This window comes from Stenotrophomonas sp. Y6, from assembly GCF_022436665.1.
Lineage (GTDB): Bacteria > Pseudomonadota > Gammaproteobacteria > Xanthomonadales > Xanthomonadaceae > Stenotrophomonas > Stenotrophomonas acidaminiphila_A.
Map to the genome: position 1 here is coordinate 1 of NZ_JAKUKB010000011.1, position 112076 is coordinate 112076.

At 70.4% G+C, this 112076-nt stretch carries 101 protein-coding genes and 1 tRNA gene (1 of these 102 running past the window's edge); 54 read left to right on the forward strand and 48 right to left on the reverse strand.

Translation table 11 applies throughout. The features are described 5' to 3' along the window. Positions 1 to 462 precede the first annotated feature (462 nt). A complete protein-coding gene (gene tyrS / locus MKP15_RS13855) occupies positions 463 to 1674 on the reverse strand; it encodes a tyrosine--tRNA ligase (protein WP_104937763.1) in 1212 nt (403 codons plus the stop codon). A 163-nt stretch (positions 1675 to 1837) separates the two neighbouring features. Between tyrS and MKP15_RS13860 the strand changes: the two genes are divergently transcribed. Then, positions 1838 to 3292 carry a peptidoglycan DD-metalloendopeptidase family protein gene (locus MKP15_RS13860; RefSeq protein WP_240213113.1) on the forward strand — a complete coding sequence of 485 codons (1455 nt, stop codon included), beginning with the start codon at positions 1838 to 1840 and terminating at the stop codon, positions 3290 to 3292. A gap of 73 nt (positions 3293 to 3365) precedes the next feature. Further along, the gene (locus tag MKP15_RS13865) at positions 3366 to 4490 is read left to right on the forward strand and encodes an anhydro-N-acetylmuramic acid kinase (protein WP_240213114.1); all 1125 of its coding nucleotides are present in this window, start codon (positions 3366 to 3368) and stop codon (positions 4488 to 4490) included. 206 nt (positions 4491 to 4696) lie between these two features. Here the strand turns inward: MKP15_RS13865 and MKP15_RS13870 are convergent, their stop codons facing one another. The 3 genes from MKP15_RS13870 to MKP15_RS13880 form a co-directional block, all read right to left on the reverse strand. Further along, positions 4697 to 4927 (reverse strand): hypothetical protein, encoded by a 231-nt coding sequence (locus MKP15_RS13870; RefSeq protein ID WP_054662598.1) that lies wholly within the window; start codon positions 4925 to 4927, stop codon positions 4697 to 4699. Positions 4928 to 5040: 113 nt separating this feature from the next. Then, entirely contained in the window at positions 5041 to 6417 is a 1377-nt protein-coding gene (locus MKP15_RS13875; protein ID WP_240213115.1) for an MFS transporter, read from the reverse strand. Then, positions 6414 to 7214 carry an exodeoxyribonuclease III gene (locus MKP15_RS13880; RefSeq protein ID WP_240213116.1) on the reverse strand — a complete coding sequence of 267 codons (801 nt, stop codon included), beginning with the start codon at positions 7212 to 7214 and terminating at the stop codon, positions 6414 to 6416. The genes MKP15_RS13875 and MKP15_RS13880 overlap by 4 nt, the downstream gene beginning before the upstream one ends. 110 nt (positions 7215 to 7324) lie before the next feature. Between MKP15_RS13880 and pyrE the strand changes: the two genes are divergently transcribed. From pyrE to MKP15_RS13920, 8 genes are all read left to right on the forward strand, one after another. Continuing rightward, positions 7325 to 7984, forward strand: coding sequence for an orotate phosphoribosyltransferase (pyrE, locus tag MKP15_RS13885; protein WP_104937758.1), 660 nt, complete (start codon positions 7325 to 7327; stop codon positions 7982 to 7984). A gap of 15 nt (positions 7985 to 7999) precedes the next feature. After that, positions 8000 to 8701, forward strand: a complete 702-nt coding sequence (locus tag MKP15_RS13890) for a hypothetical protein (RefSeq protein ID WP_104937757.1) — start codon at positions 8000 to 8002, stop codon at positions 8699 to 8701. 281 nt (positions 8702 to 8982) lie between these two features. Then, positions 8983 to 9075, forward strand: coding sequence for a potassium-transporting ATPase subunit F (locus MKP15_RS13895; protein WP_104937756.1), 93 nt, complete (start codon positions 8983 to 8985; stop codon positions 9073 to 9075). A gap of 10 nt (positions 9076 to 9085) precedes the next feature. Next, positions 9086 to 10798 carry a potassium-transporting ATPase subunit KdpA gene (gene kdpA / locus MKP15_RS13900; protein WP_240213117.1) on the forward strand — a complete coding sequence of 571 codons (1713 nt, stop codon included), beginning with the start codon at positions 9086 to 9088 and terminating at the stop codon, positions 10796 to 10798. 5 nt (positions 10799 to 10803) lie between these two features. Beyond that, complete coding sequence (gene kdpB, locus MKP15_RS13905; protein ID WP_240213118.1) at positions 10804 to 12864, forward strand: potassium-transporting ATPase subunit KdpB; 2061 nt, start codon at positions 10804 to 10806, stop codon at positions 12862 to 12864. Next, positions 12861 to 13451 (forward strand): potassium-transporting ATPase subunit KdpC, encoded by a 591-nt coding sequence (kdpC, locus tag MKP15_RS13910; RefSeq protein ID WP_240213119.1) that lies wholly within the window; start codon positions 12861 to 12863, stop codon positions 13449 to 13451. The genes kdpB and kdpC overlap by 4 nt, the downstream gene beginning before the upstream one ends. A gap of 36 nt (positions 13452 to 13487) precedes the next feature. Further along, entirely contained in the window at positions 13488 to 16148 is a 2661-nt protein-coding gene (locus MKP15_RS13915) for a sensor histidine kinase KdpD (RefSeq protein ID WP_240213120.1), read from the forward strand. Next, on the forward strand, positions 16141 to 16848 hold the full coding sequence (locus MKP15_RS13920) for a response regulator transcription factor (protein ID WP_104937751.1): 708 nt from the start codon (positions 16141 to 16143) through the stop codon (positions 16846 to 16848). The genes MKP15_RS13915 and MKP15_RS13920 overlap by 8 nt, the downstream gene beginning before the upstream one ends. An 83-nt stretch (positions 16849 to 16931) precedes the next feature. On the opposite strand, the gene MKP15_RS13925 is transcribed toward MKP15_RS13920, so the two are convergent. Genes MKP15_RS13925 through coaBC form a run of 3 tightly spaced genes read right to left on the reverse strand, consistent with a single transcriptional unit; the run spans position 16932 to position 21030 of the window. Next, entirely contained in the window at positions 16932 to 19286 is a 2355-nt protein-coding gene (locus MKP15_RS13925) for a phosphomannomutase/phosphoglucomutase (protein WP_240213121.1), read from the reverse strand. A 14-nt stretch (positions 19287 to 19300) separates the two neighbouring features. After that, complete coding sequence (dut, locus tag MKP15_RS13930) at positions 19301 to 19774, reverse strand: dUTP diphosphatase (RefSeq protein ID WP_161615423.1); 474 nt, start codon at positions 19772 to 19774, stop codon at positions 19301 to 19303. Beyond that, entirely contained in the window at positions 19771 to 21030 is a 1260-nt protein-coding gene (gene coaBC, locus MKP15_RS13935) for a bifunctional phosphopantothenoylcysteine decarboxylase/phosphopantothenate--cysteine ligase CoaBC (protein WP_240213122.1), read from the reverse strand. The genes dut and coaBC overlap by 4 nt, the downstream gene beginning before the upstream one ends. 95 nt (positions 21031 to 21125) lie before the next feature. Between coaBC and radC the strand changes: the two genes are divergently transcribed. The 4 genes from radC to MKP15_RS13955 all read left to right on the forward strand — a co-directional run bounded on the left by radC (position 21126) and on the right by MKP15_RS13955 (position 26200). Next, the gene (gene radC, locus MKP15_RS13940; RefSeq protein ID WP_104937748.1) at positions 21126 to 21800 is read left to right on the forward strand and encodes a DNA repair protein RadC; all 675 of its coding nucleotides are present in this window, start codon (positions 21126 to 21128) and stop codon (positions 21798 to 21800) included. Between the two features lie 212 nt (positions 21801 to 22012). Then, positions 22013 to 23701 carry an arginine--tRNA ligase gene (gene argS, locus MKP15_RS13945; RefSeq protein WP_240213123.1) on the forward strand — a complete coding sequence of 563 codons (1689 nt, stop codon included), beginning with the start codon at positions 22013 to 22015 and terminating at the stop codon, positions 23699 to 23701. A gap of 19 nt (positions 23702 to 23720) precedes the next feature. After that, positions 23721 to 24566 carry an SPOR domain-containing protein gene (locus MKP15_RS13950; protein ID WP_240213124.1) on the forward strand — a complete coding sequence of 282 codons (846 nt, stop codon included), beginning with the start codon at positions 23721 to 23723 and terminating at the stop codon, positions 24564 to 24566. Between the two features lie 881 nt (positions 24567 to 25447). Beyond that, positions 25448 to 26200, forward strand: coding sequence for an SDR family NAD(P)-dependent oxidoreductase (locus MKP15_RS13955; protein WP_104937745.1), 753 nt, complete (start codon positions 25448 to 25450; stop codon positions 26198 to 26200). A 165-nt stretch (positions 26201 to 26365) separates the two neighbouring features. On the opposite strand, the gene speA is transcribed toward MKP15_RS13955, so the two are convergent. Next, positions 26366 to 28255 carry an arginine decarboxylase gene (gene speA / locus MKP15_RS13960; RefSeq protein ID WP_104937744.1) on the reverse strand — a complete coding sequence of 630 codons (1890 nt, stop codon included), beginning with the start codon at positions 28253 to 28255 and terminating at the stop codon, positions 26366 to 26368. 238 nt (positions 28256 to 28493) lie between these two features. On the opposite strand from speA, the gene speE reads away from it, so the two are divergent. Beyond that, on the forward strand, positions 28494 to 29351 hold the full coding sequence (gene speE / locus MKP15_RS13965; RefSeq protein WP_161615326.1) for a polyamine aminopropyltransferase: 858 nt from the start codon (positions 28494 to 28496) through the stop codon (positions 29349 to 29351). A 264-nt stretch (positions 29352 to 29615) separates the two neighbouring features. After that, positions 29616 to 31058, forward strand: coding sequence for a serine hydrolase domain-containing protein (locus MKP15_RS13970; RefSeq protein WP_240213125.1), 1443 nt, complete (start codon positions 29616 to 29618; stop codon positions 31056 to 31058). Positions 31059 to 31436: 378 nt separating this feature from the next. Here MKP15_RS13970 and MKP15_RS13975 read toward each other — a convergent pair whose 3' ends face one another. Both MKP15_RS13975 and MKP15_RS13980 read right to left on the reverse strand, forming a co-directional pair. Then, positions 31437 to 31805: a DUF6404 family protein gene (locus tag MKP15_RS13975; RefSeq protein WP_240213126.1), complete on the reverse strand. Its 369-nt coding sequence runs from the start codon at positions 31803 to 31805 to the stop codon at positions 31437 to 31439. A gap of 3 nt (positions 31806 to 31808) precedes the next feature. Next, positions 31809 to 32147 carry a P-II family nitrogen regulator gene (locus MKP15_RS13980; protein ID WP_054662546.1) on the reverse strand — a complete coding sequence of 113 codons (339 nt, stop codon included), beginning with the start codon at positions 32145 to 32147 and terminating at the stop codon, positions 31809 to 31811. A gap of 179 nt (positions 32148 to 32326) precedes the next feature. Here MKP15_RS13980 and MKP15_RS13985 point away from each other — a divergent pair, with 179 nt between their 5' ends. The 3 genes from MKP15_RS13985 (at position 32327) to MKP15_RS13995 (ending at position 35836) form a co-directional block, all read left to right on the forward strand. Next, positions 32327 to 32581: an accessory factor UbiK family protein gene (locus MKP15_RS13985; RefSeq protein WP_161615329.1), complete on the forward strand. Its 255-nt coding sequence runs from the start codon at positions 32327 to 32329 to the stop codon at positions 32579 to 32581. Between the two features lie 9 nt (positions 32582 to 32590). Next, positions 32591 to 34096, forward strand: a complete 1506-nt coding sequence (locus MKP15_RS13990) for a YifB family Mg chelatase-like AAA ATPase (protein WP_240213127.1) — start codon at positions 32591 to 32593, stop codon at positions 34094 to 34096. A gap of 216 nt (positions 34097 to 34312) precedes the next feature. Beyond that, entirely contained in the window at positions 34313 to 35836 is a 1524-nt protein-coding gene (locus MKP15_RS13995) for a hypothetical protein (RefSeq protein ID WP_240213128.1), read from the forward strand. Between the two features lie 308 nt (positions 35837 to 36144). On the opposite strand, the gene MKP15_RS14000 is transcribed toward MKP15_RS13995, so the two are convergent. The 7 genes from MKP15_RS14000 to MKP15_RS14030 all read right to left on the reverse strand — a co-directional run bounded on the left by MKP15_RS14000 (position 36145) and on the right by MKP15_RS14030 (position 44850). Next, entirely contained in the window at positions 36145 to 39390 is a 3246-nt protein-coding gene (locus MKP15_RS14000; protein ID WP_240213129.1) for an error-prone DNA polymerase, read from the reverse strand. Then, on the reverse strand, positions 39387 to 40808 hold the full coding sequence (locus MKP15_RS14005; RefSeq protein WP_240213130.1) for a DNA polymerase Y family protein: 1422 nt from the start codon (positions 40806 to 40808) through the stop codon (positions 39387 to 39389). The genes MKP15_RS14000 and MKP15_RS14005 overlap by 4 nt, the downstream gene beginning before the upstream one ends. Positions 40809 to 40817: 9 nt before the next feature. Further along, on the reverse strand, positions 40818 to 41441 hold the full coding sequence (imuA, locus tag MKP15_RS14010; RefSeq protein WP_104937735.1) for a translesion DNA synthesis-associated protein ImuA: 624 nt from the start codon (positions 41439 to 41441) through the stop codon (positions 40818 to 40820). Next, the gene (gene lexA, locus MKP15_RS14015; RefSeq protein WP_104937734.1) at positions 41442 to 42047 is read right to left on the reverse strand and encodes a transcriptional repressor LexA; all 606 of its coding nucleotides are present in this window, start codon (positions 42045 to 42047) and stop codon (positions 41442 to 41444) included. A gap of 158 nt (positions 42048 to 42205) precedes the next feature. Further along, a complete protein-coding gene (locus MKP15_RS14020) occupies positions 42206 to 43282 on the reverse strand; it encodes an alpha/beta fold hydrolase (protein WP_240213131.1) in 1077 nt (358 codons plus the stop codon). A gap of 3 nt (positions 43283 to 43285) precedes the next feature. Beyond that, positions 43286 to 44119 carry an AraC family transcriptional regulator gene (locus MKP15_RS14025; RefSeq protein WP_240213132.1) on the reverse strand — a complete coding sequence of 278 codons (834 nt, stop codon included), beginning with the start codon at positions 44117 to 44119 and terminating at the stop codon, positions 43286 to 43288. A 654-nt stretch (positions 44120 to 44773) separates the two neighbouring features. Then, positions 44774 to 44850, reverse strand: a tRNA-Arg gene (locus MKP15_RS14030). A 150-nt stretch (positions 44851 to 45000) separates the two neighbouring features. On the opposite strand from MKP15_RS14030, the gene ubiA reads away from it, so the two are divergent. After that, positions 45001 to 45894, forward strand: coding sequence for a 4-hydroxybenzoate octaprenyltransferase (ubiA, locus tag MKP15_RS14035; RefSeq protein ID WP_240213133.1), 894 nt, complete (start codon positions 45001 to 45003; stop codon positions 45892 to 45894). Positions 45895 to 45943: 49 nt separating this feature from the next. On the opposite strand, the gene MKP15_RS14040 is transcribed toward ubiA, so the two are convergent. Together MKP15_RS14040 and MKP15_RS14045 are read right to left on the reverse strand one after the other, a co-directional pair. Continuing rightward, entirely contained in the window at positions 45944 to 46519 is a 576-nt protein-coding gene (locus MKP15_RS14040; protein ID WP_240213134.1) for a DUF308 domain-containing protein, read from the reverse strand. 70 nt (positions 46520 to 46589) lie between these two features. Then, positions 46590 to 47273: a ComF family protein gene (locus MKP15_RS14045; protein ID WP_240213135.1), complete on the reverse strand. Its 684-nt coding sequence runs from the start codon at positions 47271 to 47273 to the stop codon at positions 46590 to 46592. Between the two features lie 94 nt (positions 47274 to 47367). Here MKP15_RS14045 and bioB point away from each other — a divergent pair, with 94 nt between their 5' ends. From bioB to bioC, 5 genes are all read left to right on the forward strand, one after another. Continuing rightward, a complete protein-coding gene (bioB, locus tag MKP15_RS14050; protein WP_104937730.1) occupies positions 47368 to 48396 on the forward strand; it encodes a biotin synthase BioB in 1029 nt (342 codons plus the stop codon). A 149-nt stretch (positions 48397 to 48545) separates the two neighbouring features. Further along, complete coding sequence (bioF, locus tag MKP15_RS14055; protein WP_240213136.1) at positions 48546 to 49757, forward strand: 8-amino-7-oxononanoate synthase; 1212 nt, start codon at positions 48546 to 48548, stop codon at positions 49755 to 49757. A gap of 16 nt (positions 49758 to 49773) precedes the next feature. Further along, the gene (gene bioH / locus MKP15_RS14060; RefSeq protein WP_240213137.1) at positions 49774 to 50541 is read left to right on the forward strand and encodes a pimeloyl-ACP methyl ester esterase BioH; all 768 of its coding nucleotides are present in this window, start codon (positions 49774 to 49776) and stop codon (positions 50539 to 50541) included. Between the two features lie 60 nt (positions 50542 to 50601). Continuing rightward, complete coding sequence (locus MKP15_RS14065; RefSeq protein ID WP_240213138.1) at positions 50602 to 51384, forward strand: SDR family oxidoreductase; 783 nt, start codon at positions 50602 to 50604, stop codon at positions 51382 to 51384. Positions 51385 to 51407: 23 nt separating this feature from the next. Then, complete coding sequence (gene bioC / locus MKP15_RS14070) at positions 51408 to 52298, forward strand: malonyl-ACP O-methyltransferase BioC (protein ID WP_240213139.1); 891 nt, start codon at positions 51408 to 51410, stop codon at positions 52296 to 52298. Positions 52299 to 52370: 72 nt separating this feature from the next. Here the strand turns inward: bioC and MKP15_RS14075 are convergent, their stop codons facing one another. The 3 genes from MKP15_RS14075 to MKP15_RS14085 are packed head-to-tail and all read right to left on the reverse strand — an operon-like array spanning position 52371 to position 54389. After that, the gene (locus tag MKP15_RS14075; RefSeq protein ID WP_161615633.1) at positions 52371 to 52799 is read right to left on the reverse strand and encodes a ketosteroid isomerase-related protein; all 429 of its coding nucleotides are present in this window, start codon (positions 52797 to 52799) and stop codon (positions 52371 to 52373) included. 28 nt (positions 52800 to 52827) lie between these two features. Next, complete coding sequence (locus MKP15_RS14080) at positions 52828 to 53430, reverse strand: YdcF family protein (protein ID WP_104937725.1); 603 nt, start codon at positions 53428 to 53430, stop codon at positions 52828 to 52830. Beyond that, on the reverse strand, positions 53427 to 54389 hold the full coding sequence (locus tag MKP15_RS14085; RefSeq protein ID WP_104937724.1) for a pyridoxal-phosphate dependent enzyme: 963 nt from the start codon (positions 54387 to 54389) through the stop codon (positions 53427 to 53429). The genes MKP15_RS14080 and MKP15_RS14085 overlap by 4 nt, the downstream gene beginning before the upstream one ends. 138 nt (positions 54390 to 54527) lie before the next feature. Between MKP15_RS14085 and MKP15_RS14090 the strand changes: the two genes are divergently transcribed. Together MKP15_RS14090 and mnmG are read left to right on the forward strand one after the other, a co-directional pair. Then, a complete protein-coding gene (locus tag MKP15_RS14090) occupies positions 54528 to 55088 on the forward strand; it encodes a hypothetical protein (protein WP_240213140.1) in 561 nt (186 codons plus the stop codon). A 617-nt stretch (positions 55089 to 55705) separates the two neighbouring features. After that, entirely contained in the window at positions 55706 to 57595 is a 1890-nt protein-coding gene (gene mnmG / locus MKP15_RS14095) for a tRNA uridine-5-carboxymethylaminomethyl(34) synthesis enzyme MnmG (protein WP_240213141.1), read from the forward strand. 202 nt (positions 57596 to 57797) lie between these two features. Here mnmG and MKP15_RS14100 read toward each other — a convergent pair whose 3' ends face one another. The 3 genes from MKP15_RS14100 to MKP15_RS17035 all read right to left on the reverse strand — a co-directional run bounded on the left by MKP15_RS14100 (position 57798) and on the right by MKP15_RS17035 (position 61753). Beyond that, on the reverse strand, positions 57798 to 58154 hold the full coding sequence (locus MKP15_RS14100; RefSeq protein ID WP_240213142.1) for a SymE family type I addiction module toxin: 357 nt from the start codon (positions 58152 to 58154) through the stop codon (positions 57798 to 57800). Between the two features lie 194 nt (positions 58155 to 58348). Continuing rightward, positions 58349 to 59044: a hypothetical protein gene (locus MKP15_RS14105; RefSeq protein ID WP_240213143.1), complete on the reverse strand. Its 696-nt coding sequence runs from the start codon at positions 59042 to 59044 to the stop codon at positions 58349 to 58351. A 171-nt stretch (positions 59045 to 59215) separates the two neighbouring features. Then, positions 59216 to 61753 (reverse strand): AAA family ATPase, encoded by a 2538-nt coding sequence (locus MKP15_RS17035; RefSeq protein WP_240213144.1) that lies wholly within the window; start codon positions 61751 to 61753, stop codon positions 59216 to 59218. 300 nt (positions 61754 to 62053) lie between these two features. Here MKP15_RS17035 and MKP15_RS14115 point away from each other — a divergent pair, with 300 nt between their 5' ends. From MKP15_RS14115 to MKP15_RS14150, 8 genes are all read left to right on the forward strand, one after another. After that, positions 62054 to 62593 carry a gamma carbonic anhydrase family protein gene (locus MKP15_RS14115; RefSeq protein ID WP_240213145.1) on the forward strand — a complete coding sequence of 180 codons (540 nt, stop codon included), beginning with the start codon at positions 62054 to 62056 and terminating at the stop codon, positions 62591 to 62593. A 130-nt stretch (positions 62594 to 62723) separates the two neighbouring features. Then, positions 62724 to 63629, forward strand: a complete 906-nt coding sequence (locus tag MKP15_RS14120) for a DUF2167 domain-containing protein (RefSeq protein ID WP_240213146.1) — start codon at positions 62724 to 62726, stop codon at positions 63627 to 63629. Positions 63630 to 63822: 193 nt separating this feature from the next. After that, positions 63823 to 64500 carry an RDD family protein gene (locus MKP15_RS14125; RefSeq protein WP_104940069.1) on the forward strand — a complete coding sequence of 226 codons (678 nt, stop codon included), beginning with the start codon at positions 63823 to 63825 and terminating at the stop codon, positions 64498 to 64500. Further along, positions 64497 to 65495, forward strand: coding sequence for a stage II sporulation protein M (locus tag MKP15_RS14130; RefSeq protein ID WP_240213147.1), 999 nt, complete (start codon positions 64497 to 64499; stop codon positions 65493 to 65495). Before MKP15_RS14125 ends, MKP15_RS14130 begins: the two co-directional genes overlap by 4 nt. Continuing rightward, positions 65485 to 67065 carry a DUF4129 domain-containing protein gene (locus tag MKP15_RS14135; RefSeq protein ID WP_240213148.1) on the forward strand — a complete coding sequence of 527 codons (1581 nt, stop codon included), beginning with the start codon at positions 65485 to 65487 and terminating at the stop codon, positions 67063 to 67065. Before MKP15_RS14130 ends, MKP15_RS14135 begins: the two co-directional genes overlap by 11 nt. Next, positions 67062 to 68207, forward strand: a complete 1146-nt coding sequence (locus MKP15_RS14140) for a DUF4350 domain-containing protein (protein ID WP_240213149.1) — start codon at positions 67062 to 67064, stop codon at positions 68205 to 68207. Before MKP15_RS14135 ends, MKP15_RS14140 begins: the two co-directional genes overlap by 4 nt. Beyond that, positions 68204 to 69223: a MoxR family ATPase gene (locus MKP15_RS14145; RefSeq protein ID WP_240213150.1), complete on the forward strand. Its 1020-nt coding sequence runs from the start codon at positions 68204 to 68206 to the stop codon at positions 69221 to 69223. Before MKP15_RS14140 ends, MKP15_RS14145 begins: the two co-directional genes overlap by 4 nt. A gap of 826 nt (positions 69224 to 70049) precedes the next feature. After that, a complete protein-coding gene (locus tag MKP15_RS14150; protein ID WP_240213151.1) occupies positions 70050 to 71348 on the forward strand; it encodes a DUF58 domain-containing protein in 1299 nt (432 codons plus the stop codon). Between the two features lie 51 nt (positions 71349 to 71399). Here MKP15_RS14150 and MKP15_RS14155 read toward each other — a convergent pair whose 3' ends face one another. From MKP15_RS14155 to MKP15_RS14165, 3 genes are all read right to left on the reverse strand, one after another. Then, complete coding sequence (locus tag MKP15_RS14155; RefSeq protein WP_240213152.1) at positions 71400 to 71735, reverse strand: hypothetical protein; 336 nt, start codon at positions 71733 to 71735, stop codon at positions 71400 to 71402. A gap of 281 nt (positions 71736 to 72016) precedes the next feature. Beyond that, positions 72017 to 73204: a glutathionylspermidine synthase family protein gene (locus MKP15_RS14160; protein ID WP_240213153.1), complete on the reverse strand. Its 1188-nt coding sequence runs from the start codon at positions 73202 to 73204 to the stop codon at positions 72017 to 72019. 4 nt (positions 73205 to 73208) lie between these two features. Beyond that, a complete protein-coding gene (locus MKP15_RS14165) occupies positions 73209 to 73769 on the reverse strand; it encodes a DUF1190 domain-containing protein (RefSeq protein WP_161614890.1) in 561 nt (186 codons plus the stop codon). A 251-nt stretch (positions 73770 to 74020) separates the two neighbouring features. Between MKP15_RS14165 and ilvD the strand changes: the two genes are divergently transcribed. The 11 genes from ilvD to MKP15_RS14215 all read left to right on the forward strand — a co-directional run bounded on the left by ilvD (position 74021) and on the right by MKP15_RS14215 (position 83479). Then, the gene (gene ilvD / locus MKP15_RS14170) at positions 74021 to 75859 is read left to right on the forward strand and encodes a dihydroxy-acid dehydratase (protein ID WP_240213203.1); all 1839 of its coding nucleotides are present in this window, start codon (positions 74021 to 74023) and stop codon (positions 75857 to 75859) included. A gap of 708 nt (positions 75860 to 76567) precedes the next feature. Beyond that, positions 76568 to 76747 (forward strand): hypothetical protein, encoded by a 180-nt coding sequence (locus tag MKP15_RS14175; protein WP_240213154.1) that lies wholly within the window; start codon positions 76568 to 76570, stop codon positions 76745 to 76747. A gap of 278 nt (positions 76748 to 77025) precedes the next feature. After that, positions 77026 to 77568, forward strand: a complete 543-nt coding sequence (locus MKP15_RS14180) for a YdeI/OmpD-associated family protein (protein ID WP_240213155.1) — start codon at positions 77026 to 77028, stop codon at positions 77566 to 77568. A gap of 453 nt (positions 77569 to 78021) precedes the next feature. Next, complete coding sequence (gene catB, locus MKP15_RS14185) at positions 78022 to 78654, forward strand: type B chloramphenicol O-acetyltransferase (protein WP_240213204.1); 633 nt, start codon at positions 78022 to 78024, stop codon at positions 78652 to 78654. Positions 78655 to 78968: 314 nt separating this feature from the next. Next, positions 78969 to 79385 (forward strand): hypothetical protein, encoded by a 417-nt coding sequence (locus tag MKP15_RS14190; RefSeq protein WP_104937708.1) that lies wholly within the window; start codon positions 78969 to 78971, stop codon positions 79383 to 79385. Positions 79386 to 79446: 61 nt separating this feature from the next. After that, a complete protein-coding gene (locus tag MKP15_RS14195) occupies positions 79447 to 79821 on the forward strand; it encodes a PH domain-containing protein (protein WP_054662284.1) in 375 nt (124 codons plus the stop codon). 78 nt (positions 79822 to 79899) lie between these two features. Continuing rightward, the gene (locus MKP15_RS14200; protein ID WP_240213156.1) at positions 79900 to 80382 is read left to right on the forward strand and encodes a GNAT family N-acetyltransferase; all 483 of its coding nucleotides are present in this window, start codon (positions 79900 to 79902) and stop codon (positions 80380 to 80382) included. A 319-nt stretch (positions 80383 to 80701) separates the two neighbouring features. Further along, positions 80702 to 81025: a carboxymuconolactone decarboxylase family protein gene (locus tag MKP15_RS14205; protein ID WP_240213157.1), complete on the forward strand. Its 324-nt coding sequence runs from the start codon at positions 80702 to 80704 to the stop codon at positions 81023 to 81025. 10 nt (positions 81026 to 81035) lie between these two features. Further along, entirely contained in the window at positions 81036 to 81167 is a 132-nt protein-coding gene (locus MKP15_RS17010) for a hypothetical protein (RefSeq protein WP_275692586.1), read from the forward strand. Between the two features lie 138 nt (positions 81168 to 81305). Next, positions 81306 to 82985, forward strand: coding sequence for an electron transfer flavoprotein-ubiquinone oxidoreductase (locus MKP15_RS14210; protein WP_240213158.1), 1680 nt, complete (start codon positions 81306 to 81308; stop codon positions 82983 to 82985). A 98-nt stretch (positions 82986 to 83083) separates the two neighbouring features. Then, entirely contained in the window at positions 83084 to 83479 is a 396-nt protein-coding gene (locus MKP15_RS14215; RefSeq protein ID WP_240213159.1) for a c-type cytochrome, read from the forward strand. A gap of 51 nt (positions 83480 to 83530) precedes the next feature. Here the strand turns inward: MKP15_RS14215 and MKP15_RS14220 are convergent, their stop codons facing one another. From MKP15_RS14220 to MKP15_RS14235, 4 genes are all read right to left on the reverse strand, one after another. Next, entirely contained in the window at positions 83531 to 85408 is a 1878-nt protein-coding gene (locus MKP15_RS14220) for an alpha/beta fold hydrolase (RefSeq protein WP_240213160.1), read from the reverse strand. 137 nt (positions 85409 to 85545) lie between these two features. Then, positions 85546 to 86298 (reverse strand): DNA-formamidopyrimidine glycosylase family protein, encoded by a 753-nt coding sequence (locus MKP15_RS14225; RefSeq protein ID WP_240213161.1) that lies wholly within the window; start codon positions 86296 to 86298, stop codon positions 85546 to 85548. A gap of 262 nt (positions 86299 to 86560) precedes the next feature. Further along, complete coding sequence (locus MKP15_RS14230; RefSeq protein WP_240213162.1) at positions 86561 to 86980, reverse strand: H-NS histone family protein; 420 nt, start codon at positions 86978 to 86980, stop codon at positions 86561 to 86563. A 284-nt stretch (positions 86981 to 87264) separates the two neighbouring features. Then, complete coding sequence (locus MKP15_RS14235; protein WP_104937703.1) at positions 87265 to 88041, reverse strand: glucose 1-dehydrogenase; 777 nt, start codon at positions 88039 to 88041, stop codon at positions 87265 to 87267. Between the two features lie 429 nt (positions 88042 to 88470). On the opposite strand from MKP15_RS14235, the gene MKP15_RS14240 reads away from it, so the two are divergent. Further along, the gene (locus MKP15_RS14240; RefSeq protein ID WP_161614883.1) at positions 88471 to 89043 is read left to right on the forward strand and encodes an Ax21 family protein; all 573 of its coding nucleotides are present in this window, start codon (positions 88471 to 88473) and stop codon (positions 89041 to 89043) included. Between the two features lie 227 nt (positions 89044 to 89270). Here the strand turns inward: MKP15_RS14240 and MKP15_RS14245 are convergent, their stop codons facing one another. The 5 genes from MKP15_RS14245 to MKP15_RS14265 form a co-directional block, all read right to left on the reverse strand. Then, on the reverse strand, positions 89271 to 90299 hold the full coding sequence (locus tag MKP15_RS14245) for an NAD(P)H-dependent glycerol-3-phosphate dehydrogenase (RefSeq protein WP_104937702.1): 1029 nt from the start codon (positions 90297 to 90299) through the stop codon (positions 89271 to 89273). A 19-nt stretch (positions 90300 to 90318) separates the two neighbouring features. Beyond that, positions 90319 to 90831: a protein-export chaperone SecB gene (gene secB, locus MKP15_RS14250; RefSeq protein WP_104937701.1), complete on the reverse strand. Its 513-nt coding sequence runs from the start codon at positions 90829 to 90831 to the stop codon at positions 90319 to 90321. A 104-nt stretch (positions 90832 to 90935) separates the two neighbouring features. Beyond that, complete coding sequence (locus MKP15_RS14255) at positions 90936 to 91373, reverse strand: rhodanese-like domain-containing protein (RefSeq protein ID WP_104937700.1); 438 nt, start codon at positions 91371 to 91373, stop codon at positions 90936 to 90938. A gap of 64 nt (positions 91374 to 91437) precedes the next feature. Continuing rightward, a complete protein-coding gene (locus MKP15_RS14260; RefSeq protein ID WP_104937699.1) occupies positions 91438 to 91866 on the reverse strand; it encodes a hypothetical protein in 429 nt (142 codons plus the stop codon). A 25-nt stretch (positions 91867 to 91891) separates the two neighbouring features. After that, entirely contained in the window at positions 91892 to 92350 is a 459-nt protein-coding gene (locus MKP15_RS14265) for a YiiD C-terminal domain-containing protein (protein ID WP_240213163.1), read from the reverse strand. A gap of 47 nt (positions 92351 to 92397) precedes the next feature. Between MKP15_RS14265 and MKP15_RS14270 the strand changes: the two genes are divergently transcribed. The 4 genes from MKP15_RS14270 (at position 92398) to MKP15_RS14285 (ending at position 95999) form a co-directional block, all read left to right on the forward strand. Further along, positions 92398 to 93183 (forward strand): uroporphyrinogen-III synthase, encoded by a 786-nt coding sequence (locus tag MKP15_RS14270; RefSeq protein WP_240213164.1) that lies wholly within the window; start codon positions 92398 to 92400, stop codon positions 93181 to 93183. 96 nt (positions 93184 to 93279) lie between these two features. Beyond that, positions 93280 to 94260 (forward strand): uroporphyrinogen-III C-methyltransferase, encoded by a 981-nt coding sequence (locus MKP15_RS14275; protein WP_240213165.1) that lies wholly within the window; start codon positions 93280 to 93282, stop codon positions 94258 to 94260. Next, on the forward strand, positions 94257 to 95519 hold the full coding sequence (locus MKP15_RS14280; RefSeq protein WP_345778733.1) for a heme biosynthesis HemY N-terminal domain-containing protein: 1263 nt from the start codon (positions 94257 to 94259) through the stop codon (positions 95517 to 95519). The genes MKP15_RS14275 and MKP15_RS14280 overlap by 4 nt, the downstream gene beginning before the upstream one ends. 42 nt (positions 95520 to 95561) lie before the next feature. Continuing rightward, complete coding sequence (locus MKP15_RS14285; protein ID WP_240213166.1) at positions 95562 to 95999, forward strand: hypothetical protein; 438 nt, start codon at positions 95562 to 95564, stop codon at positions 95997 to 95999. Between the two features lie 19 nt (positions 96000 to 96018). Here MKP15_RS14285 and MKP15_RS14290 read toward each other — a convergent pair whose 3' ends face one another. The 3 genes from MKP15_RS14290 to MKP15_RS14300 all read right to left on the reverse strand — a co-directional run bounded on the left by MKP15_RS14290 (position 96019) and on the right by MKP15_RS14300 (position 99198). Beyond that, positions 96019 to 96579: a hypothetical protein gene (locus MKP15_RS14290; protein ID WP_240213167.1), complete on the reverse strand. Its 561-nt coding sequence runs from the start codon at positions 96577 to 96579 to the stop codon at positions 96019 to 96021. A gap of 51 nt (positions 96580 to 96630) precedes the next feature. Beyond that, complete coding sequence (locus MKP15_RS14295; protein ID WP_240213168.1) at positions 96631 to 97545, reverse strand: hypothetical protein; 915 nt, start codon at positions 97543 to 97545, stop codon at positions 96631 to 96633. Positions 97546 to 97917: 372 nt separating this feature from the next. Further along, positions 97918 to 99198 (reverse strand): acetyl-CoA C-acetyltransferase, encoded by a 1281-nt coding sequence (locus tag MKP15_RS14300; RefSeq protein WP_161614875.1) that lies wholly within the window; start codon positions 99196 to 99198, stop codon positions 97918 to 97920. Between the two features lie 106 nt (positions 99199 to 99304). On the opposite strand from MKP15_RS14300, the gene MKP15_RS14305 reads away from it, so the two are divergent. Continuing rightward, a complete protein-coding gene (locus MKP15_RS14305; RefSeq protein ID WP_240213169.1) occupies positions 99305 to 100192 on the forward strand; it encodes a hypothetical protein in 888 nt (295 codons plus the stop codon). 73 nt (positions 100193 to 100265) lie between these two features. Here MKP15_RS14305 and MKP15_RS14310 read toward each other — a convergent pair whose 3' ends face one another. The 8 genes from MKP15_RS14310 to glnA all read right to left on the reverse strand — a co-directional run bounded on the left by MKP15_RS14310 (position 100266) and on the right by glnA (position 110303). After that, positions 100266 to 100883, reverse strand: a complete 618-nt coding sequence (locus tag MKP15_RS14310; protein ID WP_161614873.1) for a superoxide dismutase family protein — start codon at positions 100881 to 100883, stop codon at positions 100266 to 100268. Between the two features lie 44 nt (positions 100884 to 100927). Further along, positions 100928 to 101491, reverse strand: coding sequence for a superoxide dismutase family protein (locus MKP15_RS14315; RefSeq protein WP_240213170.1), 564 nt, complete (start codon positions 101489 to 101491; stop codon positions 100928 to 100930). A 137-nt stretch (positions 101492 to 101628) separates the two neighbouring features. Next, complete coding sequence (locus MKP15_RS14320) at positions 101629 to 104088, reverse strand: serine/threonine-protein kinase (RefSeq protein ID WP_240213171.1); 2460 nt, start codon at positions 104086 to 104088, stop codon at positions 101629 to 101631. 177 nt (positions 104089 to 104265) lie between these two features. Beyond that, on the reverse strand, positions 104266 to 105705 hold the full coding sequence (gene ntrC / locus MKP15_RS14325) for a nitrogen regulation protein NR(I) (RefSeq protein WP_240213172.1): 1440 nt from the start codon (positions 105703 to 105705) through the stop codon (positions 104266 to 104268). Further along, positions 105698 to 106759, reverse strand: a complete 1062-nt coding sequence (locus MKP15_RS14330; RefSeq protein ID WP_240213173.1) for an ATP-binding protein — start codon at positions 106757 to 106759, stop codon at positions 105698 to 105700. Before MKP15_RS14330 ends, ntrC begins: the two co-directional genes overlap by 8 nt. 79 nt (positions 106760 to 106838) lie before the next feature. Then, a complete protein-coding gene (amt, locus tag MKP15_RS14335; protein ID WP_240213174.1) occupies positions 106839 to 108182 on the reverse strand; it encodes an ammonium transporter in 1344 nt (447 codons plus the stop codon). Positions 108183 to 108267: 85 nt separating this feature from the next. Further along, positions 108268 to 108606: a P-II family nitrogen regulator gene (locus MKP15_RS14340; RefSeq protein WP_056932548.1), complete on the reverse strand. Its 339-nt coding sequence runs from the start codon at positions 108604 to 108606 to the stop codon at positions 108268 to 108270. A gap of 287 nt (positions 108607 to 108893) precedes the next feature. After that, positions 108894 to 110303, reverse strand: coding sequence for a type I glutamate--ammonia ligase (gene glnA / locus MKP15_RS14345; protein WP_104937687.1), 1410 nt, complete (start codon positions 110301 to 110303; stop codon positions 108894 to 108896). A 211-nt stretch (positions 110304 to 110514) separates the two neighbouring features. Here glnA and MKP15_RS14350 point away from each other — a divergent pair, with 211 nt between their 5' ends. Continuing rightward, the gene (locus tag MKP15_RS14350) at positions 110515 to 111309 is read left to right on the forward strand and encodes an undecaprenyl-diphosphate phosphatase (RefSeq protein ID WP_104937686.1); all 795 of its coding nucleotides are present in this window, start codon (positions 110515 to 110517) and stop codon (positions 111307 to 111309) included. A gap of 86 nt (positions 111310 to 111395) precedes the next feature. Further along, positions 111396 to 112076: the 5' portion of an META and DUF4377 domain-containing protein gene (locus MKP15_RS14355; RefSeq protein WP_240213175.1), read on the forward strand. It continues 141 nt past the right edge of the window; 681 of the gene's 822 nt are visible here — the first part of the coding sequence; its start codon is at positions 111396 to 111398; its stop codon lies off the right edge, out of view.

The window sequence follows — 112076 nt, forward strand, 5'->3', positions numbered from 1 at the left end:
AACAAACTATTCATTGCTTGATCAAACGTCTGCAAGATGGACAGTCATCCACTCCTGCAGGCGCCCTCACAAGATACCTGCGCATACTTTCAAAGAACTTCGGAATCGGCCTCAGCGCCTTCTTCCTTAGTGCCCGGCGTTTCCGTCCGAGCGAGCCGCCCATTATAGCCGGCTTTTCCGCTTCGTCAACACCTCGTTTCGAGGCCCGACTCCGCTGCTCCAACCGCAAACCCGAGGGCTTTTCGTCGAAGCGAGCCGCCTATTATGGCAGCCTTTTCGTTGCCGTCAACACCTGCGTGAGGGTGACTTCAACTTCCTGCCTTCGCTGCCAACCACCGGCCGGCGGCGAAGGAGCGGAAGTATGCAACCTGTTTCAGGTTTTGGGAAGAGGCAAATACACATCACCTGCACTTCCCGCACCCCGCGGACGGGTACGCCGCCACGGGGCCATGAACTGCGGGGTCAGGCAGCAACCAACAACACCCGCGCGAACGTGCGCTTGCCCACCTGCAGCAGGCCTTCGAAGCCCGGCTGCAGGACCGTCTGCGCATCCTCGACCACCTGGCCGTCCACCTTGACCGCGCGCTCCTTGAGCTTGCGCGAGGCTTCCGAGTTGCTGGGCGTCAGGCCGGCGGCGGTCAGCAGCGCGCCGATGCGCAGGCCGTCGGCCGGCACCTTCACTTCCTGCAACGGCAGCTGGGTGATGTCGCCCTGCCCGGTCACCGCCGCATTCCAGCCGGCAATCGCCTGCTCGGCGGCGGCCGCATCGTGGAAGCGCGTGGCCAGTTCGCGCGCCAGGCGCAGCTTGATCTCGCGCGGGTTGATCGCGCCGGCGTCAACATCGGCGCGCAGCTGACTGGCCTCGGCAATGGAGATGTCGAAGCTGAGCAGGTCGATCCAGCGCCACATGAGGGTGTCGTCGATCTTCATGGTCTTGGTGACGATGTCGATCGCCGGTTCGCTGATACCAATGTAGTTGCCCAGCGACTTGGACATCTTGTTGACCCCATCCAGGCCCTCCAGCAGCGGCATGGTCAACACGATCTGCGGCTTCTGGCCGTAGTGCTCCTGCAGGCCGCGGCCCATCAGCAGGTTGAACTTCTGGTCGGTGCCGCCGAGCTCGACGTCCGCTTCCAGCGCCACCGAGTCGTAGCCCTGCACCAGCGGGTAGAGGAATTCGTGGATGGCGATCGACTGCTGGGCGGCGTAGCGCTTGGCGAAGTCGTCGCGCTCGAGCATGCGCGCCACCGTGTGCTGGCCGGCCAGGCGGATCATGTCGGCCGCGCCCATCTTGCCGAACCATTCGGAATTGAAGCGGACCTCGGTACGCGCGCGGTCGAGCACCTTGAACACCTGCTCCTCGTAGGTGCGGGCATTGGCCAGTACGTCTTCGCGGGACAGCGGCTTGCGGGTGACGTTCTTGCCCGAGGGGTCGCCGATCATGCCGGTGAAGTCGCCGATCAGGAAGATCACCTGGTGCCCGAGATCCTGGAACTGGCGCAGCTTGTTGAGCAGCACGGTGTGGCCCAGATGCAGGTCCGGGGCGGTGGGGTCGAAGCCGGCCTTGACCCGCAGCGGACGGCCGCTTTCCAGACGCTGGCGCAGTTCATCCACCTTGAGGATTTCATCGGCACCGCGGCCGATCAGGGCAAGGGCTTCATCAATCGAGGACACGCTAGAACTCCCGGCTTCGCCGTCAGACATGAATGTGTTAAGTGCAGGTTAACCGCCCAATTCATCAAAAAGCCATGCGGCTCAATGGTTTGACGCGGTATTGAAGGGTGACTATGTTACCCGCGTTTGGGCCCGCGATCCGGGCCGTCCAGAGAACCCAGCGATGTCCCAACCCGATCACGGCCAGGCGCGCAAACAGCGCTTTCAGGAACGACTCCACGTCCTCCACGACACCGCCCTGCATCGGAAGTTGAAGCAACACCTCCCGGCCGCGTTCAACGAACGCTGGACCCGGCGCCACTGGATCCACGCCAGCCTGTTCGCGACCATCGGCGCGCTGGCGGCGACCATCGTGCCGGGCTTCTCCAATGCCATCGACGCGCCCCTGCCGTCGGCGCACGCGACCCTGGCCCTGCCACTGCCGCCGCTGTCGCTGGCCCGGCGCAGCGAAACCCCGGGCGACAGCTGGCAGATCCTGCGGGTGGAACGCGGCCAGACCCTGAGCGACCTGTTCGAGATCGCCGGGGTGCCGGCGACGGTGATGCACCGGCTGCTGAACCACCCGGGTACCCGCGAGGCGCTGACCCGGCTGCGGCCGGGGGCCGAGATCGCCTTCGACCTGCCGGTCAACGGCCAGCTGCGCACGATCCGCTTCGACCGCGACCCCAGCCACCGCGTGGAGTTGACCCTGCAGGGCGACCAGATCCGCGAGAAGGTGCTGGAGCGCGCGACCACCACCCGCACCGTGGTCGCCAGCGGCGAGATCCGCAGCTCGCTCTATGCCTCGGCCCTGAAGGCCGGGCTGTCGCCCTCGGCCATCAACACGATGACCGACGAGATCTTCAAGTACGACATCGACTTCTCCAAGGACGTGCAGCCGGGCGACCGCTTCAGCGTGGTCATGGACGAGACCTGGCGCGAGGGCGAGCGCATCGACACCAGCAAGATCCTGGCCGCCACCTTCAGCACCGGCGGCAAGACCTATACCGGGTTCCGATTCGAGCGCGGCGGCAAGTCCGAGTACTTCGACCTCAACGGCCGGCCGCTGAAGAAGAGCTTCATCCGCATGCCGATTCCGTTCGCGCGGCTGAGCTCCACCTTCGGCTCGCGCCGCCATCCGATCCTCGGCACCATGCGCATGCACAAGGGCGTGGACTATGCCGCCGGCACCGGCACCCCGATCATGGCCGCCGGCGACGCCCGCGTGCAGTTCGCCGGTACCCAACGCGGCTATGGCAACGTGGTGATCCTCGACCACGGCCGCGGCTACACCACGCTGTACGGGCACATGTCGCGCTTCGGCAAGATCCGCACCGGCCAGCGCGTGAACCAGGGCACGGTGATCGGTTATGTCGGCTCCACCGGCATGGCGACCGGCCCGCACCTGCACTACGAATTCCGGGTCAACGGCCAGCACCGCAACCCGCTGTCGGTGACCATGCCGCCGCCGGAGCCGCTGAAGGGCGCCGAGCTGGCCGCGTTCCGCGCCCAGACCGCGCCGGCGATGGCGCGCATCCAGGGCATGGAAGAGCTGATGTACGCCGATGCCGGCAAGGACAAGCCCACGGTCACGGCCAGTGCCGCGACCCCCGTGGCGGCCGGCAACAAACGCGGCTGAGCCGCGCCGCCGCGTTGACGACAGGGGCAGGGAGCCTTGAAGCTTCCCTGCCCTTTTCGTTTCCGGCCCCGGCATGACCTCCATCGATCCACAGCTGCCGTTGTTCCTCGGCCTGATGTCCGGCACCAGTGCCGACGGCATCGACGCCGCGCTGGTGCAGTTCCCGGCTGAAGGCGGCTGCCGGTTCGTGCACGGGCATACCTGCGACTGGCCGGCGCGGACCCGCGAGGCACTGGTGGCGTTGGGACAGGGCGCCGAGCCGGCATCGCTGGATGCGCTCGGGCAACTGGACGCCGAAGTCGGCATCGCCTTCGCCGCCGCCGCCAATGGCCTGCTGGAGCGGGCCGGGATCAGCCGCGCGCAGGTGCGGGCGATCGGGTCGCACGGGCAGACCATCCGCCATCGCCCCACGGCGCTGCCTGCCTTCACCTGGCAGATCGGCGACGCCCACCGCATCGCCGAGCTGACCGGGATCACCACGGTGGCCGATTTCCGCCGCCGCGACGTGGCCGCCGGCGGCCACGGCGCGCCGCTGATGCCGGCCTTCCACCTGGCAATGCTCGGCAACAGCGGCGAGGACCGGGCGGTCCTCAACCTGGGCGGCATCGCCAACCTGAGCCTGCTCGCGCGCGACGGCAGCCTGCGCGGGTTCGACACCGGCCCGGCCAATGCGCTGCTGGATGGCTGGTGCCAGCGCCACCTCGGCGCCGCGTTCGATGCCGATGGCGCCTTCGCCGCCACTGGTCGGGTGGACGAGGCGCTGCTGGCGCGGTTGCTGGACGATGCCTGGTTCGCGCTGCCACCGCCCAAGAGCACCGGCCGTGAACAGTTCCACCTGGACTGGGTGGACGCGCGGATCGGCGACGCGCCGCTGGCGCCGGCCGATGTGCAGGCCACCCTGGCCGAACTCACCGCCGCCACCGTCACCGATGCACTGCGGGCGCACCTGCCCGGCGCACGCCGGCTGCTGGTATGCGGCGGCGGCGTCCATAATCCCCACCTGCTGCGGCGCATCGCCGCGCGGCTGCCGGGAGTGGAGGTGGTCTCCAGCGCCGCGCATGGGCTCGACCCGGACTACATGGAAGCGATGGGCTTCGCCTGGCTGGCACGCGAAGCCCTGGCCGGACGCCCGGGCAACCTGCCCAGCGTCAGCGGCGCGCGCGGGCCGCGGATCCTGGGCGCGATCCACCCGGCGTGAAACCTTGGGGCGCGGCCCCGAAAATCGCCCGCACGGATGCTGGGGTGCCGGGCGTCCCCCTGCCCTGCCCGTTGTCGTAGCTGCCGGGCTCGCCCGGCACGGTTTGCCCGGCATGTCGCATGCGGGGCAAGCCCGCATCTACGGCGAGCCGCGTTTGCCTGAAGCCGGGGCATCGGGGCGCGCCCTGGCCCGTGCCGGGCATGCACTCAACCGAATTCGGCGCCGGCGGGCAACGCCTGCAGGGCATGGATGGCCTCGGACAGCACGTCCACCTCCGGGTTCTCGAAGCCGTGGCTCATCTCGTGCTCGCCGGCGAACAGGCCCTGTTCGAGCAGCACCAGGCAGGTATGTTCGCGGGTCCAGCCACGCGCCACCGCAAGGCGGCGGATGCGTTCAAGCAGCAGCGGGTCGACATCCCGCAAGATCACGTCGGCCATGTCATTCCGCCAGCAGTCCGGCGGATCCCCCCGCGGGCATCATCGACGACGCGGCGCCCGGTTTCAACGGCGGGCGGAACGCGGCTCGCGCGATCCACCCGCGCGCGGCGCATTCAGCCGGACGTGGTGGCCTTGCGCGCCTGCATCGCCGCGAGCGCCACGCACAGCAGCAGCACCGGTATCGCCAGCAGCGCGGTGCCGACGAAGAACAGCGCGTAGCCCTCCAGCAGGGTGCGGCCCTGCGCCAGGTATTGCACGGTCATGCCCGACAGGCCCTTGAGCGCCTTGCCCGGCATCGCGTAGAACGAGCTGAGCAACGCATATTGGGTCGCGGTGTAGCCGATGCTGGTCAGGCTGGACATGTAGGCGATCAGGGCGGTGCCGGCGAAGCCGCTGGACAGGTTGTCCACCGCCATGGCGATGGCGAACTCCAGCTTGCCCGGGCCGACGTAGGCCATCCATGCGAACGCCAGGTTCGAGCAGGGGCCAAGCACCGCGCCGACCAGCAGCGCCGCCATCACCCCCCAGCGCACCGAGATCACCCCGGCCAGGGCGATGCCGAAGAATGTGGCCACCAGGCCGACCGAGCCGCGCACCGCGCCCACCGTGTCCTCGTCCAGGCCGAGGTCGACGTAGAACGGGTTGGCCATGGGGCCCATCACGAAGTCGGCCATGCGGTAGATGCTGATCGCCGCCAGGATCAGCAGCGCGCCGCTGCGGTACTCGCGGAAGAACATCACGAACGGGCCGATCACCGCGTCGAACAGGCCGCGCGGGGTCCACAGCCGGGCGGCCTGGTCGTGCACGGCGAGCACCGCCCGCGCCGGTTCGCGCGCCAGCAGCACCGCGGCCACGCCCAGGCCCATCAGCGCCGCCATGATCTCGTAGGACACCTGCCAGCCCACGCGCGCGGCGATGATCAGGATCAGCGCGTCGGTGACCAGCAGCGCGGTGCGGTAGCCCAGCGCCGAGGAGGCGGTCAGCAGGCCGAGCTGCTCGCTGCTGCTGGCGCTCTCGATGCGCCAGGCGTCGATGACGATGTCCTGGGTGGCCGAGGCGAACGCCACCACGGTGGCCAGCACCCCGAACACGAGCAGGTGCTCCACCGACAGGCCCAGCACCAGTATGTTGCCGCCCTTGGGCTGCACCAGCGCCATGCCGACCAGGGCCAGGCCGGCGAACAGCTGCGACAGCAGCATCCAGCCGCGGCGGCGCCCGAACACCCGCCCCAGCACCGGCACGTCGGTCTTGTCGACGATCGGCGCCCACAGGAACTTCATCGAGTACGCCAGGCCCACCCAGGACAGGAAGCCGATGGTGTCCAGCTCGATGCCTTCCTTGCGCATCCAGAAGCCGAGCGTATTGCCGACCAGGTAGATCGGCAGGCCGGAACTGAAGCCCAGCAGCAGCATCGCCAGCACCTTGCGCTGGCGCAGGTTGCCCATCACCTCCCGCCAGCCCTGGCGGCGCTTCGGCGCGGCCTCGCTCACAGGTCGTAGTCCACGCTGAACGGGGCGTGGTCGGAGAAGCGCTCGTCGCGGTAGATCGAGCAGCCGCGCAGGCGCCCGCGCAGGCCGGGGGTGACCAGCTGGTAGTCGATGCGCCAACCGACGTTGTTGGCGCGCGCCGCGCCCCGGTTGCTCCACCACGTGTAGTCCTGCCCCTGCGGGTGCAGCACGCGATAGGCGTCCACCCAGCCGCGGCCGGCGCCCGGGTCATGCTCCCCGGGCAGGTCGGCGCACAGGCCGTTGAGCCAGTCGCGCTCCTCGGGCAGGCAGCCGGAATTCTTCTGGTTGGACTTCCAGTTCCTGATGTCCAGGGCGGTGCGCACGATGTTCCAGTCCCCGCACAGCACGTAGTCGCGGCCGCTGGCCAGCCACTGGTCGAGGATCGGCCGCAGCCATTCCATCACCTCGAACTTGAAGCCCTGGCGCAGCTCGCCCGACGAGCCGGACGGGATATAGAAGGAGACCACGCTCAGGTTGCCGAAGCGGGCCTCGATGTAGCGGCCCTCGTCGTCGAACGGGGCCCAGCCCAGCTCGGTGCGGACCTCGTCCGGCTCGCGCCGGCTCCAGATCGCCACCCCGCTGTAGCCTTTCTTGGTGATGGCGTCACGGTAGAAACAGTGGTGGCCATCGGGGCGGAACAGCGGGTCGGACAGCTGCGACTCCTGCGCCTTGGTCTCCTGGATGCACAGCACGTCGGCCTGCTGGCCGGCGAACCAGGCGCCGAAGCCCTTGGTGGTGGCCGAACGGATGCCGTTGGCGTTGAAACTGATGATGCGCATGGGAAACCGCTGACAGGCCCGGGACGGCACAGCATACCGCCCGCGCCAGCATTCCCCGAAGCCATGCTTTACCCTAGGCGCCTTCAATAGACGACAGAAAAGCGCATTACATGAGTGACCATCGTTCCCGCTTCCTGCAGCTGGCGCTGAACGCCGATGCCCTGCGCTTCGGCCAGTTCACCCTCAAGTCCGGCCGGGTAAGCCCCTATTTCTTCAATGCCGGCCGTTTCGACACCGGCCTGGCGCTGGCCCAGCTGGGCAACTGCTACGCCGACGCGGTCGAATCCTCCGGCGTCGCCTTCGACCAGCTGTTCGGGCCGGCCTACAAGGGCATCCCGCTGGCCACCGCCATCGCCTGCGAGTTCTCGCACCGCGGCCGCAACCTGCCGCTGACCTTCAACCGCAAGGAAGCCAAGGACCACGGCGAGGGCGGCACCCTGATCGGCGCCGACATGGCCGGCAAGCGCATCCTGATCGTCGACGACGTGATCACCGCCGGTACCGCCATCCGCGAGGCGCTGGCCATCATCCGCGCCGCCAACGGCATCCCCGCCGGCATCGTGGTCGCGCTGGACCGCCAGGAGATCGCCTCGGAGGAGGACCGCCGCTCGGCCGCCCAGGCTGTGGCCGCCGAGACCGGCATCCCGGTGATCGCCGTGGCCAACCTGGCCGACCTGCTTGCATTCGCGTCCGGGAACCCGGAACTTGTCGGCTACCGCGAACCGTTGCTGGCCTACCGGGCCCGTTACGGAAGCAATCCAACGGGCTGACCGCAGGGGGCTGTCATGAGGCCGAATCCGTCCATCACCGGCGCCGGCATGCTGCTGGTGCTGGCTGCGCTGACACTGCCGGTACCGGTGCCGGCACAGGACAAGCCGGCCGACCCCGGCAAGAAGCTCTACTGCTGGGACACCGCCCGGGGTGAGCGGATCTGCTCGGACACCCTGCCGCCGGAGGCGGTCAACAACGCACGCCAGGAATTCAGCGCGCGCAGCGGCCTGCGCAGCGCCGACGTGCAGCGCGCGCTCACCGCCGAGGAACGCGCCGACGCCGAGCTCGCCGCGGCGCAGGCGCAGGTGGATGCGGCGGCGGCCGAGACCCGCAGGCGCACCGAGCAGGCCATGCTGTCCACCTATGGCAGCGAGGACGCACTGCGCCGCGTGTTCAACGAGCGCGCGGCCATCGTCGACAACAACATCAAGACCGCCATCTACAACGTCGGCAGCCTGCGCGAGGCGCTTGCCACCCAGTTGTCGATCGCCGGCGACCGCGAACTGGCCGGGCAGAAGGTGACCGACAAGCAGGCCCAGGACATCCGCCAGCGGCATACCGAACTGCTGGCCCAGCTGCGGCTGCAGGCCGCCTTCGAGCAGCAGCGCAAGGCGCTGGACGTGGAGATCGCCGAAACCCTGGCCCGCTACCGCGAGCTCAAGGGCACCGCCGCGGCGGCCGACGCGGCCGATACCCCGGCATCGCCGCCGGGCTGAGCGCGCCCACCGGCGGAACCCCGCAAGCGGCCCCCGGGCCGCTTTTTCGTTGCCTTCAGCCCCCGCCAGCCCGGCACCGCACCGGCGGCCAAACCATGGCCACCCACTTTTTTATGGCGTTTTTACGCCGCGACCGGGCACGCGGCATCGAACGTTTACGGCCCCCGGAAGCACCATGGCGCTCCTGGCACGGGCGGCCATGCTGGCAATGCGCCGCCACTTTCCCATCCACACGGTACGTCCGCCGCGCAGGCGGTCGCGCCACCGAACCGAGGTTCCCAATGCCCGGCTGGCTTTTCTTCCTGTGCGGACTGGTGGCGCTGGTCGCTGCCGCCTACCTGCTGTACGCGGTCCTGCGTCCCGAGTCGTTCTGAGGAGCACGCCATGACCGAAGCCCTTGTCATCCTGCTGGCCGGCATCGCCCTGGCGTGGCCGCTGGGCCTGTACCTGGCGCGGCTGATGCGCGGCACGCCCATGCGCATCGACCCGCTGTTCCGGTGGATCGAGACCCCGCTTTACCGGCTGCTGGGCGTCGACCCGGGGCGTGCCATGTCCTGGCGCGGCTATGCCCTCGCCTTCCTCGCCAGCAACCTGGTGCTGGCCGTGCCGACACTGGCGGTGTTCATGACCCAGGCCTGGCTGCCACTCAACCCGGACCATGTTCCCAACCTGCGCTGGGACACCGCGCTGCACACGATGGTGTCGTTCCTGACCAACACCAACCAGCAGCACTACAGCGGCCAGGCGCAGCTGTCCTACCTGTCGCAGATGACCGCCATCACCGGCCTGCAGGTGATCACCCCGATGATGGGCCTGGCGCTGGCGGTGGCCACGCTGCGGGCGCTGTTCGCCCGGGCGCCGGGCCAGCAGTCCGGTGCCGGGGCGGCGGCCGCGCCGGTCACGGTCGGCAACTACTACGTCGACGTGGTGCGCCTGTGCCTGCGCTTCCTGCTGCCACTGTGCCTGGTATGGACCCTGCTGCTGACCTGGCAGGGCGTGCCCTCGACGCTGGCCGCGGGCCCGCAGGCCACGCCGATCGATGCCGGCGCCGGCATGGCGACGCAGAAGGTTCCGCTGGGCCCGGTGGCGGCGATGGTCGCGGCCAAGCAGCTCGGCGCCAATGGCGGCGGCTGGTACGGGCCGAACAGCAGCTTTCCGCTGGAGAACCCCACTCCGCTGTCCAACGCGCTGGAGCTGGTGGGCATCGTGCTGGTACCGATGGCGGTGGTGTTCATGATCGGCGCCTTCACCGGCCGCCGCCGCTTCGGCGCGCTGGTGTTCGGCTGCATGCTCGGCATGTCGCTGCTGTCCACCTTCGGCACGGTGTGGCTGGAAGGGCACGGCGCCAGCGCTGCCAGCCCGTTGCTGATGGAGGGCAAGGAAGTCCGCTTCGGCGCCGACGGCACCGCGCTGTGGGCCACGCTCACCACGCAGGTGCAGAACGGGTCGGTCAACGGCATGCAGGATTCGATGAGTCCGCTGGCCGGCATGGCGTCGCTGGTCAACATGCTGGTCGGCGCCATCTGGGGCGGCATCGGCTGCGGCCTGCAGCAGTTCCTGGTGTACCTGATGCTGGCGGTGTTCCTGGCCGGGCTGATGACCGGGCGCACGCCCGAGCTGTTCGGCCGCAAGCTGGAAACGCCCCAGGTACGGCTGCTCGCCCTGCTGGTGCTGCTGCAGCCGATCACCCTGCTTGGCATGACCGCGCTGACCCTGGCCATTCCCGGCCTGGCCGGTATCTCCAACCCCGGCTTCCATGGCATCACCCAGGTGTTCTACGAGTTCACCTCGGCCTATGCCAACAACGGCTCGGGCCTTGAAGGACTGGCCGACAACACCGTCTGGTGGAACCTCAGCTGCGCGCTGGTGCTGGCGCTGGGCCGGTTCCCGGTGCTGATCGTGCCGCTGGCCATCGCCGCGCAGCTGGCCGGCAAGCGGCAGGCGCCGCAGGGCGCCGGCAGCCTGCAGATAGAAACCCCGACCTTCGCCCTGACCCTGGTCTGCGTGATCGTCGTCCTCACCGTGCTGCAGTTCATGCCGGCACTGGTGCTCGGCCCGGTGGCCGACCACCTGGGCCTGGCGCTGCAGGGAGCCTGACATCCATGAGCGCTTCGATGAACTCCCCTGTTTCCCGCCCGGCCACGCGCCGCCCACCGCTGCTGGACGCCGCCGGCTGGCGCCAGGCGCTGCGCGAATCCGTGCGCAAGCTCGCGCCCGCGCACCTGCTGCACAACCCGGTGATGGCCGTGGTCATGGCCGGCACCGTGCTGGCGCTGCTGCTCACCCTCGGCGGCCAGGCGCCGCTGGGCTTCGGCCTGGCGGTCACCGCGATCCTGCTGCTGACGGTGCTGTTCGGCAACTTCGCCGAAGCCGTGGCCGAGGCGCGTGGGCGCGGCCAGGCATCGGCGCTCCGGCGCGCGCGCCAGGACCTGGTGGCACGCCGCCTGGCGGCACCGCGGTTCGGTGCGGCCGAAAGCGCGGTTGCCGCCGCGGCGCTGCGCCCGGGCGACCACGTGATCGTCGGCGCCGGCGAGTTCGTGCCGGCCGACGGCGAGATCGTGCAGGGCCTGGCCACCATCAACGAGGCCGCCGTCACCGGCGAGTCGGCACCGGTGCTGCGCGAGGCCGGTACCGACCGCTCCGGCGTGATCGGCGGCACCAAGGTGCTGTCCGACCAGATCGTGGTGCGCGTCACCGCCGAGCCCGGACACAGCTTCCTGGACCGCATGATCGCGCTGGTGGAAGGCGCCAACCGGCAGAAGACGCCGAACGAGATCGCGCTGACCCTGCTGCTGGCGGCGATGTCGCTGACCTTCCTGGTGGTGGTGGCGACGCTGCCGGCGATCGCCGCCGCCGTCGGCGTGCGGCTCGATCCGCTGCTGCTGATCGCGCTGCTGGTGTGCCTGATCCCGACCACCATCGGCGGGCTGCTGCCGGCCATCGGCATCGCCGGCATGAACCGCGCGCTGCAGGCCAACGTGCTGGCCAAGTCGGGCAAGGCGGTGGAAGTGGCCGGCGACGTGGACGTGCTGCTGCTCGACAAGACCGGCACCATCACCTACGGCGACCGCCAGGCCAGCGCCTTCCACCCGCTGGCGGGCATCGAGGCCGGGCACCTGCGCGAGGCCGCGCTGCTGTCCTCGCTGGCCGACCCGACCCCGGAGGGCAGGTCGATCGTGCGCCTGGCGCGCGAGCAGGGCTGCACCACCGGCGAGCCGGACCGGGCCGACTACCTGGCGTTCAGCGCGCAGACGCGCATGTCGGGCGTGGACCTGGCCGACGGACGGCGCATCCGCAAGGGCGCGGCCGACGCCATCACCGCGCACGTGTCGGCACTGGGCGGCAACGTCCCCAACGAACTGCAGGCGCGCGTGGACCAGGTCGCGCGCGGCGGCGCCACGCCGCTGGTGGTATGCGAAGGCCGGCACGTGCTGGGCGTGGTCGAGCTGGCCGACGTGGTCAAGCACGGCATGCGCGAGAAGTTCGCACAGCTGCGGGCGATGGGCATCCGCACGGTGATGATCACCGGCGACAACCCGCTGACCGCCGCGGCCATCGCCGCCGAAGCCGGCGTGGACGACTACATCGCCCAGGCCCGGCCCGAGGACAAGCTGGCGCGGATCCGCAGCGAACAGGCGGGCGGGCGGCTGGTGGCGATGGTCGGCGACGGCACCAACGACGCCCCGGCGCTGGCCCAGGCCGACATCGGCCTGGCGATGAACTCCGGCACCCAGGCCGCCAAGGAGGCCGGCAACATGGTCGACCTAGACTCGGATCCGGCCAAGCTGCTGGCGGTGGTCGAGGTGGGCAAGCAGCAGCTGATCACCCGCGGCGCGCTGACCACCTTTTCGCTGGCCAACGACGTATCCAAGTACTTCGCGATCCTGCCGGCGCTGTTCGCCGCGGCGATCCCGTCGATGGCGGCGTTGAACGTGATGCAGCTGTCCAGCCCGCGCAACGCGGTGCTGGCGGCGCTGGTGTTCAACGCGCTGGTGATTCCGGCGCTGATCCCGCTGGCATTGCGCGGCGTGCGCTTCCGCCCGGCCACCGCCACCGCGCTGCTGCGCCGGAACATGCTGGTCTACGGCCTGGGCGGGGTGCTGCTGCCGTTCGCGGCGATCAAGGCCATCGATCTTCTCCTCGTCCTGGTACTCGGCGCATGACCCCCAAGACCTCCATTGCCCTGTGGCGCCCGGCCATCGGCCTGACCCTGTTCGCCCTGCTCGGCACCGGCCTGGCCTATGCCACGCTCGCCACCGGCATCGCCGGCACCCTGTTCCCGGCCCAGGCCGACGGCAGCCTGGTCCGCGATGCGGACGGCCGCGTGCGCGGTTCGCTGCTGCTGGCGCAGCCGTTCGCCGGCGACGGCTACTTCCAGGCACGGCCATCGGCCAGCGGCTACGACCCGATGGCCGCCGCCGGCAGCAACCTGGCGCGCGGCAACCCGCAACTGGCGCAGCGCGTGGCCGCTGAAACCGCCGCGGTGGCGGCGCGCGAAGGGGTCGCGGCAGCGCAGGTGCCCGGCGACCTGGTCACCGCCTCCGCCAGCGGACTCGACCCGGAGCTGTCGCCGGCCGCCGCAAGGCTGCAGGTGGCCCGCGTGGCGCGGGCGCGTGGCTGGCCGCAACAGCGCGTGCAGGCCCTGCTGGAGCGCCACGTGCAGGCGCCCGGGTGGGGCGTGCTGGGACAGCCGCGGGTGAATGTGATCGCGCTGAACCTGGCCCTGGATGCGGCCGCGCATGCGCCCTGATTCCGCCGCTGCCGGCGGCGGCGCACAATCGCGGCCATGAACGATACCCGCAGCCGCCAGGCCGATGCGCTGGCCGGAAGCCTGCAACGCGAAGCCGGCGGCAAGCTGACGGTCTTCCTCGGCGCCGCGCCCGGCGTCGGCAAGACCTTCGCCATGCTCACCCGCGCGCAGGAACAACTGCGCCGCGGCGTGGACTTGGTCGCGGCGGTGGTGGAAACCCACGGCCGCGACGACACCGCCGCGCTGCTGCACGGCCTGCCGGTGATCGCGCTGCGCGAGGTCGAGTACCGCGACCATCGCCTGCAGGAGATGGACCTGGACGCGGTGCTGGCGCGGCACCCGGCCCTGGTGCTGGTGGACGAACTGGCCCACCGCAACGCCCCCGGCAGCCGCCACGAACGGCGCTGGCAGGACGTGATGGAACTGCTCGACGCCGGCATCGACGTGTGGACGACCATCAATATCCAGCACCTGGAAAGCCTCAACGACGTGGTGATGCGCATCACCGGCGTGCGCGTGGCCGAAACCGTGCCCGATGCGGTGTTAGACCGTCTGCACGACATCGTGCTGGTCGACCTGCCGCCGCGCGAACTGGTGGAGCGCCTGCGCCAGGGCAAGGTGTACGTGCCCGAACAGGCGGCGCAGGCGCTGCAGGCGTTCTTCTCGCCCGCCAACCTCACCGCGCTGCGCGAGCTGGCCATGCAGGAAGCGGCCGACCGCGTCGACAGCAGCCTGCGCGAGACCCGCGCGGCGCGCGGCGAGGGCAACCTGCCGCTGCGGCGCCGGGTGCTGGTGGCGATCGACGGCGGCGGCCAGAGCGAATACCTGGTGCGCGTGGCCCGGCGCATCGCCGAGCGCCGCGACGCCCCGTGGACCGTGGTCACGGTGCAGCATGGCCGCCAGGACGAGGCGACCCGCCGCGAGATCGACGCCGCCTTCGCGCTGGCGCGCCGGCTCGGCGGCGACGCTGAACTGCTGCACGGGCCGGGCATCGCCGACGTGCTGCTGGACCATGCCGCGCACAACGCCGTCTCCACCCTGGTGCTGGGCCGCACCCGCGAACGGCCGCTGGCGCGGCTGTTCAACCAGACCCTGACCCAGCAGCTGATCCAGCGCGGCGCGCACTACGAGATCACCATCATCAGCACGCCGCAGGCGCGCGCCAGCGCGCGCCGGGCGCGGTTGTCGCTGGATCCGGAGAACTGGCGCCGGGATGCCGGGCTGGCGCTGCTGGCCACCGCCGTGGCCTGCGGGGCGGCATGGCTGGGCGAACGCTGGATCGGGCTGAGCGACCTGGCGATGGTGTTCATCGTCGCGGTGGTGCTGGTGGCCGCGCGCACGCGCATGGGCGCGGCGGTGCTGGCGGCCACGCTGTGTTTCCTGGCCTACAACTTCTTCTTCATCGCGCCGCGCTTCACCTTCGCCATCAATGCGCGCCAGGGCGTGATCACCGTGTTCCTGTTCCTGGCCGCGGCGCTGGTGGCCGGGCGGCTGGCGTCGCGGCTGCGCATGCAGGTGGTGGCGCTGCGCGCGGCCAACCGCCATGCCAACGTGCGCCAGGCGCTGGGCCGGCAGCTGGCCAGCGCGGTGGACAACGCGCAGGTGGCGCATGCCGGCCGGGTCGCGCTGGAGCAGGCGCTGGACGCGCCGGCCTGGGTGCGGGTGGCGCACGACACCAGCACCGGCGGCAGCGCCGCGCCCGGCGACACAGACCTGGCCGCGGCCGACTGGGCGCTGCGCCACGGTCAGCCGTCGGGCCGCTTCACCGACACCCTGGCCGGCGCCGACTGGTGGTTCCTGCCCCTGCTCGACGGCGAAGGGCATGGCATCGGCGTGGCCGGCCTGCGCTTCGACCGCCAGCATCCGCGGCTGGCCCCGGAGCAGCGCCAGCTGGCCGAGGCGATGGTCGACGACATCGCCCAGGCGGCACTGCGCACGCGGCTGGTCGCCGACCTGGAAACCGCCCACCTGCACAACGAGACCGAACGCCTGCGTTCGGCGCTGCTGTCGTCGGTATCGCACGACCTGCGCTCGCCGCTGGCGGCGATGATCGGCTCGGCCGACAGCCTGTCCAGCTATGCCGAGGCGATGGATGCCGGCGACCGCCGCGCCCTGCTCGACACCATCGTGGTCGAGGGCGAGCGCCTGGACCGCTACATCCAGAACCTGCTTGACATGACCCGGCTGGGGCACGACGGGCTCAAGCTCAGCCGCGACTGGATCGGCGTCGACGAACTGATCGGCTCGGCGGCGCGGCGGCTGCAGCGCTACCAGCCCGAAGCGCTGCTGAAGCTGGACATCCCGCACGACCTGCCGCCGATCTGGGTGCACCCGGCGCTGGTCGAACAGGCGCTGTTCAACGTGATGGAGAACGCGGCCAAGTTCTCGCCGCCGGGGGTGGCGGTGGAAGTACGCGCGCGCGTGCGCGACGGCGAACTGTGCATCGAGGTGATCGACGAGGGACCGGGCATTCCCGACGCCGAGCGCCTGCGCATCTTCGACATGTTCTACAGCGTCGAGCGCGGCGACCGCGGCCGCCAGGGCACCGGCCTGGGCCTGACCATCTGCCAGGGCATGATCGGCGCGCATGGCGGCCATGTCGAAGCGCTGCCCGGCCGCGATGGACGCGGTACGCTGGTGCGCATGACCCTGCCCCTGCTCCAGCCCCACCCGGAAGGCCCGCGCGACGATGCCTGACACCCCGGCCATACCGCCAGCGCGGGTGCTGGTGATCGACGACGAGGTGCAGATCCGCCGCTTCCTCGATATCTCGCTGCGCGCCCAGGGCTATGCCACCGCGCAGGCCGCCAGCGGCGGCGAGGGGCTGCGTGCGCTGGCCGGCGAAGGCGCCGACCTGGTGATCCTGGACATCGGCCTGCCCGACATGGAAGGCCACGAGGTGCTGGCCGAACTGCGCCAGTGGAGCCAGGTGCCGGTGATCATGCTCAGCGTGCGCGGTGGCGAGGCGGAGAAAGTGCGGGCACTGGACAACGGCGCCAACGACTACGTGACCAAGCCGTTCGGCACGCAGGAACTGATGGCGCGGGTGCGGGCGCTGCTGCGCGGCCGCAGTACCGACGGCGACGGCCAGGTGCCGCTGTTCGACGATGGCCACCTGCGCATCGACCTGGCCCGCCGCGAGGTCCGCGTGGATGGTGCGGCGGTGGCGCTGACCCGCAAGGAATATGCATTGCTGGCGCTGCTGCTGCGCAACGCCGGGCGGGTGGTCACCCAGCCGCAGATCCTGCAGGAAGTCTGGGGCCCGAGCCATCGCCACGACACCCACTACCTGCGCATCCTGGTGGGCCGGCTGCGGCACAAGCTCGGCGACTCGGCGCTGCAGTCGCGCTACCTGTTCACCGAACCGGGCGTCGGCCTGCGCTTCCAGGCGCCCTAGGGCCACGCGCCACTGGGCGCGGGCGCGGGCCCTGTCCCTGCCTGCAACGGCGGAGCACCCCTGCGCGGCGCGGATGCGCCGGCTCAGAAATTCAGTTCGGTTCCCGCCGGCAGCACCCGCTGCAGCTGCTCGCGGAACAGGCCCTTGATCCGCTCCAGCGCCTCCGCGTCGTCCGCCTCGAACCGCAGCACCAGCACCGGGGTGGTGTTGGATGCGCGCACCAGTCCCCAGCCATCGCTGAAATCGGCGCGCAGGCCGTCGATGGTGGAGATGCGCGCGGCAGCGAACGGCGAATCCTCGGCCTGCGCGGCGGCCACCACCAGTGCCACCTGCGCATGCTGGGTGCCTTCGGCCACCGCCACTTTCAGCTCCGGCGTGGAGACCGCATCGGGCAGTTCGTCGAACACCGCCGACGGATCCTCCTCGCGCTGGGCCAGGATCTCCAGCAGGCGCGCGGCGGCATACAGGCCGTCGTCGAAGCCGTACCAGCGCTCCTTGAAGAAGAAATGCCCGCTCATCTCGCCGGCCAGCTCGGCGTCGGTCTCGCGCATGCGCGCCTTGATCAGCGAATGCCCGGTCTTCCACATCATCGGGCTGCCGCCGTTGCGCAGGATGTAGTCGGCCAGGCGCCCGGTGCACTTGACGTCGTAGATCACCATCGCGCCGGGGTTGCGCGCCAGCACATCGGCGGCGAACAGCATCAGCAGGCGGTCGGCGAACACGATGCGGCCCTCGCGGGTGACCACGCCCAGGCGGTCGCCGTCGCCGTCGAAGGCGATGCCGAGGTCGGCGTCGAAACGCTGGACCATCTGCACCAGGTCCTCGAGGTTGTGCGGTTCGCTCGGGTCCGGGTGGTGGTTGGGGAACTGCCCGTCGACCTCGCAGTACAGCGGGATCACGTCGGCGCCGATGGCTTCCAGCAGCTGCGGCGCGACCGCGCCGGCGACGCCGTTGCCGGCGTCGGCCACCACCTTGAGCGGGCGGTCCAGCTGCACGTCGTCGGCGATGCGCTGCACGTAGTCGGCGATGACCTCGCGCTGCTGCAGGCCGCCCGGGGTGTCGGCCCGCTGCAGGCGGCCTTCGACGATGCGCCGGTACAGCTCGGTGATCGCCTCGCCGGACAGGGTTTCGCCGCCGATCACGATCTTGAAGCCGTTGTAGTCCGGCGGGTTGTGGCTGCCGGTCACCGCCACGCAGCTGCCGGCGCGCAGGTGGTACGCGGCGAAGTACACCACCGGGGTCGGTGCCATGCCGATGTCGATGACGTCGCAGCCGGCGCGGCGCAGGCCCTCGACCAGCCCGGCCACCAGCTCGGGGCCGGACAGGCGGCCGTCGCGCCCCACCACCACCTCGCGCAGGCCCTGGGCCTGCATCTGGCTGCCGATGGCCTGGCCGATCAGCGTGGCCACCGCCGGCGTCAGCTCGCTGCCGACCACCCCGCGGATGTCATAGGCGCGGAAAATGCCGGCGGCCACGGTACCGATATCCGTCCCCGGCGACGGCGCATCGCCGGCCTCATCGGCCTCGCGCGCGCGCGCCGCCGCCACCGGCAGCGGTTCCTGCGCCAGCGCCTCGCTGAGGGTGACGCCATCGTCGGCATCCAGCGGCTCGCCACCGCGCCGCAGCACCGGCAGGCGCAGGCGCTTGCGGCCAACCAGCAACAGCACCGCCGTCGCCAGCATCAGCAGCGCCACCGTCGCACAGGCCAGGGCACCCAGGCCCAGCGGGCCTTCGCCCAGGTCGGGCATCTCCGCCACCACGCGCAGGCCGGCGTCGGCCACTGGCCGCGCCAGCGCATCGGCACCGCCGCCCAGCGCGGTATCGCCGCGCCGCACGATGGTGAATCCCCCCTGGCGCAGGCCGAGGAAGGCCGAATCCGGCGCGTCCAGCGCGTCGAACACGGTGGTCAGGCGGTTCAGTGGCTGGCGGACGTAGATCACCGCCGGCCGCTCCTGCAGGCGGACCGGCGCGGCCAGGCCCAGCCGCGGCGCATTGCCGTCGCGCACCACGCGCGCGACCGGCTTGCCTTCGCTCATCGCCAGCTCCAGCAGCGCCAGCCGCGAGTAGCCGAACGCGGCCGGGTCGGCGTAGGCATCGGCCAGCGCGCCATCGAATACCTGCGCGTCGTCCACCCCGCTCCACTTTTCGCGCACCGCCGCGGCGGCGGCGGCGGCGTCGCCATTGGCCAGGGCGGCCTTGACCGGCGCCAGTTCCAGCTGGCGCGCGAACTGGGTGGTCTGCGCGGCCAGGGTCGCGTGCAGTTGCTCCACCGCCTGGTCGCGCGCCTGTTCCAGCCGTGCGCCGGTACCGGCCTGCCGCCATTGCTCGAAGGCCCCCCAGCCGAACCAGCCGGCCAGCAGCACCAGCAGCGCCGCCAGCAGCGGCGTCGAACGGCCGAGCGCCGGGCGCGGGCGCCGGCTTTGGTTCCCTTGGCTCATCGTGCGTTCCCCTGTCAGCGCACTCCGGTGTGGCCGAATCCACCCGTTCCACGCGCACTGTCGATGAAAGTATCCACCACCTGCAAGCTCACGCGGGCGATGGGCATGACCACCAACTGGGCGATGCGGTCGCCCGGCTCGATGGTGAACGGCTCGCGGCCCCGGTTCCACACGCTGATCAGCAGCGGCCCCTGGTAATCGGCATCGATCAGCCCGGTGCCGTTGCCCAGCACGATACCGTGGCGGTGGCCCAGTCCCGAGCGCGGCAGCACCACCGCGCACAGGCCCGGGTCGGCGATGTGGATGGCGATGCCGCTGGGCAGCAGCGCCGCGTCGCCGGGTTCCAGCGCCATCGGCGCCTCGATCGCGGCGCGCAGGTCCATGCCGGCGCTGGCCTCGGTGGCATAGGCCGGCAGCGGCCACGCGTCGCCGAAGCGGGGGTCCAGCAGCTTCACCTGCAGGGGGTGCGGGGTGGCGTTCGTGTTCATGCGTCCAGTCGCTCCGCGATCAGGTCCAGCAGTTGTTCGGCCAGCTGGGTCTTGGCGGTGCCCGGGAATGCGCGCTGGCCATCGCTCCAGTAGGCGGTCGCCGCGTTCTGGTCGCTCTCGAAGCCGCCGCCGGCGATGCCCACCTGGTTGGCGATGATCAGGTCCAGGTGCTTGTCGGCGAGCTTGCCGCGCGCGTACTTCTCCACGTCGTGGGTCTCGGCGGCAAAGCCGACCACCAGCTTCAGCGCCTGCTCCTGGGTGGCCACCTCGGCCAGGATGTCGGGGGTGCGCACCAGTTCCAGGGTCAGCGTCTGGCTGCCCGCGGTCTTCTTCAGCTTCTGCTGCGCCACCTGGCGCGGGGTGTAGTCGGCCACGGCCGCGGCGCCGATGTAGATATCGGCGGGCAGGGCGGCCAGCACCGCCTCGCGCATCTGCGCGGCCGAACGCACATCCACCCGCTGCACGCCGGGCGGCGTCGGCAGTTGCACCGGGCCGCTGACCAGCACCACCCGCGCGCCACGGCGCGCGGCCGCGGCCGCCAGCGCGTAGCCCATCTTGCCGCTGGAGCGGTTGCCGACATAGCGCACCGGGTCCAGGTCTTCATACGTCGGCCCGGCGCTGATCAGCACCTGCATGCCCTGCAGCCGGTCCGGCGTGGCCGCCGCGGCGGGCGCGGCGTGGCCGGCGCCGGCAAGCGCGGCGACGATGGCCTCCGGTTCGCTCAGCCGCCCGGGGCCGGATTCGCCCTCGGCCAGCGGGCCGTCCTCGGGCCCGACCACCTGCGCGCCGCGCTCGCGCAGCAGCGCGATGTTGGCCTGGGTGGCCGGGTGCAGCCACATCCGGTGGTTCATCGCCGGGCACACCGTCAGTGGCGCGGTCGTGGCCAGGCACAGCGTGGTGACCAGGTCGTCGGCATGGCCATGCGCCAGCCGCGCCAGCAGGTCGGCGGTGGCCGGCGCGATGACGATGCGGTCGGCCCAGCGCGCCAGTTCGATATGGCCCATCGCCTGTTCGGCGGCACTGTCCCACAGGGTGGTACGCACCGGCTGCCCGGACAGGGCCTGGAAACTGAGCGGGGTGACGAACTGCTGGGCACCGTCGGTCATGGCCACCTGCACGCGGGCGCCGGCGTCGCGCAGCCGGCGCACCAGTTCCAGCGCTTTGTAGGCGGCGATGCCGCCGCCGACGCACAGCAGCAGCTTGTGTCCGTCCAGCGGCCGGGCGGGCGCATGGACACTGTGGGGAAAGCCGGTCACTTGAGGAAATCCTACCTACGCAAGAATCTTTAGCTTACCCGAAGGGTCCGTGACGACTTATTACCGTGCACGCCCCTGACACCCACCCTGTGGGCATGCACATCCGCCATTGGCCCGACACCGAACGCCCCCGCGAAAAGCTGCTGGCACACGGAGCCAGCATCCTGTCCGATGCGGAGCTGCTGGCCATCTTCCTGGGCTCGGGCCTGCCGGGCCAGGACGCGATACGCACCGCGCGCGAGATGCTGCAGGCGCATGGCACGCTGCGGGAGTTGATGGACCGCGGCGCGCGCGAGCTGATGCGGGTACCGGGCCTGGGCCCGGCCCGCGCCTGCCGGCTGGTGGCGGCACTGGAACTGGGCCAGCGCCACCTGGCCACGGACCTGGAGCGCGGCACCAGCCTGACCGACCCCGACTCCGCCGGCCGCTACTTCGTGCAGCGGCTGCGGCCGCGGCCGCACGAGGTCTTCGCCGCCCTGTTCCTGGACAACCGGCACCGGGCACTGGCCTTCGAGGAGCTGTTCCGCGGCAGCATCGACGGCGCCGAGGTGCACCCGCGCGAACTGGTGCGCCGGGCGCTGGCGCACAACGCCGCGGCGGTGATCGTGGGCCACAACCATCCTTCGGGCAACGCCGAACCCTCCACGGCCGACCGTGCGGTCACCCTGCGCCTGCGCGACGCGCTGGCCCTGGTACAGATACGGCTGCTGGACCACTTCGTCATCGGCGATGGCCCGCCGGTGTCGCTGGCCGCCCGCGGCTGGATGTAACCGATGGCGCGCGCCCCACCCTGGCGGCCCTGTCCGTCCCGCCGGCGCCGGCACCCCGGCGCCGGCCGCCGGACATGGCCAGGCCCGCCGCCACCCTCCGGGCCACGGCCTGCACCTGGCGTTGACGTCGCTGACCGTCCGCGCCGCCGCGGCAGCAGCGGTCCCGCCGCTCGGGTAAAATGCGCAGTTCCGCGCTCCAAGCAGACAGTCACGTGAAATCCCTACTCCGCGCCCTGATCGGCCAAGGCATCGAAGCCTTGCGCGCCAACGGTACCCTGCCTGCCGACACCCTGCCGCCGGATTTCGTGGTCGAACGACCCAAGACCCGCGAGCATGGCGATTTCGCCACCAACGCCGCCATGCTGCTGGCCAAGGCCGCGCGCAGCAACCCGCGGGCCGTGGCGCAGGCGCTGGTCGCCGCGCTGCCGCCCAGCGACGACGTCGCCAGCGTCGAGATCGCCGGCCCGGGCTTCATCAACTTCAAGCTGGCGCCGGTGGCGTTCCAGCGCGAGGTGGCGAGCGTGCTGCGCGAAGGCGCCGATTACGGGCGCAACCTGGGCGGCAACGGCCGCAACGTCGGCGTCGAGTACGTCTCGGCCAACCCGACCGGCCCGCTGCACGTCGGCCATGGCCGCGCCGGCGCCATCGGCGACTGCATCGCCCGCGTGCTGGAAGCCAACGGCTGGAACGCCAAGCGCGAGTTCTACTACAACGACGCCGGCGTGCAGATCGAGAACCTGGCCCGCTCGGTGCAGGCGCGCGCGCGCGGCTTCAAGCCGGGCGACGAACAGTGGCCGGCCGACGCGTACAACGGCGAATACATCGCCGACGTCGCCAAGGCCTACCTGCTCGGCCAGACCGTCGAACTGGAAGGCAGCCAGGTGGTCGGTGCCGGCGATGCCGAGGACATCGAAGCCATCCGCCGCTTCGCCGTGGCCTACCTGCGCAACGAGCAGAACCAGGACCTGGCCGCGTTCGGGGTGGATTTCGACATCTACTTCCTGGAGAGCTCGCTGTACAAGGACGGCAAGGTCGCCGAGACGGTGGACCAGCTGGTTGCCTCCGGCCACACCTACGAGGAAGGCGGCGCGCTGTGGCTGCGCTCGACCGATTTCGGTGACGACAAGGACCGCGTGATGCGCAAGTCCGACGGCACCTACACCTACTTCCTGCCGGACGTGGCCTACCACCTGAGCAAGTGGCAGCGCGGCTACGAACGCGCCATCACCGAACTGGGCGCCGACCACCACGGCTCGCTGGCGCGCGTGCGCGCCGGCCTGCAGGCACTGGGCGTGGGCATTCCGCAGGGCTGGCCGGAGTACGTGCTGCACCAGATGGTGACGGTGATGCGCGGCGGCGAGGAAGTGAAACTGTCCAAGCGCGCCGGCAGCTACCTGACCCTGCGCGACCTGATCGACGAGGTCGGCAGCGATGCGGTGCGCTGGTTCCTGATCGCGCGCAAGCCCGACTCCCAGCTCACCTTCGACATCGACCTGGCACGCCAGCAGAGCAACGACAACCCGGTGTTCTACGTGCAGTACGCGCATGCCCGGGTCTGCTCGCTGCTGCGCCAGGCGCAGGAGAAGGGCCTGGACTACGACCAGGCGCAGGGCCTGGCCGCGCTGGCGCAGCTGGACGACGCCGCGTCGCTGGAGCTGATGAACGAAATCTCACGTTACCCGGAAGTGGTCGAGGCCGCCGGCCTGGCGCTGGAGCCGCACCTGGTCGCGCAGTACCTGCGTGAATTGGCGCACGCCTTCCACACGTGGTATCACGGGACGCCGGTGCTGGTGGACGATGCCGCCCTCCGCAATGCCCGCCTCGCGCTCGCCGGCGCGGCGCGGCAGACGCTCGCCAACGGCCTGGGCCTGTTGGGCGTGAGCGCACCGGAAAAGATGTAAGCAAGGAGACGTTGCAGAAATGGCAGCACGACGCGGCAAGAGCCAGGCCCGGCGCAACAGCGGCAACGGGACGCCCGGCTGGGTATGGCTGGTCGCCGGCGCGGCGATCGCGGCCGTGGTGTTCCTGGCCGCCCCGAACCTGTTCAAGAAGGAAGGCGACGGCTTCCTGCGGGTGGGCCCGCAACCCAACCCGGACGCGCAGCCGGCGCCGGTCGCCGACGCCGACATCGACGCCGGCGCGGACCTGCCGCGTCCGGCCGCGCACGATGGCGCGCAGCCGGCGGAAAAGCCGGCCGCCACCCAGTACGACTTCTACACCCTGCTGCCTGGCAAGGAAGTGCAGATGTCCGACGCCGAACTGGCGGCCAGCGCGCGCGCCGAGGAGCAGCGCCGGGCGCAGGCCGCACGCACGGCGGAGGCCAGCGAGGCCCAGCGCGCGCAGGCGGCCCTGGAAGGGCGCCCGGTACCGGCGGCCGCCGCACCGTTGCCGGCGCCGATCAGCGAGGCGCCGCGCCCGGCCGTGGCCACGGCCAGCACCGCGCCCGGCACCGCGGCCCCCACCGTGGCCGTGGCGGACAGCGCGGCGAAGCGCGCGGAACCGGCGACGCCGGCCGCGGCGGCAGGCAGCGACAACGTCCGCTACATCCTCCAGGCCGGCGCGTTCGGCGCGTCGGGCGACGCCGAGGCGACCAAGGCCAAGCTGGCGATGATGGGCCTGGCCGCCCGCGTCGAATCGGCGCAGATCAACGGCAACACGGTCTACCGCGTGCGCATGGGCCCCTATGGCAGCGCCAGTGAACTGGCCGAAGCCAAGGCCAAGCTCAACGGCAGCGGCCTGCAGGCGATGGCCATCAAGGCGCAGTAACACCGCCTTGGCGGTGTTACCCCAAGGTTTGCGCGGCAAACCTTGGGCCCCGTGCCCTTTTTCTCCATAACCCCGCGCCTGTCGGCGCGCCCCGGTAGCACCGCCACGGCGGTGTTACCCCAATGTCTGCTACGCAGACATCGGGCCCCACGCCCGCTTTTCCCACAACCCCGCGCCTGTCGGCGCGCCCCCTTGACTCAAGGGGGCTGCGGCTCCGGTGGGAACGTTGTAGGTGCGGGCTTGCCCCGCACCGGATCCGGCGGGGCGCGCCATTCGCGGCAGGCTCCGCGTCTACGGGCCCGTATTCTGCGAGGTGCGGAAATCGCGGGCGCAGCGGCGTCGCTACGTAGACTTCCCACCAACGTTCTTGACACAGGGCCCAATGCGGGGCAAGCCCCGCATCTACGGGCGTCCGCTTCCCAAGGTGCGGGGATCGAAGGTGCAGCTGAATCGCCTGTGGTGGCTTCACCCCAATGTTTGTGAAACAAACTTTGGGCCCCGTACCCGCTTTTTCCACAACCCCGCGCCTGTCGGCGCGCCCCCTTGACTCAAGGGGGCTGTGGCATCCGGTGGGAACGTCGTAGGTGCGGGGCTTGCCCCGCACCGGATCTGGCGGCGTGCGCCATTCGCGGCAGGCTCCGCGTCTACGGGCCCGTGTTACTTCATGTCTGCGCAGCGGAACATCGAGCCCCACAACGCTTTCTTCCACAGGCCCGCGCCTGGCGGCGCCCCCCGTTACTCAAATGGACTGGATCTCCGCCGGGTGGGCGCTGTCGGCATGCGGGTTGGCGCGATCGACTGCCCGGGAGGCCGCGCCGCGCCAGCGCCGGTACGCCGCGAAGGTGCGAAAATCGAGGACCCTTCCCCCTGGAAAGCCCGCCATGTCCAAGACCGTCCTGATCACCGGCGCCACGTCCGGTTTCGGTGCCGCCGCCGCCCGTCGCTTCGCCGCCGCTGGCTGGAAGGTGATCGCCACCGGCCGCCGTGCCGAGCGCCTGCAGCCGCTGGTGGACGCGTTCGGGGCGGACACGGTGCACGCGGCGGCGTTCGACATCCGCGACGCGGCGGCCATGGAGGCGGCGCTGGCGGCGTTGCCCGCGCCGTTCCGTGGCATCGACCTGCTGGTCAACAACGCCGGCCTGGCGCAGGGCACCGCCGCCGCCCAGCACGCCAGCCTGGAAGACTGGCGCACGATGATCGACACCAACGTCACCGCGCTGGTCACCCTCACCCACCACCTGCTGCCGCGGCTGATCGAACGCCGCGGGGCGATCATCAACATCAGCTCCACCGCCGCGATCTATCCGTATCCGGGCGGCAATGCCTATGGCGGCACCAAGGCGTTCGTCAGCCAGTTCTCGCTGGGCCTGCGCGCCGACCTGCACGGCACCGGCGTGCGCGTGACCGCGATCGAGCCGGGCATGGCCGAGACCGAGTTCACCCTGGTGCGCACCCATGGCAACCAGGCCGCCTCGGACCAGCTCTACAAGGGCGCCAACCCGATGACCGCGCAGGACATCGCCGAGCAGATCTTCTGGGTCGCCAGCCTGCCGCCGCACCTGAACGTCAACCGCCTGGAGCTGATGCCGGTGAGCCAGTCGTTCGCCGGTTTCCAGGTGGCGCGCGAAGGCTGACGCCGGCGCGGGCGGCGGTGACCCGCGGCGGTCGCGGTGCCACGCACGGGCCCCGCGCCCACCGCCGGTGAAGCCCCGCTGCCGGGCAGGGCCGGGAAACGAAACGGGGGCGGACCTGGCCCGCCCCCGGTGTCACCCCGGCAATGCCGCGGGCGGGTGCCCCGCTCAGCCCAGCGGCTCGTCCGACAGGTAGGTGTAACCGGTCAGGCCCGCTTCCAGCGCGGCGTCCAGCTCGGCCGCGCGCGCGGCCGGCAGGTTGGCCGCCGCCACGCGCTGCCGGTAGGCCGCGCGCAGGTCGTCCAGGCGGTAGCCGACGTAGTCGAGCATCACGTCGGTGGTGTCGCCGCGGCGCTGCTGGGCGATGCGGTAGCCGCTGCCATCGACCGTGACCTCCACCGCGTCGGTGTCGCCGAACAGGTTGTGGATGTCGCCGAGGATTTCCTGGTAGGCGCCGACCAGGAAGAAGCCGATGCGGTAGCGCTCGCCATGGCCCACCGAATGCAGCGGCAGCGAGCTGTCCAGGCTCTCGTTCTCGACGTAGGTCTTGACCATGCCGTCCGAATCGCAGGTCATGTCGGCGATCACGCCGCGGCGGTCCGGGCGCTCGTTCAGGCGCTCGATCGGCACGATCGGGAACACCTGGTCGATGGCCCAGGCATCGGGGATCGACTCGAACACGCTGAAATTGACGAAGTACTTGTCGACCAGGCGGTCGTTCAGCTCGTCCAGTGCGGGGCGATGGCTCTTCTCGTCGTAGCTCAGGCGCGCGCGCACGCCGTTGGCGATGGCGTAGAACAGGTCGTCGATGCGCGCACGCTGCGGCAGGTCGATCTGGCCCAGCGCGTAGGCGCTCAGGCCTTCGGCGTGGAAGTGCTGCGCTTCCTGGAACAGTTCCACCGCCGGGCGCTGGTCCAGTTCGTCGTGGATCTCGCGCAGGTGGCGGATCGCGGCCGGCTCGTCGTCATGCGCCTCGGGAATGCGGCCATCGGCGGCCTGCTCCACTTCGGACACGTTGGCGATCAGCACCGCATGGTGCGCGGTCATCGCGCGGCCGCACTCGGTGACGATGCGCGGCGGCGGCAGCGCGTGCGCTTCGCAGGCCTCGGCCAGCGGCTGCACGATGTTGCTGGCGTAGGCATTCAGGCCGTAGTTGATCGAGCAGTAGCTGCGCGAGCGGGTGCCTTCGTAGTCGATGCCCAGGCCGCCGCCGACGTCGACGTGGCTGATCTTCGCGCCCAGGCGCGAGAGCTCGACGAAGTAGCGGGTGGCCTCGCGCATGCCGTTGGCGATGTCGCGCACGTTGCTGATCTGGCTGCCCATGTGGAAGTGCAGCAGGTTCAGGCAGTCGGCGTACTCGGTGTCGCGCAGCGACTTCCACAGGTCCAGCAGCTGCCGTGGCGACAGCCCGAACTTGGCCTTGTCGCCGCCGCTGTTCTGCCACTTGCCGGCACCCAGCGACGCCAGGCGCATGCGCACGCCCAGGCCCGGCTTCACCTCCAGCGCCCTGGATTCCTCCAGCACCAGCTTCAGCTCGGACGGCTTCTCGATGACGATGTAGGTCTGCAGGCCGAGCTTGCGGCCGATCAGCGCCAGGCGGATGTACTCGCGGTCCTTGTAGCCGTTGCAGACGATCAGCCCGCCCGGCCGGCTCAGCGCCAGCACCGCCATCAGCTCCGGCTTGGAGCCGGCCTCCAGGCCGAAGCCCTCGCCGTGGTGGCTGGCCAGGGTGCCGGCCACGCCACGGTGCTGGTTGACCTTGATCGGATACACGGCGGTGTAGCCGCCGTGGTAGTCCCAGTCGCGCTGGGCCTGGGCGAACGCCGCCTGCAGCTTGCCCAGGCGCTCGCCGAGGATGTCCGGGAAGCGCACCAGCAGCGGCAGCTTGGCGCCGGCGGCCCGTGCCGAATCGACGATTTCAGGCAGCGATACGGCCGGGCCCTGCGCGCCGGTGGGGCGCACCACGACATGCCCGGCGGCATCGACGTCGAAGTAACCGTCGGACCAGTGCGGGATCGAATAGGTCTTGCGGGCCTGGTCGAGGGACCAATCGCTCATCGGCGTAGCAACTCTCGGCTGTGGATAAAAAGGACGCGCATTCTAACGCCAGCGGGGCAGCGGTCCGTTACAATCCGCGCCCGCGCCTCCCCCCCTGCCCCCGCGGAGCCGGGTCCAGGGGCGGAAATACGGCGGAATCCCCGCCGTGCCGGGGCTCGCCGCCCCCTCATCCGCCCCTCCGGGGCCCCTTCTCCCGGCGGCGGGGGAAGGGAAATGTCCATCGCACCCAGGAATCCCCATGACCACCCACGACAACTGGTTCATCGAACACTTCCAGCCGACCGGCTCGGCCATCGGTTTCCGCGTCACCGGCAAGCTGGACGAAGTGCAGTCGCCGTTCCAGAAGATCGAGATCTACGACAGCACCGACTGGGGCAAGCTGATGGTCATCGACGGCGCCATGATGCTGACCAGCAAGGACAACTTCTTCTACCACGAGATGATCAGCCACCCGGTGCTGTTCACCCACCCGGCGCCCAAGCGCGTGGTGATCATCGGCGGTGGCGACTGCGGCACCCTGCGCGAGGTGCTCAAGCACCCGGGCGTTGAAAGCGCCACCCAGTGCGACATCGACGAGCAGGTCACGCGCATGGCCGAGAAGTACTTCCCGGAACTGTGCGAATCCAACGGCGACGCCCGTGCCGAGCTGCTGTTCGACGACGGCGTGGCCTACATGGCCAACTGCGCGCCGGGCAGCGTCGACGTGGTGATCGTGGACTCCACCGACCCGGTCGGCCCGGCCGAGGGCCTGTTCAACAAGGCGTTCTTCGAAAGCTGCTTCCGCGCGTTGAAGGACGACGGCCTGCTGGTGCAGCAGAGCGAATCGCCGCTGGCGCTGCTGGACCTGATCAAGGACATGCGCGCGGAAATGGGCAAGGCCGGCTTCCAGTCGTTCAAGACCCTGCCGTTCCCACAGCCGTGCTACCCGACCGGCTGGTGGTCGGTGACCGTGGCCAGCAAGCAGGCCGGCTTCGGCTTCGGCTTCCGCGAAGAAGACGCCGCCGCCAAGCCGTTCGACACGCTGTACTACACCGCCCCGCTGCACACCGGGGTGCTGGTCAGCCCGCCGTTCGTGGCCAAGGCGCTGGGCGAGTAAGCCCGCGCCACACCGCAGCGACGTACCCCAACCCCGCGCCGGCCACCGGCGCGGGGTTTTCGTTGGTTCTCCAGGCGCCGCGCAGCACCCGGTCCACCCGGCTGCCGGATGCAGCCATCGCGTTGCCTGGCGCCCGAAGGGCGCTGGAACCATGCCGGACGACCCATTGACTACAATTGTAGTCAAACGCTAGCTTCGGGTGGATTCTCCAACGCAGGCCAGTCGATGCGTCCCTTTGCCCGGGTATGTGGTTTCGTCCTGCTGATGTACAGCGCAGTCGCGTTGGCACAGCAGCCTCCCACGGCCGATGAACTGCGCCGCCTGGTCGACAGCTACGCCGATCACCGTGGCTTCAACGGCACCGTGCTGGTGGCGCGGGGAGACCGGGTGCTGCTGCGCGCCGCTTACGGCCAGGCCAATGTTGAATGGGCAACGCCCAACCGGGTGGAAGGGCGCTATCGGGTCGGCTCGCTGAGCAAGCCGCTGGTCGCCACGCTCACCATGCAGCTGGTCCAGCAGGGCACGCTGCGGTTGGACGGGACACTGGGCGAATACCTGCCGGCGCTCTACGCCGGGACGCCTGCGGCGAAGGTGACGGTGGCCCAGCTGCTCAGCCACACCTCGGGGCTTGCCGACGTCCCCGGGCGCTACACCGACCCGTGGTGGCAGACCGCCGCGCGCCGCAGCTATGCGCCGATGGACTTCGCGCGCGAGTGGATCAAGCCGGCGCTGCTGGAGAGCCCGGGCCAGCAGTGGCGGTACAACAACAATGGCTTCTTCCTGCTCGGTCTGCTGATCGAACAGGCCACCGGGCGGCCTCTTGCGGACAACCTGCAGGAGCGGATCTTCGCCCCGGCAGGCATGGCCGCCAGTGGCGTTTTCAACGGCAGGTCGGTGCTGGAACGGCTCGCCGCAGGCTACACCCGCACCGCGGACGGCAGCCTGGTGCAGCCGCAGTGGATCGACCCGAGCGTGTCGTTCGCGGCCGCGGGCATCTACACCACGGTCGATGACCTCTACCGCTTCGACCGGGCGCTGTATGGCGAGCGCCTGCTGAGCCACGACACGCGGCGCCAGATGCTGACAGCGCAGGCGTCGCATTATGGGTTCGGGTGGAATGTCGATGACTGGACACTGCCCGATGGCGCCCGCCTGCGGGTCGTTTCCCACACCGGCAGCGTACCGGGCTACCAGAGCTATTACCTGCGCTCCGAGTCGCACGAGGACTGCGTCATCATCCTCGACAATTTCTGGCAGGGCGCGCTTGTGCTGACAATGGGCCAGGACCTCATGGAGGTGCTCAACGGCAAGCCGATGCAACCGGCAAAGCGGAGCCTGGACGACCTGCTGACCCCGATCGCCTATCACCAGGGACTCAAGGCCATGACGGCGGCCTATGAAGGGCTGGGGGTGCGCCGCGACGACTACGACCACAGCGAGAGGGCGCTGAACGCGCTGGGCTACAAGTTCCTCCGCGCGGGCCGCAAGGACGAGGCGGTCAGCGTATTTGAATGGGGCGTGGCGGCGTATCCCGGTTCGGCCAACACCCACGACAGTCTCGGGGAGGCGTATCGCGCGGCCGGGCGGCTGGATGCAGCGCGCGAAAGCTACCGCACCGCCTTGAAGCTCGATCCGGCCAGCCGCAGCGCCCGCGCGGCGCTGGAGGCAATGGGGGCGGGCAAGCAACCCGGGGACAGCGGCGATTGAGGCATCGGTGCCGCCCTGTCCTCGCCTGGGCCGGGCGCTCTCCTTTCCCGCGCGGGCCCTGTCCCGCTGGATCGCCTTCGTGGCCCGGGCATCGGCGGAGCGCCCGGGGCTTCCGTCCGGAACGACCCCGCGTTGCGTCTTTCGCTTATCGCGCCCCGCGGCGCCCGCAGGCCCACCGGACCCAGCGGCTTCAGCGCCGGAGACGAGCGCGCGGATGCGCAGCGCTTGGTTCAGGACGGGGATCGGTCACCCGGTTGTCGCCTGGGAGCCCGCTGCACAGCGGTACCGACCAGTGCCCGGCCTGCCCGGGCACGCACGCCATGGTTCGCGGCTCGCGCGCCGCGATGGGCAACACCGGTTGCGGCCCGCCAGCCGCGCTCAGCCCTGGAAATCGCGCCAGAGCGGAATGCCGCGCCGGCGTGCATTCCAGCGCCCGTACAACCCCATCGACAGGCCGAACAGCACGCCGGCCAGCACCGCGGCCAGCAGCACCATGCCCACCGGCATCTGCGAACGGCGCCACAGCATCAACCACATCATCAGGCCCCACACCGGCCCGAAGAAGGCGCCGGTCACAAGGGCGGTGGAAGCGAACCCCGCCATCGGCGGTGGTGCCATGCGCCAGCCCAGCTTCCACAACCAGCGGTACAGCAACGGCGCGGACGTGCCGCGCGGCAGGCCCTTGCAGTCCAGCATCGCCAGCGCCCGCTGCAGGCGCTGGCCGAACTCCCCGTCCAGGCTCGCCATGGCTCAGAGCGCGTCGGCGTCGAGCTCGCCGGTGCGGATGCGCACCACGCTGCCCAGGTCGTACACGAACACCTTGCCGTCGCCGATCTTGCCGGTGCCGGCGGCCTTGACGATGGCCTCCACCACCTCGTCGGCCTGGGCGTCGGTCACAGCGACCTCGATCTTCACCTTGGGTAGGAAATCGACCACGTACTCGGCGCCGCGGTACAGCTCGGTGTGGCCCTTCTGCCGGCCGAAGCCCTTGACCTCGGTGACGGTGATGCCGGCCACGCCGCGCTCGGCGAGCGCCTCGCGCACGTCGTCCAGCTTGAACGGCTTGACGATGGCCATGATCATTTTCATCGGTCGTTTCCCTGTCTGTGTGCCGGGGAAAGCATAGCCTGCCCGGCGCTGACCCGGCAGGCGCGGGACGTGCCGCGCGGACGGCAAGGGATTATCCTGATGCCCCCACGCAACAGAGCCCGATGGCCGTGGTTGCCGGCGGCGCCTAACCTGCCAGCCTGCCCCGCGGAGACGCCCCCATGATCGACCTCAACCACATCGATGCGCTGGCCCGTCGCCTGAGCGAGCTGGTGCCGCCGGGCCTGCGCGAATCGCGCGAGGAACTGCAGGCCACCTTCAAGAGTGCGCTGCAGGCCGGCCTGGCCAAACTGGACCTGGTCACCCGCGAGGAGTTCGAAGTGCAGCGCGCCGTGCTGCTGCGCACCCGCGAGAAGCTGGACGCCCTGGAACAGGCCGTCGCCGCACTGGAAAAGCGCCCCGCCGGCGACGCCTGAGCCACGCCCATGAGCCTGGCGCTGGTGCACAGCCGTGCCCGCGCCGGGGTGGATGCGCCGCCGGTACGGGTCGAAGTGCACCTGTCCGGCGGGCTGCCCTGCACCCAGATCGTGGGCCTGCCCGAAGCGGCGGTACGCGAATCGCGCGACCGGGTGCGCGCGGCCATTCTCTGCGCACAGTTCGAGTTCCCGGCCCGGCGCATCACCATCAACCTGGCCCCGGCCGACCTGCCCAAGGACGGCGGCCGTTTCGACCTGCCCATCGCACTGGGCATTCTCGCCGCCAGCGGCCAGATCGACCGCCAGGCGCTGGCCGCGCATGAGTTCATCGGCGAGCTGGCGCTGACCGGCGAGCTGCGTGGTGTGGACGGCGCGCTGCCGGCAGCCATCGCCGCGGCGCGTGAACGGCGCACGCTGGTGGTGGCGCCGGACAACGCCGACGAGGCCGCGCTGGCGCGGCAGGCGACGGTCAAGGTCGCGCGTACCCTGCTGGAGGTCTGCGCCGGCCTGGCTGGCGAGAAGACCCTGCCCGACGCGCAGGTCAGCACCTGCGACCCCGCGCCGCTGCCGGACCTGGCCGACGTGCGCGGCCATGCGCAGGCCCGCCGCGCACTGGAGATCGCCGCCGCCGGCGGCCACCATTTGCTGCTGGTCGGTTCGCCCGGCTGCGGCAAGACCCTGCTGGCCTCGCGGCTGCCCGGCATCCTGCCCGAGGCCAGCGAGGCCGAAGCGCTGGAAACGGCGGCCATCGCCTCGGCCGGGCGCCACGGCGTGGACCCGACACGCTGGCGGCAACGGCCCTACCGCGCCCCGCACCACACCGCCAGCGCGGTCGCCCTGGTCGGCGGCGGCGCACTGCCGCGGCCCGGCGAGATCTCGCGGGCGCACAACGGCGTGTTGTTCCTGGATGAATTGCCCGAATGGAAGCGGCAGACGCTCGAAGTGCTGCGCGAGCCGCTGGAATCGGGCGTGGTCACCATCGCGCGGGCCGCGCGCAGCACCGAGTTCCCGGCCCGCTTCCAGCTGGTGGCGGCGATGAACCCGTGCCCGTGCGGCTGGGCCGGCGACCGCAGCGGCCGTTGCCGCTGCTCGGCCGACGCGATCGCCCGCTACCGCGCGCGCATTTCCGGCCCGCTGCTGGACCGCATCGACCTGCAGCTGCAGGTGCCACGGCTGCCACCGACCGAACTGCGCGGCGATGCTCCGCCCACCGAAACCAGCGCCGCCGTGCAGGCCCGCGTAGCGCAGGCACGTACCCGCCAGCTGCAACGTGCCGGTACCCCCAACGCCCGCCTCGACCCGGGACAGACCTCGCACCACTGCATGCTGACCGCCGCCGACCAGGCCATGCTCGAACAGGCGATGGAACGCCTGCAACTGTCCGCGCGCTCGATGCACCGCATCCTGCGCGTGGCCCGCACCATCGCCGACCTGGCCGGTGGCGGCCCCATCGAACGCACGCACCTGGCCGAAGCCATCGGCTACCGCCAGCTGGATCGCGCCGCCGGCGATTGAGCGCGGCGCATTCGCGCCCGGCCCGGTACGTCGGCGCGGCCGCAGCTGGCGGCGCGCACGCCATTCAGCGACGCGATGCCCACGGGCGCCACGAAGCGTCGGATGCGCACCCGGCCCACGGCTGCACGCGGCAGGCCGTGCGCGCGTTCGCGTTCCAGTCGCCACGTATGCGACGACAATGGCCGACTATGGACCTTCCCTCGCGTGGAGCCGGACATGGACAGGATTCAGCGCCCTTTCTTCCCGATCATCTACGTGCGCGGCTATGCCATGACCCGCGCGGAGATCGTCGAGACCACCTCCACGCCGTTCATGGGGCTGGAGGCCGGTTCCACCAAGATCCGCCAGGCCCAGGACGGCTCGGTGGTGAAGTTCGTGTTCGAGTCGCCGCTGGTGCGGCTGATGAAGGACTACGGCTACCGCGACGTCTATGACGGCGGTGCCGAGCTGCGCAGTGGCATTTCGCCACGCAGCATCGTGATCCACCGGTATTACGATGTGGCCGACCCGGCGTTCGGCGACGGCAAGGCGCCGTCGATCACCGAGGCCGCGGCCAGTCTGGGCCGGCGCATCCTGGAGCTGCGCGACAGCGTGTGCGGCAACAACGCCAGCCAGCGTCGCGACTTCCGCGTGTACCTGGTGGCGCACTCGATGGGCGGGCTGATCTGCCGCTGCCTGCTGCAGAACCCGGAGGTGGCCAGCGCCGAGGCACGCACGCTGGTGGACAAGGTGTTCACCTACGCCACCCCGCACAACGGCATCGACATCGCCGGCATCAACGTGCCCGACCTGCTGTCGATCAACGACATGAACAACTTCAACCGCGGCAACATGGCGCGCTACCTGAAGGTGCCCCGGGACAAGGTCAACACGCTGGGCGATTCCGGCTTCCCGCCCGAGCGCATGTTCTGCCTGATCGGCACCAACAGCCGCGACTACGCGGTGGCGCGCGGGCTGTCCTCGTTCGCGGTCGGCGCGCTTAGCGATGGCCTGGTGCGCATCGCCAATGCGTACGTCGAGGGCGCGCCGCGCGCCTTCGTCAACCGCAGCCACAGCGGCTACTTCGGCATCGTCAATTCCGAGGAGGGCTACCAGAATCTGTCGCGCTTCCTGTTCGGCGATATCTGCGCCACCGCGCAGCTGGACATCACCGCGCTGGCCCTGCCACCGGAGGTCGAGGCCGCGCGCAGGCGTGGCAGGCGGGTGCGTTCGTCGTATTACATCGAGGCCACGGTGGCGCCGCGCGGCGCCTATACCTACCAGCTCACCGCGCGCACCCAGGCCAACGAATCGGCGGTGCGCCGCGAGTACGACGACATCTTCGACGCCGACGGCAACGTGCGCCGCGACGCGCGCGCGCCGGTGCTGTTTTCTGTGTTCCTGGACAGCCGCCGCATCACCGCCGGCAGCGAGGTCGCCTTCTCCATCGAGCTGGCGGTGTGCAACGCCGGCTACGAGGTCGATGGCGCGCTGTTCCTGAAGAACCACATTCCCGGCGAGTACCTGTTCCGCAACACGCTGGTGCTGTTCGCCCGGCCCGAAGGCGACCGCTGGCGGCTGCGCTATGTCTGGGCTGACGACCACTGGGCCGGTGGCCCGAAGACCCAGGCCGAACTGGACGAAGCCAGCACGCGGGCCATCGGCATCGCCCAGCAGGCGCCGGACGTGTTCACGGTGCCGGTGGCCTCGGCCAAGGGCTTCGCCGCGGAACTGAAGATCGCGCTGTCGCAGTGGGTGTGAGGCGGTAACGGGTCGCTTGCGGCGGTGTTCTCCGGTTGCCGCTGCAACGCAGGCGGGCCCACGCCAGCGTCACGGCGGCCTGCGCGGCACCGGCACGCATGACCACGCCGCGCCCGACCTGCAACGGTTTGAAGTGATTGCGGCGCCCTGTCGCCGATCTTCGCGCGCCAGGGCTTGGGCTTGCGCAAGCACACCCAGGCCAGCGCGGTGCGGCGCGCACGGGATCCGGGCGGCACCCGGCGCCGGCTCTGCCGGGCCCAGCGCGAAGGCACACCCCCGCGCCGGCCTCGTCGGGGCGCGCCGTCGCGCTAGTGGAAATCCCGCGATTGGGTGCGCAGGTCGCCGAGCAGGTGGCTGAGGTCGTGCAGGTCGCGCGCGACCAGATGCTGCACGCCATCGACCTGCTCCCAGCGGCCGCGCACCGCCATCAGCCGCGCACCCAGCAGCACCTTGCGCCGGCGCGCGGCCAGGGCCTGCCAGACCACCACATTGAGCGGGCCATGCTCGTCCTCGAGGGTGACGAACACCGTGCCCTTGGCCGTGCCCGGGCGCTGCCGCTGCACCACGATGCCGGCCACATGGGCGCCGCGCCCGTGCGGCAGTTGCCGGACCTGGGCGATGTCGAGCACGCGCTCGCGCTGCAGCCGCGCGCGCAGCAGCGACAGCGGGTGTTCGCCGAGGGTGAGGCCAAGCACCCGGTAATCGGCCAGCGCCTCCTCGCCGGCCGAAGGCGCCGGCAGCGACACCGCGTCCTCGTCGGGGCTGCCGGGCAACAGCGGGCGCTGCCGCTCGATGCCGGCCACTTCCCAGCGTGCGGCGTGGCGGTGCCCGGCCAGCGCCTGCAGCGCGCCGGACTCGGCCAGCGCGCGCCGCGCCCGCTCGTCCAGGCCGGCGCGCAGGCACAGGTCGCGCACGTCGGTGAACGGGCGCCTGGCCCGCGCGGCGACGATCGCCAGCGCCGCGCCTTGCGGCAACCCGGCCACCTGGCGCAGGCCCAGGCGGATGCCGGGCTGGCCGTCGTCATCGCCCGGGCCACGGCGTACGCGCCCGCCTTCCAGGGTGTTGTCCCAGTCGCTGCGGGTCACGTCCACCGGCAGCACCTCCACCGCGCGGCGTCCGCCGCGGCCGGCGCGGCGCGCGTCCTGGACGATCTCGCTGGGCGAATAGAAGCCCATCGGCTGCGCGTTGAGCAGCGCGCAGGCGAAGGCCGCCGGTTCATGCCGCTTGAGCCAGCTGCTGATGTAGACCAGCTTGGCGAACGAGGCGGCGTGGCTCTGCGGGAAGCCGTAGGAGCCGAACCCTTTTATCTGCTCGAAGATCTGCTCGATGAATGCGTCCGAGTAGTGCTTCTGCTTCATCAACGCGCGGATCTTCTCGCGGTGCGGCTCCATATCGCCACCGCGGCCCCAGGCCGCCATCGAGCGCCGCAGGTGGTCCGCTTCGTGCTCCTGGTAGCCGGCATGGATCACCAGCTCCATCACCTGTTCCTGGAACAGGGGAATGCCCAGCGTGGGCTTCAAAATGTCCCGGATGCCATCGGAGGGGTAGGTCACCTCCTCGCGGCCCTGCCGCCGCCGCAGGTACGGATGCACCATGTCGCCCTGGATCGGCCCCGGACGCACGATCGCCACCTCGATCACCAGGTCGTAGAAGCACGCCGGCTTCAGCCGCGGCAGCATGCTCATCTGCGCGCGCGATTCGATCTGGAACACGCCCACGGTGTCGGCGGCCTGGATCATGGCGTAGGTCGGTTCGTCGCCGGCCGGCAACCGCGCCAGGTCGATGCGCTGGCCGCGGTGGCGCTCCACCAGCTCCAGTGCCTTGCGGATGCAGGTGAGCATGCCCAGCGCCAGGCAGTCGACCTTGAGCAGCTTCATCGTCTCCAGGTCGTCCTTGTCCCACTGGATGATGGTGCGCCCGTCCATGGCCGCGTTCTCCACCGGCACCACGGTGGACAGCGGCGCATCGCTGATCACGAAACCGCCCACGTGCTGCGACAGGTGGCGCGGGTGGCCGTTCAACTGCGCGGTGATCGCCATCAGCCGCCGGATCAGCGGGTTGTCCGGGTCGAAGCCGGTCTCGCGCAGGCGCTGCGCCATCGGCACCTCGCCATTGCCCCAGCCGTGGCACCCGGCCAGCAGCGCGATCTGGTCCGGCGGCAGGCCGAAGGCGCGGGCCACGTCGCGCACCGCGCTCCTGCCGCGGTAGCGGATCACCGTGGCCGCCAGCGCGGCGCGGTGGCGGCCGTACTTGGCGTAGACGTACTGCAGCACTTCCTCGCGCCGCTCGTGCTCGAAGTCCACGTCGATGTCCGGCGGCTCGTCGCGCTCGCGCGACAGGAAACGCGCCATCAGCAACCGGCTCTCGGCCGGGTCCACCACGGTGATGCCCAGCGCGAAGCACACCGCGGAATTGGCCGAGGAACCGCGCCCCTGGCACAGGATGCCGTTCTCCTTCGCGAAACGGACGATGTCCTGCACGGTCAGGAAGAACGCCTCGTACTGCTTGTAGGCGATCAGTTCCAGTTCGCTTTCGATCTGCCGGACCACATCGGGCGGCACGCCTTCCGGCCAGCGCTCGCGCATGCCGCGTTCGGTCAGTTCGCGCAGCCAGCTGCCGGGCGTGTGCCCGTCGGGCACCAGCTCGGTCGGGTAGCGGTACTGCAGCTGGCCCAGGTCGAAGCGGCAACGGCGCGCCAGCCGCACCGCGTTCTGCAGCAGCGCAGGCGGATGGATGTTGCCCAGCGCGCGGCGGGTGCGCAGGTGGCGCTCGCCATTGCGGAACAGGTGCGCGCCGCATTCGGCCAGCGGCAGGTTGTGGCGGATGGCGGTCATCGTGTCCTGCAGCATGCGCCGGCGGCGCACGTCCATGTGCACGTCGCCGCTGGCCAGTGGCGTCATCGCCAGCGCATCGGCCAGCGCCAGCAGCTGCTGCAGGCGCGCGGCGTCGTCCTGCTCGCGGTGCAGTTCCACCGCCAGGTGCGCGCGTGCGCCGAACAGCGCCCGCAGCCAGCGCCCCTGTTCCGCCTGCGGCTCGGCGCCCGGCAACCACAACGCGAACAGGCCCGAGGCCTCCGCATCGGCGCCGCCCAGCACCGCTTCCACGTCCGCCCGTGCCAGCCGGTACGTACCCTTGCCGGCCGCCAGGCGGCCGCGGCTGATCAGCTCGCACAGGCGCGTGTAGCCGTCGGCGGTTTCCACCAGCAGCACGCAGCGCAGGCCGCAGGCCAGGGCGAACTCGCTGCCGACCACCAGCTTGACGCCGCTGGCGCGCGCCGCCTCCCAGGCGCGCACGATGCCGGCCAGCGAGCATTCGTCGGTGATCGCCAGCGCTTCGTAACCACAGTCGCGCGCACGCGTGAACAGTTCCTCGGCGCTGGCCGCGCCGCGCAGGAACGAGAAATCCGACAGGCAATGCAGTTCGGCATAGGCCGGCAGGGCGTCCTCGCCGGGCGCGCCGTCGTTGGCGGCCACGCGCCCCAGGCGCTGCGCCACTTCCCAGGCGCGCGGCACGCGGGTGCCGGCATGCGAATCGCGGGCTTCGCGGCGGCTCATGCGAACCACCCGTGCAGCATCCAGCCGCCCTGCTCGCCCGGCGGCGCGAACGCCCAGGCGCGCTGGCCCTGCGAGGTTTCCAGCACGTAGTAGTCGCGGCGCGCGTCGTCGCCGTCCCACCAGCCGCTTTCCAGCCGTTCCGGGCCGGACACGATGCGCAGGCGCGGATCGCGCAGCGGCACCGGCTGCGGCAGCAGCCAGCCCGGGCGCGGCGGCAGCCCCGGCGCGGCATCGCCGATGCGCGCCTCGTCGCCCTGCAGCGGCCGCCAGGCACGCTCCGGGCGCGGATCGCAGGTTGGCGTGATGCGATGCACCGCGCTGTCGCCCAGGCGCGCGCGCAGCCGCTCGCGCAGCTGCGGCCACGGTTGCTGCTGGCGCGTGCGCGGATCGAACAGGTCGCGCGCGGCCGGCACGAACGGCGGCAGTTCGCGGGCCAGCAGGCGCAGCGCCACCACCGGCCGCTCGAGCCGCACCTGCTCCAGGCGGCTGCGCACCAGTTCGAACAGCAGCGCCGGCTCGCGCTCGGCGGCCAGCAGCCCCACCGTCACGTCGCTGTGGCCTTGCTCGTGTTCCAGCCGCAGCACGAAACGCTGCACGCCGCCGTCGCGCACCGACAGGTAAGTGCACAGGTCGCCGACCAGGCGGCGCAGCGGGAACAGCAGCGCGGTGTGGCTCTCGACCTCGTAGCCCAGCTCCAGCCGCGCGTCGAAATGGTCCGGCGGCGCGTAGTACGCCAGCGGGTCGTCGGCCTGGCCATACAGGCGCTCCAGGTGTTCGAGCAGCGGCAGGCCGAAGCGGCGGCGCAGCGCATCGCGCGGCAGCGCGCGCAGCGTGCGCAGGTCGCCGATGCCCATGTGCCGCAGGCGCTCGCCGGTGTCCCCGGGCAACCGCGCGTGCGCCACCGGCACCCGGTCCAGCAGCGCCGTCATCGCCGCCGGCTGGGTGACCGCCAGGCCATCGCCCAGGCCGGCCAGCACCTGCGCCGCGCGCGGCGTCGGCGCCAGCCCGATGCGGTGGCTGAAACCCAGCAGCGCCAGTTCCTCGCGCAGCCGCGCCTCGATGCGCGGCCACGGACCGAGCAGGGCGAAGCTGGCACGCACTTCCAGCACGATGCAGCCGGGCCACTGCGCGCTGACCAGCGAACTGTGGCGGTAGGCCCAGGCGGCCAGGAAGCGCTGCCAGCGCGCCTCGGCCTGCGGATCGTGTTCGACCAGGGCCAGCCCGGGCAGCAGCGCATGCGCCGCGGTCAGGCGCATGCCGGCCTGGACCCCGGCGGCGGCCGCGGCGGCGTTGACCGCCTGCAGGGTGCGCAGCTGCGCCGGGCCGCCGACCAGCGCCAGCGGCGCCTGCGGGTCAGGACAACGGCGCAGGACGGCGTCCAGCGCCAGCTGCGGCAGCAGTACACAGGCCCAGAGCATGGCCGCGCCTCACCGCTTGGCCAGGGCGAAGGCGCGCGCCGGCGCCGGGCCGCCACGGCACTTGCGCACCTGCCAGGCGCTGCCGCCGTGCGCGTCGCGCACCGCTTCCAGGCGCAACGCGGCCGGCGAGGGATTGGCCGCATGGCGGCGGTCGCGCAGGGCGAACCCCAGGCACTGGCCGCTGTCGGCCGCCACCTGCAGCCGCCGCAGCGCCGGGGTGTCGGCCTGCCGCGGCCAGCCCAGCACCGCGGCGCAGGCGCCGCTGCGCAGGCATTGCTCGAACGCCCACAGCGCATCGCGCGGCGTGGCCTGCACGATCTCCAGCCGTTCCAGCGCCACGCCCGCGGCCTGCCAGGCCGGGGCGTAGGGCACATACGGTGGCGCCACCACCGCCACCGTGGCGCCGGCCTGGCTCAGCCGCGCAAGCGTGGGCAGCAGCAGCGCCAGCTCGCCTACACCATCGGCCGGCAACAGCAGTTCGGTCAGTGCGTGCCGCGGCCAGCCGCCCTGCGGCAGCAGCGCATCGAGCGCGGCGTGGCCGGTGGGCTCGCCCAGCGCCGCGGCCGAGGCACGCCCGGCGTGCCACAGCGTCTGCGCCGCCAGCAGGCTGTCGAGGGCGACCACGGTGCCCATTCAACCCGGGCGTACCAGCCCGCAGTAGACGCCTTCGATGGCGAAATCCTGGCCCGGCCGCACCTCGATCGGCGCATGCGCGCGGTTGCGCGGCAGCAGGTGGATGCGCCGCGGCCCACGCTGCAGGCGCTTGATGGTCAGCTCGCCGTCCACGCGCGCCACCACGGTCTGGCCGTCGCGCGCCTCGGGCGTGCGCTGCACCCCGACCAGGTCGCCGTCGAGGATGCCGTCGTCGATCATCGAATCGCCCTGCACCCGCAGCAGGTAATCCGGGCGCAGCGCGAACAGCCGCCGGTCCAGCCAGAACTGCTGGTCCAGGCCGATGTCGGCGCCGATCGGCTGGCCCGCCGCCACCCGCCCCAGTACCGGCAAGGGCAGCAGGTCGGCGTCGCCACCGGGCAGGCGCAGGCCGCGCTTGCGCCCCGGCAGCTGCTCCAGCAGGCCATCGGCCAGCAGCGCCTGCACGTGCTTCTGCGCGGCGTTGCGCGAGGCAAAGCCGAAGGCATCGGCGATCTCGGCCAGGCTGGGCGCGCGCCCGGCCGCCAGCTCCCCGCGCAGGAAGGCGAGGACGGCGGCGCGCTGCGGTGGCAGGTCGGCGGGGATCATGGGTGTACATTTGTACACCCAAGCGAGCGCCGTAGCCAGTGCTGCCCCGCTGCCGCCGCAAAGTGCCGGGGCTGCCCGCCGCCCGCGGGTGGTGCGGGTACTTCCCGGCGCCGCGGCCGATCCCCGGCGCGCCCGCGCCGGAGGCACGGCCCGCGCCGCTAACGCAGGTTTTCGCCGAAGAAACGCAGGGCTTCGTCCACCGCCGCCGCGTGCGTGGCGGCCTTGGGGACCCGGGTGTGGCATAGCGCCTGCAACCGGCTCGCCCCCAGCGGCGTGCATTCGGACAGGAAATCGTAGTGGGCCACGCCGGGGAGGTGGCGGAGCACGGCATTGCCGGCCAGCACCGCGGCCACGTCGCTGTTGCTGGCGGGGGCGGCCACCGCGTCGTCCGTGCCCACCATGATCGACAGCGGGAGCGGCAGCGCCTGCAGTTCCGCCGGGTCGAACGCCTGCACGATCGCCGGCGCCAGCAGGAAAGCCGCGCGCACCCCGGGCAGCGCGCGGGACTGGCCCGCCTGGCGCACATGCGGCGCCAGTTCCGGGGAGGCCGCCGCGGCCAGACGGGCGGCCTGGGTGTGGGTGGGCGACTCGTCCTGCGGCCGGCATACGCCATCGTCGGGGTGCGCGGCGCAGAAACGCGCCAGGCGCGGCATGTCCGGGCGCGCCCCGGCCGCGACCAGCGCGGTGAAGCCACCGGCCGAATACCCGACCAGGCCGAGCCGCGTGGCATCCACATGCGCGCCAAGCACCGGATCCGCCTGCACCGCCGCCAGCGCCGTCGCCAGGTCATCGGCGCGCAGCCAGGGGAGCACGCTGCCGGCCAGGGTCATCGGGTCGATGCCGTTGTTGCCCGGGTGGTCGACCGCAATCACCAGGTAGCCCGCGCGGGCCAGCGCCGTTCCCAGCCACCCCATCATCCGCGCCGTTCCGCCGTTGCCGTGGGACAGCAGCAGGGTGGGAAGCCGCCCGCCGCTGACCGGTGCGCCCTCGACCCGCCCCGCTTCCTGGAACAGCGGGGCGCCGGGCGGGCCGATCGCCAGCGGCGTTTCCGCGGTTGCCGTGTGCGTCGGATACCACACCGTGAAGCGCAGGGCATCGCGCTGCCCGGCATCGCGGATGGCAGCGGTCGCCGAGGTGGCCACGCCGGTCCGTTCGCCCGCCTTGGGCGGCGGCGGGGTGGAAACGAGTTGCAGGGCGCCAAGGGCCAGCGCCAGGGCCGGGTACAGGAAGGGCATCGGTCAATCCGGTTGCGGGGTTTCGGCCAGGGGCAGCCATAGCTCCACGCCGCCATCGCCACTGCGGTCGTCGAAGCGCGGGTCATAGCGCTCGAACGCCGGTGCGTCGGCCAGCGCGATCCGCGCCGCGGGCAGGTAGTGCTCGCGCAGCCAGCGCCAGGTCGAACGGATGGACGACACGTGCCCGGCATGCCAGGCCACCAGGTAGCGCATCGCCGGCAGGTCCACACGCTGCCAGTGGCGGGGCGGTGGCAGCGCCGGGTCCAGCGGCACCGCGGCGATGTAGTCGAATCCGCCGTCGTCGTCGCGGTTCATGCAGACGCCGTAGCTGACTGGCGCCGGGCGCGTCCACTGGCGGCCGAGCTGTTGCCATTGGCCGGGGATTTCGCCGTTGCTGAAGCGGCTATGGCGGCGGCCGATGCCGGCGACCGAGAACGCCGGCAGCGCGGCCCGTCGCAGCGCGATCCCGTCGCCCGCGGCCGCCTCGTCCATCTTCAGCGCATCCACCAGGGCGAGGGACGCCAGCCCGCGGTCGCGCACCTGCATGGGTGTGCTGCCGAACTGGCCGCAGAACGCGCGGGTAAAGGCGGCATGCGTGGAATAGCCGCTGTCCAGGGCGAGCTGCAGCATGTCATCGCCGCCCTGGGCCAGGCGCCGCGCGGCCAGCGTCAACCGCCGGCCACGCAGGTAACGCATCAACGGGGTACCGGTGCGGCCATGGAACACACGGGAAAGATGGAACGGCGACAGCCCCACCGCGGCGGCGATATCCGCCAGCGCCAGCGCGCCATCGTCATGGCATTCGATGTGCCACAACACTTTTGCCGTTGCGTTCATGCTGCGTCCTGCGGGTGAACACGGGCAAGGATAGCGGAGCCGGAAACGCGGCGTTTAGCAGTTCTTGCGGCACGCGGGGGCACTTCCAGCAGGGACGCCAGCATGGGATGACGCGAGCCGCACGCCACCGGCGTGCACGGCATCGAACGCCTTGGCGCGCCGCGCGAAGGCCGGCAATCGCGACGAAGCGACATCGAAGATGGCGCGCCCGGAGGGGTGAGAGGCCGTGCCTGCACGCCACCGGCGTGCGCGGCATCGAACGCCTTGGCGCGCTGCGCGAAGGCCGGCAATCACGACGAAGCGATATCGAAAGATGGCGCGCCCGGAGGGGTGAGAGGCCGCGCCTGCACGCCACCGGCGTGCGCGGCATCGAACGCCTTCGCGCGCCGCGCGAAGGCCGGCAATCGCGACGAAGCGCCATCGAAAGATGGCGCGCCCGGAGGGGTGAGAGGCCGCGCCTGCACGCCACCGGCGTGCGCGGCATCGAACGCCTTGGCGCCCTGCGCGAAGGCCGGCAATCACGACGAAGCGCCATCGAAGATGGCGCGCCCGGAGGGGTGAGAGGCCGCGCCTGCACGCCACTGGCGTGCGCGGCATCGAACGCCTTCGCGCTCTGCGCGAAGGCCGGCAATCACGACGAAGCGCCATCGAAGATGGCGCGCCCGGAGGGATTCGAACCCCCGACCAATGGCTTCGGAAGCCACTACTCTATCCGGCTGAGCTACGGGCGCGTTGTGTGTCGCTGCGGGAGCCAAGTGGCTCCCCACCGTCCGGCGCTGCCGGGCGGACGCGCATTCTAACGGTAAATGCATGCGCAGGTCTGCCCCCATCGCACCCACCCGGGGCAACGGACCGCCGGGCCCGGCTGGTAACCTGTGCGCATGGGTTACGAACGCTACCAACAACAGCCGGCGCCGGTGCCGTCGCGGCTGGCCAGCTACTGGAAACTGATGCGCGCCGACCGCCCGATCGGCACCCTGCTGCTGCTGTGGCCGACGTGGTGGGCGCTGTGGCTGGCGTCCGGTGGCATGCCGGCACCGTGGACGCTGTTCGTGTTCACCGCCGGCGTGTGGCTGACCCGCTCGGCCGGCTGCGTGATCAACGATTACGCCGACCGCTGGCTGGACCCGCACGTCAAGCGCACCAAGGACCGCCCGCTGGCCACCGGCGCGGTGTCCGGGCGCCAGGCGCTGGCGCTGTTCGCCGGGCTGATGCTGGTCGCATTCGCGCTGGTGCTGACCCTCAACGCGTTGACCATCGGGCTGAGTTTCGTCGGCGTGTTCCTGGCCGCCACCTACCCCTACCTCAAGCGTTACACCCACCTGCCGCAGGTCTACCTGGGCATGGCCTTCGGCTGGGGCATCCCCATGGCCTTCGCCGCGGTGCAGGGCGAAGTGCCGCCGCTGGGCTGGGTGCTGTACGCGGCCAACATCCTGTGGTCCACCGCCTACGACACCTGGTATGCGATGGTCGACCGCGACGACGACCTCAAGGTCGGCTCGCACTCCACCGCCATCCTGTTCGGCGACCTGGACCTGGTGATCCAGGGCATCCTCTACGCGCTGTTCTTCGCAGCCATGGCACTGGCCGGCCAGCGTGCCGGGCTGGGCATGGCGTACTGGGCCGGCCTCGGCGTGGCGGTGGCGCTGGTGGCCTGGGAGTTCTGGATCTGCCGCACGCGCGAGCGCCAGGCCTGCTTCCGCGCGTTCCTGCACAACAACTGGGTCGGGGCCGTGCTGTTCGCCGGCATCGTCGCCAGCCAGTACCTGGACTGACCGGGCAGCGGCCCGCCACCGGACGGGCTGCTGCCGTCGCGGCGGTGCCTCAGGCCGCCATCCTGCCAAGCCGGCGCAGGCGGAACGCCGCCACCACCTGCAGCACGCCGTAGACCAGCGCCATCGCGCCGATCCACAGCGACGTGACCATCAGCCCGCTCAGCGGGTTGAGCGCGAACAGCACGCCCAGCACCACCGCCAGCAGGCCGCTGAGGACCAGCAGCCATTCGCCACGGATGTGCTTGCGCACGCGGATGGCGAAGACGATGCGGTAGATGCCGCCGACCACCAGCCACGCCGCCAGGAACAGCAGCAACACGCTCGCCGTGGCCAGCGGGTTGAGGATCGCCAGCACGCCGAAGGCAATGGACACCAGCGCGTAGAACACCGCCCAGCCCCGCGATACCGGCGCCGAACCGGCGATCGCCGCGGCCAGCGCCACCACGCCCTCGACGATCGCCACCACCCCCAGCCACAGCGCCAGCACCGCGGCGGTGCGTACCGGTGCCATCACCGCCAGCACGCCGAAAGCCACCGCGAACAGGCCGAACAGCAGGACCACCCACCAGTGGCGCGACATCGCGCCAAGCAGCGTGTCGGAAGGGAAATTCGGGTTGCCATTCATGTCATCGCTCCTTGCAGTCAGGGAATGCGTTGCAGGACAAGCATAGGCCGGGCGTGTCGCCCTGCCGTGTTCAGGGTACCCGCGCGCACACCCAGGCATCGACCCGCACCACCCCGGCCCGGCGCAGCGCGCGCGCGGCGGCCTGCACGGTGGCACCGGTGGTCATCACGTCGTCGACCAGCGCCACGTGCGCCGGCAGGCGCCCGCGGGCGGCGAAGGCCTGGCGCAGATTGCGCCGGCGCGCGGCCGCATCCAGCGCGGACTGCGGCGGGGTGGCGCGGGTGCGGTGCAGGCCGGCCAGCACGGGCAGCTGCAGCGCGCGGCCCAGCGGCCGCGCCAGTTCCAGCGCCTGGTCGTAGCCGCGGCGGCGCAGGCGCGACAGGTGCAGCGGCACCGGCACCAGCGCCTGCGGCCGCGTCACCGGCGCCAGCCGGGCGTGCATCAGCTGCGCCAGCAGGCGCCCGGCGGCCAGGTCGCCATGGAACTTGAAACGCCGCAGCAGCCCGTCCGCCGGCGCCGCGTACAGCAGCGCGGCATGCACCGCCGCCAGCGGCGAACGCGCCCCCTGGCAGGCGCCGCACAGCGCCCCGTCCGGTTCGGTGGCCGGCAGTGGCAGGGCGCAGCCACGGCAGGCGCGTTCCAGCCAGGGCAGCGCGGTCGCACAGGCGGCGCACAGGTCGCGGCCGGGCGTGCCCGGCTCGCCACAGACCAGGCACAGCGGCGGGAACACCAGCCCGGACAGCGCCGCGCCCACCCTGTAAACCAAAGCGCCGATTGATTTGTTGACAGCAGGCTGCATGCTCACCAGACTGCCCCGCTTCCGTTGCCCGATCTGTCAGGAAACACCAATGCCCGCCGTCATCCGCCACGACTGGAGCCGCGAGGAACTGCTGGCGCTGTTCGACCTGCCGTTCCCCGAACTGCTGTTCCGCGCCGCCAGCGTGCACCGCGAACATTTCGACCCGGCGCAGGTGCAGGTCTCCACCCTGCTGTCGGTCAAGACCGGCGGCTGCCCGGAAGACTGCGCCTACTGCCCGCAGGCGCAGCGCTACGACACCGGGGTGGACGCGCAGAAGCTGATGGACACCGACAGCGTGGTCGCCCGCGCCCGCGCCGCCAGGCAGGCCGGCGCCTCGCGCTTCTGCATGGGCGCGGCCTGGCGCTCGCCCAAGGACCGCGACATCCCCAAGGTGGCGGCGATGATCCGCGAAGTGAAGGCGCTGGGGCTGGAAACCTGCGCCACCCTGGGCATGCTCGAAGGCCACCAGGCGCAGGCGCTCAAGGACGCCGGGCTGGACTACTACAACCACAACCTCGACACCGCGCCGGACTATTACGACTCGATCATCCACACCCGCCAGTACCAGGACCGGCTGGACACGCTCGAACACGTGCGCAACGCCGGGCTGAAGACCTGCTGCGGGGGCATCGTCGGCATGGGCGAGACCCGCGAACACCGCGCCGGCCTGCTGCTGGCGCTGGCCAACCTGCCGGCGCACCCGGACTCGGTGCCGATCAACCGCCTGGTGCAGGTTGCCGGCACGCCGCTGCATGGCAGCGCCGAGCTGGATCCGTTCGAGTTCGTGCGCATGATCGCGGTGGCGCGCATCACCATGCCGCGCTCGATGGTGCGGCTGTCGGCCGGGCGCGAGAGCATGAGCGACGAACTGCAGGCGCTGTGCTTCGCCGCCGGCGCCAACTCCATCTTCTACGGCGAAAAGCTGCTGACCACCGGCAACCCGGACACCGCGCGCGACCAGGCGCTGTTCGCGCGGCTGGGCATTTCGCCGATGCAGGTCAACGTGGATGCCGACGACCACGACCACCCCGGCACCGTGCACCTGGACATCGCCCCGGCCTGCGCGGCGACCGCCTGAACCGGCCGCGCCGGCCGCGGCAGGCAGCGGCGGCGGTGCCCGGCATCGCCGCGCCCCCCACGCCGCGCGGTCTGCCGCCGGGCCGCGCCGCAAGCGGCTGCAGCGGCGACCGGTTACGCTAGCCGCCCACCCGTCCATGAACTGACGCCATGGCCCGCCCCGACCTCCTCGCCCGCCTGCAGGACCAGCGCAAGCTCCGCCAAGCGCAGGGGCGCGTCCGCGTGCGCCGCAGCGTCGGCCGCCGCGACGGCGTGCGCCTGGAAGTCGGCGGCAGGTGGCTCACCGGCTTCTGCAGCAACGATTACCTGGGCCTGTCGCAGCAGTTCGAAGTGGTCGCCGCGCTGCAGGACGCCGCCGGCCGCGAAGGCGCCGGCAGCACCGCCTCGCACCTGGTCTGCGGCCACCACGCGCTGCACGAGCAGCTGGAACGGGAAATGGCCGACTGGCTCGGCTATCCGCGCGCGCTGCTGTTCGACAGCGGCTTCATGGCCAACCTCGCCGTGCAGCAGGCACTGCTGTCCGAAGAGAGCGACGTCTGCGTGCAGGACCGCCTCAACCACGCCAGCCTGCTCGACGCCACCCGCCTGGCCGGCTGCCGCCTGCGCCGCTACCCGCACCTGGACAGCGAAGGCGCCATGCGCCAGCTGAAGAACGCCGCCGACGGCGCCGCCATGCTCGCCACCGACGGCGTGTTCAGCATGGACGGCGACGTCGCCCCGCTGCGCTCGCTGTCGCTGGTGGCGCGCATGCAGGAGGCGCTGTTCTACGTGGACGACGCGCACGGCATCGGCGTGGTCGGCGAACACGGCCGCGGCTGCGTGGCCGACGCCGGGCTCGGGGTCAACGAAGTACCGCTGCAGCTGGCCACCCTGGGCAAGGCGCTGGGCGGCCACGGCGCGGTGGTGCTGGGCGAGGAAAGCCTGATCCAGCACCTGGCCGAAACCGCGCGCCCGTACATCTACACCACCGCGCTGCCGCCGGCGCAGGCCGCCGCCTCGCTGGCCGCGGTGAAGCTGGCGCGGCGCGACCACTGGCGCCGCGAGAAGCTGGTCGAACTGATCGCCGCGTTCCGCGACGGCGCGCGCCGCAATGGCCTGGAACTGATGCCCTCGGAAACGCCGATCCAGCCGCTGCTGTGCGGCGACGAGGCCACGGTGATGGCGCTGGGCGCGGCATTGGAGCAGTCCGGGTTCATGGTCGGGGCGATCCGCCCGCCCACCGTGCCCGAAGGCAAGGCGCGGCTGCGCATCACCCTGTCGGCGCTGCACACCCTGGAACAGGTCAAGGCGCTGGTCGAAGCCACCGCCCGCGCCCGCGACCTGCTCGCCTACGAGCAGTCGCTGAACACCGCCAGCGCCTGAAGCACGCCGTATACACATGCATATCGACGTCACCGGCAGCGGCCCGGCACTGGTCCTGATCCACGGCTGGGCACTGCACGGCGGCATCTTTGCGCCGCTGGTGCAGCGCCTGTCGCCACACTTCCAGCTGCACGTGGTGGACCTGCCCGGCCACGGCTTCAGCCGCGACGACGACACCCCGCTGCGCCTGCCCTACCTGGTCAACGCCATCGCCGCGGCCACCCCGCCGGCGGTGTGGTGCGGCTGGTCGCTGGGCGGGCTGGTGGCGCTGCACGGCGCGGCCACGCTGCCGCAGGTGCGCGGGCTGGTGATGCTGGCCGCCACGCCGCGCTTCGTGCGCGACGCCGACTGGCCCGACGCGGTGGAGCGCAGCGTGTTCGAACAATTCGGCCAGGACCTGGAACAGGACTACCGCGGCACCCTGGAACGCTTCCTGGCGCTGGACGTGATGGGCTCGCAGCACGCGCGCAGCGAACTGCGCACCCTGCGCGAGGCGCTGGTCGCGCGCGGCGAACCGGCACCGCGCGCCCTGCACGAAGGCCTGGCCCTGCTGGACCGCAGCGACCTGCGCGGCGCCCTGCCCGGGCTGCGCGTGCCCGGCCTGTGGATCGGCGGCCAGCGCGACCGGCTGGTGCCGGCCAACGCCATGCACGGCGCCGCGGCGCTGGCCCCGGCCGGGCTGCACACCGCGCACACCATCGACGGCGGCGGCCACGCGCCGTTCCTGGGCCACGCCAACGACGTCGCCGGGCGGCTGCAACGCTTCGTTGCGGCCTGCGCGTGAGCCGCCAGCTGCGCGCATCGCCGATCATGTGCGGCCACGGGACACACCGGGAGTAACACGATGGATCTGGGCATCGCCGGGCGCTGGGCACTGGTCTGCGGCGCCAGCAGAGGGCTGGGGCTGGGCTGCGCGCGTGCGCTGGCCGGCGAAGGCGCCAACGTGGTCATCGTCGCCCGCGGCACCGACGCGCTGGAAGCGGCCGCGGCGCAACTGCGCGCGCTGCCCGGCGCCGGGCAGGTCATCGCCGTCGCCGCCGACATCACCACCGCCGCCGGCCGCGCGGCCGCGCTGTCCGCCTGCCCACAGGTGGACATCCTGGTCACCAACGCCGGCGGCCCGCCGCCGGGCGACTTCCGCGACTGGGAGCGCGAACAGTGGCTGGCCGCGCTGGACGCCAACATGCTGACCCCGATCGAACTGATCCGCGCCACCGTCGACGGCATGGCCGCGCGCGGCTTCGGCCGCGTGGTCAACATCACCTCCAGCGCGGTGAAGGCGCCGATCGACATCCTCGGCCTGTCCAACGGCGCGCGCTCGGGGCTCACCGGCTTCGTCGCCGGCGTCGCCCGCACCCACCTGGCGCGCAACGTCACCCTCAACAACCTGCTGCCCGGCGCGTTCGACACCGACCGCCTGCGCGGCACCCTGGACGCCAGCGCGCGGCGCCAGCAGCTGCCGCCGGACGAGGTGGCCGCGCGCCGCCGCGCCGGCATTCCCGCCGGCCGCTTCGGCACGCCGGACGAATTCGGCGCCGCCTGCGCCTTCCTGTGCAGCGTGCACGCCGGCTACATCACCGGGCAGAACCTGCTGATCGACGGCGGCGCCTACCCCGGTACCTTCTGACCCCGTAGCAACCACGTATTCCCATGCCTGCCCTGTTCGACTCCAAGCACGTCCGCCGCGCCTTCTCGCGCGCCGCCACCAGCTACCACGCCGCCGCCGTGCTGCAGCAGGAGGTCGGCAAACGCCTGCTGGAATCGCTGGATTACCTGGAAGCGCGGCAGCCGCAGGTGGTGCTGGACGTGGGCAGCGGCCCGGCGCATGCCACCGCGGCGATGAAGAAGCGCTGGCCCAAGGCGCAGGTGATCGCGCTGGACCTGGCCCTGCCGATGCTGGCCGAAGCGAAGAAACAGGCCGGCTGGTGGCGCCCGTTCTCGCGCGTGTGCGCCGATGCGCGGGCGCTGCCGCTGGCCGACAACAGCGTGGACGTGATCTTCAGCAACCTGTGCCTGCAGTGGGTGGAAGACCTGCCGTCGGTGTTCGCCGGCTTCCGCCGCGTGCTCAAGCCCGGCGGCCTGCTGGTGTGTTCCACCTTCGGCCCGGAGACGCTGGTGGAACTGCGCGAGGCGTTCGCCCAGGCCGACGACACCCCGCACGTGAGCCGCTTCGTGCAGATCGCGCAGTTCGGCGACGCGCTGATGATGGCCGGCTTCCGCGACCCGGTGCTGGACCGCGACCTGTTCACCCTCACCTACGACGACCTGCCGGCGCTGATGCGCGAGCTCAAGGCCATCGGCGCCACCAACGCGCTGAGCGGGCGCCGCCACACCCTCACCGGGCGCAGCCGCTTCAACGCCGCGCAGGCGGCCTACGAACCGCTGCGCCGTGCCGACGGCAAGCTGCCCAGCAGCTGGGAAGTCATCTATGCCCACGCCTGGGCGCCGGAACCGGGCGCGCCGATCCGCGAACACGGCCACGACGTCGCCGCGGTGCCGCTGTCGGCCATTCCGATCCGGCGCCGGCCGCAGAACCCGTAACCGCGGTGCCTGCCGCGCTCGCCGCCACGGCCGCGGCCGGGAAGCGTGCGCGGCGCAGGCGCCGCACTGCGTTCAACCGCCGACCTGGGCGATCCAGTCCTGCAGGTTGTAGTAGTTGCTCACCCGCGCGATGCGCCCGCCGCGGATATCAAAGAACGCGCCGCCCGGCAGCACGTAGCGCTGGCCGTTGGCCGGCGGCAGGCCTTCGTCGGTGTGGTGGTACTCGCCATGCACCACGTACTCGGCCGCGGCGCGGGTGCCGTCGGCGCTGGCCATCACCACCACCTCGCGCAGCTGCTCGCGGTAACTGGCCTCCATGCGCCGCAGAAACGCGGCAAACGCCTCGCGCCCGCTTTCGCGCGCGCCCTGGTTGAGGTCATGCGCCACATCGTCGCCCAGCCGCTCCAGCATGCCGGCCCAGTCGCCGCGGTTGAAGGCATCGTAGTAACCGCGCACCAGCTCGATGGCCTGTTGCTGCGCGGGGGAAAGGTCGTGGCTCATGGGGTCCTCGCGGAAGGAACGGCGGCGCTCAGGCGCCGCGGGCGAACAGGTCGCGGTGGAAGAAATAGATTTCCTGCGCCAGGAAGCGCCAGCTGGTGTGGAAGCTGCGGAAGCGCGTGCTCGGCGTGGACGAGGCCAGCGCATCGATGCCCAGCTCCTGGGACAGGCGCAGCGCGCGCGCCATGTGCAGCGGGTCGCTGACCAGGATGGCGCGGCGCATGCCGTGCGCGTCCATCAGCCGCTTGGCCTCGACCAGGTTCTGGCGGGTGGTGCGCGACTGGCTTTCGATCAGGATGTCCTTGGCCGGAATCTGCTGTTTCAGCGCGTAGCGGCGCGCCACCTGCGATTCGGAAAAACGCGCGCCGGCGCCACCGAAACCGCCGGTGAAGATCAGCTTCGGCGCGAACCCCTGGCGGTACAGGTCCAGGCCGTGGCGGATGCGCTCCTCGAACACCGGCGACGGCTTGGCGTCGTAGGCCGCCGCGCCCAGCACGATGATCGCGTCGGCCGGCGCGGCCTGGTCGCGGTCGCCCACCCAGATGATCCAGGCCGCTACGCCCAGCAGCCACAGCAGCAGCAGCACGCACAGGCGCCACAGCCAGTCGAACAGACGCGCGCGCCGGCGGCTCATGCGCCCATCCACGGCAGCGCGTCCAGGTCGACGTTGCCGCCGGACAGCACCAGGCCCACGTTGCGCCCGGCAAAGCGCTGCGGCTGCGCCAGCACCGCCGCCAGCACCGTGGCCGAGGACGGCTCCAGCACCTGCTTGAGCACCTGCCACAACAGCCGCATCGCCGCCACGGTGGCGTCGTCGTCCACGGTCACGACCGTGGCCTTGCCGTGCAGCAGCGCGAAATTGGGTTCGCCCAGCGCGCCGCGCAGGCCATCGCAGACGGTATCGGGCACAAAATCCACCTGCCGCCGGCCGGCGTCCAGCGACCGCGCGGTATCCGCCGCCCCGGCCGGCTCGGCCAGCACCAGCTCGCAGCCCGGCGCCGCCTGCTGCAGCGCCAGCAGGGTGCCGCAGGCCAGCCCGCCACCGCCGACCGGCACCACCACCACGTCCAGCGCGGTGCCGGCCTGGCGCAGCAGTTCCAGCGTCGCCGTGCCCTGGCCGGCAATCACCTGCGCGTCGGCATACGGGTGCACCAGCACCGCGCCGGTGTCGCGCTGCACCCGCGCGCACTCGGCCTCGCGCGCGGCCTGGGTGGGCGCGCAGCGCCACAGGGTGGCGCCATGGCGGGCGATGTTGGCCAGCTTGGCCGCCACCGCGCCCTCGGGCACCACCACGTGGCAGGGAATGCCGCGCGAACGCGCCGCCAGCGCCAGCGCCGCGCCGTGGTTGCCGGACGAATGCGTCACCACGCCCTGCTGCGCGGTGTCCGCGTCCAGCGCCCACACCGCGTTGCAGGCACCGCGGAACTTGAAAGCGCCGCCGCGCTGCAGGTGCTCGGCCTTGAAATGCAGGCGGGCGCCGGCCAGCGCATCCAGTTCGCGCGACCGCAGCACCGGGGTGACCGTGGCGTGGGCCGCGATGCGGGCCGCGGCGGCCAGCACGTCGGCCGGCCCTGGCAGGGTGAGTTCAACCATGGGGAAAGGTTAACGTAGGCCCCCGGTGCCGGACCATCTCATGCCATCACTGCACCTGCGTTCAGCCCTGCCGGCAGGGTTAAGGACCGATTCAATGCGCGGGCCCGAAGCTGGCCGCGCACCCAACGGGGGACTGTCATGAAAAAGCGCCTGATCCTTTCGGCCGGCCTGCTGCTCGGCCTGTCCGGCTGCGCCACCTACGACTACGTGGACGGCGGCGCGGGCGGCTATTACCGCGGCGCGACGTCGGTGCAGCGCACCTACCCGTACGGCTATCCCTACGGCGCCTATGGCTACGGCCCTTACGGCTATGGCAGCTACGGCTATTACGACTACCGCTACCCATACCCGGTGTACCGCCCGCCGTACCGGCCGCGGCCGCCGCACGGCCATGACGGTGGCCACCGGCCGCCGCCGGGGCATGGCAACGGCGATGGCGGCCACCGCCCGCCGCGGCCCGGTGATGGCGACGGACGCCCGCCGCGCCCCCGCCCGCCGGTGGATGGCGGCGGCAAATCGCCGTGGCGCGACATGGACCGCCTGCAGCGCCCGCAACCGCGCCCGCAGGCGCAGGTGCCGCGGGCCATGCCCTCGCCCCAGGCCAACGGGGCACCCCGGCCGATGATGCACCGCCCCGCGCCACCCCGACCGCCGTCACAGTCCCGGCGCATGGAATCGGCACAGCAGCAGGAGCCCTGAAACCGCTTGCATTTGTTGAAAAACCAGGCAATCTTGTCGGGCCGAGTGACCGAAAGCGTCCATAACTGACGCGAACCGGCTTTCACACTCGACCGCTTCCATGTCGATGTCCGCACAGGAAATCTGGATCCCCCCTGTTCCGGCCCTGTCGGGCATCGGCGCCTACACATGACAAGCCCCGGCCATGCCGGGGCTTCGTCTTTTGTGGCTTCAGCGCATCGCGGCATGCGCCCGCCGGCGCCGCGCGGCGGCAAACAGCGGCAGCAGCGCCGGGCACCACCGCAACCTGCGGGCGGCAACGCAGGGCCGCCGCCTCGCGGCCGGGCCACCGGCCGCGGGCGCCGTGCAGGCCCTGGAAAGAACAAGGGCCGGCAGTCCCCCGACTGCCGGCCCCATGCTTCCCCGGTATGCGCTTCGGCTGGCCCCTGTTCCAATTCCAGCCACTGCGCCCATGTCGCATGCCACACCGGGTGCAATGACGTTAACTGCAGTTTGCGTGCCAACTTTAGGCCGCCGCCGGTACCCGCCGGGCATTGGCGGTAAAATCACCAGCCCGCCGCCGCGGCCGCAACCCGGCCCCCGGCGATGGATTTCACATTTCAGGCACACCGCTTCCCATGACCGACTCCTTCCATCGTTACGACGTCATCGTCATCGGCGGCGGCCACGCCGGCACCGAGGCCGCCCTGGCCGCGGCGCGCGGCGGCGCCCGCACCCTGCTGCTGACCCACAACGTGGAAACCGTGGGCGCGATGAGCTGCAACCCGGCCATCGGCGGCATCGGCAAGGGCCACCTGGTCAAGGAGATCGACGCGCTGGGCGGGGCCATGGCCCATGCCGCCGACCTGGCCGGCATCCAGTGGCGCACGCTCAACGCCTCCAAGGGCCCGGCGGTGCGCGCCACCCGCTGCCAGGCCGACCGCAACCTGTACCGCATGGCGATCCGCCGCATCGTCGAATCGCAGCCCAACCTGAGCGTGTTCCAGGCCGCGGTGGACGACCTCATCATCGAAGGCGACGCCGTGCGCGGCGCCATCACCCAGACCGGGCTGGCCTTCCATGCGCCGGCCGTGGTGCTCACCGCCGGCACCTTCCTGGCCGGCAAGATCCACATCGGCGAAACCCAGTACACCGCCGGGCGCATGGGCGACCCGCCGGCCACCACCCTGGCCGCGCGCCTGCGCGAGCGCCCGTTCGCCATCGACCGGCTCAAGACCGGCACCCCGCCGCGCATCGACGGCCGCTCGCTCGACTACAGCGTCATGGAAGAACAACCCGGCGACGACCCGCTGCCGGTGATGTCCTACCTGGGCGACGTGGCCGAACACCCGCGGCAGGTGAGCTGCTGGATCACCCACACCAGCGAGCGCACCCACGAGGTGATCCGCAACGCTCTGCACCGCTCGCCGCTGTACAGCGGCCAGATCGAAGGCATCGGCCCGCGCTACTGCCCGTCCATCGAGGACAAGGTGGTGCGCTTCGCCGAAAAGGACAGCCACCAGATCTTCGTCGAACCCGAGGGCCTGGACGTGGTGGAGATCTACCCCAACGGCATTTCCACCTCACTGCCGTTCGACGTGCAGCTGGAACTGGTGCGCAGCATCCGCGGCTTCGAGCACGCGCACATCACCCGCCCCGGCTACGCCATCGAATACGACTTCTTCGACCCGCGCGGGCTCAGGAACACGCTGGAAACCCGCCAGGTGGCCGGCCTGTTCTTCGCCGGACAGATCAACGGCACCACCGGCTACGAGGAAGCCGGCGCGCAGGGCCTGCTGGCCGGCATCAACGCCGCGCGGTTCGTGCAGGGGCGCGAAGGCTGGTGCCCGCGCCGCGACGAGGCCTACATCGGCGTGCTGGTGGACGACCTGATCACCCACGGCACCAGCGAGCCCTACCGCATGTTCACCAGCCGCGCCGAATACCGGCTGCAGCTGCGCGAGGACAACGCCGACGCGCGCCTGACCCCCACCGGCCGCGAGCTGGGCCTGGTCGACGACCGCCGCTGGCACGCCTTCGAAACCAAGCAGGCCGCCGTGGCCAGCGAAAGCGCGCGCCTGCGCGGCCTGTGGGCCACGCCCGCCAACGCGCTGGGCCGCGAAGTGCAGGCAACCACCGGCGTGGCGGTGAGCCGCGAAACCAACGTGCTCGACCTGATCAAACGCCCGGAACTGGACTACGCCAAGCTCATGCAGGTGCCCTCGCTCGGCCCCGGCGTGGAGGACACGCGCGTGGCCGAACAGGTGGAAATCAGCGTCAAGTACGCCGGCTACCTGGACCGCCAGCGCGAGGAAATCGAACGCCAGCAGCGCCACGAGAACACCGCCATTGCCGAAGGCTTCGACTTCGCCGCCGTGCGCGGCCTCTCCGCCGAAGTGCTGCAGAAACTCGAACGCGTGCGCCCGCAGACCATCGGCCAGGCCCAGCGCATTCCCGGCATGACCCCAGCCGCGATCTCGCTGCTGCTGGTGCACCTGGAGCGGGCGCGGCGCGGGAAGGTGGCGTGAGTGCGTCTGCTGCGCGGGGCGTTGGTTGAGCAGAAGGCGTTTGATCTCCTGCGCAAGGCCTTCGCGTCATGCACCTGACTGTGTTACCCAAGAAGAAGCCCGCGCAAGCGGGCTTCTTCTTTTGATGACTGCGGAAAGTGCGCTGCGGCGGCCACCGCTGCCGACAAGCATCCAGCGTTGAACAGCCGCAGCGCGGCGCCGCTCACTCGTCATTCGTGCTGCGGCTGATCAACAACAACCCATTTCCCACCGTCACCTGCAACGCATCACCCACGGCAAAGCCGCAGCGTTCCAGCCAACGGCCGGACAGGCGCAACTTGGGCACGGCCCGGCCCACGACCTGCTGGCCCCGGCGCTCGTCGTAATACAAATAGCCCATCGTGCAGCGCCTGGGCATGCGCGCCCAACCGCTGGAAGCGGATGGCGTGGGCAACGGCGGCGAGAACAACTCCGGGACCGGCGCGGAATCGATCATCCGCGGTGCGGATGCCTCGTGCCTGGATGGGCTGCGGTTGGACGAAACGGTGGAAACGCGTGTGACTTCCTTGGAACGGCTCATGTCGGACTCCTTGTGCGATAGGGAATCCTTGTGTTTTCGAGCTGCCAAACCCGGCTGCGGATTTCTCCACAGCGGTTTGATGATGCTATCTGGTCTTCGAGATCGTCAATCAGATTTGTCCGCTATCGACCAAAAGCGGACATTAAAGGCTTGGACTCAGTCGCGCCGCGAAGCGGCTTCGACTTGACAAATTTTTAGGCACGCCTACCAGCAATCGTGTAGGGCTCCAGCACAAGCTTGCCATCGGCTACGTCTTGAGCGAATTGTTCTGCAATCTGGGGCGCTCTGGTCTCCAACTGAAAAGCCATCGCTGCCAAATACTTCACATGCTCCTCGAGCTTATTCAGCTCTTCAAAGACGCTAGCGATCGGCATGAGCCCGTACTGCATGTTAGGGGCATCGTTTTCCTCGAATATCACTGCGTCTGTGGGGATCTTTTGCTTGCCAAGGCTCGATGTAAAGAAAATTAAGGCGCCATGGTCAGGAATTCGCCTGCCTGCCCAGTGCGCGAACATATGGCGCAGGTGGCGATGCTGCGTCAGGATCTCTGCGGCCTTGCGTATCCCCTCCGCCAAATCAAGATTCCAAGTGCAGCAATCAGCGCAGGCCATGAGGTGATCCAGCGCATCCTTGTCGTTGAGTTTCAGCGCGAACTCGGTAGGTGTGCCTTCCCTAATGTGGGTGAGGTGGTTGATCACTCGACGTGACTCAAGATCGGCGAAACAATACGTCTGAACAAATCTCCCGATTAACTCGTAATCTTGAGCTGAGAGCGGATGAGAGTCGTTTATGACGTGACTGAGAGACATCCTTGCTTTAAGCATATCGTTTTTCTCAACGTCAGCCGGAGTCAGCGCCACTGCGTCGCGTCCATTTGTAGGGTTTTCCATGAGATTCCAGAGTGCCTAACAGCTGAACCAAGCCGACCCGCGAAGCGGGTTGGCTCGAATTAATTGGACCCCCACCTCCGACCATAAGCCGACCTAGTGGGAGCCCCGCCCACAGGCTAGAGGCGTGCGACCTAGTCGTCAGAACTTGCGCGTAATCAAGCTGGTGCGGAGCTACACCGCAGGAATCGGCCTTGCTTTGAATTCTAAATACCAATCCGCGAGCTTCTGCATATCCACTGATAACTCTTGTATGCCAGGAAGCTCCACAGGGGCCTCAGTCGGCTGACTGTGCTCGAACCTAGAAAATTTAGTCATCAAGCCATTTATGAGCTCACAATCAGTGCGCGTGAGCTTGAGCAAGTTGTGGAGTTTTCCTTTTGTATTCACCTCGCGGCGATGCCTCTGTACCACTTCGGCTAGCACATGCGTCTCCACGAAGCGCTCGATCAATATCCTAAAATCGCTGCAGATTGCCTTGACTAGTGGGTAGCTGGCGTCGGCCCCATCGGTTTGAAAGAGCTTATCGGCTTGGGCTAGGCGTCGAAGCCTCAGATCATTGAGTGCTTTTTCAGGGGCTTTCCCGAACAAAGGCACCTCACCTGTCTCGCCAGCACCCCATGGCTCCTGTCGGATGTAAACCACGGTAGAAGCATCCGAAAACTGACTCAACATGCTCAAGCGATGGGTAAACACGATCACCTGTCGCGTCTGGCTGAGTCTGATGAGTCTAGCGGCTGTAGTCTCTTCCCACGTCTGATCAAGGGAGGAAATCGGATCGTCAAACACAAAAGGAGCAGGCTCTGGCTTATCGGCCACATCCGCGAGGAATGCTGCCATTGAGACCACACGACGCTCGCCTTCACTCAATATCGCATCGATACCACTGCCTTGTTTGGCACCGATCAACTGCAGGCGATGCAGAGTCCTTCCTCGCTCAGCACGGGTCTTCACTAACCCGACCCTCAGGCGCGAAGCACCCAGCTCCTGCAACTCGTTGTTGAACCGCCTCACGTACTCTTCAGTAATGACCTTCTCGGAGATTTCACCAGCCTTGATAGAAACCTTGCGCGAATTGGCCAGAGACTTCCAGTCATCTAGCTGCTTCCACGCTTTCAATCGAGCCAGCTCGACTTCAATTGCCGCAGCCTGTTGGGATATCCAGAGGCGCGCCTCAAGCTCAGATTTTTCAGCCTGCAGTAGAGGGCGCTGATCACCAGCCGCGTCCTGATCGCACTGGATCGCTTGCTCCTCAAGAAGATCGCAGTGTTGCTGGATTATCCGGCCAATCTCAGGCAGCTCCTGCAGCGGCGACGCCGCTTCTTCGAACTCATCATCGAGCAGGGCACGCCTGACCCTGGCGGCGTCAGCCCAGAATAGGATCATGGCCCCCACGAGATCATTGTCACTCAGACCGGATGCTTCGCATATGGTACGTATCGATTCCTCGTCCTTTTCAGCGGGTAGACCGGCCAATGCGTCCTTGTAGGCCTTCTCGGCCTTGTCCGCCTCGGCGGCCAGCGTGCCTTCGACGAATCGCTCGAAGTCGCCGAATCGCTGCCGTGCTTCCGTATCGAGTATCTGGTGACACAGAACGCAACGAGCACCGTCACTAACGACTGGGAAGTTTGAATTCGGGTAGGGCAGCACTGAGTAAGCCTTAGCCGCCTGCCATAGCAGGATCCAGCTCTCTGTCCCGATGCCTTCCATTTTTGAACTGAAAACCCTACCCGCATCTTGGGCAGCCTTGCGCTTGGTTGCAGACTCACGCCTCAATCGGCGGACCTGCTCCAAAGCCTCATCTCCATAAGCCGATGTGTAGAGCTTCAGCGCCTGGATGATCTTCTCCGCGTTGCGCTTGCTGTTTCGTTTCCGCTTTGCAACCGCTGCCGGATCCGTCTGCGACAGACGCTTTTGGAGTTGCTCGAGCCTCGACTGGTCTTGCGCATGCCAGTCCACCAACTTGGAAACCTGAGTTGGACTCGTTCTGGCTGTAAGTCCAGAGTAGATCTTACCTGCTGCGCTTCCTGCGCTCTGGGCGGGTAGCTTGGGCAGCTTCGAAACCAGTGCGTCCTGATCAATCTGTAGCTGGCTCTTGATGCGATCACAAACGGAGGCCAAGCTGCCAAACATCGCCAGAATGGGCGGCGTGTAGGATGCTGCGCTCTCCTTACTAAGGTAGTGCGCCGCTTCATCGCTATCGAATATATCGATACCACGCAGCGCTTCGACTGGCGCTCCATCGGGATGCCACTGGAAGGAAGCGTCAATACCACCCTCGCTGACTGTAATTTCGCACTTCCGATTCGCCTCCTGCGCCTTGAACACGTTCATGCGCAGGGGTGCCGCCCTTGACTTTCCAGAGGCCTTTTTTAGTATGCGCGTGTAGCCGGACTTGCCAGCCCCGTTATGTCCGTAGATCACCACGAGATTGGTGTTGCCGAACTGCAGTGGGCTGCGCGGCGCGAGATTCTCGATACCGGCCAGTCCACCGATCTTTACAAGCCTGATCTCCTTCTTGGACGCAGATACCCTACCCAGCTCATCGAAGTTCCGATGGCTTGTGACCTTCTGGCCCTCAGGATCCTTGAGCAAGCTGGCGAGCTCGCCGATATCTTCTTCCTGAATCGAGCCATTGACTAGCAGCCGCTGAGCGGCTTCTTGAAGCCAATCTTGCTGCTCGCCTAGCCAGCGACGTACATCAGCATTCACCCCCCCCATCCTCTCGCTCCTTGCTCGCTAAGCCACCGGACCATCATGGCCGGCTCCCCTTATTCATATTCTAGGCCAACGTAAACCATGCCGTCTGCCAGTAAAGAAGCAACTGAAGCACTAACAATCAGCGCGACTCACACATTAGACAAGCACAACAGAATCGGAGCAGCTCCTTGCTTGTAGCAGCCCCCATCTGCAGTCATCGCGCATCCGCTTCGGGTCGAGAGCGGGCAGACAAATAGCTTCTTCCGACACTCCGTATCATTCATTTTCTTCCTGAACTCTCGAGCTATTCCAATGCCTCCCCTCCGCCCCTTCCTGGACAAATCCCCCACCCTAGGCCAGCGCGTCTACGTCGACCCCGCCAGCACCATCATCGGCGACGTGGTGCTGGGCGATGACGTGTCGGTGTGGCCGGGCACGGTGATCCGGGGCGATGTGAACCATGTGCGCATCGGCGCGCGCACCAATGTGCAGGACGGCACCATCATCCATGTCAGCCACGAGAGCCCGTACAACAAGGGCGGCTACCCCACGCTGATCGGCGAGGGGGTGACCGTGGGGCATGGCTGCATCATCCATGCGTGCCGCATTGGCGATTACTGCCTGATCGGCATGGGCGCGTGCGTGCTGGATGGCGCGGTGATCGAGGACGAGGCGTTCATCGGCGCCGGTGCGGTGGTGGGGCCGGGCAAGCGGGTGGCGCGCGGCGAGTTGTGGGTGGGCAACCCGGCGCGGCCGGTGCGCACGTTGAGCGCGAAGGACATCGAAGGGCTGCGCTATTCGGCGGACCACTACGTGCGGTTGAAGGACCAGTACCTGGGGATGGCGGGCTGACGGTTGCCTGCGGGGCAAGCCCCGCAGCTACGGGCATCGGCGGCGCTGGCCGTTGCCCGCGGGCCGGGCTTGGCCCACACTGCCGGCCTCGGGCGTGGGGACGCCCTTTTTCCAGGGAAAGGAATATTTCATGTCGATCAAAACCATGGCGCTGGCCCTGCTGGCCGGTGCAACGCTGCTCTGCGCCGCTGCGCCGGCCGCCCACGCACAGGACGCGCAGGACGCTCCGGACCCGGCCGCGTTCGTGCAGTCGCTGCATTTCCGCTCCGGCACCATCGAAGTGCCCGCGGCCAAGGCACGCTTCAACCTGGGCCCGGAGTTCCAGTACCTGGACCAGGCCGATGCGCGGCGCGTGCTGGAAGACCTGTGGGGCAACCCGCCCGACGCCGACGTGCTGGGGCTGGTGGTGCCGCGTTCGCCCAGCCTGGCCGATGACGACAGCTGGGCGGTGGTGGTGACCTATTCGGACGACGGCTACGTGTCCGACGAGGACGCGTCGAAAATGAACTACGCCAAGCTGCTGCGCGAAATGCAGGAGCAGACCGAAGCGGCCAACCCCGAGCGCGAGAAGGCCGGCTACGGCACGCTGCAGCTGGTGGGCTGGGCGGTGCCGCCGCGCTACGACGCCGGCAACAACAAGCTGTACTGGGCCAAGGAGCTGGCGTTCAACGGCCAGCCCAACCACGTGCTCAATTACGACATCCGCGTGCTCGGCCGCCACGGCTACCTGAGCCTCAACGCGGTGTCGGGCATGAATGAGCTGGGGCTGGTGCGCAGCGGCATGGAGAAGCTGCTGCCGATGGCCGAGTTCGAGCCGGGCGCGCGCTATGCCGACCACAACCCCAAGACCGACAAGATCGCCGCCTACGGCGTGGCCACGCTGATCGGCGGCGGGCTGGCGGCCAAGGCCGGGCTGTTCGCCAAGCTGGGCCTGGTTTTCGCCAAGTTCTGGAAGCTGCTGCTGATCGGCGCCATCGCGCTGGGCGGGGTGGCGCGCAAGTTCTTCGGCGAGCGCAACAAGGGCACGGTGCGCTGAGCTGCACGCACGCCGCCACGGTGCCCAGCGCAGGCTGGGCATCGGCGGCGGCGGCGGGTAAAGTCAGCCGCTGACAGGACGCCACCGAGACACGCATGCCCGCGGCAGCCGCCCGGTTTGGATACCGGGTTTGCGACAACCCACGCCCCTGCGCGCGACCGGCGGCGCCCGGCCGTTGAGCACCGCGCCGCCCATGCTCGATACCTACCGCGAGGTGATCACGCCCGAAGGCGTGCCGCTGCAGTTGCCGGCGGCCGGCCCGGTGCCACGCGCGCTGGCGTGGCTGATCGACCTGATGGTGCGGTTTGGCGTGCTGGGGTTGATGAGCCCGCTGCTGATGGCGCTGGGCGGGCTGGGCCAGGGCCTGTACCTGGGGCTGATGTTCCTGCTGTTCTGGGGCTACCCCATCGTGCTGGAAGTGTGGTTCGGGCAGACCCTGGGCAAGCGCGCGCTGGGCCTGCGGGTGGTGGCGCGCGACGGCGCGCCGCTGGGCTGGGTGCCGGCGATCGTGCGCAACCTGCTGCGCACCGTGGACATGCTGCCGTTCGGCTACGCGCTGGGCCTGCTGGCCTGCCTGTGGGATCCGCACGGGCGGCGGCTGGGCGATCTGGTGGCCGGCAGCCTGGTGGTGCACGTACCGGCGCCGGCACCAGTGCCGCCGGCACGCATCGACAGCGTGCTGGCGCCGCCGCTGCCGCTGCAGCCGGCCGAACAGCAGGCGGTGATCGCCTTTGCCGACCGCGCGCCGGCGTTGTCCGGCCCGCGCCAGAACGAGCTGGCCGACATCGCCAGCGGGCTGAGCGGCGCACGCGGGCAGACCGGCGTGCTGCGCCTGTATGCGATGGCCAACTGGCTGCTGGGGCGGCGATGAGGCAGGAACAGTTCGTCACCCGCCACGAACACGAATGGCGCCAGTTCGAGGACTGGCTGCAGCAGCGCGGTGGCAGTGCGCGCAGGGCACGCAACACGCCGGCGCCGGACCTGCCCGGCGACGAAACCATTCCCGAACGCTACCGGCGCCTGTGCCAGCAGCTGGCGCTGGCGCGCCGCCGCGGCTACAGCCCGCAGCTGGTCGAGCGCCTGCAGCAGCTGATGCAGCGCGGCCACAACCTGCTGTACCGCGCGCCGCCGCCGCGCTGGCAGCGCGCGCTGGAATTCCTGTTCGCCGGGTTCCCGCAGCTGGTGCGCAGCCAGGCCGCGGCCATGTGGGTGGCGTGCGCGCTGTTCGTGCTGCCGCTGGTGGGGGTGTTCGTGCTGCTGCAGTACAAGCCCGAACTGGTGCACCTGCTGCTGGACCCGCAGCAGATCGCGCACATGGAGAAGTCGTACGACCCGTCCGCCGAGCACCTGGGCCGCACCCGCGACAGCGGCACCGACTGGGCGATGTTCGGCCACTACATCATGAACAACATCAGCATCGGCCTGCGCACCTTCGCCAGCGGGCTGCTGGCCGGCGTCGGCACGGTGCTGGTGCTGCTGTACAACGGGCTGGCCATCGGCGCGGTGGCCGGCCACCTGCAGCACATGGGCTACGGCGACCCGTTCTGGCGTTTCGTCGCCGGGCACGCGCCGCTGGAGCTGACCGCCATTGTCATTGCCGGTGGCGCCGGCCTGCAGCTGGGGCTGCGGCTGATCGCGCCGGGCCGAAAACGGCGCATCGACGCGCTGGTGGAAGGCGGGGTGATCGGCGCGCGGCTGTGCCTGGGGGTGGCGTTCATGCTGCTGCTGGCGGCGTTCGTCGAGGCGTTCTGGTCGTCCATCGCCACGGTGCCGGCGTGGGGCAAGTTCACCGTCTCCGGCGTGCTGTGGGCGCTGGTGTTCGGCTGGCTGTGGCGCGGCGGCCACGGGGGGCGCGATGCGCATTGACCAGCTCGACGTGGTGCTGCGCGCCCGCTCGCAGTGGGAGGCGATGGAGCTGGGCACCGCGCTGGTGCGGCGCCATGCCGCGGCCATCTGGACGCCGTGGCTGCTGCTCACCGGCCCGGTGTTCGTGCTGCTCAACCTGGGCGGGTGGTGGCTGGACGCCTTCTGGCTGCCGGCGCTGCTGCTGTGGTGGCTGAAGCCGGTGTTCGAGCGCATCCCGCTGTACGTCATCTCGCGCGGCGCGTTCGGCGCGGTGCCCGGCACCGCCGACACACTGCGCGCGCAGTGGCGCTGGGGGGTACGCGCGCTGCCCGGTTACCTGCTGTGGCGGCGGCTGGGCCCGGCGCGCGCGCTGCTGATGCCGGTGGACCTGCTCGAAGGCGGCGACGCCGCGCAGCGGCGGCTGCGCCGGCGCGTGCTGGGCGGCGCGGCCTATGGCCATGCCGCGCTGCTGACGCTGGTGTGCTGGCATTTCGAAGTGATGCTGCAGGTGGCCGGCATCGCGCTGGTGTTCCTGTTCGTACCGCTGGATTCCCTGCCCGAGTCGCTGCGCGTGGCGGTGTCGCTGATCGGCAGCGACACCCCGGCGTGGGTGTGGCTGGGCTTCAACCTGCTGGCGTGGGCGGCGATGACGCTGATCGGCCCGTTCTACAGCGGTGCCGGCTTCGGCCTGTACCTCAACCGCCGCACCCAGCTGGAAGCCTGGGACGTGGAAATCGCCTTCCGTCGCCTGCGCGCACGGCTGGCGCAGGCCGCGCCGCTGGTGCTGGTAATGGTGATGGGGCTGGCCATGCTGCCGCTGGCGGCGCCGGTGCATGCCCAGGATGCCGCCGCTCAGGCCCCGGCGGCACACGACAACCACAAGGCGGGTGGGTCGCAGGCCACGGCCGCCGCCACACCCGCGGGCGTGTTCGGCGCCGCACCGGCCGATACCGCCGGCTTCCGCCAGGCGGCCGCACGCGCCTATGACGACCCGCAGCTGGGCGCCCGGCATACCGTCTGCCGCTGGGAGCGCCGCGACGCGGAGGTGGAGAAGCCGGACCGCGACTGGAATTTCCCGGGGGGCTCGCTGTTCGCCGCGGCGGCCAGGCTGCTGGCGCTGCTCAGCGAAGCCGCCTTGTGGATCCTGGTCGGTGGACTGTTGCTGGCGCTGGCGCTGACCGCGCGCTGGTGGCTGCCGTGGCTGCGGGGCAGCGGGCGCCGCCGCCGGCGCGGGGCCGAATCGGAGGTCACCGCGCACGCGCTGCAGCTGCCCGACACCTTGCCGCCGGACATCCTCGCCAGCGCGCGCCGCCTGTGGCAGGACGGCAGGCCGCGGCATGCGCTGGCGCTGCTGTACCGCGCCAGCCTGGACGAACTGGCGCAGCGCGCCGACATCGTGCTGCCGCCGGGCAGCACCGAGGCACAGTGCCTGCGCGCATCCAGGCGCATGCCGCAGGACGCGGACCGGCGCCTGTTCGCGCGCATGGTGCGCACCTGGCAGTACGCCGCCTATGCCGGCCGGCTGCCGTCGGATGCCGAATTCCAGGCCCTGCTTGACGCCCTGCGCCAGCAGTACGGGTGGGCCGCATGAGCGCACGCGTGCGCGATGCGCTGATCGCCCTGGCGGTGCTGCTGCTGGCCGCGCTGGCGGTGACGTGGTTCCTGCGCACCCACCAGCGCACATGCGAACCGGCCACGCTGCCGGCCTACGGCGAGCCCACCTTCAACCCGCTGTTCGCGCTGCGCGAAGCGCTGCGCCGCGACGGCGTGGACGCCGACACCCGGCGCACGCTCGACCTGGCCGGCATGCAGCTGCAGCCGCGCGACACCGTGCTGCTGCTGGACGACCCGCGCCAGCTCACGCCCGCGCAGGTGGCGCAGCTGGTGGACTGGGTGGAGTACGGCGGCCACCTGCTGCTGCGCATGCCCGCGGCCGACGAGGCGCTGGATGGCGAGCAGACGCTGCTGGGCCGTTTCGGCATCGCACCGGGCAAGGTGGCGCCGCGCTGCCAGCCCTGGCATGTGCCGGGGCAGGAACAACACCAGGAATTCTGCGCCGGCCCGCGCTTCACCGTGGGCGAGCACGCCCGCGTCGAACGCCGCTGGGGCGATGCCACCGACACCACCCTGGCCTACGCGCGGCTGCGCTACGGCAGCGGCCGGATGGACGTGCTGGCCGACATGGATTTCCTGCGCAACGGCCGCGACGAACAGGACACCGGCCTGCGCGACCTGCCGCACCGCGACCTGGCGCGGCTGGTGCTCGCGCCCAACTACGGCAAGGGCCGCATGCACCTGGTCTACGCCGCCGAAGCGCCGTCGCTGTGGCGTACCGTGCTGCAACGCGGCTGGCCGATCTGGCTGCCGCTGCTGCTGGCGCTGCTGGCGTGGCTGTGGATGCGCGCCCAGCGCTTCGGCCCGCTGCAGCCATCGCCGCGGCAGGAGCGCCGCTCGCTGCTGGAACACGTGCGCGCCAGCGGCGAACACCTGCACCGCTACGGCAAGGCGCCGCTGCTGTACGACGCGGTGCGCCAGTCGTTCCTGGCGCGCCTGCGGCGGCGCGCGCCGCTGGCCGCCGCGCTTGCCGGCGACGCCCAGCTGCAGGCCATCGCCGACCACCTGCGCTGGCCCACCGAACGGGTGCGGCTGGCGCTGCAACTGCCCCCGTCACGCGACGACACCGCGCTGTGCGAACGCATCGTCCTGCTCATCCAGATGAGAAACCAGCTATGACCGACCTGCCCGCTCCGCCCGCCCTGCCCGGCGATGCCCCGACCCCGGCGCCCGCCCCCGGCAACGTCGAACTGATCGAACGCGTCGAACGCCTGCGCAACGCCGTCGGCCAGGCTTTCATCGGCCAGGCCGAGGTGCTGGACCAGATTCTGGTGGCGCTGCTGGCCGGCGGCCACGTGCTGATCGAAGGGGTGCCCGGCCTCGGCAAGACCCTGCTGGTGCGCGCGCTGGCGCAGGCGCTGGAGCTGGACTACGCACGCGTGCAGTTCACCCCCGACCTGATGCCCAGCGACGTCAGTGGCCACGCGGTGTACGACCCCAAGACCGAGAGCTTCAAGATCCGCCGCGGCCCGGTGTTCACCCACCTGCTGCTGGCCGACGAGATCAACCGCGCCCCGGCCAAGACCCAGTCGGCGCTGCTGGAGGTGATGCAGGAGGGCCAGGTCACCATCGAGGGCCGCGCGTTCCCGCTCAACCCGCCGTTCCTGACCCTGGCCACGCAGAACCCGGTGGAGCAGGAAGGCACCTACCCGCTGCCGGAAGCGCAGCTGGACCGGTTCCTGCTCAAGGTGCTGATCGACTACCCGCAGCTGGAAGACGAGAAGCGCATGGTCGCGGCGATCACCGCCGGCCGCAGCGCCAGCGATTTCGACCTGTCGCAGGTGCCGCGGGTGATGAACGGCGCCGACGTGGTGGCCCTGCAGCAGGCGGTGGCGGCGATCACCGTGGACCCGCAGGTGATCGACTACGCGGTGCGGATCGTCGCCGCCACCCGCAAATGGCCGGGCATCGCGCTGGGCGCCGGCCCGCGTGGCAGCCTGGCGCTGGTACGTGCGGCGCGTGCGCAGGCGGTGCTGGCCGGGCGCGATTTCGTCACCCCCGACGACGTGCGCGAGATCGCCAGGCCGGCGCTGCGGCACCGTATCGCGCTGGCGCCGGAGCTGCAGATCGAAGGGCAGTCGGCGGACGATGCGCTGACCGCGTTGCTGGCCAAGGTGGAGGCACCGCGCAGATGAGCCCGCGTGGCGGCCAGGCGGCTTCGGTTCGTGCTTCTTCGCACGTGGTGCGAGGGGTGGGGCCGGGGTGGGCTGCTATTGCCGCCATTGCCATGTATGCATTCACTGAGGTAACCGCACAGGCAGGAATTGCGGTTGCGGTTGCGGTTGCCCGTGATTTTGCTTTCCGGCTTTTGACCCACACCGCCGTAGAGCGGGCCGAGCACCGCAGCGGGCCGAGGGGCGAAGAGGCGCACGTGTCTGAGCGAAACGAGTTGTGCGCCGTCCCCTCGGCAGGCGAGGCGCGCAGGGAACCGATGCGGCTTCATCGCATCGGCTCGCGTCCGGCGCGTGTTTCTTTTGGCTATCTTTTCTTTGCACGAGCAAAGAAAAGTAGCTCGCACCCCGAAGGGGAGCGAAAGCCTTTGCTCTTGCTTACGCCGTTGCCTCTGCCTTCCAGAAAGCAACAGCCAAGGCAGCAGCTTGAAAGCAGAGCTTTCGCTCCTGCTTCGCAGGAGCGAGCCACCTTTCTTTGCTCGTGCAAAGAAACGTGGCCCAAAGAAAGCACGCCCTGCCTGCGCGCCCGACGCGCTGCGCGCGCCGGGTCCACTCCGCCGGCGGGATTTTTCTACGCGACATCCCTGTCGCGTAGAAAAACGACGCACATCCATGTGCGTCGCCCTTCGGGTTTTCCCCACCGGCTCCGTCGCTACGGAAGGGAATTCGAAAGTCCAAAGCAGGCGGCAACAGCCAGATCACAGGCAACCGCAACCGCAACCGCAACCGCAAAGGCTCTCGTGCTTTCGCACTCGCACGCAAGCATCGCGTTTGGCATGAGGGCCACCGCATGAGGCCCGCCCCGCTGTTGATCGCACTGCTCGCCCTGTGGGGCCTGCTCGGCATTCCTGTTGCCCTGCACCTGCTGCCCGTCGAAATCTGGACGGCAACCGCCTGCGCCATCGCCCTGCCCGCCCTGGTCGACGCGCTGTGGCTGTGGCGCCGGCCCACGCCCACGGTGCGGCGCGAGCTGCCCGAAACCCTGGCGCTGGGCGTGGAGCGCGAGACCTGGCTGCAGCTGGACGCTGCCGTCCGGCAACGGGTGGACGTGTTCGACCTGGTGCCCGGCGGCTGGGCGCTGCGTGGCCTGCCACGCACGCTGCGCCTGGCGCGCGCCAGCGAGTCGCGCTTCAGCTACCACTTCACGCCAGGCGCGCGCGGTGCTTTCGTCTTTGACGGCGTGCAGCTGCGCCTGCACTCGCCGCTGCGGCTGTGGCGGCAATCGCGCGTCGCTGGGCCGGTGCAGAACGTGCGGGTCTACCCGAACTTCGTGCCGCTCACGCGGCTGGCGCTGCTCAGCGCGGAGATGGCCTCGCGCCTGGTCGGCGCGCACCTGAAGCGGCGCCGTGGCGAAGGCACGGATTTCCACCAGATGCGCGAGTACCGGGTCGGCGACAGCCTGCGCCAGATCGACTGGAAGGCCACGTCGCGCGCGCGCAAGCTGATCTCGCGCGAGTACCAGGACGAGAAGAACCAGCAGCTGGTGATGATGATCGATACCGGCCGGCGGATGCTGGCCGACGAGGGCGGGCTGTCGCATTTCGACCACGTGCTCAATGCGTCGCTGGTGGTGTCCTACCTGGCCCTGCGCCAGGGCGACGGCGTGGGCCTGTTCGCCAGCGGCGGCGAAAGCCGCTGGGTGGCGCCGCAGCGCGGGCTGGGCGCGATCGACACGCTGCTGCGCGCCAGTTTCGACCTGCAGCCGCAGCCGGTGGCCACCGACTACCTGGCCGCCGCCACCGGGCTGTCGCTGCGGCAGTCGCGCCGCTGCCTGGTGATGCTGGTGACCAACGTGCGCGACGAGGACATCGAGGACCTGCTGGCCGCCGTGCGCCTGCTGCAGAAGCGCCACCTGGTGTGCGTGGCCAGCCTGCGCGAGCGCGAGCTGGACGATGCCCTGGCGCGCGGCGCCGATACCCTGCCCGACGCGGTGCAGGCCGGCGCCATCGCCCGCTACCTGCAGCAGCGCGCCGCCGCGCACGAGGCGCTGCGCAGCCACCGGGTGATGGTGCTGGACGTCACCGCCGAGGAGCTGCCCGGCGCGCTGGTGGAACGCTACCTGGCGGTCAAGCGCGACGGCCTGCTGTAAGCGCCCGCGGGCAGCGCTGGCAGGCCCTGGTGGACCCGCCAGCCGCGGCAATCACTCGTGGATCGTGTAGGAACCGAGCTTGCACAGGTCCTGGGTGTCTTCGGTGATGTCTAGCCCCGAATCCTCGTCGAACTCGAAGCGCATGTCGTACACGCACTGGCTGCGGCCGTCGGCGATGGTGATCTGCACGGACTCGCCCGGTCCCAGCACATCGGAGCCCAGCACGTCTTCCTCCCAGTCGTCCACCCCGGCCGGCGAGGTATGGAAGTAGGTCATCACCGCCGAGGTGCCGTTCTTCAGGGTGAAGACCAGGTCCTGGGCGTGGGCCGCCGGCGCAAACGCGAGGGCCGCCAGCAGCGCGCCGGCGAAAAGCTTCTTGTCGAACATCAGGGTTCCTTCATGCACAGTGGGGATGGGTGCCCTGGCACGCGGCGCCGTTCTCCCCAACGGCGCCGGTGTATTCATGAATTGGCAGCGGGATTTGAGCTTCGCGGGGGCGCGAAGTCAATCAATATATTTTTCGCGGATCCGCGTTTTTCATGAGGTTTTCCGCAGCTGGAATACGGTTGTACGCCGCTCTGCCCGCGGCACCGGGCAGGGCACCGCGGCGCGTACGCGCGACACCCGGCACCGCGCGGGCGGGACCGGGCCAAGCACTGGCTTTGGGCTCAGACGTAGATGCGGGTGCTGCCGGCCGGGGCGTCGTCGATGATGGCGTGCGGCAGGAAACGCGCGCTGTCGCGGGTGATGCGGCTGTCGTCCTCGCGCACGCCGATGCCGCAGGCACGGTCGCCCACCACCCAGCTGCCGACCAGCGGGTAGTTGCCGTCGAATACCGGCAGCGGATGGAACGCCTGCACGATGCACGGCCCCGTATACGGGCCTTCGCTCTCCTGCCAGCGGCCATCGCTCATGTGCATGGCGATGTTGGCGCCTTCGCGCGAGTGCAGCGGCTTGCGCACCCAGCCCGCCGGCAGCGCGCTGCCGTCGTCGAAGTGCGCTTCCAGCAGGTTGGGGTGGCCGCGGTGGCGCTGCCACAGCAGCGGCAGGATGCCCTTGTTGCTCAGCACCGCCTTCCACGCCGGTTCCAGCAGGCGCACGCCGGAACCGGGCAGCGCCGCGCCGAATTGCTCGCGCATCAGGTCTTCCAGTGGATACAGCTTGAACAGGCTGCCGATCACCACGTCGTCCAGGTCGGTGAAGCGGCCGTCGGCCGACAGGCCGATGTCCTCGATGGCGATGGCCGCGCCGTGCAGGCCGGCCTGCGCCGCGCAGTCGCGCAGGTAGGCCACCGTGCCCTGGTCCTCCTCGGAGGCGCCCACCGCGCTGAAATACAGCGGCGGCGGCAGCTGCGCCGACAGCTCGGCGAAGCGCTCGACCAGGGCCTCGTGCAGCGAGTTGAACTGGTCGGCCTGCTGCGGCAGCGCGCCGCGGTTGCGCTGGTCTTCCAGCCATTGCCACTGGAAGAACGACGCCTCGTACAGCGAGGTCGGGGTGTCGTAGTTCAGCTCGTACAGCCTGGCCGGGCCATTGCCGTCGTAGGCGAAGTCCAGGCGGCCGTACAGGTGCGGGTCGCGGCGCCGCCAGCTCTCGGCGATCCAGTCGCGGAACGGCGCCGGGATCGCCAGCCGCTCCATCAGTTCTTCGCTGGCGACCACGTCGCCGACCAGGTCCAGCGCCATCGCGTGCAGCTCGGCGCTGGGGTCTTCCAGGTCGTTCTCGATCTGGCGCAGGGTGAAGGCGTAGTACGCGGTTTCGTCCCAGTACGGCGCGCCGTCGATGGTGTGGAAACGGAACCCCGCCTCGGCCGCGCGCGCGCGCCAGTTGGAGCGTTCGGCAATGGCGACCCGCTTCACTGCATCAACCGCCGACGGTGGTGCGGCTGCCGCTGCGCGCGCCGAAGCCACCGCGGCTGGCGGTGACGGCACGGTTGGGCTCGCTGCTGACCGGCGCCAGCCCGGCCTTGCCGGCGCCGATGCCGCTGGCGGTGTTCATGCCGCCGGTGCCGGCCGGCTTGGCCCAGCCATTGGCGTTGTCCTTGAACGCCGGCTGCGCGGCCGGCGGTGCGGCCACCGCCCCGGCGCGGCCGCCGTTGAGCATCTGCGACATGAAGAAGCCCATCATCATCGGCCCGATGAACGAGGTGCCGGCGCTGGTGTGCTGCTGCACGCACTGCTCGGCCGGGTACTCCTTGGCGCACTCTTCCTTGCTGGCGTACTTGGGCGCGGCGTCGGCGGCCTGCTGCTGCGCGGCGGCGAACGCGGTGCGGCAGGCGGACGGATCACCGGTGGCTTCGCTGCAGGCTTCCACCGAGGTGTACAGCCCTTCCTGCACCTGCACGGATTGCTCCTTCTGGCAGGCGGTGAACAGCAGCGGCGCGGTGCTCATCAGCAGCAGCGCGGTGGTCCTGGATCGCTTCATCGTCGTAGCCCCATGAAAGTCGTCCCCGAATGATGCCCGATCCGCGCGCGCGGGCGGAAATCGGCCGCGCCACCAACCTGAACGTCGTTTCAGGTAACCCCCCGGTCCCGCGGCCCCTGCGCCGGGCATTGGCCAGGCAGCCACGGGCCCGGTGGACGGCTTTTTCGCCGCGGCGTGGCGAGCGCGATGGTTGCAACAGCAACCGGGTTCTTCATGCAGAATCGATGGCACTGCGTTCCGTTGCCTTCCCCATGCCCGACTACCGCTCGAAAACCTCCACCGCCGGCCGCAACATGGCCGGCGCCCGCGCCCTGTGGCGCGCCACCGGCATGACCGATGGCGACTTCCACAAGCCGATCATCGCCGTGGCCAACTCCTTCACCCAGTTCGTGCCCGGGCACGTGCACCTGAAGGACCTTGGCCAGCTGGTGGCGCGCGAGATCGAGGCGGCCGGCGGCGTGGCCAAAGAATTCGACACCATCGCCGTGGACGACGGCATCGCGATGGGCCACGACGGCATGCTGTACTCGCTGCCCAGCCGCGAGATCATCGCCGACTCGGTCGAGTACATGGTCAACGCGCACTGCGCCGACGCGCTGGTGTGCATCTCCAACTGCGACAAGATCACCCCCGGCATGCTGATGGCCGCGCTGCGGCTGAACATCCCGGTGGTGTTCGTCTCCGGCGGGCCGATGGAAGCCGGCAAGACCCGGCTGGCCGAGCACAAGCTGGACCTGATCGACGCGATGGTCGCCGCCGGCAACGAGGCGGTGAGCGATGAACAGGTGGCTGCCATCGAGCGCAGCGCCTGCCCGACCTGCGGCTCGTGCAGCGGCATGTTCACCGCCAACTCGATGAACTGCCTGACCGAAGCGCTGGGCCTGTCGCTGCCGGGCAACGGCACCGTGGTGGCCACCCACAGCGACCGCGAAGCGCTGTTCAAGCGCGCCGGGCGGCTGGTGGTGGAGCTGTGCCACCGCTGGTACGGCGGCGAGGACGCCAGCGCGCTGCCGCGCGGCATCGCCACGTTCGAGGCGTTCGAGAACGCGATGACCCTGGACATCGCCATGGGCGGCTCGACCAACACCATCCTGCACCTGCTCGCCGCCGCGCAGGAAGCGGAGGTGGCATTCGACCTGCGCGACATCGACCGCCTGTCGCGGCGCGTGCCGCAGCTGTGCAAGGTGGCGCCGAACACGCAGAAGTACCACATCGAGGACGTGCACCGCGCCGGCGGCATCATGGCCATCCTCGGCGAGCTCGCGCGCGGCGGCCTGCTGCACACCGGCGTGCCGACCGTGCACAGCCGCACCCTGGGCGACGCCATCGCGCGCTGGGACGTGACCCAGGTGCAGGACGCGGCGGTCCATGAGTTCTACAAGGCGGGCCCGGCGGGCATTCCCACCCAGGTGGCCTTCAGCCAGAGCACGCGCTGGCCGTCGCTGGACACCGACCGTGCCGACGGCTGCATCCGCGACGTCGCCCATGCGTTTTCCAGCGAAGGCGGGCTGGCGGTGCTGTACGGCAACCTTGCCGCCGACGGCTGCGTGGTCAAGACCGCCGGCGTGGACGAATCCATCCACGTGTTCGAGGGCAGCGCCCGCGTCTATGAAAGCCAGGACGCCGCGGTGAAGGGCATCCTCGGCAACGAGGTGCAGGCCGGCGACGTGGTGGTGATCCGTTACGAAGGCCCCAAGGGCGGCCCCGGCATGCAGGAAATGCTCTACCCCACCAGCTACCTGAAGTCCAAGGGCCTGGGCAAGGCCTGCGCACTGCTCACCGACGGCCGTTTCTCCGGCGGCACCTCGGGCCTGAGCATCGGCCACTGCTCGCCGGAAGCCGCCGCCGGCGGCACCATCGGCCTGGTCCGCAACGGTGACCGCATCCGTATCGACATTCCGCAGCGTGGCATCCACCTGCGGGTGGACGACGCCGAACTCGCCCGCCGCCGCGACGAGCAGGCCGCGCGCGGCTGGAAGCCGGCACAGCCACGCCCGCGCAAGGTCAGCACCGCGTTGAAGGCGTACGCGCTGCTGGCGACCAGCGCGGACAAGGGCGCCGTGCGCGACAAGGCATTGCTGGACGGCTGAACACGCCCCGGGGCCGCCCCTCCGCGGCCCGCACACTTCCTGCAGGTGCCGGGCCCGCCCGCACTTGATCACCGACATGATGGCGCCCGGCCCGGCCAGTGTGCGGATCGACGGACACGCGCCTGAAGGGAAACAGGTGCGGCCGACCCGGCTCGTCATCGGCACCGGGATACTTGCGTGTCCATTGCCGCCAGCCAGATCCTAACCATGCAACGCCAGCACCCACCCGCGCTGCCGCAGCAGGATCTGCTGGCACATGATGATGTTCGGCCCATCCGGTGATAAGCAATGGGAAGGCGGCATGGCCATTTTCCATCTGGTCGCCACCACTTATCCTCTATCCATATTGCTCCTGGCGGCATCGTCATGCACATCCGCTGGCGGCGAGCCCGTCCCTATCGGTTATCGGCCCGCATGCATTGTTGCGGGCCAGCAAATCATTCAAGCCGAATCTGCTTCGCGGGTACGCTTGACTCAGGTATTAGGCCTCATGGGAAAGTGTCACTTCCCTATTGAGATCTTCGCCCTTCGCGGCCCTACCGATATCGAGCCCTACCTTGCTTCGTGCAAGATGTCGCCCGAGCCGTGGGCATCTGGCTTCAAAAGGTCTCTCTCGCGAATCGCGCATGGGACCTGACGGTTCATTCAAACCGAAGGCGCTTCGTTGCTCGAATTGATTGAGGTGCTAGCTTCCATATGACAGATCGCATGAGCCATCAGGATTACGTGCTCTCTTGCCGCGCGAGAGCAGCGGAGATCGCCAGGCGCGTGATTGCAGGCTCTATGCCAGTGCTTGAAGGCTGCCATCTCCTCGATGGCTTAAGCGCAGCAGTTGACATTCCAGACAACGATCCAGATTTCCTGGCCTTCAATGTGATCCGGGTCTGAAACGGAAGGTCTGCCGATCGGTCGTGTTCGTGAACATTGGGCACCAAACGCCCTTGCAGCACTTGAGCAGGAACTGCGCTCTGCCACAGACTGGGCTCGCCCCGTGGCATTGCCGGCATGTAAGTCCATAGTGGATCGCTTTGGGGCCTGATAATTCACTCAAGTCGACGCTACTGCGCGGCGCGGCTTAGTTCAGGCAGCAGGCGACAGCATGTAACTCCTCGTAGGCCAACCGCAGCGCAGCCCAGGTGCCAGGGATATCGACAGGAGCGTGCCGCATGCCCACCAGAACCCCGCCGACCATGTTTTCCAGCCCGGTTTTCGTTGCCGCGGGCCGGGCGTTCTCGTTCGCCCGGGTTCCGCCCGAAGTGAGCAGGTCCCATCTCCGGCGCGGCAGGATGACGGCCCGCGTGTCCATCGGTGAACGTCATTTCGATGCGCTGATGGAGCCCGATGGCAAGCTCGGGCATTGGTTCGTTGTTCCGCCCGGCGTCATCGGCACGGAAGCGCTGGCGGCCGAGGGGAATGTGCTGTTCACCCTGGCCAGCCTGGATGAGCAGCCCGATCCGGCGCTTCCCGATTACTTCCAGACGCTCCTGGCCGGAAGTCCATCGGCACGGGCGACCTGGGCGGATACGACCACGCTGGCCAGGATCGACTGGGTTCATTGGATGGAGTCCGCCAAGCAGGAAGCGACCCGGTGCGAGCGGGCCGCCAATGCGATCGACATGCTGGAGAAGGGGAAGAAGCGCGTGTGCTGCTTTGATCCATCGGGCTTCTACAGCAAGGCGCTGGCCTGCCCTGCGGAAGAGAAGCGGTAGGCGGCCGCGCCGAGGCCGGCAGGTCGGCCCACGCGCGCGCCGCGTGCCATGGGCCGCCGCGGGCACTACGCGGTGCAGGAAAGCCATGCGGGGTGCCGGCCATCGCCCGGGCAGGCGTTTCTCGTGCTGTCTGTGCCCGGCAGCCCGATCGCATACGCGGTCCGTGCCCGTGAGCGGCCGTGCGCGGTGCCCGGTATCAGCGCAGCGCTGCTGCTCGTCGGCCTGCATCGCGTTGCCAGGCCAGGCTGTCCTTCCTCCGCCGCTGCGCGTGGCCGCCACCGTGGTGGGGTTACCATGCGCGGCCGTGGCATGGCATGCGCACCTGGGTTGCCCAGCATCCATGACGCGGCCTCACGCCGGCCGTCGCCCGCGTTCCATCCAGGCCGGTTTCCGGACGGCGACCGGCACAGGCGCCCGCAGGCCGGGCAAGACGTGCATTACAGGCAGTCCTTCATGACCAATTACTTCGACAGCCCGTTCAAGGGCAAGCTGCTCTCCGAGCAGGTGACGAACCCGAACATCAAGGTCGGGCGATACAGCTACTACTCCGGCTACTACCACGGCCATTCGTTCGACGATTGCGCGCGCTATCTCCTGCCGGACCGGGAGGATGTCGACCAGCTGGTCATCGGCAGCTTCTGCTCCATTGGCTCGGGGGCCAGCTTCATCATGGCCGGCAACCAGGGCCACCGGCACGACTGGGTGTCTTCCTTTCCGTTTTTCTACATGCAGGAAGAGCCCGCTTTCGCCAGCGCGCAGGATGCGTTCCAGCGCGCCGGCGACACGGTGCTGGGCAGCGACGTATGGGTCGGGTCCGAGGCGATGATCATGCCTGGCGTGCGGATCGGGCATGGCGCGGTGATCGGCAGCCGCGCCCTGGTCACGCGGGATGTGGAGCCGTATGCGATCGTGGGCGGCAACCCCGGCAGACCAATCAGGAAGCGCTTCTCCGATGCGCAGATCGCGTTGCTGCTGGAGATGGCGTGGTGGGATTGGCCGATCGACTGGATCGAGGCCGCCATGCCGCTGTTGTGCACGTCCGACATTGCCGGCCTGCACGCGTACTGGCGCGGGCGTGCCGTCTGAATTCCAGGCCGGTGCGGGTTGGTTGAGGCCCGGGTAACCGGACGACTGCGAACGTGCCGCGGGCTGCGCATCCGCCGCACCCCGGTGCAGGGTGATCCGGGCGCCCCCCCCGGGGTCCGGGGTCCGGGGTCCGGGCAGCCTGGCTCGATGTCCGGGGTGGCGCACCACCCGGTGGATGAGCGGGTGCGGCAACGCCATGCAGCACAGCCGCGGGCGCTGGGTTTTCCCGATTCACAAGGCGTTTGCCAGCGGCCATACTCGCCCGATTGCCGCGGGCCCGCGGCGCGACACCCGTTGCACACCCGAGGATCGACATGGCCAGACCCGAGAACCGCTCGCAGCTGATGGACCGGCTGGGTGCCGTGCAGTTGAACACCGTGTGGAGCTGGTGCGCGGTCAACGATTCCGAGCGCAGGGTGTATTTCAGCATCTGGACCGACAACAGCTGCACGCACGATGGCGCGAAAGCGTACATCGTGCAGGGGCCGGAGTGGGGCATCAACGAGAACGGCAGCAAGTCGCCGGCCAGGAACGACCAGGATGCGAAGCTGGCGCTGGTGTTCGAGCAGGGCTACGAGCCGTGGTGCTACTTCATCGAGGCCAAGGACCGCACGGCGCATCCGCGTGAGATCGGCAGCACGCTGACCTCGTTCGTGCTGCTGCTCAAGCTGGACCGGCGTGCGGACGGAAGCATCGTCGGCACCCCGCTCAAGCGGGTCGAAATCCGCTAGCGCACAGCACGCCTGCATGCGGCGCGCCTTTCCGCGCCTGCTACCCAAGGAGAAACACGCAATGGCAGAAACCGCCGCAATCCTGGCATGGACCCTGGTGTCCGAATGCCCGGTCCCGAATGACGTGCATGAGCTGTTGGTCGCCGGCGAAACCGCAATCGCCGCATACAAGACCTTCCGCGACGCGGCCATCTTCACCAACAAGCGCCTGATCGTCAGGGATGCCCAGGGCTTCACCGGCAAGAAGGTGGAGATCTATTCGCTGCCGTACTCGTCCATCTACATGTGGTCGTCCGAGAACGGGCACGGCATCTTCAACTTCAACTCGGAGATCGAGCTGTGGACCAAGGCCGGCCACATCAAGGTCAACCTCAACAAGGGCATCGACGTGCGCCGGCTCGACCGGCTGATCGCCGAGGCCGTGCTCCTGGCCTGACAGCGCTGATGCGCCATGCTGGCCGGTGCCGTTGTCCACGCCACCGGCGCCGCCATCCGACCCTACGGACTGCCCGCCATGTCGATCCTCGTCCGCCCCGATGACCTGTCCTCGCCGCAGGTCCAGGCGCTGGTCGGCGAGCACCTTGCCGGCATGCACGGCAATACCCCCGCAGGCCATGTCCATGCGCTGGCGCTTGATGGCCTGCGCGCACCGGGGGTCAGCTTCTGGTCGGCGTGGCTGGACGGCCAGCTGTGTGGCTGCGGTGCGCTGAAGGCGCTGGGCGACGGTGCCGGCGAGATCAAATCCATGCGCACGCGGCCGCCGTTCCTGCGCCGCGGCGTCGGCCAGGCGGTGCTGGACGAGATCGTGCGCGCAGCGCGCGACAGCGGCTACACCCGGCTGTATCTGGAGACCGGAACCGGGGCGCCGTTCGCCGCCGCGCACGCGCTGTACCTGCGCAATGGCTTTGCCTGGTGTGGGCCGTTCGGCGGCTACACGGCCACGGCGTTCAATGTCTTCATGACCAAGCGCCTGCCGGCGCGGGACAACGCGGGCTGACGCTCCGCCGGCCACGCCACGGCGGCCTTCGTTGCACCCACCGGCAATGTCGATGCGCACGGCCCGCACTCGATCAACCGGCAACCAACGCCATCCTGCGCGGGCAGGATGCCGGCGGCACGGCAGTGCGCGAGGGCCGCAGATCGTCCGCACGCACGGCTCACCTGCGGGCCACCGGACCGGCGGCGCGGCGCGGCGCACCGGCAACGGCATCCACTGGCTCCACGGCGCCCCCCGTGCCGGAACGGCGTCACGCCGCCGTGCGATGCCGATATCATGCAGGTGCACCCGGCCACCACGACCCCCACAGGAGACACGCATGAGCGTATCGAAAGCGTTTGCCCTGTTCATGCGCGAGGCGCCCGCCGTCGCCGGCGCCTGGGGCCAGGTGGCGGATGCACTGGGGCGTGGCGCGCTGGACGGGAAGACCGCCGAGCTGGCCTATATCGCGGTGCTGGCCGCCACCGGAAACAATGCCGGCATCCCGTTCCACGTGCTGTCGGCAAAGGCGCGCGGTGCGTCGCGCGAGGAAGTGCTCGGCGCCGTGCTTGTCGGCCTGCCCGCCGCCGGCGCGGTCGTGATCGGCGCGCTTCCGGCCGCCCTGGAGGCATACGATGGGAACGACCAACAAAGCCTGGCATGAGCACAACCGCATGCCGCGCAATCCCACGTTCCAGCAACGCGTGGCCTGGCACGTGGCGCACGCCGCGGCCTGCGGCTGCCGCCCGATGCCACCGGCAATCGTCGAGTTGCTGAAGCAGCACGGGCCACGCGACAGCGCCTGACCCACCACCCCGGCCCTGTGGCAGCGGCGGCGGCCGCCGGCGCGGGTGCCCGTGGATTGGAACATCGCCGCCGGGTCGGTGAAAATGGGCCTTCAGCCCGTCGCCACGCCGTCGCCGGCCCCAGCCAAGAGTCCCCGCATGAATATTGAAGCCTCCTCCGCCCTCCCGCCGCGCGAAGCGATGGAATTCGACGTGGTGATCGTCGGCGCCGGCCCCGCCGGGCTGGCCACGGCCATCCGCCTGCGCCAGCTGGCGGTGGAAAAGGGCCAGGAGCTGTCGGTGTGCGTGCTGGAGAAGGGCTCCGAGCCGGGCGCGCACATCCTGTCCGGCGCGGTGATGGACCCGCGTGCGCTGAGCGAGCTGTTCCCGGACTGGAAGGACATGGGCGCGCCGCTGAAGCAGGCGGTGACCCGCGACGAGTTCCTGTTCCTGGATGCCACCGGCGCCAAGGCCACGCCCAACTGGCTGCTGCCGGGGTGCTTCCAGAACCACGGCAACTACATCGTCAGCTTGGGCGAGGTGACCCGCTGGCTGGCGCAGCAGGCCGAGGCGCTGGAAGTGGCGATCTTCCCGGGCTTCGCCGCCGCCGAGGTGCTGTACGACGACAACGGCGCGGTGATGGGCGTGGCCACCGGCGACATGGGCATCCACAAGGACGGCACCCCGGGCCCCAACTTCGAGCGCGGCATGGAGCTGCATGCGCGCTACACGATCTTCGCCGAAGGCGCGCGCGGCCACCTCGGCCGCCAGCTGATCAGCCGCTTCAAGCTCGATGCGGGCAAGGACCCGCAGAGCTATGGCATCGGCATCAAGGAACTGTGGCAGATCGACCCGGCCAGGCACGAGCCGGGCCTGGTGGTGCATGCGGCCGGCTGGCCGCTGGACGACGACACCTACGGCGGCGCGTTCCTGTACCACGCCGACGGCGGCAAGGTCTCGATCGGCTACGTGGTCGGGCTGGACTACCGCAACCCGTGGCTGAGCCCGTTCGAGGAATTCCAGCGCTTCAAGACCCACCCGGCGATCCGCAAACACCTGGAAGGCGGCAAGCGCATCGCCTACGGCGCGCGCGCGATCACCGCCGGCGGCATCCTGTCGCTGCCGAAGACGGTGTTCCCGGGCGGTGCGCTGGTCGGCTGCGAGGCCGGCTACCTCAACGTCAGCCGCATCAAGGGCAGCCACGCCGCGATCAAGACCGGCATGCTGGCCGCCGAGGCGGCGTTCGAGGCGCTGGCGGCCGGGCGTTCGCGTGACGAGCTGGCCGCCTACCCGGAGGCGTTCGAGAACAGCTGGCTCAAGACCGAGCTGCTGCAGTCCAAGAACTTCAAGCAGTGGTTCAAGAAGGGCCGCACCCTGGCCACGCTGATGACCGGCATCGAGCAGTGGCTGCTGCCCAAACTGGGCGTGCGCAACGCGCCGTGGACGATCCACCGCACCAAGGCCGACCACGAATGCCTGGAGCCGGCGGCCAGGCACACGAAGATCGAGTACCCGAAGCCGGACAACGTGCTGACCTTCGACCGCCTGAGCTCGGTGTTCCTGTCCTCGACCAACCACGAGGAAGACCAGCCCAGCCACCTGACCCTGAAGGACCCGACGGTGCCGGTGCGCATCAACCTGGCCGAGTACGCCGGGCCGGAAGCGCGCTACTGCCCGGCGGGCGTGTACGAGTTCGTCGGCGAAGGCGCGGACACGCGCCTGCAGATCAACGCGCAGAACTGCGTGCACTGCAAGACCTGCGACATCAAGGACCCGACCCAGAACATCGTGTGGGTGACCCCGCAGGGCGGCGGCGGGCCCAACTACCCGGCGATGTGATGGCGCGACCGCGCGTGTTTGCCGGCAAGGGAATGGAAACGGCGCCGCTTTCTGCCGGGCAGGCCCGGCCGCTGCGGGAGCAGTGCCGGGGGAACGCCGTGCGGCGCTGCCTGTTGCTGCTCGGGGTGGCGGCAGCACTATGCGCCTGCGGCCAGCGCGACGTGTTCAACCATGCCAGCGACGCCACCCCGCACCAGCGCGAGCTGGAGCGGGCGTTCGCCATCTGCGCCGGCTGCCACGACACCCGCGCCGACCTGGGCCACCGCGTCGGCCCCAACCTGCACGGCGTGATCGGCCGCCGGGCCGGCACCGCGCCGGGCTATGCCTATTCCGAGGCGATGCGCGACAGCGGCATCGTCTGGGACGCGCGGACCCTGGACGCGTTCCTGGCCTGGCCGCAGAAGCAGGTGCCCGGCACCCGCATGCCCAACGCGACGTCCGACCCGCAGCGCCGCAGGGCGGTGATCGAGTACCTGTCGGCACCCCCGCGCTAGCCGGGCCGGCGCGGCCACGCCGGAGGCGGACGGCCGCGGTCGCGACCGCGCTCAGCTCCCGATGTGCTCGCGCAGGAACGCTTCCAGCGCGCGGTAGAACGCGATGCTGTTGTCGTCGTTGTAGAAGCCGTGGCCCTCGCCCGCGACTGCCATCCAGCGTGGCGCGTTGCCCGCCGCGACCAGCGCGGCACGCATGGCGTTGGCCTGCGCGATCGGCGTGCGCTCATCGCGTTCGCCATGCACCAGCAGCACCGGCGCCTTGATGCGGCCCGCCAGGTTCGCCGGCGAGTTCGCCAGCAGCTCGTCGTCGCTGCGGCCGATCACCCGCTCCAGGTAGTTGCGCCCATAGGCGCTGTCCTTGATGTCGCCCTTCCTGTACATCATCTTCAGGTCGTAGACGCCGGCCAGGCCCACCGCGCAACGGATCCGCTCCGGCGCGCGCGCGGCCAGCATCATCGCCGAGTAGGCGCCGAAGCTCGCGCCGTACGCGCAGACCCGCTGCGGATCGGCCAGCCCGGCGGCCACCGCGTGGTCCAGCCCGTCCAGCAGGTCCTGCTGGATGCGCGTGCCCCACTGCAGGTAACCCAGGCGCTCGAACGCGCGCCCGCGCCCACCGCTGCCGCGGTAGTTGACCTGGACCACCAGGTAGCCACGGTTGGCCAGGAACTGCGCGTCGGTGTCGTAGAACCAGTCGTCGCTGACCCCGTGCGGGCCGCCATGCGGCAGCACCACGACCGGATGACGGCGCCCGTCGCCGTCGCGCGGGATCGTGAGCACCGCTTCCAGTTCGACCCCGTCGCTGGCCTTGAAGCGCAGCGGGCGCCGCTCGGCCATCAGCGCCGGGTCGATCCCCTCGCGCGCGACGAGTACTTTCTCCAGCTTGTTGGTCGAGCGCTTCAACACATACCAGCTGCCGGGGTCGCGATCGCTGGCGATGTGCACCAGCACCACCTGGCCGTTGCGGCTGACATCGACGAAGCTGACGTGCTGCTGCGGCAGCAGGCCCGCCAGCGTCCGGTGCAGCTCGGCCTCCGGGCGGCCCGGGTCGAAGTAGACCAGCTGCGGGCGGCCGCCCTGCGGTGCCGCCGCGAACGGCACCGAGGGGTAGCCGGTCCACTGCGTCAGGCCGACGCTCGAAAAGCCGTCGCCGACCAGCACTTCGGCATTGCCGCCATCCAGGTCGCTCAACACCAGCTGCGATGGGCCTTCGGCCCGGCTGAGCGCGCCGTATACGTGGGTGTTGTCGGCCGAGAACGACAGCGGCGTCCACACGTTCCCGGCCTGCGGCGGCGGCAACGGCTGCCAGCGCCTGCCATCATCGGACCGGTACAGCAGATGGGCGTCGGCCTCGTCGCGCCCCCATGCGTAGCGCGCGACACCGTTGCGGTCGATCACGAACTCCAGCTGCGGCACGTTGATGTCGGCGATGAGCTTGAACGTCGGTCGCTGCGTGTCGACCACGTAGAGCATGGACGAAGTCGGATCGCGCTTGAGCTGGCGCATGTAGAAGCGGCCATCGTTGCTCTCGGCCACGCCTTCGATGTAGCCGAAGCCACGATCCAGGCCGGCCGCGGCGTTCTGCTGCTCGTAGCCGTAGATGTAGCGCTGGTTCTGGCCATCGAAATCGCTGGCGATGATCTCGCCAGTGGGCAGCGGCTTCTCCAGCGAGCCGTACTTGCGGCCCTTGGCCACGACCAGGCGCCCGTCGCCCACCCACACGATCTGGAACGGGCTCTCGTAACGCGGCAGGCGCAGTACCGCCATCCGCTTCATGTCCGACAGGCGCAGCACCTGCACGGCGTGGTTGCCCTGGCCGAAGTCGGTGGAAAGCGCCAGGTAGTCGCCGCCCGGCGACAGCCGCGGCATCGAGAACGGGCTGGCCTTGGCGAACGCCTCCACCGGCAATGCCTGGGCCTGTGTCGACGGCACCCCCGCCATGCCTGCCAACGTCCCTGCCAACAGCAACACGAGCCCGCGCCATCCCCTTCCCATGACAACACTCCAGAAGCCACGTAGTGCGCGCAGCGTAGGGTATCGACCGGTTCCCGGGAAGGGCATGCCGCCGCTCAGGGCGGCGGCATGTCGCCGGTGCCGTAGGTGGCCTGGCAACGGGCGCAGAAGAACGTGCGGCGCCGCGTCCTGCCCAGGTAGAGCTTGCTGACCGGTCCACCACAGGCCGGGCAGGTGCGGCGCGTATGTACCTGCCAGTGCTTCTTGAGCACGAACGCACGCTTCCAGGCCAGGAACTCGAAGCTGTACCCGCGTGCCTGCGCGATCAGCTGGCCCAGCTTGCGGGGTGGCAGGTCGCCGACGCGGGTGGCCGGATTCACGCGGATGCGGAACAGCACCTCGTTCTTGATGATGTTGCCCACGCCCGCGAAGATCTGCTGGTCCAGCAACGCATCACAGGCCAGCATGCCGGGCGAGGCCTTGAGCTTGCGGCGCGCCAGGGCCGGATCCCAGCAATCACTCATCACGTCCGCGCGCCAGTCGTACACCTGGTCCAGCGCCTGCTCGATGAACATCACCGAGCAGGCGTAGAAGTTGAGCTCGCCGTTGTCGAAGCGCAACGCCACCCGCGGGGTGGCCGGCTTGCGCTGGTCGATCAGCCAGCTGCCGAACATCATCAGGTGGATGCGCAGGCTGAAGTCGTCGAATTCCAGCAGGAAGTGCTTGCCCCAGCTGCGCACCGCCCGCACCTGGCGACCGTGCATGCGCGCCAGCGGCTGGCGGGAGTTGCCGCCGACTTCGCGCACGGTGCGGCCGGCGAAGCGCCCGGCCGCCTCGCGCAGCAGCACGATCGACGGCCCCTCAGGCATGGCACCCAGCGCGTGCGCCGGCCGCGGCGCCGGGCGCGGACGCGAAGCACCCGCGACGGTGGGACAGCAACTGACAGCGATGACGACACGGCGACATGGGCGCTCCCGATGCGGAGCGGCCACCGTCCCATCGCGTTCGTCATGCGCCGGTGAACCGGCGTAGGCGCGGGCGTGAAGCCGGCCACTCCGACCACGGCCAGCAGCGCCGGGGGCGTGGGCAGCGGATGCCGGCCGCGGGCCGGCGCGCGCCGCGCCGTGGGACTCAGCTGTGCTTGACCAGCCGGCGCCGGCCGGTGGCCGCCTGCGCCTTGGGGGTCAGCCGGGCCACGCCCGGGATCAGGAAGTCGGCCACGCTGCGGCCATGCTTCGTCTTCGCCGCAAGCCAGCGCGGCATGCGGCCACGACCGGTCCAGGTGTTGCGGCGGTTCTCCGGGTCGCGGTACTTCGGCTCGACCTTGCCGCGCTTGCGCCTGGCGCGTGCCTTGGGTTCCGGCGGCACCATGGCGGCGTCGGTCCCGAAGATTTCCTCGATCGTATAACCGGCAGTGCGTGCCTGGGCCGCCAGCAGGCGCCTGACCTGGGCCGCGGGCGGGCGCTCGGTGAGGGTAGTGTGCCGCGCGCGGGCAGCACGGATCAGCGCGTCCAGCTCGCGGACGCTCAGCGGGGTCAGGTCGATAAGCATGGCGTTAGCGTCAGTTCGCGCCATCGCGCTGTCAAGGAATGATTCCGGCGGCATGCAGGACTCCGCCGGGTTCGCGCACGCGGTGCCCCCTGCCGGGCCAGCATCGGCCCGGGCCGCGCCTCCCCGTGAGGCGATGCGCGCTGTGGATGCCTTGCCGCAATCCCTTCCGCCAGGCAGCGGACGCCCCCCCGGATGGCCAACGCCCGGCGGCGCGCGGCGGCAGGGGCGCGATCCACTCCCCGTGACCGCTGCCGGGGGCGCTTCGCGCCGGCAGCCGCGCGGCTTCAATCCAGGGTCTGCACGCCGCCGCCGTTGACGAACAGGATCTGCCCGCTGACCCAGCTGGAGATCGGCGCGGCGAAGTACAGCACCGCCCCGGCGATGTCGTCCGGCTCGCCCAGGCGCCTGATCGGCGTGTGCGAGAGCATCCGCTGCTCGATCTCCGGGGTCAGCACCGTGGCCAGCGCGGCGGTGCGCACCGCACCGGGGCCCACGGCGTTGATGCGGATGTTGTCCGGGCCGTAGTCATGGGCCAGGTTGGCGGTCATGTGGTTGATCGCGGCCTTGGACGCCGCATACGCGCTGATGGCCGGGCTCTTGTTGATCGAACTCATCGAGGACATGTTGATGATCGAGCCGTAGCCGCCCTTCTTCATGTGCGGGGCGCACAGCTGGGCCAGCCGCCACGCACTGAACACATTGATCTGGAACGGCCGCTCGAACTGCTGCACGGTGATCTCGAACGGGCTCTCGCGCCCGGCACCACCGCCGCCGGCGTTGTTGACCAGGATGTGGATGCCGCCCAGCTCGGCGGCGGTGCGCTCCACGGTGCGCACCAGGTGCTCGTCCTTGAGTACGTTGCATTCCAGCGCCAGCGCCCGGCCACCGTTGGCGGTGATCTCCGCGGCCACGGCGTCGGCATCGGCCAGCTTCAGGTCGGCGATCGCCACCGCCGCGCCGTGGGCGGCCAGCATCAACGCACTCGCGCGGCCGATGCCGTTGCCGCCGCCGGTGACGATGGCGACCTTTCCACTGAGATCGAAAAGCGGGTTCGGGTTCATGGGCGTCTCCTTCCGGGTGAGGGCACGCGCCCGGTCATGCCGGACACGCCCCGGTCGGCCGACGCGGTGCCCGGCCCGGGACGGTTGCCGGGCGTGAAGCCGCACTGTGCCGGTGGCGGAGGAAATCCGGGGTGAAAGCACCCCGGCAAGCGTGGGCGGGGCCATTGCCACCCGCCCCCGCCGCGCGCGGACGACCGCGCTGGCCCAGGGGAATCGGCAGGGTGACGCTGCGCCAGTCCGTTGCGGCGGCAACCGCGGCAGTGCCCGTCGGCAGCCCACGCGGAAGTTCCCGTGGACGCCACCTAATTTATGTACTGGTCAGTTTGATATTCAGGGGCGATTCCGCTGGCTAACGGATAATTCACACCTGTCGACCGGCAAGCCGCATCCGCCGGGTCGATCAAACCAAAATAAAAAAGGTAATCCGTAATGAAGACTTCCCTGATCGCTCTGGGCCTGCTGGCCGCCCTGCCGTTCGCTGCATCGGCGACCGATGGCCTGTCCTACAACTACGTGGAAGGTGGTTACGTGAACACCGATGCCAAGGGCGGCGACGCCGATGGCTGGAAGGTGAAGGGTTCGGTGGCGGTGCACCCGAACTTCCATGTCTTCGGCGACTACAGCGCCCAGGAGACCGACAAGAACAAGTTCGACGTCGACCAGTGGCGCGTCGGCGTGGGCTACAACTACGGCGTGGCCCCGAACACCGACCTGCTGGCCCGCGTGGCCTACCAGCGCTTCGACCGCCAGCACCTGCCGACCTACAACGGCTACAGCGCCGAAGTCGGCGTGCGTACCGCCTTCACCCCGATGATCGAAGGCTATGCCCTGGCCGGTTACGAGGACTACAGCAAGAAGGCCGGCTACAACCCGGACGGCGAGTTCTACGGCCGCGTCGGCGCCGCCGCCAAGTTCAACGCCAACTGGGGCGTGAGCGGCGAAGTGAAGCTGGGCAAGGGCGGCGACAAGGAGTGGTTCGTCGGCCCGCGCTTCACCTGGTAAGCGCTCGCTACCTCGTTTCAAAGGCGCGCGCTCTCTCTCCCCCGCGCCTCCGGAGCCCGGTCTTCCCCGACCGGGCTCTTTCTTTTGCGCCCGCGCCAGCCAGCGCGCCAACCCGGCGAGGCCCACGGCAACGCGGCCCGCGGCCGCCGCCGGGCCAGCGGACCGTCCGGTGCAGGGCAACAAAAAGCCCGGCATCGCCGGGCTTTTTGTCTCATCTTCGCCGAATACTACTTGAACAGCGTTTCTGGGTACTCCGGCTTCTGTTCGCGTGCCAGCAGCTGCTTGAGGCCCTCGGAAGGACTCAGTTCGCCGTGCAGCACCGACTGCACCGCCTTGGAAATCGGCAGGTCGATGCCGTGGCGGCCGGCCTGGCGCATGACCTCGTCGGCGGTCTGCACCGACTCGACCACCTGGCCGATCTCCTTCACCGCCTCGGCCAGGCTCTGCCCGCGGCCCAGCGCCAGTCCCAGCCGCCGGTTGCGCGACAGGTCGCCGGTGCTGGTCAGCACCAGGTCGCCCAGCCCGGCCAGGCCCATCAGGGTCTCGGGCTTGCCGCCGATGGCCGCGGCCAGCCGCAGCATCTCGTTCAGGCCACGGGTGATCAGGCCGGCGCGGGCATTCAGGCCCAGCTGCATGCCGTCGGCCACGCCGGTGGCCACCGCCAGCACGTTCTTCATGGCCCCGCCCAGTTCGGCGCCGACCATGTCCTCGCCGGTGTAGGCGCGGAATGCCGGGCCGTGCATGGCATCGGCCACCTGCTGGGTGAACCCGGCATCGTCGCCATGGACGGTGATCGCCGTGGGCAGGCCCAGGGTCACTTCCTTGGCGAAGGACGGGCCGGTGACCACCGCCAGCGGCACGTCCGGGCCCAGCACCTCGCGCGCGACCTCGTGCAGGAAACGGCCGGAACCGGGCTCGAAGCCCTTGGTCGCCCAGGCCACGCCGGCACCGGCGGGCAGCAGCGGCGCCAGCGCGCGCACGGTTTCGCCGAAGGCGTGCGACGGCACCACCACCAGGATCCAGCGGGCACCGGCGACGGTACCGGCCAGGTCAGTGCTGGCACGCAGGGAATCAGGCAGCGGAATCCCCGGCAGGTACCGGGGATTCTCGTGACGACGGTCGATCGCCTCGACCACGTTCGCGTCGCGTCCCCACAGCACGGTCGGGTGACCATGCCGTGCCAGCAGGCTGGCCAGCGCGGTGCCCCAGGAGCCCGCGCCGAGGACGGCGATCTTTTCCGCGTCGTTGGTACTCATCCGCAGGGATGGGCGCCGGTCAGGCGTTGCCGGCCGGCTCGGAGTCGGCCAGCGACGCGCCGTCGGCCTGCTGCTGGCGCTGGCGCAGGGTTTCGGCGTACAGGCCTTCGAAGTTGATCGGCTGCAGGTAGAACGGCGGGAAGCCGCCGGCCTGGATCAGGTCCGACACCATCGAGCGCACGTACGGGAACAGGATGTTCGGGCACTGGGTGCCGAGCAGCACGTCGATCGCCTGCGGCTCCAGGCCGATCAGGCCGAACACGCCGGCCTGCTCCACTTCGGCCACGTAGGCGGTCTTGTCGCCGGCCTTGCAGGTCAGGGTCACGCCCAGCACCACCTCGAAGGCGTTCTCGGACAGGCGCTGCACCTTCTGGTTCAGGTTCAGCTGCAGGTCCGGCTGCACGTTCTCGTTGAAGATGGTCGGCGAATTCGGGGATTCGAAGGAAACGTCCTTGACGTAGATCTTCTCGACGGTGAACGCCGGGCCGTTGTTGGCTTCGGCGGCGACGGCGTTGTTGTGCTCTTCGGACATTTCTCTAGGACTCCAGAACGGTTCGTTCGTTGAATGGGATTGTTACCAGACCTGCGATGGGGGCGCTGCGGCCCCCATACAAGGGCTTAACCTCAAATGAAGGCTCAGCCGCGGCCCTTGACCAGCGGCAGGTCCGCCGCCTGCCAGGCAGGCAGGCCGCCGTCGAGCACGAACACCTGCTCGAAACCGGCCTTCTTCAGCACCTTGGCGGCATTGGACGAGGCATTGCCGGTGCGGCACACCAGCACCACCGGCGACTGCCTGGCCGCGGCCAGCAGCTTGTGCGCGGGGGTCAGCTGGGCCGGCTGCACGTTGCGGCTGCCGGTGATGTGGCCCTTTTCGAAGTCGCTGCCCGCCGACAGATCAATGACCACCGCGTTGCCGGCGTTGATCAGGCGGGTCAGTTCGGCCGGCTTGATCGATTTGAAGCCGCGGAACAGCCGTGCGATCTCGGTGACGATGATGGCGATGGTCAGGCCGGCGAAGGCCAGCGACAGCATCGGGTTTCGGCCAGCGAAGGCCAGCAGCTCTTCGTAATTCACTCGGGTCACGGGTAGACAAGCGGGCGGCGATTGTCGCACAAGCCGGCCGCCGGACGGCCAGCCCCTATTGGCCCTGCCACAGGTCCGGCAGCCCCTGGACCTGCCACCAGCGCTTGGCTTCCGGGTCCCAGCGCCAGCGCTCGGTGACCATCAGCGTGCGTTCGGCCAGGGTGTTGCGGTTGATCACGCCCATCTCCACCCGGCGCTCGATGGCGCCGTCCGCTGCCACGCTGGTGGAGCGCTCCCGGTAATTGGAGACCTGCACCTGGCGGTAACGCTCGCGCTGCAGGTCGGTCAGCGGGTGCGCCTGCCAGTAGGCCGGGTCGATGAACCGCTCGGCGCCTTCGAAATCGCTCCAGCGCACCGCCGCGACATAGGCTTCCTGGGTCTGGGTGAGCTTGTTGCGCTGGCTGCGGCCGGGGCCGGCGGCCTGGGCGGTCACGGCCATGCCCAGCAGCGCGGCGATGGCGGTCAGGATCAGTCGTCGTTGCATGGCACCTCCCCGGGACCGGCCCATCCTACCCTTTGGCCAGGGCCACGAAGCGCCCCTCCAGCGCGGCCGCGCCGTCCTCGACCTGCGCGCAGACCGTGATGCGCGCCCGGCCGCGCTTGCCGAACAGGGCCAGGAAGCCGTCCCAGTCCTGGTCCGGGGCCGCGCATGCACTGGCGTCCAGGTCGGCGTACACCGGCGCGCGGTAGCGGATGCTGCTGTCGGCCACGTACACCTCGGCGTCGTGGCCGGCCTGCGACAGGCGCAGGCTCACCAGCGCCCAGCCGGCCAGGGTCATCACCGAGGCCAGGCTGCCGCCGAAGGCGTTGCCCTTGTCGTTGACGTTGGCGGCCAGCGGCGCGCGCAGGCGCAGGGTGCCATCGGCATAGCCGGCGATGCGGATGCCCATGGCCGCGACCGGCGGCATTGCATCGAGGGTGGCCTGCAGGCGGAGCAGCAGGGCGTCGCGGTCGGGGGTATCGGGCATGGGGCGTGCGGGAACGGGAAACGGAAAGCGCCCGCATAATGCATGGAATGAACAGCCGCGCCTATGTGCCGGCCGACACGGCCTGGTACCTGATCTCCCTGCGTCCTTCCGGGCAGCACGATGGGCTGCGCCGCGCCGCCGCGCGCCACGGCGCACGCACCGTGGCGGTGTCGCCGTGGCGGCTGCAGCCGCGCCACGACGCCAGCACCCGCGACCAGCTGCGGCAGGCGCAGGCCTGCGACCGGCTGGTGTTCACCAGCCCGGCGGCGGCCGCGGCCGCGGCGCGGTTGCTGCCGCTGGGGCAATTGAAGGCCGGCAGCCTGGTCGCGGTCGGCCAGGGCACCGCCCGCGCGCTGCGCCGCCATGGCGCCGGCGTCGTGGCGGCACCCACGCGCATGGACAGCGAAGGCCTGCTGGCGCTGCCGGCCATGGCCGACCTGGATGGCAAGCGGGTGGCGCTGGTCACCGCCCCCGGCGGCCGCGGCGTGATCGCCGCGCAGGTGCAGGCACGCGGCGCGCAGCTGCTGCGCGTGGATGTGTACGAACGCGTACCGCTGCAGGTCCCGGCCGCGCAGTGGGCGCGCCTGCAGGCGCTCGATGCCCCCGCGGTGCTGGTGGTCAGCAGCGGTGAGGCGCTGGAACGGGTGCTGCCGCAGGTGCCGCCGGGCCTGCGCCGCCGCTGGCAGGAACAGCCGCTGGTCGCCGCCAGCGCGCGGCTGGCGGCGCTGGCGACGACGCTCGGTTTCGCCCATGCAGGCGTGGCCGCGGGCCCGCTGCCGGGCCAGCTCGCCGCCGCCGCGCGCGACGCCCTGTTCCCGCCCGGCGCGCCCTGAACGCCTGCGCGGCTTGCAGCCGCGCTGCATCGCGGGTGATGCTTGAAGCGCACCGCCGCTGCCCGCCGGGCGGCCTGCCAAGGATGCCGTACCCCCATGAACGACGATTCCTCACCTTCTTCGCGGCGCCGGCTGGCGCGCTGGATCATCGCCCTCCTGCTGTTGCTCGCGCTGGCCGCGGCCGCCGGGTTCGGCTGGCGCAGCTGGCAGGCCGGCCAGCGCGCGGCCGCGCACGCACGGGCCGCCGCCGGCCAGCAGGTGGAGGCGCTGCAGCAGATGGTGGACGCACTGCGCCGCGACCAGCGCGCCAATGCGCGCGCCCTGCAGGACGTGGCCGCCACCAACCGCGTCCTGCGCGACGAAGTGCTCGGCCTGGGCCAGCGCAACGCGCTGCTGGAGGAGAACGTGGCACGCCTGGCCGACCATTCGCACCAGGGCGCGCAGGCCGCGCGCCGCGAGGACGCCGAACTGCTGCTCAGCCAGGCGCAGCAGCGGCTGGTGTACGCCGGCGACCTGGACGGCGCCCGCCGCCTGTATGCGCTGGCCGCCGGCATGCTGGAAAGCATGGACAGCCCGGGCTACCTGAACCTGCGCCAGGCACTGGTGCAGGAACGCGCTGCGGTCGATGCGCTCGGCCCGGGCGTGCGGGTGCGCGCCGCCGGCCAGCTCGCGCAGTGGACCACGGCCCTGGACGCGCTGCCGGAGCAGAGCGCGGAGGTGGCCGACGCCGAACCCGCATGGTGGCAGCAGATGCTCTCGCCGCTGGTGCAGATCCGCCCGGCCGACCCGCAGGTACTGATGGCACGCTCCGAGCGTGTGGCCGCCACCGACGCACTGCAGATCGAACTGAGCCTGGCGCGCGCGGCGCTGGAACGCGGCGACACCCAGGGCTGGCAGCTGGCGCTGCAGCGGGTTGACGGCTGGCTGCTGCGGCTGTGGCCGGATTCACCGCAACGGCGCAGCCAGCGCCACGCACTGGCCGAACTGCGCGGCATCGACCTGCGCATCGCGCTGCCCGAACTGGGCAGCACCCTGCAACAACTGCGCGCCATGCGCGAGGGGAAGGTGGCGCCATGAATGCATTCCGTTCGTTGTTGGTCCTGCTGCTGGTGGCCGCCATCGGCATCCTCGGCGCGCAATGGCTGGGGCAGGAATCGGTACGCGGGATCGGCGAAGTGATCGTGCGCGCCGGCGGCAACGATTACATCGCCACGCTGCCGCAGGCGCTGCTGGCGCTGCTGATCGCCGGCCTGCTGCTGTGGCTGCTGTGGACGCTGCTCAGTGCGCCGTTCCGCAGCTGGGCGCGCTACCGCCGCCGGCAGGGACGCGCACGCCTGATCGACGGCCTGCAGGCGCTGGACGGCGGTCAGTGGCAGCGCGCCGAGAAGCTGCTGGCCAGCGCCGCCAGCGAGAAGGAAGTGCGCGCGGTCGCGCTGGCGGCGGCGATGCGCGCGGCCGAGGCGCGCGGCGACAGCGCCAGCGCCGGCCAGTACCTGCAGCAGTTGGGCGTGCAGGACGCCACCCTGCACGCGCTGCACAGCGCCGAGCGCTGGCTGCAGCGCGACAACCCGCAGCAGGCCATCGAAGCGCTGGACCTGGCGGCGATCCAGCCGCTGCCGCCGCGCGGGCTGTGGCTGCGCACCGATGCGCTGGCGCGCGCCGGCCGTGCCGAGGAGGCCTACGGCCAGCTTGGCGCGCTACGCCAGCAGCAGGCGCTGCCCGCCGACGCGCTGGCCGCGCTGGAAACCCGCCTGGCCCTGCAGATGCTCGACGAAGCCGACAACGTCAACGCACTGGCCGCCCGCTGGGAAGTGCTGCCCAAGGCGCTGCGCGCCACCCCCGAGGCGGTGGCGCGCTACGCCCGGCGTGCGGTGGCGCTGAACTGGAACGACACCGCCCTGCACAGCATCGAACAGGCCCTGGACAACCACTGGGACGACGGCCTGATCCTGCTCTACGGCGAACTGCCGGTGGAAAAACTCGACTCGCGCCGCGCCAGTGCGCAACGCTGGCTGCAGTCGCATGCGGCGAGCCCGGCGCTGCTGCTGACCCTGGGGCGGCTGGCGCGCGGCCAGGGGCAATGGACCCAGGCCGAGGAGTTCCTGCACCGCGCCATCGCCCAGGGCGCCGGCGCCGACGCCTGGGAGGAACTGGGCGAAGGCTTCGCCGCCGCCGGCGATGACGTGCTGGCGCGGCAGTGCCTGCTCAATGCGGTGCACCACCGCCACGGCCGCGCGGCGCAGCCGCTGCAGCGGCGCGACCTGCGCCAGCGGATCCAGGACCAGGCCGTGGCCGAGGCCCGCGACGCGCACGGCTTCCCGCGGCTGCCGGACTGACACGGGTAGAATCCGCCGCCCGCCCCGCGCCGCCCGGTTGCAATGAACATTCCTGCCGATATCCACGCCCGCGTCGTGGAACTGACCGACCGCATCATCGACGCCGGCCAGTCCGGCGCGACCGACGCCGCCGAACTCGCCTACGCCGAACTGCGCGGTTACTGCGAATCGCTGGCCGCCGCCGGCCGCGACCATCCGTTCCTGTGGGAAACCCTGGGCGATTTCACCGGCGATGACCGCCTGGCCATCGCCCTGTACCTGCGCGCGCTGCCGCTGGCCACCGCCGCCGGGGCCGCCGGCTACGCCGCCTCGATCTGCCTGGCGCTGGCCGAACGCCATTCCAACCTAGACCAAGCGGATGCGGCGCGCGACCACGCGCTCCAGGCCGATGGCTTCGCCCGCACCACCGATGACCTGCCGCTGCGGCGGCAGATCAGCCAGTTCCTGCTCGACCACTCGCCGGCGGCGGACACGCCCTGAGCGGCCGCGACGGGCGCGTTCAGTCGCGCCGGTACGGGTAGCGCGGCAGCCGTGCCAGCAGCCGCGGCGAGACGCCGCCATAGACCGCCAGCTCGCGGGTGATCCGCCGCGGCTTGAGGAGGCGCATTCCGATCAGGCCCCAGAACAGCATCACGAAGAACGCCAGGCTGCCCAGCAGCACCGTGGTGCCGGTTTCCGGCACGAAGCCGGCGATCAGCGGCAGCGGCGACAGCCAGGCCATCAGCATGAAATGCCGGCGCTGGCGCTGGTGCGCGGCGCACAGCCCGACCTGGTGCTGGCCCTGCCTGCGCACGATCAACGCGACGATCAGGTAAATGATCATCTGCAGCAGGATCAGCAGGTACAGCCAGGGCGAATGCCAGTAGAAGCTGCGCTTGCGGTAATCCACGGCCGGCTCGCCGCATTTGACGCAGTAGCGTGGCAGGTCGGCCTGCGGCCGCGCCAGCAGGTCGGGTCCGTCACGCCAGCAGTCTTCCGTGCCGCCGCTGCGCTCCAGTGCTGGCGGCAGCACCGCGCTTTGCGGTGCCGCGTACGGATTGAACGCGTTCGTTTCAGGCATATCTCCTCTCTCCATGATGGATCAGGGCGCAGGCACGCCCCGCCCGAACGCTCAGCGATCGCCTTCCCCGGCGCGCGCATCGGCATCGGCCTCGCGGGCCGCTTCGGCGGCCGCGGCGGCCGCCATCGCCGCCACATCCGCAGTGGTTGCGGCCGCCATTTCCACCGACGCTGCGGAAGCATCGGCCGCCGAGGCCGCGTCTTCCACGGAGCAGGGCGCCGGGCCGGCCGCGGCAGCCGCCGGCGCATTGGCATCCACCGCCATCGTCGACCGGCTGTCGCCGGCGTCGATGAGCTGCAGCTGTTGCGCAATCTCGGCGGCGAACTGCCTGGCCACCCGCTCGCGGTCCGGCCCGGTCACCAGGGCTTGCACCTGCGGCAGCAGGCCGTTGAAGCGCGCCCGCGCCGGTTCGAACCGTGACAAGCGCCGCTCCCATTCGCCCAGCAGCATCTGGCAGTACAGCCACTGGCCATCGCGCGCGGCCTGGCCATCCGGGCATTGCCGGGCGAACGCGGCCGACGCGGCGGCCACGTAGCGCGGGTACTGCGCCGGTGAGGCCTGCCAGCTCGCCCGCTGCAGCGCACCGGCCTGCTCGGCGGCCGGCGCACCGATCACCCGCAGCAGCTGCGCCAGCCGCCAGTAACTGGTTTCCGTGCCGCGCAGGCGCTGGTAGTCGGCGCTCTGCACGTAGGCGCCCAGCGCCTCAAGCTCGGTCTTGTCGAAGGCCTCGCGGAACAGCAGGAAGCCGTTGCCCGGGCACTCCACCAGCGGCCACGGCGACTGGATGGCGCCATGCGCGCGCCCATCCAGGAAATGGCCGAACGAGGTGCCCGAGCCCATGGTGCTGGCGCTGAAGCGCTCGCCACCAATCGGGCAGACATAGTCCACCGTCATGAACGTCATCGCCGCCGCCGGCGCGGCCAGCGCCGCCAACAGCACGCCCAGCCCCATCGTGATGCGTTTCATGTCCCGTCCCTGGTCTCCGCCGAAGCGCCGACGATAGCAGTCGGTCAGGGAACCTGGCAGTGGGCGCGGATCAGCGGCGCGCGGCGGGGCGGCCGGACACGCTGGTGCGTCCCCGGCGAGGCGCGCATGGCCGCCACCGCCGGTCACGCGCTGGACTGGCGGCGCCCCGCTGCCCGGGAGTTGCCTGGCTCCCGGCGCACCCGGGCGACGACAACGCCATCGGCCGGCCGTGGCGGCCGGCGTGGAACGGATTGGTACAGGCCATGGCCGCGGCACGCAGCGCGCGGAAACCGGAGCGGTCGCCAGCGCGGCACGGGGGCTTCCCGGGCGAGCAGCGCTTCGGCCGCGTCGCCGTGGAGCGCCGGCGGCGGATCAGCGCTCGATGATCGCCACCACGCCCATGCCGCCGGCGGTGCAGATCGACACCAGCGCGCGGCCGCCGCCGCGTTCGGCCAGCTCCTTGGACACGGTGGCGACGATGCGCGCGCCGGTGGCGGCGAACGGGTGGCCGGTGGCCAGCGACGAACCCAGCGGATTGATCTTCTCCGGGTCGATGCGGCCCAGCGGCGCGTCCAGGCCCAGGCGGTTGCGGCAGTAGTCCTCGCTCTCCCACGCACGCAGCGTGCACAGCACCTGCGCGGCGAAGGCCTCGTGGATTTCGTAGATGTCGAAGTCCTGCAGGGTCAGGCCATTGCGGCGGAGCATCTCCGGCACGGCGATGGTCGGCGCCATCAGCAGGCCCTCGCCATGCACGAAATCCACCGCCGCCACCTGCGCGTCGCGCAGGTACGCCAGCGGTTCATGGCCGTGGGCGCGCGCCCATTCCTCGCTGGCCAGCAGCACCGCGGCGGCGCCGTCGGTCAGCGGCGTGGAGTTGGCCGCGGTCAGGGTGCCGCGGCCGGAAGTCTTGTCGAACGCCGGCTTCAGCGTGGCCAGTTTCTCCAGCGAGGTGTCCGGGCGCAGGATGTTGTCGCGCTCGACCCCACGGAACGGGGCGATCAGGTCGCTGAAGAAGCCGCGCTCGTAGGCGGCGGCGAGCTTGCGGTGCGAAGCCACCGCCCACTCGTCCTGCGAATCGCGCGAGATGTTCCACTCCTTGGCCATGTCCTCGCAGTGGTCGCCCATGCTCTTGCCGGTGCGCGGCTCGGCCACGCCGGGGAACTCGGGCTTGAGCTCGGACAGGCGGAACCCGGACAGCAGCGCCTTGACCTTGTCACCGGTGGTCTTGGCGCGGTTGGCGGCCAGCAGGCGCCCGCGCAGCTTCTTGCCGTAGACGATCGGCACGTCGGAGGTGGTGTCCGAACCGCCGCCGATGCCGGAGTCGATCTGGCCCAGGGCGATCTTGTTGGCCACGGTGATGATGCTGTCCAGCGAGGTGCCGCAGGCGCGCTGCAGGGTGATGCCCGGGGTCAGCGGCGACAGTCCGGAGGACAGCGCGGCCTCGCGGCCGAGGTTCCAGTCGCTGGGATGCTTGATCACCGCACCCATCGCCACTTCGCCCAGTTGCTGCCCGTGCAGGCCGAAGCGCTCGACCAGCGCGCCGAGGGTGCGCACCGACATGCCGAGATTGCCGACGTCCGCGTAGGCGGTGTTCTGGCGGCAGAACGGGATGCGGACACCACCGAGAATGGCGACGGGACGGGCGCTGGACATGCGGTTACCTGGGCTGGTGGGGGAAGGCGGCGCGGACCTGCCTGCGGCAGCAGGCATAATGGACATTGAGTGTAGCTTCGAGCCTGTGACGGGCCAACCGCGAACCATGAGCAATCCCAACCCCGACATGAACGCACTGGGCGTGATGGCGCTGGAGCTGGCCGGTGGCCAGCAGCCGCGGCTCGCCGCGCTGCCCTCCAGCCAGGCCGGCGAACTGGCCGCGCTGGTCGGCCGCGACCTGCAGAAGCTGGTGCCGCAGGCCAGCGGGCTGGACCTGGTGCTGGCCGCGGCGCATTTCGATCCGGCCGAGGTGCTGCGCCCGGGCTGGCCGGTGCACCGGCGCCTGGAGGAACTGCAGATGCGCGCGCCCGGGCGCAACCAGGGCCCGCGCCTGCTGGCGTTCGGCGCCGATGCGTCCGGCGACGTGCCGCTGCCGCTGCAGGCCGACCCGGCGCTGACCGGTGGCGGCCTGCGGGTACTGCCGTTCGTGCTGACCGGCAGCGACGCCATGCTGCTGGCCGAGACCCGCGATGCGCTGGAAGACGTGCTGCTGGCCAACGGCATGGCCCAGGCTGATACCGCCCTGCTCGCGCAGGACGCCTTCGGCGCGCAGATCGAGCACGCGCGCTATTTCACCGTCAACGACCTGGCCGCGATGATGGCCATGCAGTACGACAACCAGGGCCTGGCCGGATTGTGGCCGCTGCTGGAGACGGCGATGTTCTCGCCGCAACGGGAGCAGTGGCTGGACGCCGCGCCCGAGCCGCTGCTGCGTTATACCGGCAGCGAGGTACGCATGGCGCTGTTCGACCCGGCCGGCTGGTGCGCGCACTATGCGCAGGACAAGAACGACTGCGACCGCCTGCAGCGCATCTACGAGCAGTACCTGATGCGCCAGCGGCAGATGGCCGCGGTGCTGGAGGCGCACGGGCTGGACGTGCTGTACGTGCACGTCGAAGCCGGCCAGGACGCACGCGCGGTGATGGCGCACTGACGCCGGCAACCCATGGCCTGCAACGCAGAACGCCGGCATCCGCCGGCGTTCTGCATTCGTGCGGCCGGGGACGTTACTGGGCCTTGGCGATCACCGCGCAGGCCAGGCGTGCGCCGGCGTTGCCGGTGGGCTGGCTGTGGTAGTCGTCCGGGTCGGCATGGACGATCAGGCCGCGGCCGATGATGTCGAAGCCGTCGCCCTTGCCGGCGTTGACGTTGCTCGACACCGGGCCATCGACATGCGCATTGCCCTGCGCGTCGGCGACGATGTTGGGCATGTCGCCGCCATGGTGCGCCGGCGCGTCGATGCTGCCGTGTTCGGCATTGCCCGGGTTGAAGTGGCCGCCGGCGCTGCTGCCGTCCGGCGCACTGCAGTCGCCCTTCTCGTGGATGTGGAAGCCGTGCTCGCTGCCCGGCTTGAGCCCGCTGATGTCGCCGCTGGCGTGCAGCCTGCCGTCGACCACGGTGAAGCGGATGCTGCCCTTGACCGTGCTGTCCTTGGTCGGCTGCAGCTCGGCGGTGGCGACGGCCGCGGCGGCGGGCGCCATCGGCGGCGGCGCGGCCGGATCGGCGGCGGGCGCCGGCGCCGGGGTTGCGGTATCGGCCGGCGTGGCGGCCGGCTCGGCGTCCTGCTTGCAGGCGCTCAGCACCAGGGCGCTGGCAAGGAACAGGCTGGTGTGGATCAAACGCATCGTCGTACTCCCTTGAGTGAACTGGATCGGCCGGACCACCGCATTCAGCGGGTGACGCGGATCACGCCGCAGGCGACCCGGGCGCCGGCGTTGCCCGCCGGCTGGCTGTGGTAGTCGTCGGCGTTGGCATGGACCACCAGGGCACGGCCGGCGATGTCGTTGGCCGCGCCGCCACCAAGGGTAACCCCGCGCAGGCGTACGTCCACGTGTACGACGCCTTCGGCATTGGCCTGCAGGTTGTCCATGTCGCCGGCATGGTGCGCACCGCCACCGGCACGCCCGTGCGGCTGTGCCGCGGGATTGAAGTGGCCGCCGGCGCTGCTGGCATCGACCGCGCCGCAGTCGCCCTTTTCGTGCACGTGGAACCCGGCCTGGCCGCCACGCGGCAGGCCGCCGATCACGCCGCTGATGTGCACGCCACCGGGCTCGGGGACCAGCGCGACGCGGCCGCTGACCAGGCTGGCCGATGCCGGCGCGAGGTTGGCCTCGGCCAGCTGCGCGGTGCCCATGGCCGGCGGGGCCGGTGGCGCTTCCGGGCGCGCCGGCGGGCGCGTGCCGCAGGCGGCGAGCAGGGCGGTGGCGGTGATGGCGGGAAGACGAAGACGCATGTGTCACTCCTTGCAGGGTGCGGGCCGGGCGGCCTGCGCATGCCCGCGCAGGCATGGCGGCGTGGCCCGGGGTATGCAACGGGGCAAAGATGCCCGTTCGCCGCGCCCGGGTCGAGCGGGGCCGGCGCGGGCGGCGGTCACCGCGCGGCCGCTTCCGCCAGCGCGGCCGCCTCCACCTTGGCCAGGGTGTCGCGCACGTCGCGCAGCACCGCCTGGTTCTGATCGCCGTAGACCTTGCGCATGGCCCGCAGCGACTCGTTGGCATGGACGCGGGCGGCCTGGGTCCGGCCCTGCACCAGCTCCGCTTCGGCCAGCCCGCGCAGGATTTCCGCGGTGACGTGGTTGTCGCGCCCCAGGGTTCGCCCGGCGATCTCCAGCAGCGCGCGCTGTTCCCGTTCCGACGCCTCCGCCTGGCCGTCGGCCAGCAGCCAGTTGGCGTGGTTGTGGCGGGTGATCACCGCGGAAAAGGAATCGGTACCGTAGCGCGCGGCATTCCACTCCATGGTCGCGCGGTAGTAGGGGCCGGCCTCCCTCACCTTGCCCTGCTCGCGCAGGGCGCTGCCGAGCATGCCCAGGGTGCTGACGGTAAAGCCGTTGTCGGCGCCGTACAGGCGCTCGTAGATGGCGGCCAGCTGCCGCAGTTCCGGCTCGGCGCCGGCGAAATCGCGCTGCTGCAGGCGCGCGACCGCCAGGTCACGGCGTGCCGCCAGGGTCTGGGGGTGTTCGCGGCCATGGACCCGGGTCCGCTGCCGGATCACCTCATCCAGCAGCGCCATCGCGCGCGCGTAGTCACCGCTGGTGGACAGGATCTCGGCATAGCGCTTGGCGGCGTCGAGCCGCTGCGGGTCATCGGCCGGCCGCTGCCGCGAGAGTCCGTCGAACGCCTCGCGCGCCAGCCGCGTCGCCGCGTCCGCCTGGCCCTGCACGAACAGCACCCAGGCCCGGCGCGACTGCATGTCCAGCGCCAGCCATCGATGCGCGGCGGGGCCACGCTGGGCCCGGGCGATGCCCTCGACGAATGTCGCGTCCGCCTGCTTGAGCCGGTCCGACAACAGGTAGGCCTGGCCCAGCACCTGCATCGCGCGCAGGTCCTGGAACTGCAGCCGGCCGGGGTGGGCCGCGGCCAGCGAGCGGATCGACTGCAGGTGCGCGATGGCGCGGTCGTACTCTTCCAGGCCGACCTGGTTGACCGCGATGATCAGTTCCACGTCGGCCAGGATGTCCGGATAGGCCGCCAGCTCCCGCACCGCACGCTGCGAGGCGTCGTCGAGCACCCGCAGCATCAGCGTCTTGTCCATGTCCTGCGAAACCGCCGGATCGACGCTGTCCAGCACCGAGGCCAGGAACTCGGACGTCACCCTGGCCCGCGCCGCCTCCTGGCGCGCCTCGCGCAGCGACCAGGTGGTCGCGGCCAGGCCCGCGACCAGCGCCACCGCCACCGCGGCCGCGGCCGCCACCGCCAGCCGGTTGCGGCGCACGAAGGTACGCACGCCCAGCCATCGCGCCGGTCCTGCCGCATGTGGCGGATAGTGCGCCAGCCAGCGCCGCAGGTCGTCCAGCAGCGACGACACCGAGGCGTAGCGCGCGGCGCGCTCGGGCTGCAGGGCCTTGAGCGCGATCGCGTCGAGGCCGTCGCGCAGGGCGCGCCGCAGCCGGGCCGGGGTGCTGCCGCGCTGGGCCGCCAGCTCGGCGCGCCGGGCCGGCGGCTGCTCGCGCAGATACCGCGACGGCGGCACGGGAGACGCTTCCGGCGGCGCGCCGCAGGCCAGCTCGTACAGCAGCGCCCCCAGCGAGTAAACGTCGCTGCGGGCATCGGTGTCGTTGCCGGGGCGGGCCTGCTCCGGGCTCATGTAGCCGGGGGTGCCGCCCCCCGGGGCGTCGTCGGCAGCGGCGGCATCCATGGCGATGCCGAAATCGATGATCTTGGGCAGCGGCTGGCCGTCGACCGCGGCGACCAGGATGTTGCCCGGCTTCAGGTCGCGATGGATGACGCCCTTCTGGTGCGCGTGCTGCACGCCTTCGGCGGCCTTGGCCAGCAGCTCGACGCGCTGGCGCAGGTCGACCCGGTGCTGGTCGCACCAGGCGGAGATCGGCTGCCCGTGGATGTACTCCATCACCAGCCAGGCGCGGCCGTCGGCATCGATGCCGGCGTCGTGGATCTGCGCGATGGCCGGGTGCTGCATCTGCGCCAGCAGGCGGCACTCGTATTCGAAATGCCGGTGGCGGCGCTCGTCCAGCGCGGTGGCGCGCACCAGCTTGAGCGCAACCTGGCGCTCGTAGGCGCCATCGGCGCGCCGCGCCAGGTACACCCGGCCCATGCCACCGGCGCCGATCATCCGTTCCACCGCCCATGGCCCGAACCGCGTGCCCGGCATCACCTCGGCCTCGCTGGCCTGGGCCGCCACCTTGACCGCCTCGCGCAGCGGCGCGTGCAGGCGCGTGGGATCGGTATCGGCGGCCAGCAGCGCCAGCAGTTCGCGCTGCAGCTCCGGATCGTCACCGGTCTGCGCGTGGATGAAAGTGATCCGTTCGGCCTCGGGCAATTCGGTGGCGCGGTGGAACAGATCGGTCAGGCGCTGCCAGGCGTCGGTGTTCAACAGCGCCTCGCATGCCGGCGGCGGGCTGCCGTCGCTATCGCGGACGGCGCGCGACCCCGGCGTCGTGCCTGGGTGGCCGTGTCCTGACGTGGCGCCCGCATCTCCATGGGGGGCCGATGATACACGCCCACCCGGCGCCGATCCGCCGGGTCGCGGCGGGCGCGCCGCACGGGTTCTTCAGCGCTTGCGGCCCGGCCCCAGCTTGCGCGTCAGCGTGTTGCGGCCGACGCCAAGCCGCGCCGCGGCATCGCCGCGGTGGCCGTCGGTGGCGGCCAGCGCCGCGTCGAGCAGCACCGCCTCCATGCGCTCGCGCACTTCGGCGTGCAGGCCGCCGGCGCCCTCGGCCAGGCGTTGCCGCGCCCACTGCGCCAGCGCCTGGTCCCATTGCCCGGGCGCCGCCGCGGCCGCGCCGGGGCGGGCACGGCCGCCACGGGCCAGCGCCGCCTGCACGTCGGCCGCAGAAATGGTGTCGGCCACCGCCAGTGCCGCCAGCCGCCAGCACACGTTTTCCAGTTCGCGCACGTTGCCGGGCCAGTCGTGCTGGCGCAGGGCCTGCAGGGCGGCGGCGGACAGGCGCTTGGGCGGCATGTCCAGCCGCCGCGCGGCATTGCCCAGGAACGTCGCGGTGAGCGTGGCCACGTCGTCCAGGCGTTCACGCAGCGGCGGCAGCCACAGCCGCACCATGTCCAGCCGGTGCAGCAGGTCGGCGCGGAAGCGGCCCTGCTCGACCAGTGCCTCCAGGTCCTGGTGGGTGGCGGCGACCACGCGCACGTCGACATGGATCAGTTCGCGCCCGCCGACGCGGAAGAACTCGCCTTCGGCCAGTACCCGCAGCAGCCGCGTCTGCAGCGGCAGCGGCATGTCGCCGATCTCGTCCAGGAACAGGGTGCCGCCATGGGCCTGCTCGAAGCGGCCGATATGGCGCCTGGCCGCGCCGGTGAAGGCACCGGCCTCGTGGCCGAACAGTTCGCTCTCCAGCAACTCGGCGGGAATGGCGGCGGTGTTGAGCGCGACGAACGGGCCGCGCGCGCGCGGCGATTCACGGTGCAGCGCGTTGGCCACCAGCTCCTTGCCGGTGCCGGTCTCGCCGTTGATCAGCACCGACAGTGGCGCCTGCGCCAGCCGCCCGATGGCGCGGAACAGCGCGCGCATGGCCGGGGTGTCGCCGATCAGCTGCGGCGCGTCGTCGCCCGCCGCCGGCGCCGGCACCGGTGCCGCGTCCACGCGCGGCTCCGGTTCGGGCAGCGCGCGCCGCGCCAGCTCCACCGCGTCATCCAGGTCGAACGGCTTGGACAGGAACTCATGCGCGCCGCCACGGAACGCACCGGCGGTGCTGGCCACGTCGGTGTAGGCCGACATCACGATCACCGGCAGCTGCGGGTGCGCGGCCTTGAGCTTTTCCAGCAGCACCAGCCCGTCGTCGCCGGGCATGCGCACGTCGGTGAACAGCAGGTCGGGCGCCGGCTGCCGCGCCAGCGCGGCCAGTGCCGCGGCGGCGCTGTCGAAGCCCTCCACCGCGTAGCCGGCGTCGCGCAATGCGGTACTCAGGACGAAGCGCACCGCGCGGTCGTCGTCGACCACCCAGATCGTCGCCGCCGGGGGGGGCACGTCAGCCATCGGCCAGCTCCTTTTCCTCGCTGGCAACCGGTAACGGCAGCAGCAGGGTGAACACGGTGTGCCCGGGACGCGAGCGGAAGCTCAGGGTGCCGCGGTGCTCGCGCGCCACCTGCTGGGCCAGTGCCAGGCCGAGCCCGGTGCCTTCGGCGCGGCCGCTCACCAGCGGCAGGAACAGGTGTTCGGCCAGGTCCTCGGGCACGCCGCGCCCGTCGTCGGCCACTTCCAGCCGCAGCGCCAGCGGCGAGGCGTGTTCGGCGGTGCGCACGCCGTGTTCGACCCGGGTACGCAGCACGATGCGGGTGGCGCCGGCCTGGATCGCATTGCGCACCAGGTTGAGCAGGGCCTGGGTCAGGCGGTCGGCGTCGCCGGCGAACTCGGGAATGCTGGGGTCGTAATCGCGCTGCAGCTGCAGGGTCCAGCCGGCCTCGTTCTCGGCCAGGCGCAGCACCCGCTCGAGCGCGGCATGGATGTTGAGCGGCGCGTGCGGCCGCTGCGGTGCCGGTGAAAGCAGTTGTTCGAGCAGGGTGTTGAGGCGTTCGATCTCCGCGCCGATCAGTTCGATCAGCTCGCCCTCCGCCGCATCGCGGTTGCCGGCGCGGCGCGCCAGCAGCTGCGCCGCGCCCTTGAGCCCGGCCAGCGGGTTGCGCAGCTCGTGGGCCAGGCCCTTGAGCGCCGCGCTGAAGGCGCCGGGCAGCACCTGCGCCGGATCGGGCGCGGCGAACTCGTCCACCGGGTGCGCTTCCAGCAGCCAGCCGCCGGCGTCCAGCGCGGTCAGCCAGCCCTCGGCGAACCGCGAGCGCTCGCCCGGCAGGGCCAGCGCCAGCCGCGGCAGGCGCATGGCGTCGACGCCGTCCCAGCCCTGTGCCAGGCGCTCGGCGAGGTCGTCGCCCTGGCTCTCCAGCGATGCCAGCGGCTGCCCCAGCAGGCGCCGCACGCTGACCCCCAGCCAGCGGCAGAACGCCGGGTTCGCGCCGGCGATGCGGCCGTCCGCCGCGGTCCACACCAGCGGCGTGGCCAACAGCTCGGCGGGGGGCGGGAGGGCGGTGTCGTGCATTGCACCAATGTAGTGCAAAGGCGCCTGCCGTGCCGACTGCGACGGGGCCGGCGGCGTGCAGCCGTCTGGCCCGTCGCGCTCAGGCCTCGTAGGCCGATTCGCCATGGGTACTGATGTCCAGGCCGGTGCGCTCGGCTTCCTCGCTCACGCGCAGGCCGACCAGCGCGCGCACCACCAGCAGGACCGCCGCGGTGACCGCCGCGCTCCACAGCACGGTGAAGCCGACACTGACCGCCTGCACCCACAGCTGGTGGGCAATATCCAGGCCCGCCTTGGTGCCGCCCAGCGACTGCGCACTGAACACGCCGGTCAGCAGCGCGCCGACGATGCCGCCGACACCGTGCACGCCGAAGACGTCTGCGGTGTCGTCCGCCCGCAGCAGGCGCTTCAGGCCGGTGACGCCCCATACGCAGAGCATGCCGGTGACCAGGCCGATCACGATCGCGCCCAGCGGCCCCACCGTGCCGCAGGCCGGCGTCACCCCGACCAGGCCGGCGACTGCGCCCGAGGCCGCGCCCAGTGCCGAGGGGTGGCCCTTGGTCACCGCCTCCACCAGTGTCCAGCCCAGTACCGCGGCGGCGGTGGCCAGCAGGGTGTTGATGAACGCCAGCGACGCCACGCTGTCGGCCGCCGCCGCCGAGCCGGCGTTGAAGCCGAACCAGCCTACCCACAGCAGCATCGCGCCGAGCCAGGTCAGCGGCAGGTTGTGCGGCTTCAACGCCACGTGCCCATAACCCAGGCGCTTGCCGACGAACCACGCCGCCACCAGCCCGGCGACGCCGGCATTGATGTGGACCACGGTGCCGCCGGCGAAGTCGATGGCGCCCATCGCCCCCAGCCAGCCGCCCCCCCAGACGCTGTGCGCCATCGGCAGGTAGCCCAGGGTGAACCACAGCGCCGAGAACAGCAGCACCGCGCGGAAGCGGATGCGTTCGGCGAAGGCGCCGACGATCAGCGCGGTGGTGATGCCGGCGAAGGTGGACTGGAATGCCACGAACAGGTAATCCGGCAGGCCGGCGATGGGGGTGCGCCCCACCGAGTCCGGGGTGAAGCCGTGCAGGAAGGCGAACCGGGTGAACGAGCCGAACAGCGCGTTGCCCTCGCTGAACACCGCGCTGTAGCCGTAGCCGACCCACAGCAGCAGTACCAGCGAGAACACCACCAGCACCTGGCTCAGCACCGACAGCACGTTCTTGGCGCGCACCAGGCCGCCGTAGAACAGCGCCAGCCCGGGCACCACCATCATCAGCACCAGCAGCGTGGAGGTGAGCATCCAGGCCACGTCGCCGCGGTCGAACGCCGGCGCGGCCGGCTGCGCGCTGGCTGCGAGCGGAAGCAGCGCCAGGGCCAGGCCGGCGAGCGTGGGCGACGGGCACAGACCACCGAGCCGGGCCCTGGGCCCGGTGAAAAATTGCGTTCGCATTGTCGACTCCGGTTGTGGGGGAAGCAGCCGGCGACCGGGCCCGTGCTGGCGGCTGGCCGCCACGGAGCCGGGCGTCAGCGGGTCTTCAGAGCGCGTCGGCGCCTGTCTCGCCGGTGCGGATGCGCACCACCTGCTCGAGCGGGGTGACGAAGATCTTGCCGTCGCCGATCTTGCCGGTGCCGGCGGCCGCCTGCAGGGTTTCGATCACCGCCTCGACGTTGTCGTCGGTGACCGCGGTTTCGATGCGGATCTTGGGCAGGAAATCGACCACGTACTCGGCACCGCGGTACAGCTCGGTGTGGCCCTTCTGGCGGCCGAAGCCCTTGACCTCGGTGACGGTGATGCCGGACACGCCGGCCGCGCCGAGGGCCTCGCGGACCTCGTCGAGCTTGAACGGGCGGATGATGGCGGAGATCAGTTTCATGCGCAGGTCCCGATGTGGAGGAGACCGGCCGCCGCGGGCCGGCATCGTGTCATCCAGTGGCCATGCAACGGCCGCTGGCGGTGCGCCGGATGCGCCGCGCGGCGGTGACGCGGGGAGGAAGGCCTGGCCCGCGCGACGCGTTTCCGGGTTCTCTTGCCACTGCCTGGTAGTGCCGGGTTTGCCGCCGGGGGCGGCGATGGCGAAAGCGGGAGGGGAGGGACTTTGCCATCGCCGCCGTTGCCGGCGGCAAGGGGGTGCGGCGGCCGCGCGCAGGCGGCCGCCCGGCATCAGCTGGCGTAGTACAGCTGGTATTCCAGCGGATGGGTGGCGGCGCGGAACGCGGTCACTTCCTTCATCTTCAGCGCGATGTAGGCGTCGATGAAGTCGTCGCTCATCACCCCGCCGGCCTTGAGGAACTCGCGGTCCTTGTCCAGCGCTTCCAGCGCCTGGTCCAGCGAGGAGCAGACCTGCGGGATCAGCTTCTCTTCCTCCGGCGGCAGGTCGTACAGGTCCTTGTCCGAAGGAGCACCGGGGTCGATCTGGTTACGGATGCCGTCCAGGCCGGCCATCATCAGCGCGGTGAAGGTCAGGTAGCCGGACTGGATCGGGTCGGGGAAACGCATCTCGATGCGCCGCGCCTTCGGGTTGGACACCCACGGGATGCGGCACGATGCCGAGCGGTTGCGCGCCGAGTAGGCCAGCATCACCGGTGCCTCGAAGCCGGGCACCAGGCGCTTGTAGCTGTTGGTGCCCGAGTTGCTGAAGGCGTTGATGGCGCGGGCGTGCTTGAAGATGCCGCCGATGTACCACAGCGCCATCTGCGACAGGCCGCCGTAGCCGTCGCCGGAGAACAGGTTCTTGCCCTCCTTGGCCAGCGACTGGTGCACGTGCATGCCGCTGCCGTTGTCGCCGACCAGCGGCTTGGGCATGAAGGTCACGGTCTTGCCGTTGCGGTGCGCCACGTTCTTGATGACGTGCTTCATGCGCTGCAGTTCGTCGGCCTTGGTCACCAGGGTGTTGAACTTGGCACCGATCTCGCACTGGCCGGCGTTGGCCACTTCGTGGTGGTGCACCTCGACCTCGATGCCGACCTGCGTCAGCACCTTGCACATCTCGGCGCGGATGTCGTGCAGCGAATCGGTCGGCGGCACCGGGAAGTAACCGCCCTTGACGGTCGGACGGTAGCCGCTGTTGGCGCCGTCATAGTGCTTGCCGGTGTTCCAGGCGCCTTCCTCGGAGTTGATCTTGAAGAAGGTGTGGCCCATGTCGTTGGCGAACTGGACCGAGTCGAAGATGAAGAATTCCGGTTCCGGGCCGAAGAACGCCAGGTCGGCGATGCCCGAGGACTTCAGGTAGGCCTCGGCGCGCTTGGCGATGCCGCGCGGGCAACGGCCATAGCCCTGCATGGTGGCCGGGTCGAGCACGTCGCAGGTCAGCACCAGGGTCGGGTCGGCGTAGAACGGGTCGACGTAGGCGCTGGCCGGGTCCGGCATCAGCACCATGTCCGATTCGGCGATGCCCTTCCAGCCGGCGATCGAGCTGCCGTCGAACATCTTGCCTTCCTCGAACAGCGACGGCTCGACGATGGAGACCGGGAAGGTCACGTGCTGCTCGATGCCGCGCATGTCGACGAAACGCAGATCGACGAACTCGATCTGGTTGTCCTTGATGAGCTTCTCGATATTTTCCAGGGACATCGGGCAAAACCTCGGTGGAAGTGGCGTGCGCTGTCTACAGCAACTCGCGTGCCAACTTCCGCAGGCAGGCAACTCCTTGTTTTCAAAGCGTTGCGTTGGCCTGCGTCTGGCCGCAATGCACCAATATGGTGCATTGCGGCCAGTCACGCACCAGACAAGTGCATGGCCGGCGATGCTCTATCCTTTGCCGGTCATTCGCCCGTCCACGCTCATGTCCGACCCGATTTCCGCTCTGCTGCTTGGCATCCTCGAAGGCCTCACCGAATTCCTCCCCGTTTCCAGTACCGGCCACCTGCTGATCGCCGAGCGCTGGCTGGGCGCCCGCTCGGACTTCTTCAACATCGTCATCCAGGCCGGCGCCATCCTCTCCGTCGCCCTGGTGTTCCGGCAGCGGCTGTGGTCGCTGGCCACCGGCCTGGGCGACCCCGGCAACCGCGATTACGTGCTGAAGCTGGCCACCGCGTTCCTGGTGACCGCGCTGGTCGGCCTGCCGGTACGGCTGGCCGGCTGGCAGTTGCCGGAGACCGTCACCCCGGTGGCCTGGGCGCTGGTGTTCGGCGGCGTGTGGATGCTGCTGGCCGAAGGCTTCGCCGCGCGCCTGCCCGACCGCGACAGCGTCACCTGGAAGGTCGCCGTCGGCGTCGGCCTGGCGCAGGTGGTGGCCGGTGTATTCCCCGGCACCTCGCGCTCGGCCGCGGCGATCTTCCTGGCCATGCTGCTGGGCCTGAGCCGGCGCGCGGCCGCCGCCGAGTTCGTGTTCCTGGTCGGGATCCCGACCATGTTCGCCGCCAGCGGCTACGCGTTCTTCGAGCTGGCCCGCCATGGCCAGCTCGCGCACGAGGCGTGGAGCGACGTCGGCATCGCCTTCGCCGCCGCGGTGGTGACCGGTTTCGTCGTGGTGAAGTGGCTGCTGGGCTACATCAAGCACCATCGCTTCACGGGCTTCGCGGTATACAGGTTGGCCTTGGGCGCCGCATTGCTGCTGTTCCTGCCTGCTGGACACTGAATGCGGATAGCCGCCGATAACCCCGGCGGCCAGCGTCATGCGTTCTGCCCTCCGTCCTTTCCACCTGCTTCCCGAAGGAGTTCCCCATGAAGCGCATCCTGCTGCTGGCCCTGCCCGTCGCCCTGATGGCCGCCTGCAACAAACCCGCCTCCAGCGACGCCCCGGCCGCTGCCAACCCGCCCGCGGCCAGCACCGCAGCGGCCGCTGCCCCTGTCCCGGTGGACGGCAAGCAGCTGGGCGCCAACCACTGGGTGCTCGACACCGCCACTGACAGCGCCGGCAAGCGCATCGATGCCTTGTTCGCGCGCGCCGACAAGCCGGTCACCCTGGACTTCGCCGATGGCCGCCTGGCGGTGGACAACACCTGCAACCGCATGGGCGGGGGCTACACCCTGGCCGGCGACCAGCTCAGCGTCGCGCGCCTGGCATCGACGATGATGGCCTGCGCCGACCCGGCACTGATGGCGCTGGACCAGGCCGTGGGCAGCCGCCTGGAAGGCACGCTGAAGATCGGCCAGCCCGACGCCGCCACGCTGGTGCTGACCAACGCCGCCGGCGACGTGCTGCGCTTCCGCGGCGAACCGACCGCCGAGACCCGTTACGGCGGCCCCGGTGAAACCGTGTTCCTCGAAGTGGACGCGCACACCCAGCCGTGCCCGCACCCGTTGATCCGCGACAAGCAGTGCCTGCAGGTGCGCGAGGTGCAGTACGACGACAAGGGCCTGGAGCAGGGCAAGCGCGGCGCGTTCGCCAACTTCTACGACGGC

Bases quoted from the DNA above. Each gene is read 5' to 3' on its own strand.
- MKP15_RS13985 (WP_161615329.1), top strand. From the start codon at position 32,327: ATGATCGACCTCAACCACATCGATGCGCTGGCCCGTCGCCTGAGCGAG.
- MKP15_RS14130 (WP_240213147.1), top strand. From the start codon at position 64,497: ATGAGGCAGGAACAGTTCGTCACCCGCCACGAACACGAATGGCGCCAG.
- dut (WP_161615423.1), bottom strand. From the start codon at position 19,774: ATGAACACGAACGCCACCCCGCACCCCCTGCAGGTGAAGCTGCTGGAC.
- MKP15_RS14295 (WP_240213168.1), bottom strand. From the start codon at position 97,545: ATGAAACGCATCACGATGGGGCTGGGCGTGCTGTTGGCGGCGCTGGCC.
- lexA (WP_104937734.1), bottom strand. From the start codon at position 42,047: ATGATCCCCGCCGACCTGCCACCGCAGCGCGCCGCCGTCCTCGCCTTC.
- MKP15_RS13890 (WP_104937757.1), top strand. From the start codon at position 8,000: ATGAGGCCGAATCCGTCCATCACCGGCGCCGGCATGCTGCTGGTGCTG.
- MKP15_RS17010 (WP_275692586.1), top strand. From the start codon at position 81,036: ATGCCGCGCAATCCCACGTTCCAGCAACGCGTGGCCTGGCACGTGGCG.
- MKP15_RS14155 (WP_240213152.1), bottom strand. From the start codon at position 71,735: ATGTTCGACAAGAAGCTTTTCGCCGGCGCGCTGCTGGCGGCCCTCGCG.
- MKP15_RS14145 (WP_240213150.1), top strand. From the start codon at position 68,204: ATGACCGACCTGCCCGCTCCGCCCGCCCTGCCCGGCGATGCCCCGACC.
- MKP15_RS14065 (WP_240213138.1), top strand. From the start codon at position 50,602: ATGGATCTGGGCATCGCCGGGCGCTGGGCACTGGTCTGCGGCGCCAGC.
- MKP15_RS14300 (WP_161614875.1), bottom strand. From the start codon at position 99,198: ATGTCCAGCGCCCGTCCCGTCGCCATTCTCGGTGGTGTCCGCATCCCG.
- amt (WP_240213174.1), bottom strand. From the start codon at position 108,182: ATGCGAACGCAATTTTTCACCGGGCCCAGGGCCCGGCTCGGTGGTCTG.
- MKP15_RS14120 (WP_240213146.1), top strand. From the start codon at position 62,724: ATGTCGATCAAAACCATGGCGCTGGCCCTGCTGGCCGGTGCAACGCTG.
- MKP15_RS14285 (WP_240213166.1), top strand. From the start codon at position 95,562: ATGAACATTCCTGCCGATATCCACGCCCGCGTCGTGGAACTGACCGAC.
- MKP15_RS14350 (WP_104937686.1), top strand. From the start codon at position 110,515: ATGTCCGACCCGATTTCCGCTCTGCTGCTTGGCATCCTCGAAGGCCTC.
- MKP15_RS13880 (WP_240213116.1), bottom strand. From the start codon at position 7,214: ATGCGCATCATCAGTTTCAACGCCAACGGCATCCGTTCGGCCACCACC.
- MKP15_RS14305 (WP_240213169.1), top strand. From the start codon at position 99,305: ATGAGCAATCCCAACCCCGACATGAACGCACTGGGCGTGATGGCGCTG.
- bioB (WP_104937730.1), top strand. From the start codon at position 47,368: ATGCCCGCCGTCATCCGCCACGACTGGAGCCGCGAGGAACTGCTGGCG.
- MKP15_RS14105 (WP_240213143.1), bottom strand. From the start codon at position 59,044: ATGGAAAACCCTACAAATGGACGCGACGCAGTGGCGCTGACTCCGGCT.
- speE (WP_161615326.1), top strand. From the start codon at position 28,494: ATGACCACCCACGACAACTGGTTCATCGAACACTTCCAGCCGACCGGC.
- MKP15_RS14330 (WP_240213173.1), bottom strand. From the start codon at position 106,759: ATGCACGACACCGCCCTCCCGCCCCCCGCCGAGCTGTTGGCCACGCCG.
- MKP15_RS13980 (WP_054662546.1), bottom strand. From the start codon at position 32,147: ATGAAAATGATCATGGCCATCGTCAAGCCGTTCAAGCTGGACGACGTG.
- MKP15_RS14275 (WP_240213165.1), top strand. From the start codon at position 93,280: ATGAACGACGATTCCTCACCTTCTTCGCGGCGCCGGCTGGCGCGCTGG.
- MKP15_RS14270 (WP_240213164.1), top strand. From the start codon at position 92,398: ATGAACAGCCGCGCCTATGTGCCGGCCGACACGGCCTGGTACCTGATC.
- MKP15_RS14225 (WP_240213161.1), bottom strand. From the start codon at position 86,298: ATGCCTGAGGGGCCGTCGATCGTGCTGCTGCGCGAGGCGGCCGGGCGC.
- kdpC (WP_240213119.1), top strand. From the start codon at position 12,861: ATGACCCCCAAGACCTCCATTGCCCTGTGGCGCCCGGCCATCGGCCTG.
- MKP15_RS13860 (WP_240213113.1), top strand. From the start codon at position 1,838: ATGTCCCAACCCGATCACGGCCAGGCGCGCAAACAGCGCTTTCAGGAA.
- pyrE (WP_104937758.1), top strand. From the start codon at position 7,325: ATGAGTGACCATCGTTCCCGCTTCCTGCAGCTGGCGCTGAACGCCGAT.
- MKP15_RS14340 (WP_056932548.1), bottom strand. From the start codon at position 108,606: ATGAAACTGATCTCCGCCATCATCCGCCCGTTCAAGCTCGACGAGGTC.
- MKP15_RS14075 (WP_161615633.1), bottom strand. From the start codon at position 52,799: ATGAGCCACGACCTTTCCCCCGCGCAGCAACAGGCCATCGAGCTGGTG.
- MKP15_RS14100 (WP_240213142.1), bottom strand. From the start codon at position 58,154: ATGAGCCGTTCCAAGGAAGTCACACGCGTTTCCACCGTTTCGTCCAAC.
- MKP15_RS14040 (WP_240213134.1), bottom strand. From the start codon at position 46,519: ATGAATGGCAACCCGAATTTCCCTTCCGACACGCTGCTTGGCGCGATG.
- MKP15_RS14240 (WP_161614883.1), top strand. From the start codon at position 88,471: ATGAAGACTTCCCTGATCGCTCTGGGCCTGCTGGCCGCCCTGCCGTTC.
- speA (WP_104937744.1), bottom strand. From the start codon at position 28,255: ATGAGCGATTGGTCCCTCGACCAGGCCCGCAAGACCTATTCGATCCCG.
- ntrC (WP_240213172.1), bottom strand. From the start codon at position 105,705: ATGGCTGACGTGCCCCCCCCGGCGGCGACGATCTGGGTGGTCGACGAC.
- MKP15_RS14020 (WP_240213131.1), bottom strand. From the start codon at position 43,282: ATGCCCTTCCTGTACCCGGCCCTGGCGCTGGCCCTTGGCGCCCTGCAA.
- MKP15_RS14000 (WP_240213129.1), bottom strand. From the start codon at position 39,390: ATGAGCCGCCGCGAAGCCCGCGATTCGCATGCCGGCACCCGCGTGCCG.
- imuA (WP_104937735.1), bottom strand. From the start codon at position 41,441: ATGGGCACCGTGGTCGCCCTCGACAGCCTGCTGGCGGCGCAGACGCTG.
- MKP15_RS13970 (WP_240213125.1), top strand. From the start codon at position 29,616: ATGTACAGCGCAGTCGCGTTGGCACAGCAGCCTCCCACGGCCGATGAA.
- MKP15_RS13925 (WP_240213121.1), bottom strand. From the start codon at position 19,286: ATGAGCCAAGGGAACCAAAGCCGGCGCCCGCGCCCGGCGCTCGGCCGT.
- MKP15_RS13870 (WP_054662598.1), bottom strand. From the start codon at position 4,927: ATGGCCGACGTGATCTTGCGGGATGTCGACCCGCTGCTGCTTGAACGC.
- MKP15_RS14180 (WP_240213155.1), top strand. From the start codon at position 77,026: ATGCCCACCAGAACCCCGCCGACCATGTTTTCCAGCCCGGTTTTCGTT.
- MKP15_RS14025 (WP_240213132.1), bottom strand. From the start codon at position 44,119: ATGAACGCAACGGCAAAAGTGTTGTGGCACATCGAATGCCATGACGAT.
- MKP15_RS14175 (WP_240213154.1), top strand. From the start codon at position 76,568: ATGAGCCATCAGGATTACGTGCTCTCTTGCCGCGCGAGAGCAGCGGAG.
- MKP15_RS14260 (WP_104937699.1), bottom strand. From the start codon at position 91,866: ATGCAACGACGACTGATCCTGACCGCCATCGCCGCGCTGCTGGGCATG.
- MKP15_RS13990 (WP_240213127.1), top strand. From the start codon at position 32,591: ATGAGCCTGGCGCTGGTGCACAGCCGTGCCCGCGCCGGGGTGGATGCG.
- MKP15_RS13995 (WP_240213128.1), top strand. From the start codon at position 34,313: ATGGACAGGATTCAGCGCCCTTTCTTCCCGATCATCTACGTGCGCGGC.
- MKP15_RS14245 (WP_104937702.1), bottom strand. From the start codon at position 90,299: ATGAGTACCAACGACGCGGAAAAGATCGCCGTCCTCGGCGCGGGCTCC.
- bioH (WP_240213137.1), top strand. From the start codon at position 49,774: ATGCATATCGACGTCACCGGCAGCGGCCCGGCACTGGTCCTGATCCAC.
- glnA (WP_104937687.1), bottom strand. From the start codon at position 110,303: ATGTCCCTGGAAAATATCGAGAAGCTCATCAAGGACAACCAGATCGAG.
- bioF (WP_240213136.1), top strand. From the start codon at position 48,546: ATGGCCCGCCCCGACCTCCTCGCCCGCCTGCAGGACCAGCGCAAGCTC.
- MKP15_RS13950 (WP_240213124.1), top strand. From the start codon at position 23,721: ATGGCAGCACGACGCGGCAAGAGCCAGGCCCGGCGCAACAGCGGCAAC.
- MKP15_RS14210 (WP_240213158.1), top strand. From the start codon at position 81,306: ATGAATATTGAAGCCTCCTCCGCCCTCCCGCCGCGCGAAGCGATGGAA.
- MKP15_RS14195 (WP_054662284.1), top strand. From the start codon at position 79,447: ATGGCAGAAACCGCCGCAATCCTGGCATGGACCCTGGTGTCCGAATGC.
- MKP15_RS14235 (WP_104937703.1), bottom strand. From the start codon at position 88,041: ATGAACCCGAACCCGCTTTTCGATCTCAGTGGAAAGGTCGCCATCGTC.
- MKP15_RS14125 (WP_104940069.1), top strand. From the start codon at position 63,823: ATGCTCGATACCTACCGCGAGGTGATCACGCCCGAAGGCGTGCCGCTG.
- MKP15_RS14080 (WP_104937725.1), bottom strand. From the start codon at position 53,430: ATGAGCCGCCGGCGCGCGCGTCTGTTCGACTGGCTGTGGCGCCTGTGC.
- MKP15_RS13955 (WP_104937745.1), top strand. From the start codon at position 25,448: ATGTCCAAGACCGTCCTGATCACCGGCGCCACGTCCGGTTTCGGTGCC.
- MKP15_RS14280 (WP_345778733.1), top strand. From the start codon at position 94,257: ATGAATGCATTCCGTTCGTTGTTGGTCCTGCTGCTGGTGGCCGCCATC.
- ubiA (WP_240213133.1), top strand. From the start codon at position 45,001: ATGGGTTACGAACGCTACCAACAACAGCCGGCGCCGGTGCCGTCGCGG.
- MKP15_RS13865 (WP_240213114.1), top strand. From the start codon at position 3,366: ATGACCTCCATCGATCCACAGCTGCCGTTGTTCCTCGGCCTGATGTCC.
- MKP15_RS13895 (WP_104937756.1), top strand. From the start codon at position 8,983: ATGCCCGGCTGGCTTTTCTTCCTGTGCGGACTGGTGGCGCTGGTCGCT.
- radC (WP_104937748.1), top strand. From the start codon at position 21,126: ATGCACATCCGCCATTGGCCCGACACCGAACGCCCCCGCGAAAAGCTG.
- MKP15_RS13915 (WP_240213120.1), top strand. From the start codon at position 13,488: ATGAACGATACCCGCAGCCGCCAGGCCGATGCGCTGGCCGGAAGCCTG.
- catB (WP_240213204.1), top strand. From the start codon at position 78,022: ATGACCAATTACTTCGACAGCCCGTTCAAGGGCAAGCTGCTCTCCGAG.
- MKP15_RS14265 (WP_240213163.1), bottom strand. From the start codon at position 92,350: ATGCCCGATACCCCCGACCGCGACGCCCTGCTGCTCCGCCTGCAGGCC.
- MKP15_RS14190 (WP_104937708.1), top strand. From the start codon at position 78,969: ATGGCCAGACCCGAGAACCGCTCGCAGCTGATGGACCGGCTGGGTGCC.
- MKP15_RS14200 (WP_240213156.1), top strand. From the start codon at position 79,900: ATGTCGATCCTCGTCCGCCCCGATGACCTGTCCTCGCCGCAGGTCCAG.
- MKP15_RS14005 (WP_240213130.1), bottom strand. From the start codon at position 40,808: ATGCTCTGGGCCTGTGTACTGCTGCCGCAGCTGGCGCTGGACGCCGTC.
- MKP15_RS14140 (WP_240213149.1), top strand. From the start codon at position 67,062: ATGAGCGCACGCGTGCGCGATGCGCTGATCGCCCTGGCGGTGCTGCTG.
- MKP15_RS14115 (WP_240213145.1), top strand. From the start codon at position 62,054: ATGCCTCCCCTCCGCCCCTTCCTGGACAAATCCCCCACCCTAGGCCAG.
- MKP15_RS14090 (WP_240213140.1), top strand. From the start codon at position 54,528: ATGAAAAAGCGCCTGATCCTTTCGGCCGGCCTGCTGCTCGGCCTGTCC.
- MKP15_RS14315 (WP_240213170.1), bottom strand. From the start codon at position 101,491: ATGCGTCTTCGTCTTCCCGCCATCACCGCCACCGCCCTGCTCGCCGCC.
- MKP15_RS13975 (WP_240213126.1), bottom strand. From the start codon at position 31,805: ATGGCGAGCCTGGACGGGGAGTTCGGCCAGCGCCTGCAGCGGGCGCTG.
- MKP15_RS14150 (WP_240213151.1), top strand. From the start codon at position 70,050: ATGAGGCCCGCCCCGCTGTTGATCGCACTGCTCGCCCTGTGGGGCCTG.
- MKP15_RS14085 (WP_104937724.1), bottom strand. From the start codon at position 54,389: ATGGTTGAACTCACCCTGCCAGGGCCGGCCGACGTGCTGGCCGCCGCG.
- MKP15_RS14165 (WP_161614890.1), bottom strand. From the start codon at position 73,769: ATGAAGCGATCCAGGACCACCGCGCTGCTGCTGATGAGCACCGCGCCG.
- MKP15_RS14310 (WP_161614873.1), bottom strand. From the start codon at position 100,883: ATGCGTTTGATCCACACCAGCCTGTTCCTTGCCAGCGCCCTGGTGCTG.
- kdpB (WP_240213118.1), top strand. From the start codon at position 10,804: ATGAGCGCTTCGATGAACTCCCCTGTTTCCCGCCCGGCCACGCGCCGC.
- MKP15_RS14135 (WP_240213148.1), top strand. From the start codon at position 65,485: ATGCGCATTGACCAGCTCGACGTGGTGCTGCGCGCCCGCTCGCAGTGG.
- kdpA (WP_240213117.1), top strand. From the start codon at position 9,086: ATGACCGAAGCCCTTGTCATCCTGCTGGCCGGCATCGCCCTGGCGTGG.
- MKP15_RS14290 (WP_240213167.1), bottom strand. From the start codon at position 96,579: ATGCCTGAAACGAACGCGTTCAATCCGTACGCGGCACCGCAAAGCGCG.
- MKP15_RS14230 (WP_240213162.1), bottom strand. From the start codon at position 86,980: ATGCTTATCGACCTGACCCCGCTGAGCGTCCGCGAGCTGGACGCGCTG.
- MKP15_RS14205 (WP_240213157.1), top strand. From the start codon at position 80,702: ATGAGCGTATCGAAAGCGTTTGCCCTGTTCATGCGCGAGGCGCCCGCC.
- ilvD (WP_240213203.1), top strand. From the start codon at position 74,021: ATGCCCGACTACCGCTCGAAAACCTCCACCGCCGGCCGCAACATGGCC.
- MKP15_RS13920 (WP_104937751.1), top strand. From the start codon at position 16,141: ATGCCTGACACCCCGGCCATACCGCCAGCGCGGGTGCTGGTGATCGAC.
- bioC (WP_240213139.1), top strand. From the start codon at position 51,408: ATGCCTGCCCTGTTCGACTCCAAGCACGTCCGCCGCGCCTTCTCGCGC.
- mnmG (WP_240213141.1), top strand. From the start codon at position 55,706: ATGACCGACTCCTTCCATCGTTACGACGTCATCGTCATCGGCGGCGGC.
- secB (WP_104937701.1), bottom strand. From the start codon at position 90,831: ATGTCCGAAGAGCACAACAACGCCGTCGCCGCCGAAGCCAACAACGGC.